The sequence below is a fragment of the Coprococcus sp. AF16-22 genome (assembly GCF_003461545.1).
Classification (GTDB): domain Bacteria; phylum Bacillota; class Clostridia; order Lachnospirales; family Lachnospiraceae; genus Coprococcus; species Coprococcus aceti.
Genome location: NZ_QTXH01000001.1, coordinates 1 through 115,343, shown reverse-complemented (window position 1 = coordinate 115,343; position 115,343 = coordinate 1). Strand labels below are relative to the sequence as shown.

Here is a 115,343-nt window from a genome sequence, read left to right as displayed (position 1 = left end):
GCTCAGACATGAAGATTGGTTTCCAGACAGGTACTACCGGACAGTTCTACTGCGAGGGTGACGCAGACTGGGGATTCACAAAGCTTGCTATGACTTCAACAGGCTACAAGAACGGTTCTCTTGCAGTTCAGGATCTTTTAAATGGTAACCTCAACTATGTTATCATCGATGCTGCTCCTGCAGCCAGCATCACTGCTGCTCTTAACGCAATGCAGTAAATTTTAATTCGAATTTAGTAATTTTAGTATTAACGCCAATTATGTTTGAAAGGATATTTCATGGGAGACATTTCTACAAAAATACAAAAGTTCATAGAAATATTCATCGACAACAACGGGTATGTTAAGGTAGTCGAGGGTCTGAAGAATACTGTGATAATAGCCATTGCCGGTCTTATCATCGGTATAATAATCGGTACCCTCATTGCTACCGTCAGGGTAATTCCAAAGTACAAGCGTCTGCCTAGGGTTCTGGATGCGATCTGCAGTGTATATGTAGGTTTCTTCCGTGGAACACCTATGGTTGTACAGCTTCTTCTCTTCTACTATGTTCTTCTTCCTATAGTGGGAGGACACATGACAGGAGTTCAGGTGGCTATGCTTGTATTCGGACTCAACAGCGGTGCCTACATCTCAGAGATCATGCGTGGTGGTATACTCTCCGTTGATCCAGGTCAGATGGAAGGTGGACGTGCCATGGGACTCAGTTTTTCGACTACCATGCTCAAAATCGTTATACCTCAGGCAGTCAAGAATATTCTGCCAACCCTTGGAAATGAATTTATTTCTTTAATAAAGGAGACTTCAGTTGTAAGTTTTGTCGGAGCAACTGATCTCTACGTTGCATTCAACTACATCGGAAGTAACAGCTACGAATTCATGGTCCCTTATCTGGTCATGGCACTTATCTACATCGTGATGGTGCTTCTCATCAGCCTGGGAATCAAATTAATGGAAAGGAGCCTGAGAAAGAGTGATAGACGTCATTAATCTTGAAAAAAGCTTCGGTGATAACAAAGTCTTAAACGGCATCAATATCACCATAGACAAAGGCGATATAATGGTTGTTATCGGCCCTTCAGGTTCTGGTAAAAGTACATTTCTTCGCTGTTTGAACTGTATGGAAGATCCTACCGGCGGCCAGATTATATTCAATGGTGTTGATATAGCAGACCCTAAGGTTGATATCAACATACACCGCCGTCATATGGGTATGGTTTTCCAGCATTTCAATCTGTATAACAACAAGACTGTTATACAGAATATCATGCTTGCTCCTGTCTATGTCAGATGTCAGGATCTGAAAAAGGCAAAGCGGCATAATCTTCTGCTTCCTGTCACCAATCTCTTCCGCAAGGAAAAGCAGACAAAGCAGGAAATAACAACAACAAAATCAGAGATCATTGCCGAGGCACATGCAAAGGCGGAGGAACTCCTGAAGAGGATCGGTCTGGAGGACAAGGCGGATGTATATCCATCTACTCTCTCAGGCGGTCAGAAACAGCGTGTTGCCATCGTCCGTGCGCTTGCCATGAATCCTGATGTCATTCTGTTTGATGAGCCAACCTCCGCTCTTGACCCCGAGATGGTCGGCGAGGTTCTTGATCTTATGAAGGCTCTTGCAGACGAAGGCATGACAATGATCATTGTTACCCATGAGATGGGATTCGCCAGAGAGGTTGCCAATAAGGTTGTATTTATTGACGACGGACAGATTCTAGAATCCGGTACACCGGAGGAATTCTTCGGCAACCCTAAGAATCCTAGACTTAAGGATTTCCTTTCAAAAGTGTTATAAGACATTTTATCCGGCATGTGTGTTTTTTCATATGTGCCGGATTTTTTATAAAAAATTCCATGCCATTCATAATTTTTACTATATATTCATACGTACTTTCCAATTCAATTCTTGATCCATTTCATATTTCAGTTCATTTTTTCAATTTATTTCCTTATTAGCTATGTACTTTTGGGCTCTTATACTTTATAATATCAATAATTTGGGCATTTTTATAAAAGAAAATAAACGATGTCCGGCAATGTTTAAAATCACATTAAAATACTTCTTTATTTTGTGTGATTTCATGTAGTTTTCAGTGCTCTCGCTCTGAACAAGAATCATTTTACAATAAGGAGAAAGATATGCCAAAAAGAGAAGACATTAACAAAGTTCTGATAATAGGATCTGGTCCAATCATCATCGGTCAGGCATGTGAGTTCGACTACTCAGGTACTCAGGCGTGCAAGGCCCTTAAGAAGCTTGGTTACGAGATCGTATTGGTCAATTCCAACCCTGCTACCATCATGACAGATCCTGAGACAGCTGATGTCACATACATTGAGCCGCTCAATGTCAAGAGACTTGAGCAGATAATTGCAAAAGAGAGACCTGACGCTCTTCTTCCAAATCTTGGAGGACAGTCAGGACTTAACCTTTGTGCTGAACTTGCAAAAGAAGGCATCTTAGACAAATACAATGTCAAGGTCATCGGTGTTCAGGTAGATGCCATTGAGCGCGGTGAGGACAGAATCGAATTCAAGAAATCCATGAACGCAATCGGAATAGAAATGGCAAGAAGCGAGGTTGCCTACTCTGTAGATGAGGCTCTCGCCATCGCAGATCAGCTCGGATACCCTGTTGTTCTTCGTCCTGCATACACCATGGGCGGTGCCGGCGGCGGACTCGTATACAACAAGGAGGAGCTCAAAACTGTCTGTGCAAGAGGTCTCCAGGCCAGCCTTGTAGGTCAGGTCCTCGTTGAGGAGTCAATCCTCGGATGGGAGGAGCTTGAGCTTGAAGTTGTACGTGACTGCGAAGGCAATATGATCACTGTATGTTTCATCGAGAACATCGATCCTCTCGGCGTACACACAGGTGATTCATTCTGCTCCGCTCCTATGCTCACAATCTCTGAGGACGTTCAGAAGAGACTTCAGGAGCAGGCATACAAGATCGTTGACTCTGTTGAGGTCATCGGTGGAACAAATGTACAGTTCGCACATGACCCTGTATCTGACAGAATCATCGTAATCGAGATCAACCCTAGAACATCCCGTTCTTCTGCTCTGGCATCAAAGGCTACAGGATTCCCTATTGCCCTTGTGTCAGCCATGCTGGCAACAGGACTTACCCTCAAGGATATCGAGTGCGGTAAGTATGGCACACTGGACAAATACGTTCCGGACGGTGACTATGTGGTTATCAAGTTCGCACGTTGGGCATTCGAGAAGTTCAAGGGTGTTGAGGACAAGCTCGGAACCCAGATGCGTGCCGTAGGTGAGGTCATGAGTATCGGTAAGACCTACAAGGAGGCATTCCAGAAGGCTATCCGAAGCCTTGAGACAGGAAGATACGGCCTCGGCTACGCCAAGGACTACAATACAAAGAGCAAGGATGAACTATTGCGCATGCTTGCACATCCATCAAGCGACAGACATTTCATCATGTACGAGGCGCTCAGAAAGGGTGCTACAGTAGATGAGATTTTCGATATAACAAAGGTTAAGCACTACTTTGTTGAGCAGATGAAGGAACTCGTTGAGGAAGAGGAAGCACTCGCAGCACACAAGGGCTCTCTCCCATCCGACGAGGCTCTTACCACTGCAAAGAAGGACGGTTTCTCAGACAGATACCTCAGCCAGATTCTTGAGATTCCTGAGGAGGACATCAGAAATAAGAGAATCGAGCTCGGAGTTACTGAGGCATGGGAAGGCGTACACGTAAGTGGAACAAAGGACAGCGCTTACTACTACTCCACATACAATGCACCTGACAGCAATCCGATAAATGAAGACAAGCCAAAGGTTATGATCCTCGGCGGAGGTCCTAACAGAATCGGTCAGGGTATCGAGTTTGACTACTGCTGCGTACATGCATCACTGGCACTTAAGAAGCTCGGATTTGAGACTATCATAGTAAACTGTAATCCAGAGACTGTTTCAACTGACTATGATACATCAGATAAGCTCTACTTTGAGCCACTTACACTTGAGGATGTTCTCAGCATTTACAACAAGGAAAAGCCAGTGGGCGTCATCGCACAGTTCGGCGGTCAGACACCTCTTAACCTTGCTTCTGACCTTGAGAAGAACGGCGTAAAGATCCTCGGTACATCTCCTGCTGTCATCGATCTTGCAGAGGACAGAGATCTCTTCCGTGAGATGATGGATAAGCTTGAGATCCCTATGCCAGAATCTGGTATGGCTACTACTGTTGACGAGGCACTTGAGATTGCTCACAAGATTGGCTATCCAGTCATGGTTCGTCCATCATACGTTCTCGGCGGACGTGGTATGGAGGTCGTATACGATGACGAGAGCCTTGACGGATATATGAGGGCTGCCGTTGGTGTCACACCGGACAGACCTATACTTATAGACAGATTCCTGAATCACGCCCTTGAGTGTGAGGCAGATGCCATAAGCGATGGAACTCACGCATTTGTTCCTGCCGTTATGGAGCACATCGAGCTTGCCGGAGTTCACTCAGGTGATTCAGCATGCATCATTCCTTCAGTACACATCACTGCTGAGAATGTTGCTACTATCAAAGAATATACAAAGAAGATCGCTGAGGAGATGCATGTCGTAGGTCTTATGAACATGCAGTACGCTATTGAGAAAGGCAAGGTATATGTTCTTGAGGCAAATCCTAGAGCATCCCGTACAGTACCTCTCGTATCAAAGGTATGTAACGTGCGCATGGTTCCTATCGCTACTGATATCATCACATCAGAGCTCACAGGAAGACCATCTCCTGTTCCAGCTCTCAAGGAGCAGCACATACCATATTACGGAGTTAAGGAGGCTGTATTCCCATTCAACATGTTCCCAGAGGTTGACCCGATCTTAGGACCTGAAATGAGATCCACAGGTGAGGTTCTCGGACTTTCAACCTACTATGGAGAGGCATTCTATAAGGCTCAGGAGGCTACACAGACTCTCCTTCCTACAAGCGGAACTGTCCTGATCTCTGTAAACAGAAAGGACAAGGATGAGGTTATCGAGATCGCTCAGCTCTTCGAGAAAGCTGGTTTCAAGATCCTTGCTACAAGCGGAACATATGCCATAATTACGGCTGCCGGAGTTAAAGCTGAGAAAGTCAAAAAACTCCAGGAGGGCAGACCAAACATCAATGATCTTATAACAAATGGCTCTATAGACCTGATAATCAATTCTCCGAGCGGTAAGGAAAGTGCCCACGACGACAGTTACCTCAGAAAGGCTGCCATCAAGGCAAAGATTCCTTATGTGACTACAATTGCAGGCGCAAGAGCAACCGCAAAGGGTATCCTGTACGTTCAGGCGCATGGTGACAGCGATGTTAAGTCACTGCAGGAGCTTCACAGTGAGATAAAGGACGCTGAGTAATTATACTAATTTTTAGTATTTCATATTTTATAAGAGCAGGCTGGTTATGTTTTCTTTCCAGCCTGCTCTTCATATTCTAATATAGATCAATCCTACGCTTAGTAGGTCAAATGCAGTTGATTTGTTCTTAAATTCTTATAGAGAATATTCCTCAACAACAACTGGCCGGTAGCCTTATTTCAACCATTGTCCCTGATATTTTTCACCGCCATTACAATCATTGCCACACTATATACCAAAGCAATTATCAGCATGCATCGTGAAATCAAAATCCCACCAGTGAATTGTGTCGGAATACAAATCAGAGGTATAAGTATTATTGAAAATATAATTGAAAATATGGGATGTTTCCTCTTGATATTGAAATATAAAGCAAGTATTGCCATTGCAATACCAATCAGAAACATAATCCCAAATACTATAAGTAAAAATGCTATTGTATTTACCATTTCAAACTCCCCATACAAATAAAATTACAATGACAGTCATAAACATCATCTTATTGAGTATTTACAGGTTCATTTCCAGTGAACTTCCACCTATATCCGGAGTCCTGAGCAGCATCTCTTTGTACTCTTTCTTCACGGATCTTTTATATCTCTTCATGTCCATATCAATTATTCCTGTATCCATTCCTTAAGTGCGGCTGAAAGTCTTCTGTCTATATTCTTTCTCGTCGCCTCGCACTCATTTGGATAATCCTTTGCAGCCTTGAATATAAACTTCATGACGAATTTCAGTCCAACCGGAAGTGCCATACGAAGCATCGATTCCGGCAGAACAAAATGAGTTCCATGCTCATACACAAGCGGCACATACTCACATGTATGCGGACGTTCCTTCAGTCGCTGATTCATTCTGCGGATGTATTTGCCCGCCTCCCAGAATGAGTCGTCATCTGCGCCAATAAGAAACAGCTTTCCCTTTATATTCTCAACCTTGATCATTTCCTCTTCTGTGTGTTCCCTGACTTTTTCCGAATCAATAAACAGACAGGTACTGCGCTCAATGTCGCCGGAGCCCTTTGTCTCCTCCTCGATTTTCTGCCAGTACACAGGATGCTCATACACAAATGGCATGTAAGCAAGAGGCTCGCCTCTCCACGAAAGAGTCGATGCACCCGGTATCGGCCATTCCTTACATCCGTCTTTATTACCCTGTTCAAATCCCTGCCATACAAAATCACTTGCCGTAAGTCCAAATGTCAATGTGATATCAGGAAAATACGACGCCGCAACAAGGGAATCCATGCCAGCCGTACTCATTCCCATGATTCCTATTTTCCGGTTTCCATGACTTTTCAGCCATGCAATAGCCGTCTCTATTCTCTCAAGCGGATTATTTACATGGCTGTAATTCTTCTTTCCAGGAGATATGCAGAGTGCGTTCACACCATTTTTGTGCAGCCACTTCGCTCCGCACTTCGCCATAAGATCATTCGGATCGTCTCCAAACAGTCCTATGAATGCACAGTCAGCCCCATTTGGATTCTCGTAATATGTTCCATAGAATCCGTCCTTCCCGATCTCAAAAAACTGTTTTTTCACAACTTTTTCCTCCATTTTCCTGTATGCTCCAGACCGCCCTCGATGCCTGATAACACAATGACAACTTTATCTATTCTATCACCAACCAGATATAAGACACAATCCGCCTTGTGCAGTGTTTCTTTTATAGTCTCAGAACCTTTCATTTGTTACATCCCTCTGATCCAATTCTCTTAACAACCACAATGTTAGTCGTTGCTAACTTTATTGTCAAGTGTTATTGCTTTATAAATCAAAAAACTCCCGCAAATAAAAAAGCAGCCAGACAAAATTTTGTCTGACTGCTGGTAGGTGTTCATCCAATTATTATAAATATTTACTTCTATTGAGCCCTACAGTTCCTTGTGACGTGCAAAGTAATCCTTTGTCTCTGCCACAACCACACTGCTGAGTGCAAGCAATGCTATGATATTCGGAATCGCCATAAGTCCGTTAAATATATCAGCGATAGTCCATACAGCCTTAACTGTCATGTATGGTCCGATAAATACGCAAAGTATGTATAACCAACGATAGATCTGAACTGAGACCTTGCTGCCGTTTGTGAGGTACTCAAGACACCTCTCACCATAATAGTCCCAACCAAGGATAGTTGTAAATGCGAAGAATACAAGGCAGATCATCAGGATGAATGCTGCAACCTGACCTGGCATAAAGAAAAGTCCCTTCTGGAATGCATCAGTTGTGACTGCGATTCCCTCAAGGCTGCCATCCTGCCAGCTTCCCATCATAACGATTGAAAGACCTGTCATTGTACATACGATGATAGTATCAATAAATGTACCTGTCATTGTTACAAGTCCCTGACGAACAGGCTCCTTTGTCTGAGCTGCTGCTGCTGCGATAGGTGCAGAACCAAGGCCAGCCTCATTCGAGAAGATACCACGTGCAACACCCTTCTGCATGGCTATTGCAAGACTTGCTGTAACACCACCTGCAAATGACATAGGCTTAAATGCGCACTTGACTATTGTTTCAAATGCAGCTGGAACTTTATTTATATTAACTATGATAAGAACCAGACACACCACGATGTAGAGAACTGCCATGAATGGTACTATAATCTGAGAAACCTTTGATATTCTCTGGATTCCACCGATTACAACAAGTCCTACAAGGATTGCAAGAATAAATGCTGAGATGACGATGGCTATTGAGTAGTCATTTCCAAAGATTGATACTGTATTTGCCTTGTCAGGATCAAAGAAAGCCTGAACTGCAGAAGCAATACCATTTACCTGTGTAAATGTACCGATACCCATAAGACCTACGCATGCTCCGAAGAATGCAAATATCTTTGCAAGCCACCTCCACTTGTGACCCATACCGCTCTCAATGTAATAGAAAGGTCCTCCGAGAACGTGTCCATCCTCGTCAATCTTTCTGTACTTTACAGCAAGCAGTCCCTCTGAATACTTTGTTGCCATTCCAAAAAGCGCTGCGATCCACATCCAGAAAAGTGCTCCGGGACCACCGGCAAGGATACCTATAGCTGTTGCTACTCCTACGATATTACCTGTACCGATAGTTGCTGAAAGTGCTGTACATAACGCGCCAAAGCTCGTCACCTCTCCTGTACCGTCTTCCTCATTCTTAATCATGAATCTCAGTGCCTTTGGCAGATGAACTATCTGAAGGAACTTAAGTCTGATCGTCAGATAGATTCCGCAGACGATGATGAGTATTATGAGTGGCAAGCCCCAGACAATATCATCAACTTTGCCTAAAAAGTTTGTGAATGCGTCCATGTTACTCCTCCTATTTTTTATTTATAATTCACAAGTGTAAATTATAGCATAAAAATTCTTAAATAAAAACGAAAAAACACGCATTTTCAAGATTTTTCTTGGTTTTTTGCATGTTTTTTCGAATATTTATTTATTATATTACGAAATCTCGTCCATCTATATTCTTTACCGTCTCTTTGCCATATGTGGTTTGTCATTACTTCTTATAAGCATCCACACAAGCGAACTGACAAGAAGGAGTATTGGATAAAACAAATTTGGGATTATCTGGAATGCTGATATCTCATGTCCCAGCTCCGACACCGCTGATATTGCAACCAGCATCTGGGCACCGTAAGGAATGATTCCCTGGAATATGCATGAAAATGTATCAAGCAGCGACGCTGATCTCTTCGGGGATATACCATAATCCTCTGCCATCTCCTTTGCTATCGGATTTGCCATGACTATCGCGACCGTATTGTTGGCTGTGGCTATGTCCATGGCTCCAACCAGAAGTCCGATTCCGAGCTGACCTCCCTTGTCACCCTTGAACACCTTCTTTATAGCCGAAAGCAGCGCCTCAAATCCGCCATACTCTCTGATGAGTGAACACATGGCAGCCACAAGTACAGCTACCATACTCGTCTCGAACATTCCCGCTGCACCGCTTCCCATATTCGTCAGGAGATCCACTGCTGCCGTCTGCCCTGTGGCAAGCATGATGATGGAGCCTGACACGATTCCAACTATCAGGACTACAAACACATTAAATCCCACTATTCCTCCTATGAGTACCAGAACATAAGGTATGATCTGTATCATATTATAATCATGTTGTACTACTCCGCCTATCTCAGTATTGAATGACTTAACCAAGATTACTATGAGCGTCACAATCGCTGCAGGAAATGCTATCCAGAAGTTTGCCCTGAACTTATCTTTCATGGCACACCCCTGACCATTACATGCTGCTATGGTCGTATCCGATATGAACGACAGGTTATCTCCGAACATCGCACCGCCCATGATGGACGCCACACAGAGCGGCAGATTAAATCCTGACGCATCGGCAACTGCAACTCCTATAGGCGTCAGAAGTGTTATTGTTCCAACAGACGTTCCCATAGCTGTTGAGACAAAGCACGCTACAACGAACAAAACTGCCACGGAAAATCTCGCCGGAATGATACTCAGCATAAAGTATGCCACACTCTCGGCACTGCTCCGCCCCACGACTCCCACAAATATTCCCGCCGTCAGGAATATGAGCAGCATGGTTATAATATTTTTGTCTGTAAGTCCATTTGCCATGATCTGAAGCTTCTCATCAAAGCTTACCTTTCTGTTCTGCAGACATGCCACAAATATCGCCACCATAAAGGCAACCACTATTGGAATATTGTAAAATCCCATCGGGATCTTCAGCACGTACTCAAACAGTATTCCAAGTCCCAGATACAGGACAAGAAAGACGTATATCGGTATCAGTGCCGCACCATTTGACTTCTTCATAATTCTCCCTCTTCTTTCAATATTTTACCTAAATCGTATATCTTTTAATTGAACCTTTATTCTGCCATGGTATACAAGATACACCGCGTGGACTCCCTCTGGGAAATCCACTTTGTTCTCGCACCATCTCCACTCTGTCTCTGAGATATCTTCAGATACAGGTATATCTATTCTTCCGATACTCTCACTATCTTCTGTCACACATATGTCAAAGTATCCTTCTACATTCTCTGCCAGATCGTTTGCATCCTTGAGCTGCTCCTGATTCTCGCATCTCTCGTCTACCCTGACAGGTCCCTCATACACCACCTTGTTGGCATCCGTCTCATATCTGACATTCACGCCAAATGTACTGCTGCCCCCAAGCGCAAAATACTTATACCCTATGAGTGTTCCATCCTCTATCTCCGCAATAAATCTATCCTCACCCTTGTTCGTCACATTTGGGAATTCTATCGTGTATATACTGTTGGAGCCGTGCGGCATATGTCCATTTGTCAGGTTGCATGCTATCACCGCTGGATACGTGCCATTTGCCACAAGCGGTCCATTGTTCAGTCCGCAGCTCGTAACCTCCACCTGGTCTATGTGTCCATCCGCAGCTATATAGATCTTCTCGGCACAGGCCTGTCTGCTGTAGTCCGACTTATGTGTGAGCCTGTGATAGAACACGTACCACTGACCATCTATGCACTCTATACTTCCGTGCGTGGTTCCGGTCATATTCAGCTTGTTCTCGAAACTTCTTCCCTTATATCCCACATCGCCATTTGACACTATAGTGCCACCAAATGTAAATCCGTGATCCGGATAATCGCTCACCGCATAGCACAGCTCATGGTTCTGCCATGACGAATAAACAAAGTAGTATTTGTCTCCCACCTTTCTCATGGATGAACCCTCAAAAAATGGATGCTCCTCAAATGATGTGCCCTTCACAGCGTAAGGAATGATGTGCCTCGGTTCTTCCTTGACCGTCAGCATATCGTCCTCAAGCACCACCATGATTGGTCCCATGATGCTGTCCTTGTAGCCAAGTATCTCCTCCTTTGTTCTTCCAAACATAGATACCTCATCATCCAGCCTGCCATTTGTCAGAAAATCAGGCTCCTCCTCGTATCCGTACTGGGTTCCGTAGAATATCCTGATGGTTCCGTCATCATTCATGGCTGCCGGATCAAAGCAAATGTACTTCTTCATCACAGTGCCGTCCTTGTAATGCACATGGCCAAGATATTCGTATTTGCCCGCCGGCGTATCGCACACAGCCACACTGATCGGACCTGTGTATCCGCCGTAACCGTAGTCACCGCCCATACAGTAATACAGATAATATCTGCCATCATTCCCCCTCACAACATCTGGCGCGTACATATACTTCAGCTCCGGGTATGCCGGATCCTGGCTCGCCCTGTATGTAATGCCCTCGCATCGCCAGCTTGTCAGATCTTTTACCGGCGCGGAGTACACCACATAATCCTGCATACAGAACGTGTAACCGCCCTCCTTATCGTGAGATCCATAATGATAAACCCTGTCGCCCCATACATGCGGCTCGCCGTCAGGTATGTACTCATTCAACGGCAAAAAAGGGTTGTAAACCTGCCTGTTCATATATCTTCTCCTTCTTGTATCAATTTTTTCTGTTCCCCTAAAACAATAAATCCCCAACATGATCCGCGTCATCTACAGACATGTTGGGTTCTCATATTTACAAGTATATTTAATAAAACTTTTTTAGTCAACAAGCACTTATAAAAAAGGATGCATCTGCTCGCAGAGTTTCTTCTCAAGCTCTATGAGTCTCTTCGTCTTATCCTTCGCCCTGTCATCCGCCGCCTTATATTCGTTTAGATATTTATTCAGCGACTTCACACCCATATTGCAGCCATCCGTCATAAGCTCCGCTATGGTATTGTCCGACTCATCCACTATGAGTTTCACATTTGTCTTGATCCATGACATGCCCTTTGCTATTGGATTTGGATCCTTGCCATCGTCATGGTACTCATCCAATAGTTTCTGTATCTCCTGTTTTATTGCGTTGTGCTCCTCCTTACATTCTATAAGTATCTTCTTCATTTTCGCCGCATGCACATACCCAAGCACCTCATCAATAGACGAAACACCCATCTTGATCCCGGCATCACATTCCCTGAGCAGCTTTATTGTGTCTGGTGATATCATCCCATATACCTCCTTAGCCTGTATATGAGTATGTTACCCGGTGTTTGAAAATTATATACTCTGCTAAACAATCCTTTTTGGAGAGTTTCCTCATATGTATAGACAAAGGTTGACACCCCACCCCATAATCTTTATACTGTTATTACAAACGTAGTATTAAAGGAGTATAATCTATGAAACACATTCCCCAGATTTCCGAAGCTGAATATGAAGTTATGAAGGTTATATGGAAATATGCCCCTATAAGCACAAATGACATTACTGACAAACTGTTGCATACCACTTCATGGAATCCCAGGACTATCCAGACTCTCATCAAAAGACTTTCTGATAAGTCTGCCATCTCCTATGAGAAAAAGGGCCGCATGTTCGTCTACTCCCCTGTCATCAGTCAGGAGGAATATCGAAAACATGAAAGCTCATCTTTTCTAAAGAAGTTTTTCAATGGACACATATCCGACATGGTTTCTGCGTTTGTGGATAGTGATGAGCTTAGTGCTGATGATATAAAGGAACTTCAAGACATATTAAATGTAAAAGGCACCGGGAGGAAATAAGGCTTGACTCAATTTTTCACACATTTTTTTATCAGCAATATATCCATAAGTTTCTCTCTGCTGCTACTGATATTTGTTCGATTTATGTTCAGAAAACAGCTAACATGTAATGGCAGATACAACACCATATATATTGTGCTGTTTCTTCTCGTAATTCCATTTATTCCTGTAAATAATTCATTTATATTCCAGGCCATAGGTTTCATACGATCATTATTTAACAGAAGTACTTCTGCCGCAAATACAGTTACTCCTGTGCCTATCAATACCAACCCTTCATCAAATGGGAACTGGATGAACGACTTTGCTATATCTGTAAACAGTACATCTACAATATATCCAAAGCTCCTTTTTATTATCTGGCTTGCCGGAGTTTACATATTTTCTATCCGTTTAATCGTGTCAGGCATATCACTATACAAGCTGAAAAAATCTGCTGTTCCAGTCACTGACTATACTGTCATATCGAATATATATTCGGAATGCCTTGAGCTCTGCAATGTGCGCAGATACAAACCGAAATTATATTCCTCCTCTGCTTTATCTGGAGCGGTCATTGTAGGTGTATTCCGCCCTGTTATATATATTCCACGGCAAATCAACGACTGCATATCCGATTACACAATAACCGACCTGAGACATATTTTGTTACATGAACTACAACATTTTAAACGCAGAGACAATGCCGTGAATATGTTTATCTGCATATTCTGCATACTGTATTGGTTCAATCCTGTTGTTATATACACATTACATACAGCAAGACATGACAGAGAAAAAGCATGTGACAATGATGTATTGCAGTACCTTGGTCAAAGCTATGCTGTGAAGTATGGACAGACCATCCTCCGTGCGGCTGCAAGCAGATCCAGTAATTCATCATCGGTATCATTCAAGAGCAAAAGCAGGAAAAAATTACTTAAAACAAGGCTTCAGCTTATTGTTAATTTCAACCCTGTCACCAACAGAGAAAAACGAAAATGTATATATGCATTTTTCATTATCATATTGCTGATGACTGTATGTGCGCCATTATCTGTATATGCTCTGGATGATACACAATACAAGGATTTTGCCCCGGTGAATCTGGAATCCATGGATCTATCCAGTTACTTTTCTGACTACAACGGCTGTTTTGCTCTGTACGACAAGGGAAATGATAAATGGTATATCTATAACCAGGACAAAGCCCTATGCCGCACTTCACCGGATTCTACATATAAAATATATGACGCAGTGATGGCTCTTGAACATGGCATCATAACTTCCGACAACTCATTTATGCGCTGGGATGGGAGCACTTACCCTTTTGATGCCTGGAACACAGATCAGACACTTCGATCTGCCATGACCGGATCTGTAAACTGGTATTTTGACAATCTGGATGCAGCTATGGACCACACAGATGTGAAAAATTTTCTCAGTCTTATTGAATATGGAAATCAGAATATCAATTCAGTTCAGAACTGTTACTGGCTGGAATCCTCTCTGACTATATCCCCGGTAGAGCAGGTAGAACTGCTATGTCACCTGAAAAATAATGATTGGAAGCTGTCTAAGACAAATGTGGATACAGTCATAGAGTCCATGTTTATTGCAAACTCAGATGGAAAAAGTCTGTATGGCAAGACAGGTACCGGCAGAGTTGATGATATAAATATAAACGGCTGGTTCGTCGGATTCATTACATCTAATGATAATGATTACTTTTTCGCCACGAATATATCACTTTCTGAAAATGACAATCAGTTTTTATCAGCGGACGGACTTTCCGCATCGAAGATCTCTCTGTCAATACTGCGTGATCTTGGGATATACGCCTATGAATATCAGTCAGAATAAACCGGTATGTCACATTCCATCTTCTCTATATGATTTGACATATATTTGAAAGTACCATCTTCTTCCGGTTTTACTGTAAGTGTATTTCTAAATGCAATGTCCGATCCCTTGTCAGCCCACACCGCATCAACAATAAGCGAAACAGTTCCATCATCGTTGTAGATATAGTCCACAACCTCTCCGAATGGTGGATACTGTTTTCCTAGAATGACCTGATATCTGTACGAATTTTTTTCTGAATTGTAATCACAATTATCCCTCAGCTCCGTCACAGTGACAGGGAACATTGACAACATAACAGACTCATATTTGTCTGCATCTATCCATCCACCATCAGGTTTCAGATTTTCACCAGTGTACAGTCTGTATATATCATCAAACATACACGGCACAAGTATATCTGATGCATTTGACTCATCCCAATCGATAACAAGCATATTGTAATTCACATAACTAAGCCCATACACATATTTTCTTGTCAATTTCCTGCATTCATCCGTCAACGGACTGACTCTGAAATACTCCTTCAGCCCACCATGGGCTATTATATTTGAGTATGTATATATAAAGTAGCCTTTTTCTGTGAGTTTCATATCTTTTAAATCCCGTATGCCAGTCGCTATAAATTTCCAGTCACGATTCTCGTACTTTGCTGTGTTGAAAATCATCTGTATCCGGCTGTCATCATACGCAAATGTCATCTCTGTCACGCTTGCATCCCTGTTTACCCTATATACGCAAATGTAATCTCGCTCTCCACCATCTGTATAATTTCTATAAAAAGACTGAAATAGCTGATAATTATACATATTGGTATCATCAGAAAAACAAATCAGTCCACTGCTTCCTAAGATATCTACTGCACCATATATTAAATCACTATTATCCGAAATATCTTCATCCTCATACAACTTTCTTATGGCATCTGACTGCAATATTCCTATTATATTTACTTTTACATTCTCCATTTCGTCATCGGATAACAGACTATCATCAATAACATTTCCATTCTGATTTATTGTGATGGTCTTATCTCCGTAGTGCTCCTGCCACTCTTTATCAGAAAGCCTGTCTCTGTACCAATATATCCCCTCTTTGCCCATCGTCAGAACATCATTTGACACATACTCAAATCCATCATTTTCTTTCTCCTTTATTGTAACTTTATGTGTAAATAATCTGCCACTCTCATCCTTCTCCGAAACAGCATTTACTATGAGGGTTATTGTTCCGTCAGCATTATACTCAGCATCCACTACCTCTGGAAATGGAACCACTGGTGTCACACTGTGATCAAACATCCCCCTCGTTCTGTACTGATACATTTGTCTGGACACATCATATACATTGACATGCTGAAGTACATCTGTAGACACAGGCAAATACTCCTGAAACACCTTCTCGTATAACTTCCCTTCTATCATATATGTAACCCCCTCGTCCGAATAGGGACTAGACATACCATATTTCATTTTGTAAAGTGCTTCATAGATATCGTAATAATTTATTTTGTTCATATCTGATTCATCCCAGTTTGTGGTAAATAAATTATTCGAATCATATCCAATCGTCTTGATATACTTTCTGTTAAGTACCCTTAACTTCTCATCCAGAGGCTCAACTCGTAATGCCGTATACGCAGAATCTCCGTCATATCCTCCCATTCTGTACCTCTCAAAAAATAGATATCCGTCTGTGTATTTCCATGTATAGGCCTTATAGTTTTCTTCATTTTTCTCAACAAAACAGTTATTCTCCCACACATAGAATCGCCTGGTTATCATAACATTGTTACCGCCTGATTTAAAATCAAACCTTACAAAGGACTTATCATACATGACCTGCAGTATTGTACATCCCGCATCTCTGTTTTCAGCCACCTCTGATAAAAACATCTCCGCATTCTCTGCATTTGCCATATTGATCTGATTCTCCACATCCACAGCTATGTACCCCTTACTTCCCATCGATTCTATTATGGTCCTAGTCTGATTCAGTTTTTCTTCCTCGGTCTTGCATTTCATATCCTGACAGGATGAATATATATCATCCAAATCTGCAATAAACTGATTTTCATCAGATATACTAAAATCAATAACTGTCCGCTCTGCGTCTGCCACTGCATTTTTATTGGAACAACTGCATAACAATATGGCTATGCCAACCAAAAGTAGCATACAATATAACTTCTTGTATATATTACATACGTAGTATTTCAAGATAAAAAAATATAAGTTCATCATATCAAAACTCCTTTATAATAAATATTACATTTGTAGTATTTATTATAAAGGAGTTTATTGCTGTGTCAATACTAATTACTTATAACTTCGCCCTAAAATAAGTAACTCCCGGCAGCACTGAAACATTCGTTCCGATCCAGACGTTATCTCCCACTGTGATAGGCAAGGCAATCTCTAAATGTAACTTTTGCTACATCATCATATATACTACAGCTTATACTGCATGAAATTACCATTATGAACAAATCCGAAATCCGTATACAATTTAACCCCCATGTCAGATGCCGTGATCTGTATCGTTCCACATCCATAATCCCTTGCATCATTTACAACACGGGATAACAGTTCCTTTGCAATGCCATTTCTTCTATAATTAGGGTTGGTAAACATACTGGAGAGCAACCCAATTCTTCCACTTGGGCATCCAAAATATGGCGGTTTCTCCACAAATGACATGCCGCTTGTCCCTATAATATCATCCCCGTCAAAAGCCAGCCATGATACAAATGTTCCGTCTGCCATATGGCGGGTATAATAATCCTTAAGCGCTGGCACCAGGTCTATCTCTTCTTTTGCGCCCTCTTCCCTGAGCTGATTTATTCTCATATTTATAAATGTATCAAGTTCATTTTCTGTAAGTCTTCTGTAGTCTATTTTCATTTACTTGCATCCTCCATTCCAGAATCCTTTTTCCTCCAGGATAGGTAAACACGTTGTTCTTGTTACATTTTATTCACTCTTCACCAGCTCATCTATCAGCTCTATAGCCTCTCTTATCATGCCGTCACAGTGCACTTTCTTGATTCCGCCCTTTTGGGCATTTGCCTTTAACAGATCGGTACAATCGGTCATGCCGTTGTGGTTATCTGCTATCCTGCGCCTGAACTGATTTATCACGTATGGATTCTCAACGCCCAGAGCGCCAAGCACCATAAGCCCTCCTGTGATCGCACCGCAGGTTGAACCACACTTCATGCCACCACCGAAATTAGCACTTAGCTTTGCCGCCATATCTCCTGTTAATCCAAGCTCGTCCGCATAAGCTCGCAGAATGGTCTGCGCACAGTTATTGACCATCGGTGTCTCGTTTCTTATCTCCATAGCTTTTTCTACATGTTTGTTCATTATGACTTCCTCCAATCCATATACAAATAATCATTTGTTAACCATCAAAATTCCTTTTTATGTATCCCTTTGAGGAATTTCCCCATTACACCTCCATATAAAAAATGGCGGGGAGTCTCCCCGCCTAATTAGGTTGGACCTGGGTCTTGCGACCAGCCCAGATAATGTGACATGTCACATTTATATCGTATGTTGATGATAACATAATTATGTTATTCATTCAATAAAAAGTGCAATTATTTTCAATAATAGTTATATCCTCACTCACTGATAATCTTCCTGCTGCACAGATATGTTATAAGGAAATATCCACCATATATGATCATCACGATAGCAGCTGTGATTCCGATAGCACCTGCTATATCATACGCTCCCATAGTGTCAAGAATCTTCATGCTGACCATCATTCCAAATATCGAATGGACTATGGCGAGAGCAAGTGGGAATACGAAGAATAGTCCCATCTGTGAGAAAAGAGCCTTGTTGATCATGCGCTGATCCACGCCAAGCTTTCTGAGCATCTTGTATCTCTCTATGTTGTCTGTGCTCTCCGAGAGCTCTTTGAGTGCAAGGATGGCTGCACCGGATATGAGGAATATGAGTCCGATATACATACCTATAAATGATGCTATCGCTCCTACTCCCACGCTGGCTGCTTTCACGCTGTCCTTAGTATTTACTGTGATAAGTCCGCCGAGTTCATCCTTCTTTGATACATTCCTTATGATCGTATCACTATCCTGTATGACATCCCTGTCCTGATCGGCATACTTTCCGATGAAATATTCCTTTGCAAACTGTGCACCTTCAACGGCTGAATCCGGCACGATAAACACGCCTGTATTGACCGGCTGTGTGGCAAGCTCTATATCTCCGTCTATACAGTATGAGATAACCGGCTTAAGCTTGTTGCCATATACCTCTATCTCTTTGCCCTCCTGAAGTCTCTCGTCACGAATCTTCACGAATATTCTATAATTTGCCAGGATGGCATATTCGTCATCGTCAAGCTGGAGCTCAGCATTGTCATAAAGCTTTGCAATCTTGTTGTAGTCGGACTGTGATATGATCTCCTCCGTTCCATCAAATCCAGACCAAGCGTTTACATCTATTCCAAGAGAATCAATCAGTGCCTCATCTCCCAGATAGTTTCTGATAGTAAGTGTAGGACATGTATACGTGTGTACGTCAACATAATCTGAAAAGTATGTTCCGAGATCTATATTATTTTCACTATATACGTCCTCTATGCTCTTTCCATCAGTAACTTCAAGTTTCTTCAAAAGATCATTTGTCTCGCTGTCATTACCCATCTCGTCTTCATCATAATAGATTGAATCACCGCTCTGGGTCTTTGATATACACACATCCGCTCTTGCATATTTCGCAATGCCCTCATTTAATGAATTCTTTACTGCAAGTGCTGATGAAAGCACACATATTGTCACAAAAAGCATAAGGCAGATTAATGATATTGAAAGTACATTTGTGTTGACACGGCTGCTCATCTGTCTCACGACAAATGAATTGAGTCCCTTGTAATACACATTCTTCATGGATGACACGATCCTGAAGAGCATTCCGGATACCGACCAGAAGAAGAGCACTGTTGCAATACATCCAGTCACGATCCACTTGTAGAGATCGTTCATGTACATGTCATTTATATCGGTAATTACCGCATGATAAGCATATCCAAGTGATACAACTGATATCAGGAACACGATAACTGATACCCATGGATTTTTGATCTTGACATTCTCAGATTTTCTTCCATTCTGGAAAAGGTCGATGAGCTTACATTTGCTGATGATAAATGTGTTGAAGATTATAACCACCACATATATGATTGCAAAATACAGACAGGTCTTGGCAAATGCGCTGCCAGAGAACACAAAGCTGTATGATGACATATCTGCATCGAACATGTTTGCAACAAGTACACTTGTTATCTGTGAAATTCCTATTCCGGCAAGAAGTCCTACCACAAGTGATACAAGTCCGATGATAAGTGTCTCTATGAAAAGCATTGTGGACACCTTGCGTTTTCCCATTCCAAGGATGAGGTACAGACCAAATTCCTTGTTACGCCTCTTCATCAGGAAACGGCTTGCATATATGATGAGAAATCCGAGCACAAATGCGATGAACACACTGACACCCGCAATCATCTTGCTCATGAGCTGCACGACCTGTCTTGTGTCAGCCGATATCCGGAGCATGGCGGTCTGCGTCTCTATGGCATTGAACACATAGAAGATTGCAACACCGAGTACCAGAGTGAAGAAATATATGGCATAGTCCTTTATACTCTTCTTCATATTTGATACGGAAAGCTTAAAGAGCGTCATTCAGATCACCTCCAAGCAGTGTCACGACATCTATGATCTTATTGAAAAATTCTTTTCTGGTATCTCCTCCTCTTCTGAGCTCGTGGAACACCTTTCCATCCTTGATGAAAAGTATCCTACCTGCATAGCTGGCTGTAAATGAATCATGTGTTACCATGAGTATCGTTGTCATGAGATCCTCATTTAGATGCTTAAGTCTCTCAAGCAACAGCTTTGCCGACTTGGAATCGAGTGCTCCCGTAGGCTCATCTGCAAGCACAAGCTTTGGGTCAGTGATGATGGCTCTTGCAGATGCGACTCTCTGCTTCTGACCGCCCGACATCTGGTACGGATACTTCTTCAGAACACTCTCGATCTCAAGCTCCCTTGCAACAGCTCTGACCTTCGCATCTATCTGCTTTGCAGGAACATTCTGTATGGAAAGTGCCAGTGCGACATTCTCATACGCTGTGAGTGTGTCAAGAAGATTGAAATCCTGGAATATAAATCCAAGCTCCTCTCTTCTGAACTCGTTAAGCTTGTTGCCCTTAAGTGTTGTGATATCCTTGCCGCCCACATAGATGTGTCCGCTGCTAACCTTATCTATAGTTGAAACGCAGTTGAGCAGTGTCGTCTTACCGCTTCCGGATGCACCCATGATAGCTACGAACTCTCCTGCCTCCACATCGAATGATATTCCATCTATGGCCTTTGTCATATTGGATTTGTTTCCATAATACTTCTCAATGTTGTCAATCTTTAATATTGTTTCCATTGAATTTCCCACTGGATTTTCCATAGAATTTTTCGTTGAATTTTTTGTTGGATTTTCCATTGAAATGCCTCCTCAAATGTTTGTCTATTACTGCTCTCACCATTGAACATATTTGCAGTTTACACATTTTGAAAGCAATTGTCCTTTTTTCATTATTACCTAACATTACAATTCTGTAACCTTGGGGACGCTCACCCGATCCGGTATCCCACTATCGAAAAACGCAATTTTTATATCATCCAATCTTGTATATATCATTATGTCCAAATACTATGCTCACATCTGTGTATTCATCCACCTTTGACGCTATATTCAGCTTATGTCCCAGCTGCCTGCACAGATTGTCTATTATATAAAGTCCCATACCTGTGGATTTCGCATGTTTCCGGCCATTTTCCCCGGTAAATGATTTCTTGCACACAAGTGGAATATCAGACTGTGGTATACCTATTCCATTGTCCTTTATGTGCAGAGCCTTGCCGTCACCCACTGCTTCAGCCCAGATCTCTATAGTCTTTTCCTGTCCCCGGTCTATATACTTGATGCTGTTGCTCACGATCTGATTTACCATAAACTCAAGCCACTTTGAATCCGTCACAACACATTCATCCACATCATGAACATTCAGCGATATATCACCATCAAGCAGCATATCCTTGTTCTTCAACGCCACTCTTCCGATGACACTCTTAAGATTTGTTTCAGCAAATCTGTAATCCGCCGCAGCATGCTCCGCCCTCACATAGTAGAGTACCTGATCCGCGTACGCGTCGAGCCTTGCGACCTGTTCCTCGTATTTTCTCGGGATCACATCCCTGTTGTTGTGGCACATGAGCACCAGACTGGCTATAGGAAGCTTGATCTCGTGAACCCAGATCTCAATAAAGTCCTTGAAATCCTCCACGCTGTCCCTGTACTTTCTCACATTCTCAGTCATGGACTTGTTGATGTCGTACATAGCTGAATACACCAGCTTACCCTCGTAGAAGTCAGGCTCGTCCAAAGTGTCAAGTATAAGATACTTCTGATCCAGTTCATCCAGATGTCCAACCAGACTGTTGTAGAACCTATATTTCTTCAGATAATCGTAGGCGATAACCGAGACGACAAATATCACAGCCACGATAACGAACATAATCCTCATCTGTAACTGTGAGTGAAATGCCATCATGAGCAGATATGTGAATATCACAAATCCCGCATATCCCGCAATTATTCCAAGTTTATCCTTTATATACAAGCCAAATTTCATTTTACAAAATTACTCCAATCTTTTGTTGCTGTAAATGATATATAACCCCACTTACCCGTCATACAAGTCGGTATCCCTGCTTCTTCCTGGTCTCTATGGCATCATCATATCCAAGATCCGCCAGTTTTCCTCTGAGCCTGCTGATGTTCACCGTAAGTGCATTGTCATTTACAAACTCGTCATTGTCCCATAGGTCTGTCATGATCTCATCCCTCGACACTATCTTTTCCCTGTTGGCAAGCAGCAGCTGGAATATGATCATCTCATTCTTGGTGAGAACCATCTCCTGATCACCTTTGCTGATTGTCCCCTTGCTGAAGTTGACCTCCGCATCTCTGTATGATGCCGTATTCTGGCTGCCCTCCATGCGCTTGAGCACCGCCGCTATCCTAAGCAGAAGTATCGTTGGATTGTATGGCTTTGTTATATAGTCATCCGCGCCATAACTCATGGACAGCACCTCATCCATCTCAGAAGTCCTGCTTGTGACCATGATGATAGGCACATCAGATTCCTTTCGTATCTCCTTCACAAGATTTCTGCCGTTTATCCCCGGAATATTGATATCCATGAGCACCAGATTCGGTGCCGCTTTCAATATATCGTTCTTTGTATTGTCAAAGCTCTTAAGACTCTCAGCCTCATAGCCCTCATTCTCAAGTATCTGCACAAGCTCCTCACAGATGCTCTCGTCATCTTCAACAACAAATATCTTTTTCACGTTTATTCCTCCTTCAACGGCATATCCACCAACATCCTCGCCCTGTTGTAGACATTCAGCTTTGAACCACTGGAATCCATATCACAGCTCACTATCATGCCCTGCGGCAGCTTCTTCTGAAGCGAAGGGTACAAACCTCTTCCGCAGGTGTGATTAGGCATACAGCCAAATGGCTGAACCGCCAAAACCTTTGGACACTCATGGAGTATGTGTCCCGTTATCTCCGCGCCGATGAGCCAGCCATCTCCTGTTTTATATCCCCAGCTCACATATCCTTCAGCCTCACGCTTCATCGTGAAGAAATCCTCCATGGTATAGAACCCATATTTTCTAAGCGCCTCTATCATTGCTCTCTGCAGGCTGCCGAAGAACTTCAGCCCCGCCTTGTAAAGCAGAGATTCAAATGTCATATTGTCTGTGAGGTGTGAATCCATATAGTACATGGCATACCATGAAAGCCCATTTGTATGGCTCTCACATCCATTTGACTCAAGGAACTTTATCATATCCCAGTTGCCCAAGTGGCAATACTTTATGTACAGCTCTCCCACTATCCCCACTCGCTGTTTCCTCTTATCATGCAGCTTTATCCGTGAAAAATCCCTGGCTATCCTGACAAAGTTTCGTTTCATCCTGCCGAGAGTCAGATTCTTTCCATCTTTCAGATCTCTGGACAGGATATCTATCCACTTCTGCCAAACCTTTTGTGACTGCCCCTTTTTCACCTCATTTGGCCTTGTCTGATTGAGGAGCAGCATGAGTATATCTCCGTAGAAGAGTCCGAACAGGGCTCTCCACACCATGAATGGCTGCACGCGCATCTGGCATTCCTTCTCCAGCCCCTTAACATTCAGAGACAATATCTTTGCCCTGTCAAATCCTGCCTTTCTCACCGACTCCTTTAACACATGTAAGTAGTTGGCTCCCCTGCAGGCATCCCCCGCCGTCGGCATGAGAAGTCTTGTCCGGTTGATGTCATACTTGCCTGACTGCAGTGCATCTATCATCTGCCCGGCATTTAACACAATCGGATAACACATATCATTGTTCACATACTTAAGTCCCACATCCGTGATATGATCCTCATTTGACAGTATGACCGGATGATAATCCTTTGAATAAAAGGCGTATTTTATCAGAGGAAAATGCGCATCCAGCATGGCTGGGATCAGCAATATATATTTTTCATTCCATGCGTTCTCGTCTATCTTATACATAATTTACTCCCCATATACTTTGCAGTGATATAACGTGTTTGTAGCACTTTAATTATATATTATAACTTCTTTTGCATGCACCTAGCCACTGTTTACTAATTAATTATGTTAAACTTATTTTTTGATATAACAAAACACAGGTACTATATAAAATGTCACACCCGTTACAATGGTTTTAACATCTTATATAGCACCTGTGTCTCAACGCAAATATTTTTATAGACTGCTAGAGCATAGGCTGGGAACTGAACTATCGATGATTTTCCCGGTTCTTGTTCTTAAGTTTATTCCAGAATACTCTTTGCAAGCTTCTGCTCCTCATCAGTAGGCGGGTCGATTCCCTCAAGCTTATATGGTATTCCAAGTCTCTCCCACTCAGGGATTCCGAGCTTGTGATATGGAAGTACCTCAACTTTATCTACAGTCTTAAGAGTGTCTATGAACTCCTTAGTCTTTCTCAGATCATCCTCATCAGTTGTGATGGTTGGTACCAGTACGTGTCTGATCCACATATGCTTACCCTGATCTGACAGATACTGTGCAAGATCAAGTATATTGCTGTTGGAGAATCCTGTGAGATCTCTATGCTTGTCATCATTGATCTGCTTGATATCAAGCAGGAACAAATCTGTGAGCTTCATCAGCTCATTGAACTTGGAGAAGAATGGTTCCTCCCTTGTAAATGGATTGCCGGCTGTATCTATTGTCGTATGAATACCCTCAGCCTTCGCAAGCTTGAAAAACTCGATGAGGAAATCCATCTGCAGCAGCGCCTCACCACCGCTCACTGTTATACCACCGCCGTTTTTCCAATATGGCTTATAGCGGAGTGCCTGCTTTAACAGATCCTCAGGGGTCCTCGCCTCGATCTTGACGCCCTTATCCTTCAGCAGCTTTGTATTCTCTTCTATCTTCTTCTCAAGTTCTTCTCTCTCAGCATCGCTTGTTTCATCTGAGTAAAGCTTACTATAGTCTGTCACAAGATTCCATGTCTCTGGGTTGTGACAATATTTACATCTCATCTTGCAGCCCTGTAAAAAAACTACAAATCTTATGCCTGGACCATCTACTGCTCCAAAGCTCTCTGTCGAATGGACATATCCTAAAACCTGTTTCTTTTCAGACATATTTCACCTCTAAGTTCTTCCTATTCAAATACAACTCTCAATTAATGAAAGTAATTACAAACAAAACTACATGTCTATTATCTCTTATAAAAATGATATAAATACATATTCTTAAAAAAAGTCCCGGAGAGGTTATCCCCGGGACCATGGTTCTTGTTATATCTGACAAAGCATCTATAACTTCACTGAAAATCCAGCGTCAGCTAAGAATTAAAGTGAGTCATGGAATGTTCTGTTGATAACATCGAGCTGCTGCTCACGTGTAAGTGATATGAACTTAACAGCATATCCTGATACACGGATTGTGAAGTTAGCGTACTCTGGCTTATCTGGATTCTCCATAGCATCAAGGAGCTTATCCTTACCAAATACGTTTACGTTCAGATGATGAGCGCCCTGATCGAAGTATCCATCCATTGCGCTTACAAGCTTTGTAGCTCTCTCTTCCTCATCATGTCCAAGTGCTGATGGGTTCATTGTCTGTGTATTTGAGATACCATCCAGTGACCACTCATAAGGAATCTTTGCAACAGAGTTAAGTGATGCAAGAAGTCCTGATGTCTCAGCGCCGTAGCTTGGGTTAGCACCTGGTGCAAATGGTGTCCAAGCACGTCTTCCATCTGGAAGGTTACCTGTGTACTTACCATAAACTACGTTAGATGTGATTGTAAGGATAGATGTTGTAGGCTCTGAATTACGATATGTGTGTCTCTTCTTGATGTCTGTAAGGAACTCATGAAGAAGCCATACACCGATGTTATCAGCTCTGTCGTCATCGTTACCATACTTAGGGAACTCGCCTTCGATCTCGAAGTCCTCAGCAAGTCCTGTCTCTGCGTTACGGATAACCTTAACCTTAGCGTACTTGATTGCTGACAGTGAGTCGATTACGTGTGAGAATCCAGCGATACCTGTTGCAAATGTACGACGTACATCTGTATCGATAAGTGCCATCTCAGCTGACTCATAGTAGTACTTGTCATGCATGTACTGGATGAGGTTAAGAATATTTACATAAAGTCCTGCTAACCAGTCAAGCATCTTCTTGTACTTAGCAAGTACTTCATCATAGTCAAGGTACTCTGATGTGATAGGTGAGTACTCTGGACCTACCTGCATTGGCTTACCAGTCTTCTTGTCAAGGAACTTCTCATCCTTACCACCATTGATAGCGTAAAGAAGACACTTAGCAAGGTTTGCACGAGCTCCGAAGAACTGCATCTCCTTACCAGTCTGTGTAGCTGATACACAGCAGCAGATTGAGTAATCATCGCCCCAGATTGGCTTCATTACATCATCGTTCTCATACTGGATTGAGCTTGTTCTTACAGAAATCTTAGCAGCATACTTCTTGAATGTATCCTGAAGAGCTGATGAGTAAAGAACTGTAAGGTTTGGCTCTGGAGCTGGTCCCATGTTCTCAAGTGTATGAAGGAATCTGTAATCGTTCTTTGTAACCATTGAACGTCCGTCAACACCGATACCACCAACCTCAAGAGTAGCCCATACAGGATCTCCTGAGAACAGCTCGTTGTATGACTTAATTCTTGCGAACTTAACCATACGAAGCTTCATTGTGAAATGATCGATAAGCTCCTGAGCCTCAGCCTCTGTAAGCTTACCAGCCTTAATATCTCTCTCAATATAGATATCAAGGAATGTAGATACACGTCCAACTGACATAGCTGCACCGTTCTGAGTCTTGATAGCTGCAAGGTATCCGAAGTATAACCACTGAACAGCCTCTTTAGCGTTTGAAGCTGGCTTTGAAATATCATATCCGTATGACTGAGCCATAACCTTCATCTCTTTGAGACGCTTGATCTGCTCTGAAAGCTCTTCTCTCTGACGGATGACATCATCAAACATGTTGCCATCGCCACAGTTAGCCTTATCCTCTTCCTTCCAAGCGATAAGCTGATCAATACCGTAAAGAGCAACTCTTCTGTAGTCACCTACGATACGTCCACGACCATATGTGTCAGGAAGTCCTGTTACGATATGTGTATGACGAGCTGCCATCATCTCTGGTGTGTAAGCATCAAATACTGCCTGGTTGTGTGTCTTGTGATACTCAGTGAAGATCTTGTGGAAGTTCTCGTTTGGAGTATATCCATACATCTGAAGAGCTTCCTCAGCCATCTTGATACCACCATAAGGCATAAATGCTCTCTTAAGTGGCTCATCTGTCTGAAGACCTACAATCTGCTCAAGATCCTTTGTCTCTGGATCAATGTAGCCTGGGCCATAAGATGTGATGCTTGATACAACATCAGCATCCTCCTTTAAAACTCCACCGTTATCTCTCTCAGCCTTCTGAAGTGCCTGAAGCTTATCCCAAAGCTTGTTAGTAGCATCTGTTGGGGCTGCAAGGAAACTCTCGTCTCCATCGTACTGTGTGTAGTTGTTCTGGATGAAGTCTCTTACATTACACTCTTCCTTCCAGAGTCTACCTGTGAATGATTCCCATTCCTGGTTCTGTAACATGATAAAATTTCTCCTTTCAGTGTTTTAATATGTGAAAATGTGACACACTATTTACTTATTATACAGAATAATCTTCTATAATTCAATAATGCTTATCACATTCCTTGCTTTTCATTTGTAAGTATATTATACTTTACTCATAAATTCGGTTGTTATAACCACGTAATAAAGATTTAAACAACTTTTTTTGAAAAAATTTGAGAAAATATATGAATAATATATATTGTGTATGGACAAGGGATAATTTATTGCACATATACAATATACTGTGTTTTAAAAAAATATACATTCTATAGCTGAAAGCCTTATCGCACCCCCGCATCATGACACCTTGTCACTATAATATACTACGCTGCAGACTGCTGCTCTGCATAGAAATAAATAATAAGATGGAGGTTATGTATGAAACTTAAAATTCCTCAATATCAATTGTCTGAAGTACTCAACATGATGGCATTTAAAGGAATCTCGGAAGCCGATATCAAAACCATGATGGATCTCGGGATCCTGCGCGAACACTATTACAGATACAACTCCACTATATTCAAAGCCGGCGAAATAACCGAGGAGCTTGGAATAGTCATCAAAGGCCGGGTGATTGTTGAGAATGTTGACTACTGGGGCTCCAAAAGTATCCTGAGTTCAGCACTTCCTGGAAAGGTGTTCGGTGAAACATACGCCCTGTCCGGACACAAACTCATGATCGACGCAAGAGCAACAGAGCCTACTATCGTATTCCTGCTCAACGCACAGGATATCATGTCCGGCAAATACAACAGTTATCCGTGGCATCTGCAAATGCTCAAGAACCTTCTCCTGCTGTCATCGAGAAGGAGTCTCACACTCTCACTTCATATCTTCTATATAAAGCCAAAGAAGATACGTGAGCGTGTCAGCTATTATCTCTCAGGACTTGCCAGCTCTCTTGGAACAACTGAGTTCGATATCCCATTTAACAGGGAACAGTTTGCCGACTACCTGAATGTCGACAGAACTGCACTGTCAAAGGAGCTGTCCAACATGCAGAGTGAAGGACTTATAGAGTTCAAAAAGAATCATTTCAAGCTGTTGGAGCTTGACCACGAGGAATTGACGTAATAATACTATTCTGAATACAGTACGGGTCTATCTTATGGTTACCGGGTGCGGAATTGTAAAATGCCAACACCCGGTAACTGAAATTATATCTAAGAGAATCATGAATTCAATATCTTCATAAACTCCTCGCCTGTGATCGTCTCCTTCTGATACAGATAATTGGAAAGCTCATCAAGCTTCGCTCTGTTCTCAAGAATGATGGTTGCCGCCTTCTCATGCTGCTTTCTTATAAGCTCCACAACCTTCTTGTCTATGAGTGTCTGCGTCTCTGCCGAGCACGAAAGTGATGAATCACCGCCAAGGTATTTGTTGGTCTCTACCTCCATGGCTACCATATCAAACTCTTTGCTCATTCCGTATTTGGTTATCATAGCTCTTGCAAGCTTTGTTGCCTGTTCTATGTCGTTGGAGGCTCCCGTTGTAATAGACCCAAATACTATCTCCTCCGCAGCTCTTCCGCCTGTGAGTGTCGCTATCTTATTCTCAATCTCCTCCTTGGTCATAAGATAGTGATTACCCTCATCCACCTGCATGGTGTAACCAAGAGCTCCCGATGTTCTCGGAACTATGGTTATCTTCTGGACAGGCGCTGAATCAGTCTGCTTGGCAGCTACAAGCGCATGTCCGATCTCATGGTATGACACGACAAGCTTCTCCTTGTCTGTAAGTATCGCATTCTTTCTCTGGTAACCTGCAATTACGACCTCTATGCTCTCTTCCATATCGGCCTGTGTCACGAAGCCTCTGCCGGCTCTGACAGCCCTGAGCGCCGCCTCATTTACAATATTTGCGAGCTCGGCACCTGATGCACCTGATGCCATTCTGGCTATCTTATTGAAGTCTACATTGTCTCCTATCTTGACCTTCTTGGCGTGAACCTTAAGTATATCCTCACGTCCCTTGAGATCAGGAAGTTCTACAGGTACTCGTCTGTCAAATCTTCCCGGTCTGAGCAGTGCAGGATCAAGTGAATCCGGTCTGTTAGTTGCTGCAAGGATGATGACACCATTGTTGCCCTCGAATCCATCCATCTCGGTGAGAAGCTGGTTAAGTGTCTGCTCACGCTCATCATTGCCGCCTATCTGCCCGTCTCTCCTCTTACCTATGGCATCTATCTCATCGATGAACACTATACATGGAGCCTTTTCCTTTGCCTGCTGGAACAAATCCCTTACCTTTGAAGCACCCATACCTACGAACATCTCAACGAACTCTGAACCGGACATTGAGAAGAAAGGTACATTCGCCTCTCCGGCTACAGCCTTGGCAAGCATGGTCTTACCTGTTCCCGGAGGACCCACAAGAAGAATACCCTTTGGCATGGAAGCGCCGATCTCCTTGTACTTTCCAGGATTGTGAAGATACTCAACTATCTCAGTCAAATTCTCCTTTGCCTCATCCTCTCCGGCGACATCTGTAAACTTTATTCCCTCTGTGGAATTAACATATATCTTCGCATTACTCTTGCCCATTCCAAACATCATGGAATTCTTGCCACCTCCGGCGTGCTTCATCATCTGATTGGCAAGCATTCTTCCAAGTAATGTGAATATAAGTATAGGCACGATCCAACTGAGTATAAAACTGAGTATCGGTGATGTCTGCTTGATCTCCTGACCTGAGAACTTGGCTCCCGACTTGTAAAGTCGCTCGGTTAAGTTCTCATCACTCACCATAGCAGTCTTATACACCTTCTTGTCATCTTTGCCTGTAAAATAGATGACATTTGACTGTGCCTCAATGTCTACCTCATCGATCTTCTTGTCATCTGTCATGGATATGAACGTACCATAGTCCACCTCCTCTATACTTCTCTCAGCAAACCATGGGACAAATATGAAATTGAGAACCATTATTATGATAAGCACTATCAGATAATAAAATATCAGCGGCTTCTTTGGCTGTTTTACTTCTTTCATATAAAAATCCTCCTTGTGATATTTTTTAGGATATATATGTCTGACACAATACAGAAACGCCATTATCATATATATTATTCTAACCTTATATCACAAGGAGGATTTATTCAATTAATTATTTCTAAAATTTGTATAACGCTTTTGAAAACACAGGCAAAATTATAAATATTGCTTACAGTACAGCCATGTGGGCAGCTTCGGGCTGATCAGTCAGCACCTCCATTAACCATTCTCATGGATTTCAGCATCACATTCTGATGCCTAAAGAACAATTATTATATATCTGATATCTATTCAACACTCTTATAAGTTAACCAATACCCATTATCTATTAACCGGTGACTATTAACAGTTCAAGCCCGCCTTCCTTAAAGAAGAATACCATTTGGGTTCTTGTACAGGGATCGAACCTGTATTCATGCTGTTGCAGAGCATTGTCTTACCATTTGACCAACAAGATAATTTTGGCGCGATTAGAGGGAGTCGAACCCTCGCGGCAAATATTTTTTGCCCTATGACTGTTTAGCCATTCCCTTAAACCACTTGGGTATAAACGCTTAAGTACACACTTATCGCCGTGTGCTGCGGACTGAATAGAAGCTATTCGTACTGTAAGCAATACTTATGAAGAATTTGCCTGTCCGTTCTGAAATATCAGAACTCTACATATGTAGTCGCGTTCGATATTCTTATAGCGCTCTCAAGATTAGCTTTAAGCTCATCCTGTCTGCCCTGTAAGTCTCCAACAACCTTTTCAGCGTCAATTGGATCCACCATGCTGTATACAAGATTATCGCAGTAGGCAGATATGCTTTTCAGACTGTCGTCACTGAGAACCTTCTTATCACTTGAAGCAAGCGCTGTACTCATGGCCTCCTTCTGTCTGTCGGCATTCTCCTGTGACTTATTGATAGCCATCTTGGCCTTGGTGAAATCGTTATTTATCTTTCTGATAAGAGCGTCATCAAAGTTAGTATTTGAGAAACTTCTTCCAAGTAAAGTCTTTCTGAGATTGATTGCCGCTGCCCTCGTCATGGTCACCCCTGCCACCTCTATATCCGTAGTGGCATTTGCAAGCAGGATCGCTGCATCAAGCCTGTTGTATCTGCTTATGAGATCCCTTATACTCCGAAGATCCGCCCTCGCCTCGTCATCAAACTCCTGCACGCTCTTCTTACCACCGATAACGATATCATCTGATGTCTTTTTCACTGTCACAAAACTGGCTCTGTCTATGGCATCATTGATCTTCTTTATCAGAAGGTCTCTCTCATCCAGAGCTCTTGTCACTATCATTTTCTCCATAATATTCGTATCCTCCTTATTTTAATAATTACATTTATATGTTATCCCCTTTTATTTCAGGTGATTTTTAACATCTGGCTCTTCAAATATGATCTGTTCATCACGATATTTGCTATCTCTAACGAACTAATTCCATACCACAGGCACCATATCATAATATATAAGTCTGTGCTTCGTATCCACGTACATATCCTCGTGATAATGTCCGAAGTACCACATGGAATATTCAAGTTTTCCTTCAAGTTCCTCAAAGAAATCCGTCAGTATATTCTGAGCGTACAATTCATGCAGGCGTCCATGCATCCTCTTTATATCTTCAAGCTTCAGCTGTATAGTGTTTGATGCGCAATGGGTTATGACATAGTCGACCTTGTAATCACAGCTCTCAAGATTTACCCTTGCTTCCTCTATCTCTGTATCTGTCGGAAGCTCCTGTTTCCACCATGATGTGTTCAATATTCTGAACGGTCTGCCACTCCCCATTGCCAAATTATATTTATGCTCGAACAAAGGATCATCCTTATCAAGCACGCCACCGCTTATATCGTGGCTCTGTGCTCCTCCGAACGTAAAATATCTTTTTCCCTCTATATCGAATACCTGTCCGCGCTCAAGAAGTATCACCTTATCACGGACTATATGCCGCACTTTGCCACCATGCCACTTCTCCACCGGGTATTCATCTATCATATTGTAATTCTCATGATTTCCCTGAACCCATAGAAGTGTAAATGACTGCTTTGCGAAGAATTCACAGTCCTGTTCAAAGGACTCTCCTTTTGCCCAGAGCAAACCAAGATCCCCGCATACGATCACTGTATCATTTTCAGTTAGATCCGGGCAGCAGGAAAATCCTCCTGACATAAATCTCCCAAACCTCCCGTGACAGTCGCCTGTAATATAAATCATTTCAAAATCACTCCTTTATTTAATTGCCTTGTAATCCGGCTCATCCGGCAGACTTATGTTCGCCTTTGCATACTCAAGTCTTCTCTCGTACCAGTTTGTTTTTTACAATGAACTTAATACGCTATTAAACACTCTGTAATTGGAATCGTCGCTTGGTCTGCAGTATACAGCAAACTCGATATTCTTAAATGCGTACATATAATCCCTCACCACATTTGCCGCAGCAGTTGCCACGACCTGCGGTTCGTTACAGAATGCTCCGCAACCAAACGCCCCGAGTATTACTGTGTCTGCATGATTTATAACCGCGCTGTCAAGTATTCTTCTGAGTCTTTTCTCATGGATGACCTGAAGTTCTCTATTGCTGGGTGTCACCGCTCTCGTTCCATCTCCGGAATTATATCTATTGCTGGGGTTTTCCCTGAGATTTGGCGCCGCACATGTGATCACATCAACTATATACCAGTCATCACGCTCCATTAGTTCCGGACGATCTGTATCAGTCTTGAACACAACGATATCTGGAGTGTATATGATGTCATCGTTATGTATTGGATCATGCGCCGCTCTGTGCGGTGTGTAGAACATTCCCCACATATCAGGGGTGTTCAGACAGAAATACAGATTGGAACATCTGCAGAGACATTCCTCCTGCGCCCCCGCACCATTTACAACTCCGCCGCCTGGATTTGTCGCTGATGCAAAGTTATGCACTGCTACATGATTCCCTTTATAGGCCTTTGCCGCCTCATAGCTTCTCTTCTTTGAGACAACCACATTTGCCTTTTTGTAAATATTCAGTTCAGGCGTTGGTATAACCTCCGCCTCTGCTATAAAGCGCTGATTTGCCACCGATATCTTTGTGACAGCTGAAAGCTCAGCATCCGTCTTGCACATGCGCTCTGTATCCTGAAATATACTTCTGTTCATCTCTCTGCGATCCATATTTTTTACACCCCTTTGATATTATGCTATTACATTACTCTATTATCCTGTTAGTTTTTTAACCTGCTATTCCAATACTCTCTGTTTTTACTGCTCTCCAATATATATAAGATGGTCAACATACTCTCTTTCCTCGCCCTTGAATATCGGTATATCATTGTCTATCATCCATCCTCTGAAATTTTCGTTGCTGCTGTCTCCTGTACATGACGGGACTTCATCTGCCTGTCCCCTGATGCAGCAGCTTCCCCTCTTGCATGTCACCGGGAAGTCATTCCAGTTTATATTCTTCTCAAGCATCAGCATATCCTGTATATCACCGGTGGACTTGCCATGCATCTGCTTCTGTGAGAAATTGGCATGCCCAACCATCTGTATCGAATTGCGGGATGCGTCGAGCTGCCTCCAATATATGAGATTCGTCACCTCTTCCTTCGGTATATTGAAGCATCTTGAATCAAACATCGCCCCAGTCTCACAGGCCTTATCAAGGACTTTGATATATTTGGGATCCTCCGTACCCTCTTCTTTAACCGCCTGCCTGCATAGCTCTCATAAAAACAGAATCAAACGGTCTCTTAAAATTCCTTGTATATGTATGAAATGCCTTGCCGTCTATTCGTATCGCAACCGGACAACGTCTCATAAGCTTTGTCTTCGGTATCTGCTCATAAAAATTCTTCATTCTGGTACCTATATCATCTCGAAGTCTTGCCACACTGCCACTTCCTTTCTTCCAAATCTTTCATATATTTCAAGTCGTTCATATCTTTCAAATCTTCCGCATATTCATTTATTGATATGCCCTAGTTTATATCACATCCGGCTGATTGGCTATAAACCCGTAGTTTAAAAATCTAACTGTTCCTCTTTACGCTTATAGCCGTGTATCAAATTTTCCATTCTTTTCTGAATATCTCTATCCCAACCTTCATACACATCTTTCCGGCATAGTTTCCCGCCTTCTGAATGATTTCGGGTTCTTCTTTCAGGCAGTCTTCATAAATTCTCTTTGGAAGATTCTTATAAATAATCTGTAAATCCTTCCTCTCGATTTTTTCGAGCATTATTCCTTCATCCACAAGCTTATTTACTATTTTCCGCACCCTGGCCTCGGTGACGATCATTCGGACATATCTTTCTGCCTCATCCATGTCTGCTTTTTTCTGTGAATCATCCCTTTTCCTCTTATTCTGCCTGCGGTTATCCACCTTTATCTCATAAAATTCTGGATTTACATACTTCAAAACATGTGGCTCACGTCCCTCCAAAAGAGCTGTCTGATCCTTTATGACAATTCCCTCCTGCTTTTTTCCATAGGCGGGATCATTTGCAAACTGTTTACAGTGTTCCCAGCTTATAAATTTCCCATAATAGAGTTCATGTACATATGGAATGCCACATTCATCTGCAATAGATTTCACAGAGTCCTGAGACAGCCACTGATCAGCATCTCCATCGAATATGCTGAACAGATAAAATTTGTCATAGTTATCTTTTTCATATATCACCGTATGTTTCACAAGCCACTCTCCGAAAAATATGTAATGTGGATACCTTGCAAATGGTTCCTTGTCCATTTTCTGAACATATTCCCAGAATCCTCTTAAGTTCTGGTCCTTACTCAGCTCATTATTACGGCTGAACGCTCTGAGGACATCCTCTTTTTCGTCATACCGTATACTTGCATTGGCCCCATCCACTTTTTCCGTGATACTGATGATATCTCCAACCTGAAATGCCCCTGTGTTTACCGGGAGTGTGATGTCATCGAGCATTGTTTCTCTTTCCCTTACCACCTGGATATCTATATATTTCTTCACAATCGACCTCCAAATTTTTGACATTTAACAGATCTGCTTGCAACGCATTATAGCTAGTGTTTCTGCCGTTTTCAACGCATTTCAAGCAACTTCTGCATTTTCAGTCAAACGCTGATTTTCAGCCATTTGTGGGCATTTTCAGGGATAAAAAATTTGTTACCCCTGCACAAAACTTAAGCTGGAACATAAGGTGAATTTCTACCCCATAGACAAATAAAATGTAGAACATAAGATAACCGATTTTACCCCATGCACAAAAACGGGCAAGAAAACGACATGCCCGAAGCTTCCCAGGCACATAATGAATTGTTTCCCCAAGGTTTAATAGTCTCACAAAATATAGTATTTTTAAAGTTTATGATAGAATATAATTTATAATCACTGTCATATGGTCCTCAAATATACCGATTTAGTAATAAATAACTTTCAGCACATTTGACTTATGATCTCAAGAATATTTATAATAATTCATATGCATTCTGATATATATGGTCTAAGCAGGCTGCATATGTTGACTATCACATTTTACTGAACAGGAGATTTTTAATGAGTGTAAATAAAGATTCAAAATACCATTCTTTATCAAAAGAAGTTTATGAACAGATCTTAGGCGACCGTGAACACGGCAAGATAAACCCATATGCATGCAATGACTCTGACATTATAAGGCGTCAGCCAGACCATGATGCCCCACATCTGTGGAGACCTGCATTTGTCATGGATGTGGAAAAGATACTTCACAACAACTATTACAATCGCTATTCTGATAAGACACAAGTTATCTCATGCTACAAGAACGATGACATATCAAGACGTGCACTCCACGTCCAGCTTGTATCCAGAATTGCAAGGACTATCGGAATGACTCTTGGACTCAATCTTGATCTAATAGAGGCGATCTCCCTTGGACATGACATAGGACATACTCCATTTGGTCATGCCGGAGAGCGTTATCTGAATGAGATCTACAACGAGCATACCGGAAGGCTCTTCAACCACAACATCCACAGCGCCAAAGTCCTTGACAAACTTATATTCCGAAATATCAGCCTCCAGGTGCTTGATGGTGTTATATGTCACAACGGTGAAATGGAACAGCAATGCTATACACCTAAGACATTTAACACTGACGATCCATGGGGGGAATTTGACAGGTCGGTGGAGGACTGCTACACAGATCCTTCTGCAAATAAAAAACAGATCCCAGGTACACTTGAAGGCTGTATCATGAGGATCAGCGATATCATAGCCTACCTCGGAAAAGACAGGCAGGATGCAATAAAGATCGGTCTCATTCCAAATGATGATTCTTTCTCTGCAGGCAGCCTTGGATCCTCCAACGCCCAGATAATTCACAATATGACTGTCAATATCATAGAAAATAGCTACGGAAAACCTTATATAAGCATGGATCCGGATGTATATGAGACCTTCTCCAAAGCCAAGACTGAGAATTACCAGAACATATATAACAATGACAGCCTCAACACAATGTATAATGACAACATAAAGCCAATGTTCTATTGTATATACGAAGAATTACTGAGGCAGGCTAAGAGCAAAGACACTGATTCCATACTGTATAAACACCATGTCAACTACATAAAAGATGCAAACCGGTATAGCAATTATTTTGGTAAAAAAGAATTCATCAACAATTATCTCAGTCAGGATCCAAACGAAATCGTAGTAGACTTCATCGCCAGCATGACCGACGACTATTTCATAGATCTATATGAATACCTTTTCCCAGATGGACCATACAAGGTCGACTATGTCGGATACTTTGACAACATCTGATCATAATTGTCAAAACAAATACCTCCCAGGCAGATTGTTATATTTCCATCATCCGCCTGGGAGGTATTATCATACATTTTTGTAATTAAAAATAACTATTCACTATCGACTACTTGCCGGTCTGATCTGACATTTTCTCTATAAGTTTCTTACATTCAGCCTCAAATTCATCTTCCACTTCTCGCCATGGTCTTTCGGCCTCAGCAGGGACTGAACTAAGGTTGTCCGTATTCCTGTACTCCTCGCCTTTCATCAGATTCTTAAGTTCGAAATTCATCATCTCATCATCTATCTGTTTCCACATAGCATTTTCTTCTTCGCTCAGATCAGCAAGTCCAAATCGCTCAAGTATAACGTTCATGATCGAACTCTCTATCTCAAGATAATTGGACAAATGCGCTTTTACCGGTCTGATTATGTCTGATATATACGCCTCGCTGGCATCGTGCAACAGACAGGCAAGCTGTAACCGCTCTGACCATCCCCTTGCCTTCGCCTCATTCATACAGTTGATGGAGTGCTGTGCCACAGAAAAGAAATAGGACACATGCCCTCCACCGCGGCACGTGAGGCTTAACGCATGCGCTATATCCTGTATTGATATGTCAGCAACTGCCATATTCATCGGATCTATTTTGTTTCCTGTATACGTGTTCATCGTTGCCATATCACAGTCTCCTTATCCTTATTTATCAGCATTTTAAGATAGTATATCCTTGTCGTATCATATTCCACTTTTAATTCATTCAATGTCTAGCAATTCAGAAATAATATCATTGAATTGTCTGCTCTGATCTATGTTGCACACGTGACCACAATGCTCTATTATTATCAGCTCCGCATCTGTCAAATCAGCTTCCTCCACGATTCCATTTATAAAACACAGATCACCACGCCCGGAAATATATACATTCTCCTCGTGTAATCTGCTCACGAACTCGTCACAAAGTGAAAAATGCTCAATAAAAATATTCATATACGCCTTAAATTCCTGACTGTTTAATGCCTTGGCACATTTGCAGAACACCTTCCTGCTTGTCTTGCTGACTTTCCATGGCATAAATAACTTTGCCATTATTCTGTAGACAACAGGAAATGGAAGTTTGTCACCTATCTTAGCAAAGACATTGACAGCACGCCTGAGTGGTTTTCCAACCGTGCCAAGCGCACCCACAAGTATTGCTTTATCTATGTAACTTCCGCATCTCATCTCCATATATTTGATAAATATAGTTCCAAGTGATACGCCCATAAAAACAGCTCGCTGTATCCCCCGCTCATCAAGCACCTGTGTTATCTCACCCACGACAACATCCAGCGTACTTCCCATCTTGGACAATTTTAGTTCACTGTCTCCATGACTTGGCAAAGTTATCGCCAGAACATTAAACTTCTTCTGAAGCAAGGGAATCTGCTTCTTCCATACCCTGTTGTTTCCTCCAAATCCATGAAGCAGAACTATATATCTATCGGTATCACATGAACTTTCAAAAACTTCATAATGTAACAATATCCTTGCATCCCCTTGATCATTTGTATTTTGTATTACAGCTTTACTATCAATCTGGTATGACCTCTATATACACCTGATCATACTTATCCCTTAGCTCCTGTTTTATCTCGTCTCTCACCTTATGAATGATACTTATATGTATCACATCCGTCTGATTTCCTATATATACCTCAACCCACAGCTTCCGCCCGGTCTGGATGACATCCAGAAAAGTGACCTCATATGGGTAATCCTTCATATGCTGATCCACTATGGCTCGTATCTGACTAAGCGTCTCTTCCTCCGGAGCAAAAAGAATAAGATTCTTGATACTCTGAAATATCTCGCACACCGGCTCTTTTATAAGAAGAAGTGCCATAACCACCGCTACAGCCGGATCAATATAAGGGGTAATAAAACGCAGGTTTGTATGCAACAGAGCAGTCTGTACCGCAAATGCTACAGCAACTCCCATACTGCTTATTACGTCAAGCTTCCACATATACAACTCCGCTTTAATAGTTGTAGACTCATATTTCTTACTGTAATGACCAAGTATCGCATACATAACCGCACAACATACACATACAAGAAATTCGAATACCGCTATGCTCCCCGCATCTACCTCATGTCCACCATGAAACAACAGCTTTATATTCTCAACCATGAGATTACATGTGAGTGCAAGTAATACACTGTACTTCACAAGGAGGAAAAGTGATTCCACCTGGGCATAGCCATATGGATGTTTCTCTGTCACAGGTTTATACAGAAGCGGAACCAGCACCATAAATGGTCCTATCATGACCAGATCTGCGGAGTCGAACAGGCAGTCCGTCCAAAGCGAATGTGAATGGGTATACCATGCCATCACGCCCTCCGCAAGTATGAAGAAGACACTTCCCATAAAAGACAGACGAAGTATTCTCTTCTCTATTGCAAGCTTGTCCTTTCTCGACCTACGTTCCTTCTTCTTAGCTTCTCTTTTACTAATTTCTACATCTCTTTCATTCATTATATATTCTTCCTATGTTTAATTTCCATAGACCACAATATCATCAGTACATAATATAATCAAGTATCGGCTATTGATTTCTCCTTTTTGATATGCATATTTTTTACAAAAAAGTCCCTGTAACCACCTCATGGCAATTACAGGGACTCATATTGTCTTTATTAAGCTAATTACTTACAAGTTCTGTTCGTCCGAATCCTACTTGTTAGCGATTGCAGCCTGAGCAGCAGCAAGTCTAGCGATAGGTACTCTGAATGGTGAACATGATACATAATCAAGACCAATCTTGTGGCAGAACTCAACTGATGAAGGATCTCCACCGTGCTCACCACAGATACCGATGTGAAGCTTTGGATTAACTGGCTTACCAAGCTTAACTGCCATATCCATGAGCTTACCAACACCTGTCTGATCAAGCTTAGCAAATGGATCGTTCTCGAAGATCTTAGCATCATAGTAAGCATTTAAGAACTTACCAGCATCATCTCTTGAGAATCCGAATGTCATCTGTGTAAGGTCGTTTGTACCGAAGCAGAAGAAGTCAGCTTCCTTAGCGATCTCATCAGCTGTAAGAGCTGCTCTTGGGATCTCGATCATTGTACCAACCTCATACTTAAGATCTACGCCAGCAGCAGCGATCTCAGCGTCAGCTGTCTCAACAACTACCTTCTTAACGTACTTAAGCTCCTTAACCTCACATACAAGTGGGATCATGATCTCTGGCTCAACTGTCCAATCTGGATGCTCCTTCTGAACCTCGATTGCTGCACGGATAACAGCCTTTGTCTGCATCTTAGCGATCTCTGGATATGTTACAGCAAGACGGCATCCTCTGTGACCCATCATAGGGTTGAACTCATGGAGTGAGTTGCAAAGTGCCTTAATCTCCTCAACGCTCTTGTTCTTAGCAGCAGCAAGCTTCTCAATGTCAGCCTCCTCTGTTGGAACGAACTCATGAAGAGGTGGATCCAGGAATCTGATAGTAACTGGGTTACCCTCAAGTGCCTCATAAAGAGCCTTGAAGTCTCCCTGCTGATATGGAAGGATCTTATTAAGAGCTTCCTCTCTCTCTTCTACTGTATCAGAGCAGATCATCTCACGGAATGCTGCGATTCTCTCTGGATCAAAGAACATATGCTCTGTACGGCAAAGACCGATACCCTCTGCACCAAGCTCACGTGCCTTCTTAGCATCTGCTGGTGTATCTGCATTTGTTCTAACCTTAAGTGTTCTATACTTATCAGCCCATGCCATAACACGGCCGAATGTTCCTGCGATCTGAGCATCAACTGTCTTGATAACTCCATCGTAAATGTTACCTGTTGTACCATCGATTGAGATGTAATCTCCCTCATGGAATTCCTTGCCAGCGAGTGTGAACTTCTTGTTCTCCTCGTCCATAACGATATCGCCACAACCTGATACACAGCATGTACCCATACCACGGGCAACAACTGCAGCGTGTGATGTCATACCACCACGAACTGTAAGAATACCCTGTGCTGACTTCATACCTGTGATATCCTCTGGTGATGTCTCAAGACGTACAAGAACTACCTTCTCGCCTCTAGCTGCCCATGCCTCAGCATCGTCAGCTGTGAATACGATCTTACCACAAGCAGCACCTGGTGAAGCGCCAAGTCCCTTGCCCATTGGTGTAGCTGCCTTAAGAGCTGCTGCATCAAACTGTGGGTGAAGAAGTGTATCAAGGTTACGAGGATCGATCATTGCAACTGCCTCTTCCTCTGTCTTATGTCCCTCATCAACAAGGTCACAAGCGATCTGAAGAGCTGCCTGAGCTGTTCTCTTACCATTTCTACACTGAAGCATGTAAAGCTTCTTGTTCTCAACTGTGAACTCCATATCCTGCATATCATGGTAGTGATTCTCAAGAGTCTCACAAACCTTGATGAACTCTGCATAAGCATCTGGGAACTCCTGCTCCATCTGAGCGATTGGCATTGGTGTACGAACACCGGCAACAACGTCCTCGCCCTGTGCATTGATAAGGAACTCACCCATAAGCTTCTTCTCACCTGTTGCAGGGTCACGAGTAAATGCAACACCTGTACCAGACTCATTGTTCAGGTTACCGAATACCATAGGCATTACGTTAACTGCTGTACCCCATGAATAAGGGATATCGTTGTCTCTTCTGTATACGTTCGCACGTGGGTTATCCCATGAACGGAATACAGCCTCGATAGCTAACTTTAACTGCTCAACTGGGTCTGAAGGGAAATCTGTTCCTAACTGGTTCTTGTACTCTGCCTTGAACTGCTCAGCAAGTGTCTTGAGATCCTGTGCTGTAAGCTCTACATCGAACTTAACACCCTTCTCTTCCTTCATCTTGTCGATGAGCTGCTCGAAGTACTTCTTACCAACTTCCATAACAACGTCTGAGAACATCTGGATGAAACGTCTGTATGAATCGTATACGAAACGCTCGAATGCTGGATCTGGGTTGTGTGCTATCATAGCTGCAACAACGTCATCGTTAAGACCAAGGTTAAGGATTGTATCCATCATACCTGGCATAGATGCTCTTGCACCTGAACGAACTGATACAAGTAATGGATTTTCAAGATCTCCGAACTTCTTGCCGTTGATCTCCTCCATCTTCTTAACGCCATCCATAGCCTGAGCCATGATTTCGTCATTGATCTTACGGCCATCCTCATAGTACTGAGTACAAGCCTCTGTTGTAATTGTGAAACCCTGTGGAACTGGAAGACCAATTGCTGTCATCTCTGCAAGGTTTGCACCCTTACCACCGAGAAGATTACGCATGGTCATGTCGCCTTCGCTAAACATATAAACCCACTTGTTTGCCATTTGTTTGTTACCTCCTACGTAAACTTTATATTTCATGGTGTGAAGTCCCCGTGAAGTCTCCACACGCGCTAGACTGATTATAACATATATGTCAACATTAGCAAACTCTTTTTTCTATATTTTGTGTATAAACCAGTCCATTTTTACATATAGTTGAATTATATGTATATTCCATTATATTACGCTTAATTACAGCAACATTTGTGTGCCGACCTGAAACAGACTGGCAACTGATCTTCGCTGACCAGTATTCAAAAATTTCCAAATTGGCAAACTGCCCGCACAGCCCTATTCATCCCGTAAAAAACATAGGCTGCGGAAATCTCCGCAGCCTATGTTTTACCTTATATCATGTCGCCTATCGGCTCCATGTGGATATTCGCATTATATCAGTCTTGCGCAATTACAACTGTCACAATGCACATTTTATTACAACTTACTCGCCGTCAATAGCTTCCTTAAGAATATCAAGACCTGCAATAAGATCCTCATCTGAGATGATAAGTGGTGGCATGATCTTGATGACCGCGTTGTCACGGCCAGCTCTCTCTATTACAAGCCCCTTCTTGAAAGCTCTTGCTGTGATGGCACCAGCTGTTGCATCGTCCTTAACCTCTACGCCCCAGAGGAGTCCGATACCACGTGTTGCAATTACATTTGGATCGCCGTCTATATTCTTCTCAAGATACTCTCTAACTATCTCGCCCTTACGTCTTGTTTCTGCCTCGATGTTGTTGTCAAGCATGAACTCAAGTCCTGCCTTTGCAGCTACCATTGAGAGCTGGATTCCACGGAATGTACCTGAATGCTCACCCGGCTTCCAGAGATCATACTCCGGCTTGAACATTGCAAGTCCCATAGGGAATGGGTATCCGCCGATTGACTTTGAAAGTGAGAACATATCAGGCTTGATTCCTGCTCTCTCAAATGAGAAGAATGTACCTGTTCTTGCACAGCCTACCTGTACGTCATCAACAACCATAAGGATATCGTTCTTATCACAGAACTCACGGAGTGCCTTGAGGTACTCTACTGAGAATACATTTACACCACCATCTGCCTGTACTGTCTCGATAAAGATTGCTGCAGGCTTCTCAACACCTGAATGATCGTCATCAAGAAGTGTCTGCATGAACTTGATCGTATCAAGCTCTGGGAACATGTAAGGAGCTGGAATGTGGTATACGTTGTCAAGTCCAACGCCTGCTCCTGCACGGCTTGCAGCATCACTTGTAAGTGATATTGAGCCAAGTGTCATACCATGGAAACAACCCATATATGCCCAGATCATCTCTCTCTTCTTGACCTTACGTGCAAGCTTTAAGAGTGACTCAACTGCATTTGTTCCTGTAGGACCTGCGAACATGATCTTATAATCAAGTCCTCTAGGCTCAAGGACCTTTTTCTCGAAGAACTCGATGAATTCAGCCTTTGGTGCTGTCATCATGTCAAGAGAATGCATGATTCCATCGCTCTGGATGTAATCGATAACCTTCTCCTTTATATAATCATTGTTATGACCATAGTTCAGCGCGCCTGCTCCTGCGAAGAAGTCTATATACTCCTTACCATTCTCGTCATACATCTTGGCTCCCTTGGCCTTTGTAAATATCTCTGGGAAACTTCTACTGTACGATCTTACATTTGCCTCGTATTCTGAAAATAACTCTTTACTATGCATCTTAATGCCTCCTGTAATTCAGTGTCCCGTATTATCTCCGGTCACACCATCAATTAATATTCAAATTTCTTCTCAAAGTAAGCCTTCAGATCTTCAATCTTGACTCTCTCCTGCTCCATGGTATCTCTGTCACGAACTGTGACTGCTCCATCCTCAACAGAATCGAAATCATATGTTACACAGAACGGTGTTCCTATCTCATCCTGTCTTCTATATCTCTTACCTATGTTGCCTCTGTCATCGAACTCACAGTTATAGTACTTTGAAAGCTCTGCATAAATCTTCTCTGCACTCTCGTTGAGCTTCTTGGAAAGTGGAAGCACACCGATCTTAACCGGTGCAAGCTGTGGGTGGAAATGAAGGACTGTACGGATGTCAGGTTTCTCCTCTGTTCCAATGTTCTCCTCATCATATGCAGCGCACAGGAATGCAAGTGTAACACGGTCAGCACCAAGTGATGGCTCGATTACATATGGAATGTACTTCTCCTTTGTCTCGTCATCGAAGTACTCCATGGACTCTCCTGATGTATTCTGGTGCTGTGTCAGATCGTAATCTGTTCTGTCAGCGATTCCCCAGAGCTCTCCCCATCCAAATGGGAATAAATACTCGATATCAGTTGTTCCCTTGGAGTAGAAACAAAGCTCCTCAGGTGAATGGTCACGGGCTCTCATCTCATCATCCTTGATTCCGAGATCCTTGAGCCAGTTGATACAGAAGCTTCTCCAGTACTCAAACCACTCCATATCTGTACCCGGCTTGCAGAAGAACTCAAGCTCCATCTGCTCGAACTCTCTTGTTCTAAATGTGAAGTTACCAGGTGTTATCTCATTTCTAAATGACTTTCCTATCTGGCCAATTCCAAATGGAACCTTCTTTCTTGAAGTTCTCTGTACATTCTTGAAGTTGACAAATATACCCTGTGCAGTCTCCGGTCTCAGGTATACAGTGTTCTTGGCATCCTCAGTTACACCCTGGAATGTCTTGAACATAAGGTTGAACTGTCTGATGCCTGTGAAGTTGTGCTTACCACATGTTGGACAGCAGATATTGTTCTTCTCAACGTACTCTTCCATCTGCTCGTTGCTCCATCCGTCTACTGCGCCCTCTGGAACAACTCCGTTTTCAGCCATAAAGTCCTCTATAAGTTTATCTGCACGGAATCTCTCATGACACTCTTTGCAATCCATAAGAGGATCAGCAAATCCTCCAAGGTGGCCTGAAGCAACCCATGTCTGTGGGTTCATAAGGATAGCACAGTCAACTCCTACATTGTAAGGGTTCTCCTGGATGAATTTCTTCCACCATGCTCTCTTAACATTGTTCTTGAGTTCAACTCCGAGATTACCATAGTCCCATGTATTTGCGAGACCACCGTAAATCTCTGAACCTGGATAAACAAATCCTCTGCTCTTTGCCAATGCAACGATCTTGTCTAATGTCTTTTCCATTGTAATCCTCCAAATCATATTCGAATTTGCATTTTTTCACTCTATCCGCCTTATTTTATACTCATTCAAATATTTTTGCAAGGTTCACGGCATATTTTGTAATATTATTTATACAAAGCTACTATAATTTGTGCCGTCAGACATCACCTTATGACTTCTTCTTATTGCTTACTCGCTATGACTCTTGTATAATAGCACCAGATTGGTTCTTTCTAAAGTTCCAATTTCAAGTATTTTTATAGTTCCAATTTGCAGTATTGGAATATGAACAAATCAAGTAATACGCAAATATCCAATGATACAAGGTATTTTTAACGCTTATAATATGCAGGAAAGGAACACGGAAATGATATCAATAGACAAGGCCTCCGATAAGTCTCTATACGAACAATTATATGAACAAATGAAATCCGAGATACTTAATGAGCACTATGCTGCAGGTGAAAAGCTCCCTGCAACAAGGCAGCTAGCCGCCGAACATAAACTGAGCCGCAACACAGTAGTATCTGCTTACAACCAGCTTGAACTTGAAGGATATATACGCTCCGTGACAGGCTCAGGCTACTATGTTGAGAACATCTCTGCATTTTCTCCGGACAAAAAGCCAAGACAAAGCCACAATATACAGCATTCTTCCAGACAATCAGGAAAGACATTTGACTACACGTTCAGCTACGGCAATCTGGACTACAACTGCTATCACTCCAGGGCATGGCGCAAATGCCTTATGAACGCCTGGGACATGATATCCATGGCCGATACCGCCTCCTACCAGATGTCACAGGGAAGTTACACCCTCCGCAGTCTTATCACCGAATATCTGTACATGTCCAGAGGTGTAAACTGCACACCGGAGCAGATCATTCTCACGAGCGGCCACCAGAGATCAATAGATATAATCACGCATATATTCAGTCCGTCAGACTATTCATTTGCCATAGAGGACCCTGGCTACAACGGAACATGGGAGATCGTCAGCCAGAGTCCGTTCAGGATCATCCCCATACCTCTTGAGAATGACGGTGTATCAATAGACCATATACAGAGGCTCAGAGACACGCTGTTATATGTGACCCCATCCCACCAATTCCCTATGGGAAGCATATTGCCTATCAGCAAGAGGCTAGAGCTCATAGAGTGGGCGGCTCAATCGGGAAGTTATATCATCGAGGATGATTACGACAGCGAGCTCAGATACCAAAGCAGACCAATTCCATCCCTGCAATCCATCGATAACAGCGACCACACTATATATCTCGGGACATTTTCCAAATCCATGTCACCGGATCTTCGAATATCATATATGGTGCTTCCAGCAGATCTGATGAAGGCATATGAATCCAGTTATTCACACACCAACTGCACAGTTCCAACGGTTCTGCAGCTTGCACTTATTGAATTTATACAGAGTGGTAATTATCAGCGCCACATAGGCGCCATGAAGAATCACTATAAAAAGAAGCATGATTATATATTGAATTATGTGAAACAGAATCTTGAAGATGATGTGATCATGTATGGTGCCGGAGCCGGTCTCCACTTTGTGGCAGAGGTTAAGAACTCAAAGCTTACCCAGACAGAGCTCATATCAGCTTTTGAACAGAAAGGCATACGAATCTTCTCCACAGAACCATTCTGGATAAGAAAGAATCTCTGTCCTGAGAACCAGCTTCTGTTTGGTTTCAGCGCCATACCATATGAAAAACTTCCCGGCGCGATGAAGGCGTTCTCTAAAATAATACACTCTCTGTGATTTGTATTTTAGACAGGTAATATACAAAAAGAAGAGAATCTCACGTCATGTAGGATTCTCTTCTTTTTTTCATGGCAGCGAGTCTATGATCTCCACCGATTTGAACTTCCTGTCCACATACATATCCATGAACTGCTTCGACACTAGCTGTATCTCCGCCAGTACAGGATCTGACACATTGAAGTTGTACATCTTGCCAAGCGGTGCACCATTTATGTATTGTATCGTGTATACTGCGTCATCCGATAGATGAAGCGGATGTTTTGCCCGGCCTTTGCATCCATCGCAGAGCAGTCCACCCGATGCTGCATCGAATACATTTGACACCTCAGCCTTGCCACATACCGGACAGTGGAAGCTCTGTATTCCCTGTCCGAACACATCCATGAGTTTTATCTCGTACACACACCGGATGAGCTTTGCAGGCATCTGCCCCTTCTCCAGAGCCTTAAGACTCACATACAGAAGATTGAGGTAATCTGCTGCCCTGTCTCCCTCATGGGTCATGAAGCCCATGACCTCGCAGAAATACGATGCATAACAGTATGCATCTATGTCCATGGTGAGCTGATGGAAATATTCATCCACATCTATATTCACAAGCCTGTATGAATCCCGCGCCGGGATCAATGTAAAACTTCCCATGACAAACATCTGTGTCTTGGACTGGAGCGGATTCGTTCCTCTCCTCACACCTGTTGCAAATACTGTGATCCTGCCCCGTTCTTTTGTGAGGACCACCATTCTCCTGTCATATTCGCTCTGGAGGCTGCTGGACAGTACAATTCCATGCAATGTTACTTCTTCTCTCAATTGTATATCCACCTCCATAACAAATTTAACATGACAAGATCGGCAAACTATGCACTGCCCGCAGCAACTGCACATTTACCGATCCTGTTTGCACACACTACTCGTCTCTAAACCCAAAGTTCCTTAGCAATGTATCTGTATCTCTCCAGTCCTTCTTGACCTTTACCCAAAGCTTCAGATTGACCTTGGTGTCAAGAAGTCTCTCTATTCCATATCTCGCATGAGTACCGATCTTCTTCAGCATGACGCCCTGCTTTCCTATGATGATTCCCTTGTGGGAGTCCCTCTCACATATGATTGTCGCATCGATATCGATCAGGCCGCCATCCGGTCTCTCTTTCATGGAATCAATCACAACTGCAATACCATGGGGAACCTCTTTATCAAGCTGACGGAGCGCCTGCTCCCTGATGAGTTCGGCAACTATCTGTCTCTCCGGCTGGTCAGTGATCGTGTCCTCATCATAATACTGTGGTCCATACGGAAGATACTTCATAATGGTATCTATGAGCTCATCTGTGTTCTTGCCCTTTAATGCCGACACAGGAACTATTTCCGCAAAGTCACAGGCATCTTTATAGGTATTTATCGCCTCAAATACCTTGCTCTCCTCCACGTTGTCTATCTTGTTCACAACCACAATTATAGGTGTCTTTACATGCTGGAGCTGTTCTATGATATACCGCTCTCCTGCGCCGATAAATGTTGTGGCCTCAACTATCCAGAGAACCACATCGACCTCATCCAGCGTACTCTCAGCAACCTTGAGCATGTACTCTCCAAGCTTGTTCTTCGCCCTGTTTATTCCCGGTGTGTCCAGGAAGATAATCTGTCCCTTATCGCTGGTATACACGGTCTGTATCCTGTTTCTCGTGGTCTGCGCCTTGTTGCTTGTTATCGCTATCTTCTGTCCTATCAGTCTGTTCATAAGTGTCGACTTTCCAACGTTTGGTCTGCCTATGATGGACACGAAGCCTGATTTGTATTCTTTATTCATATATCTCCTTCATCCTGCATGCGCAGGCTAACCTACGCATACGCATCTAGCTTTACTATGTCATGACCCTAATTCGCCGCTCGCAAGTCATGCAAGCACGCCCACTCACTTGCGCTCATTATATCGACTGTCGGCTATACCTAGAAAATCGCAAGTACATCCTTGAAGTTGTCCTTATTCTCCTCTATCTTGCTCTCTCCGCCGATGGCGCAGATGATTCCTGAATCCGTAACAGCCTTCACAAGTGGTGCAAGGGCTCTGATGGCATCTCTGTCGGTGGAGAGGATCTTATCACGCTCTCTCTGGATCTGTTCATCTGTAACTCCCATAAAGTATCTCGCCATATGGCTTATACCCTCCGCAACAGGAGTCGTCGGTGCATCTATCTGAGCCATGGTTCCAATGATATACTTGGTCATATCTCTGTCTGAGCACTCAAAGTTCTCCACGAACTTATATGCATTCTTGAATATGTCATATGTCTCCATGAGGTTTGGATCTCTGTATGAGCTCATATAGCAGGTTCCATTCCTGAGGAATGAGCACATGGCACCATATGCGCCGCCCTTCACACGGACATTTTCCCACAGATAACCATATGAGAATATGATTTTGAGAACGCTCAGTGAGCTGTCGTACTTGTATCCCGCATCCTCAAAATTACCCGCTATGGCAACATACTGAACCTGGCTGGCTGTCTTGAAGCCCTCATTCTTGAGATCCTTCTCAAAAGGCTTCACATCCTTATGTGCAGGTCTTGTAGAGAGTGCCATGCCAAAGTCCGCAAATGATTCCTCAAGCAGATCTGTCACGTCCTCATTTCCTGTATATGAAACCGTAAGTGCCCCCTTTCTGAGTACCTCTGCAAGGGCATACTGAAGCTTCTCAATGAAGTCATCGTACTTCTCATCGAAGTGATCCACTATGTCACACAGGAATTCATAATAAGCGATTCCACAGGTCTCATCCGTGAATCTTGCTCCCTCATCTATATAGGACATGGCTCTGGTGTATGCGGTCACATGTCCCGATGCAGCCATGCCATTCTTCATGCTGGACTTCTCCTCCGTCAGGAGCTCCTTCAGTCTCTTCCTGTCATCGATCTTAGATGAGAACATAATCTCCTTCATCAGTTCAACGGCATATGGAAGCTTCTCATAGAGTGCCTTCATTGACACGTAAAAGAACTTCTTGATATCCGTGTCACTGGCATATCCAACCATATCAAATTCTATTCCACCTATATTACTGTCTATCTCATTTGAAAGCTGTCCATAGGTATGCTTCTCTGTGTCAATATATTTAAACAGGCATGACAGCACAGCAAGATATGGCACAAGGTCATTATCTATATCATTTATATTGAAATAGAACCTCAGATATCCTATACCGTTTGTAAATATATCGTGGCTTACAACCGGAAGTCCGCCGATCTCAGACTCAACATTCTTGAGCTTCTCAGCCTCTTTGTCAATGTCATCTATCGCCAGAAGCGGAACCTTGGCAAGATCCTCTGCGGATGAAGGAGTCGCCTGATACTCCTTGAGCGCCTTTGTATCCTCCACGATCTTCTCAAGCTCCTCACGGCTGAGCGTAGCCTTGTATGCCGCAAGCTCATCAGCGATCTTCTTCTCATTCTCCTGGTCAAGACCCTTCTTAGGGTTCATGGTGAGATACAGGCCAAATGTATTATCAATGAAACATTCCTTTATAAGCTGCTCAAAGTATCCATTCTGAAGATCCTCTCTCAGCTCCTTATACACATCATTCATCTCAAAAAACATGAGTGCCTTGGTATCGTCATACAGCCAGCTGTTAAATGCATCCAGTCCGTACATAAGTCCCTTAGGAAACCTTCCAAAATTGGCCTCCTTGTGCTTGAACTCAAACTTGTTGATTGCAGCCTCAACCGCATCCTTATCTATACCATGGCTGAGTTCTTCAAATGTATCATCTATTATCTTTATGAATCTGTCCTTATCGTTCTTATCCGCGCCTCTTGCTATGATAGAGAATGTGGTCTGCTGACAGCCATTGTCAAATGAGCTGTAGACCTCCTCGCCTATACCCGCATCAGTCAGAGCTTTCTTCAGGACAGCTCCCGGCGCATCCATGAGCACGTACTCAAGTATTTCAAGGGCTGTAACCTTCTTCTTTTCGGTGCTGAGCCCTGTTATCTTGCTGTATGTGAGTATGGAATTGTTCTCCTCTGGATCAGTATCAGCTATGGAGTACTCCTTAGTGATATCCTTCATCTCGTCAAATGGCTTCTGAAGAGGGATCGCTGAATCTATCTCCTTGTAATCGTAATGTGACAGATACTCCTCATCTATAAATTCCAGCTCCTTCGCCATATCACAGTCACCATACAGATAAATATAACTGTTCGATGGATGATAATATGTCCTGTGGAAATCTCTGAATCTCTCAAGGGTGAGTGTAGGTATGGATACCGGATCACCGCCTGAATCATTGCCATATGGAGTGTCCGGCATGAGTGATGACTCTATCTCTCTGTACATAATCGACTCAGGACTTGAGTACACGCCCTTCATCTCATTATACACAACTCCGTTGTACTTCAGGTCTCCGTCCATAGAGTCAAGCTCGTAGTGCCAGCCCTCCTGCTTCATGATCTCATCATGTATATAGATATCCGGATAGAACACTGCATCCAGATACACACTCATGATGTTCTCAAAGTCCTTCTGATTGAAGCTCGCTATAGGATATACCGTCTTGTCTGAATAAGTCATGGCGTTCAGAAAGGTGTTCAGAGAACCTTTTGCCAGCTCAACAAATGGATCCTTTACCGGATATTTCTTTGAACCACAAAGCACTGAGTGCTCAATTATATGAGGTATTCCTGAATCATCATATGGAGGTGTCCTGAAGCCTATATTGAATACCTTATTCACATCGTCATTCTCAATGATGAGGACCCTTGCCTTTGTCTTTATATGCTCCAGCACATATCCCTTGCCATGTACCTCCGGTAGATCCTTCTCCTCAACTATTCTGTAAGCCTTTAAATCTTTGATATTTCCCAATTCATATTCTCCTTCTATATAAATTTTCAACGCTCACTATTCCATCTGTCCGGCACCAAACGAAGCCGGAAGAAACTCTGACAATCTTCTCATGTCGTAATCATCCTCTGAATGTGCTGCGATAACATACATATCCGCAGAAAATTCCGAGAGCACCTGTCTGCATATCCCACATGGATATGTTATTCCATTTATCCCTGTACTATTCAGGCCACCGACAATAGCAATCGCTTTGAAATCTTTATAGCCACTACTCACTGCATTACACACCGCTGCACGTTCTGCGCATATAGTTGCACCATACGAGGAATTTTCTATATTACAGCCCGTGAACACTCTGTATTCATTCGCATTTCTATCGCGGCTGTCTGTCTCTCTGCCAACGACTTCATCTGCATCCGAAGAATTCTCCCGGCCAGCCAGGAGTGCTGCCCCAACCTTAAACTGTGAGTACCTGGCATATGCCATTTCTCTCGCCTCTACCGCTTTCACAATAAGACGCCTGATGTCTGTATCTTCAATAATATAATCACTCTCCATAATACAGGACCTCCTTTCTGATACCTTCTACGCACTTCCATAATAATAACACTAATCCACCTTTAGATTCAATCACCCACACAGTATTAAACGTTCAAATATTATCAGCTTGGTGCACATAACAAGAGGCCGCCCGAAATCCGGCGGCCTCTCGATCACTTCTCTTTATTCAATTTATTACATTTTTAATAGCTTCCTGACTGTATCTGTCTGAGTATTTCGTCCACCATATCCTGATATGTGTCCGATGTAAGAACCAGGATAATACAGAACACCAGGAACACAAGTGCTATTGCGCTCATTATAATACCTGCGATAGCCATTCCCTTGCCAGGCTTCTTATCCTTAAGACTTATGATACCTGTTATCAGTCCCGCAATGGCTGTGGCAATTCCCACATATGTGATACAACATCCAAATGTAAGAGAAAAGATACCAAGCACCATAGATGCTATGGATACGCCTTTGCTCTCCTGTGGCTGCATATTATTCTGTGGATATGCCGGACCTCCGCCCATATTCATGTCCTGGTTAGCATAATTCTGTCCGTATGGATCTCCCGGCTGTCCGTAGCCCTGACCATACTGACCATATCCCTGTCCGTACTGGCCACCTGGCTGGCCATAATTCTGTCCATACTGGCCGCCTGGCTGACCATAATTCTGATCATACTGTCCACCTGGCTGACCATAATTCTGTCCATACTGGCCGTCTGACTGACCATAGTTCTGGTCGTTCTGTCCATACTGAGGCGCACCGGCATATGGATTCTGCTGTCCCGCCTGTCTGTTGTCTTCTGTTGGCTGATAGCCGCCAAAGCTGTTGTTATCTTCTCCCATCTCTTCCTGCCTTTCATTTATAACTTTTTTGTAACCCATACTTTCCCTTAGTCGAAAAATATCTGTTCTGATTATCTCACACATGCCGGTTAGTGTCAATTAACCTACATAAAAAAAGAAACACATCACCCGATTACGAATGATGTGATCCTTTTTTATCTTAGTCTTTGTATTTTACTGCGAAATCGTGTCTGACTCTATTCCTTAGAAGCCCATTCCGCCGCCCATTCCTGCTCCGCCTGCTGGCATTGCTGGAGCGTCTTCCTTGATATCAGCTACAACTGACTCTGTTGTGAGCATTGTTGAAGCAACTGATGTAGCGTTCTGAAGTGCACTTCTTGTAACCTTAACAGGATCAATGATTCCTGCCTCGATCATGTTGACATATGTCTCATTGTATGCATCAAAGCCCACACCAACCTCAGACTCTTTGATCTTGTTGATGATGACTGATCCCTCAAGTCCTGCATTGGCTGCGATGTGGAACAGTGGAGCCTCCATAGCCTTGAGAACTACCTTAGCGCCTGTCTTCTCATCGCCCTCAAGATCCTTTACAAGCTCTGCAACCTTCTTTGCAGCGTGGATGTATGCTGAACCACCACCTGAGATGATTCCCTCTTCAACTGCAGCTCTTGTGGCATTAAGGGCATCCTCCATACGGAGCTTAGCTTCCTTCATCTCTGTCTCTGTAGCTGCGCCGACTCTGATAACTGCAACTCCACCGGCAAGCTTTGCGAGTCTCTCCTGAAGCTTCTCTTTATCAAACTCTGATGTTGTCTCCTCAAGCTGAGCCTTGATGACATTTACACGACCTGCGATGTCTTCCTTAGCGCCCATACCATCAACGATAACTGTGTTCTCCTTTGTGATCTTAGCACTCTTTGCACGTCCAAGGTCATCAAGAGTAGCATCCTTGAGCTCATATCCAAGCTCCTCTGAGATTACCTTACCGCCTGTAAGAATAGCGATATCCTGAAGCATCTCTTTTCTTCTGTCGCCATAACCAGGAGCCTTTACAGCTACTACCTGGAATGTACCACGCAGCTTGTTGACGATAAGTGTTGTGAGAGCCTCACCCTCGATATCCTCAGCGATGATCAGTAGCTTTGATCCGCTCTGAACGATCTGCTCAAGAAGTGGAAGGATCTCCTGGATATTTGAGATCTTCTTATCTGTAATAAGTATATATGGGTTATCAAGCTCTGCAACCATCTTCTCCATATCTGTTGCCATGTAAGCTGAAATATAACCTCTGTCGAACTGCATACCTTCTACAAGGTCGAGCTCTGTCTTCATTGACTTTGACTCTTCGATTGTGATGACTCCATCCTTTGACACTTTCTCCATAGCGTCGGCAACCATCTGTCCAACCTCATCGTCACCAGCTGAGATAGATGCAACTCTTGCGATCTGATCCTTTCCGCTGATAGTCTCACTCATATCAAGAATAGCCTCAACTGCCTTGTCGCAAGCCTTCTTCATTCCCTTTCTGAGAACGATAGGATTAGCACCTGCTGCCAGATTCTTCATTCCTTCATTGATCATAGCCTGTGCAAGAACTGTAGCTGTTGTAGTACCATCACCTGCAACATCGTTTGTCTTTGTTGCAACTTCCTTGACGATCTGAGCACCCATGTTCTCAAATGCATCCTCAAGCTCGATGTCCTTTGCTATTGTAACACCATCATTTGTGATGAGTGGTGAACCGTATGACTTTGCAAGTACAACGTTTCTTCCTTTAGGTCCAAGTGTAACTCTTACTGTATCTGCTAACTGATTAACTCCTGCCTCAAGTGCCTTTCTAGCCTCAGCACCGTACTTAATTTCCTTTGCCATTTCTATCTACCTCCATGTTATATTACATATATATCATCCGCATATGTCTCCCACAGCTCACGCTGTCTGGATATATGCTTTTACTTCTCAACGATTGCAAGGATGCTGTCCTGCTTGATAACTATGTACTCTTCGTCGTCAAGCTTAACCTCTGAACCAGCGAACTTCTGATATATAACTGTATCTCCAACCTTAACGTCCATAGGAACCAGCTTGCCATCAACAACTGCTCCAGGGCCAACCTCTATAACCTCTGCATACTGTGGCTTCTCCTTTGCCTGGCCTGGTAATACGATTCCTGACTTTGTTGTCTCCTCTGCTACTGACTGCTTTAATACTACTCTGTCTCCAAGTGGTCTTAACTTCATGATATATACCTCCTGATTTATTTTTTCTTTTATTTTCTCATCTTCGTTCTTAGCACTCAATTTATGTGAGTGCTAACACTGTTTTATATTCTATCCATTTCTATAAAAAAATCAACCCTTATTTTCTAAAAAATATATAAAAATATGTCTGTCATCTACAGTAATACATATCACTTAAAAAGAGTCGTTCTTGCATAGTCAAACAGATACTGCTGCGCATATCCCCCGAGATTTCCGAACTTTTTCACGGCAAATGCCTCTATCTCCAGTTTTTTTGTGTCCTTGCCATCAAAGTACATGCTCTCCATGATCCTCTTCATCCACACATCCACAGGGAAAGCCTCACGTCTTCCAAGTCCAAAGAGCAGGACACAGTTGGCAACTTTCTCTCCTACTCCCTTTATAGTCATGAGAAGTTCCCTTGCCTGTTCTATGTCAAGTGCGTCAAGCTTCTCCTTTGTGACATTTCCCGAGTACACCGCCTCCGTCGCATTCATTATGTATGGAGCACGGAATCCGACCTTGCACTCCCTGAGCTCATCCTCTGTGACCTCATGAAGTCTGTCTACATCAGGGAACACATAAAATGCCTCGCCATTATATCCTATGACCTCATCACCAAATCTATGCGATATATTTTTCACACACTGTTTTATCTGAGGGATATTCTTGTTCTGGGATATGATAAATGATATAAGCGTCTCAAAGAAGTCCTGATTGAGTATACGTATTCCATCCTTCTCATTCACAGCCGTCTGAAGTGCGCTGTCCGCCTTTATGACACTCTCCTTGATGAGCCCGTAATCGTTGTCCATATCCAGATAAGGACGCCATATTCCTTCATAGTCTTCCATGGATGAACCATATATCCTGAGCACGCCGCCTGACTGTTCCATCTTCACAGCCCTGCCAAATGCTATGACCTCATACACTTCATCATCAAGCTTGTCAAAATGAAAGCACTGACCACACTCAAGTATCTGAGAAAGTCTGAAATCCTTCACTCCGTCTACCGTAACTATATTGCCATCACAACTTACATTCATCTTCCGTACACCTGCCATTTCATATTTGTATAATTGTGCTTTTTGTCTTATAAATTTCTCCAGGCTATTGTATAATACCTGTATATTATTTTCAATGTCACATAAGCAGTGTGGCAAAAACTGACACTATCACAAACAGGAGGATCTATGGCTGAACAGATATACACTATACCAGTAAACGATGCATTTGACAGCGGCTGCGAATGCCCTATGTGCCAGATGCAGAAGGATCTTGAACGAAATGCAATTGAATATACGATGGGGCCAAGCTACATGGAGGACGACAACCGTGCCATGACTGACAAGCTTGGTTTTTGCAGTCATCATCTGAGAATGCTCTATCAGGAAAAGAATCGTCTGGGTCTGGCACTCATGATGAACACCCATATGAATAAGACTATACAAGATATGAGGGCGCTGGCTGCCAAAGGTCCCGCCGCCAAAGCCGGTCTGTTCGGCAAGAACACACCAAATGCACCTGTTGTCGATTATATAGAGAATATGGAGAAAAGCTGCTTCATTTGTGGACGTATGGATGACATGTTCGTACGCTATGTAGACACTATCTTCCATATGTGGAAAAGAGATTCCGAGTTCAGGGACAAATTTGCTACGAGCAAAGGCTTCTGTACATACCACTACGGAATACTGTACAAGACAGGCCAGAACAAACTGAGCAAGGAACAGTATGCGCAGTTCATCGAAATCCTCAACAAGGTATACTTTGACAATATGGAACGTGTCAATGGTGACCTGAGCTGGTTCATAGACAAGTTTGACTACAGATACAAGAACGAGCCATGGAAGAATTCCAAGGACGCCCTCCCGAGAGGGATCATCAAGATTGGCCACACATTTGTAGAATAATAAACACATGACAATAAATAAAAGCCGCCTTACATATCTGTAAAGCGGCTTATTTTAACTGACTCTCCATGCAATGAGACCATCCGGAAGCGCCGGCTTTATCATGCCAAGCCTTCTGCCTGTGTTCTCTATGCCATGAGCCTGTTTCATTCTCTCATGGAGATATGCTCTGTATTCTGTGAGAAGCCCGGTAAATATCGGTCTGAGCTCAGGGCACCTTCTGAAATCCCCCGGCTTGACAAGTCCCGGTTTCTTGTGGAATATATCCACACCGGCATTTTTCAACACCGATGCCACGAACTGTGAACAGAAGAAACTGTATTCCCTCTCATACGCAAGATGGAAAAATACGCTGAATACACCCATGAAGTTATATCCGTATCTGTCCGGATGCTTCTTGAATCTGGCGAGCTCCTGCTGTATCCTGTCATACTGCTTACTCGTGACCTTCAGCTCATACACAGCGCATCTGGTTCCCTTGTGCTTTCCAAATATTCCCTTTTCTATGTTCTCACTGATAAATCCACTGTTAAATGGATTGTATACACCTTTCCTTGCAAAACTGTACATTTCATCAAGACTTATGTCCAGTGCCAGAGATGTGTGACAATACGGCTCTCTGGTCATAAGCTTTATGAGATTTGAAGGAACTGTTTTTGTCTTTGACAAAAGTATGTATACCTTCTTACTCTCATCTTTCATATTTTTGTTTCCAATCACCTATTTTGATGTACGCATATCCCCCCACAGGATAAGCGCCAATCCCCACATCATAAATTATAAACGCATCCCCGGTAATTACTTGCCCGGCTTGTAAGAACTCTTGAGTGACACGATCCTGTTGTATACAGGATGCTCCGCTGTAGAATCCTTTGAGTCAACACAGAAGAAACCATTTCTCAGGAACTGGAATGCCTCTCCCGGCTGAGCCTCCTCAAATGCCTTCTCAAGCTTACATCCCTGTTTGATAACAAGTGAGTTTGGATTGAGATTCAATGTACCATCGTCGTTGAGCTTCCCCTTCTCCTCATCGATGATATTCTCATACAGACGAACCTCTGCATCTATTGCGCTCTCTGCCGATACCCAGTGAATGGTTCCCTTGACCTTGCGTCCCTCAAAGCCTGAACCGCTTCTTGTCTCTGGGTCATATGTACAATGTACTGTTGTGACATTGCCGTCCTCGTCCTTCTCAAATCCCACGCACTTTACGAAATATGCATTCTTAAGACGAACCTCGTTGCCAGGGAACAGTCTGAAATACTTCTTAGGAGGCTCCTCCATGAAGTCCTCTCTCTCTATATACAGATACTTGCTGAATGCTACCTTTCTGCTTCCGAGCTCCTCGTTCTCCTGATTGTTCTCGACATCGAGGTACTCAACCTGATCCTCAGGATAGTTGTCGATGACAAGCTTTACAGGATCAACAACTGCCATGTATCTCTTGGCTGTGAGCTTCAGGTCGTCTCTCACGCAATACTCAAGCATAGCGTAATCAACAGACGACTGGCTCTTGGATATTCCAACCAGCTCCATGAACTTCTTAATAGCTGATGGTGTGAAGCCTCTTCTTCTGAGGGCTGCAATACTTACAAGACGTGGGTCATCCCATCCGTCTACTATTCCGTCCTCGACAAGCTTCTTGATGTATCTCTTACCTGTTATGACATTTGTCAGGTAAAGCTTTGCGAACTCTATCTGCTTTGGTGTGCCCTCAGGTGAATCCTTGTAACCGAGCTCCATAACCACCCAGTCATACAGAGGTCTGTGATCCTCAAACTCAAGTGTACATATAGAATGTGTAACACCTTCGATGGCATCCTCGATAGGATGTGCAAAGTCATACATAGGGTAAATGCACCACTTGTCACCTGTGTTGTGGTGGTTCATTCTCGCTATTCTGTAGATAATAGGATCTCTCATGTTGATGTTAGGGCTTGCCATATCTATCTTTGCACGGAGTACCTTACTTCCGTCAGGGAACTCACCGTTCTTCATTCTCTCGAACAGATCAAGATTCTCCTCTATGCTTCTGTCTCTGTATGGGCTGTTCTTGCCCGGCTCAGTGAGAGTTCCTCTGTACTCTCTGATTTCATCTGCTGTGAGGTCACACACATATGCCTTGCCCTTCTTGATGAGCTTTATGGCAGCCTCGTACATCTGGTCAAAGTAATTTGATGCAAAGAACACTCTGTCTCCGAAGTCTGCTCCCAGCCACTTGACATCTGCAAGTATTGACTCTACGAACTCTGTCTTCTCCTTTGTAGGGTTGGTATCGTCAAATCTGAGATTAAACTGTCCGCCATACTGCTGTGCCAGTCCATAATTCAAAAGTATTGACTTGGCATGTCCTATATGTAAATATCCATTTGGCTCTGGTGGGAATCTGGTAACGATCTTCGGCACCTTACCCTCTGCGATATCTTTCTCAATTATCTGTTCAATGAAATTCTTACCTGTCATCTCTTCAGCCATTTCCAAACTGCCTCCCGCTTTTTTTGATAATTCTAAATGTCTGCAACCGAATTTGCACACGATTACAGTTAGTTTACCATACTTTTACTGCTTGTACCACAATTATCTTTTTATTTGTAATTATTTTTCGCACAAATGTAAATATTTTACTTGATTTTTGATGTCCATTTTGTTATAGTTATTATTGCTTTTGAAAAGCAAGCTACTATAGCTCAGGTGGTAGAGCGCAACATTGGTAATGTTGAGGTCACGGGTCCGACTCCCGTTAGTAGCTTTTATTTTTTTGTCCGTATTTACGCCGCCCTGAGCGGCTTTATTTTTATCCACCGCAGACCGGATCACTTACTTTCCGCCCGCAGTCTCAGCTTCATATATTCCATCAGCCCACTTCTTATTCCACTCACTCATGACATCGTTACCTTTTTTAGCTTTGCTCTCCGCTCTCATGTCACCACTCCTTAATCCGATGATCAGCTAATTTTTTGCAAAAAAGGAAGCGGCACTATGCCGCTTCCTGTCTTTGATTAAACAACTTAAAATTTTATTATTCTAATTACACATCCCTGAGCTTAGCTCTGATCCTCTGAACCGCATTGTCTATGGATTTTGCCGGTTTGCAGAGTCTCTCCCCTATCACTTCATAAGAAGCGCCTGTTAGATATTCGTCAAGAACATGCTTCTCAAACTTAGAAAGCTTACTGTCGATGAGCTTTATAAGATCTGACTCACGCAGCTTCGCCATCATGATATCCTCAGGATTAGTTATGACACCCGAATCTATCTCATCAAGCGGGCTGGAGTAATCTCCCCCGCCATCGCCATAGATCGATATATAGTAGTTCAACGGTCCGTTTTTCTTGTTGTTTGAATTGTTCACCGCGGTAATGAGCTGCCTTCTCACGCACATGAACGCAAAGGTCTTGAATGTCGCGCCCTTGTCAGGTCTGTAATTATTCACAGCCTTGACCAGTCCGATCATGCCCTCCTGTATAAGATCCTCCTCATCAGCACCTATGATATAAAGGCTTCTGCTCTGTCCCGTTATCATTGGGCCATAGCGCTTGATAAGTGTCTCCATAGCATCGTTATCCTTTTGTTCATTTATAAGCTCCAGCAGTTCATTATCTGATAATTCCGAATACATATACTCTACCTTTACTTGTTCATCCTCTGTCTTACGACCTCATAAGCCAGAACTCCGGCAGCAACTGACGCGTTGAGTGAGTCTATGTCTCCCTTCATAGGAACAGATACGACATAATCACACTTCTCCTTGACCAGTCTGCTGACGCCGCTTCCCTCATTACCTATGACAAGTCCAAGGGAACCTGTGAGGTTACACTTGTACATGAGTTCTCCGTCCATATCCGCACAGGCGAACCACATGCCTCTATCTTTCAGCTCCTCTATGGTCTTGCTGATATTTGTCACCTTTGCAACAGGTGTATAATTGATAGCTCCCGCTGATGCCTTTACAACTGTAGCTGTGATTCCGACTGCACGCCTCTTAGGTATGATTACACCGTGGGCACCACAGAGATTCGCTGTTCTGATGATCGCACCAAGATTGTGTGGATCCTCTATCTCATCAAGTATGAAGAAAAATGGATCCTCTCCTCTGCTCTCAGCCAGTGCAAACATATCCTCTATCTCTGCGTACTTATATGCCGCTGCATGTGCAATCACTCCCTGATGCTTGCCAGCCTGTGACATCTGGTTTAACTTTTCCTTTGAGAGGTAGTTTATCACTGTATCCTGCTTCTTCGCCTCCCTGACTATGCTGTTCACGATCCCATCCCTGCATCCGTCAAGGACATACAGCTTATCTATGGTCTTGCCTGATCTGAAAGCCTCGAGGACTGCATTTCTTCCCTCTATGACAAATGCTTCCTCATCGCTCTCTGTCTTAATGTTATTCTCAAATTCTCTATTCTGCATCTTTTTCTCCATCTGTACTCTCTGTACTCTTTTCAAGTGTTGAGGTATCCTCTATTGTATCTTCCTGTGCTGCTTTGCCCGGATCCTTGTGCTGCTGTTCTGCCCTGTCCGTTTCAACTGGATCATGGTTCAGTATGATCCTCGTGATCTCAAACATCCTGTCATACTGCTTATCAAGATACAGAAAGCCTATAAGGCACTCAAAGCCCGTTGCCATTCGGTACTGTCCCACAGTCGCATTCTTGGCTGTTGAATGAGTCTTGGTGTTCCTGCCTCTCTTGTATATCCACTCTTCCTCCTCGGTGAGCAGTCCGTTGTCCAGAAGATACATTATATATCCCGCCTGAGCCTCCGCCTTCACAAGCTGACTCACCTCTTTGTGGTATTTGTATGCCTGCTTGTTATCCTTTGTGACAGCAAGGGTCTTTATGAGAAGATCAAACACGCTGTCACCTATATATGCAAGTGAAAGCGGTGAATACTCCCTTGGATTAGTGTATGTCACCCCGAGTATCTCAGTAAAGTAACTGTCTATGCTCTTTTCCATTTTACGCCCTCTCTGGTATCCTCAAGGATAATTCCCATATCACTGAGCTGGTCACGGATCTCATCTGCCCTAGCAAAGTTCTTTGCCTTTCTTGCAGCCTGTCTCTCCTCGATAAGAGCCTCTATATCTGAATCAAGTATCTCTTTCTTCTTCTCTGTGATGATTCCAAGTATGTCGCAGAGCTTTGTCACTGTATTGAGCACAAGCTCCACAGTAGACTTTGTTGAATCCTCTGTCACATTTACATTTGCATATTTTACGAGCTCAAATATAACTGAGATCGCATCTGCAGTGTTGAGGTCGTCATCCATGGCTGCCTCGTATTTCTTCACAAATGCATCCATCTCGTCTGCAACTGCCTTATCTACTTCTCCTTCTGTTCCGCTTATAGACTTCAGTCTGTCAACTGCTGTAAGGATTCTCTCAAGGCCGTTCTTTGAAGCCTCAACAAGGTCTGCTGAGAAGTTGAGCGGACTTCTATAATGGGCTGACAGCATGAAGAATCTGATGACCTGAAGAGGGTACTTCTCTGCTATCTCTCTGACTGTGAAGAAGTTGCCAAGTGACTTGGACATCTTCTCATTGTTGATCTTGAGGAAGCCGTTGTGCATCCAGTATCTTGCGAACTCTGTGCCATTTGCAGCCTCACTCTGTGCTATCTCGTTCTCATGGTGTGGGAATATAAGATCCTCTCCACCCGCATGTATATCTATTACATCTCCGATATATTTCTTGGACATAACCGAGCACTCAAGATGCCAGCCTGGTCTTCCATCGCCCCATGGTGATGGCCATGATGGCTCGCCCTCCTTCTTTGGCTTCCAGAGAACGAAATCAAGCGGATCCTCCTTCTCATCAACACCTGATACAAGAAGGTCTCTGTTACCTGAACGGAGGTCATCGATATTCTTCTTGGACAGCTTGCCGTAGTCCTTGAACTTTCTGGTTCTGAAGTATACGGTTCCATTCACCTCGTAAGCGTATCCCTTCTCTATAAGAGTCTTTACCATCTCAATCATATCCGGTATCTCTTCTGTTGCCTTTGGATGTGTTGTCGCCTCACGCACATTGAGAGCCGCCATATCCTTCTTGACCTCTGCGATATATCTCTCTGATATAACGCTGGCATCCACCCCCTCCTCATTTGCACGCTTTATGATCTTGTCATCGACATCAGTAAAATTCGATACATAATTGACATCATAGCCCTTGTACTCCAGATATCTTCTGAGCGTATCAAATACTATCATTGGTCTGGCATTTCCTATATGGATATAATCATATACAGTAGGACCACATACATATATTCCCACCTTACCCTCGTTGATAGGCACAAACTCTTCTTTTCTTCTTGTGAGCGTGTTTAAAATCTTCATAAATATAATGTCCTTTCTATATTGGTCGATAATATATCTGTAAGCAAACAAAAAACTTCGTCCCAATATACATATGATATGCATATAGAGACGAAGTATTATCTCCGCGGTTCCACTCTGATTGTATTAAATACTACAATTCCTGTTCTTCGCCTTTTGTGTCTAGTATATGTGCGGGTGCAGGCTTTGTCAATAATTTCATTTTATAATTGTACTGGACATAGCACCAATTATTTACTAGAATAAACTGAATAAAACAATCAGGAGGATACCTATATGTCAGATATAAACAATAACGAAACCGACGAAATGGATATCGAGATGATCGATATAACATACGAGGATGGAACATCCTGCACATGTGAGATCATTGCCAAATTCGAGGTAAATGACATCTCTTATGCCGCTCTGCTTCCTGCAGATGACGAGGATGCCGATATCATCGTGTACAGATACAGCGAGCAGGGAGACGATGTCACCTTGGACGAGATCACCGACGAGGCTGAGTTCAACGATGTCGCTGACGCCCTCGACGAGATCCTGGACGATCTGGAATTCAATTCAGATGACGAGGAATAATATCCGTACATCTATGCGTTTTCTATAAGCTCGTTATTTATCGTGTATTCAAGGCTGAGCGTCTTTGTTTCATGTATATCATCGAAGTGGACACACAGCTTTCTGTCATCTACATATGTGATGACTCCACGTCCATACCGCTTGTGGATTATGGTGTTTCCTGTTTTTATCAGAGACCTGTCCACAAGCATTTCCTGGACAAATCTCGAGGTCACCGCTTTTCTTCCATACATTTTCTGGGGAACATACACATACAGTCCATACTTAGCCCTCGTGACTGCCACATAGAACAGCCTGCGTTCCTCCTCTATATTTCCATCTCCAACCGATTTCTTATGAGGCGTTATGTCCTCAACAGCATCCATTATGAATACATATGAATACTCAAGTCCCTTTGAACAGTGCATAGTCGAAAGTGTGACTGTATCACCCGCCACACTGCCCTGCCTGCTCTGCTCTCTGAGCTGTTTTGTGTATTCGTCTATATACTCCATCCAGCCGTCGAAGCTCAGGAAGTCTTTTGCACTGTCCTGTATCTCCTCCAGGATATCAATATAATCATCCTCACTCACGCCCCTGTACTCAGCATATTCCCTCACATACGCATCCAGTCCAACCGCTTTCCTTATATAATTCACAGCCGCGTACGGTGCAAGTCTGCTTATCCTCTCCAGATCGTTCTCAAGGACATTTATGTTGTTGACTATCCTATACTTATCCTTATAATTCTGCCTCAGCTCCTCAAAGTTCACCACCGGCGAATCAAATGCATCCCTGCTTATATACCTGTTCGGCTTATTGATGATCCTGAGGACCGTTCTCCTGTCCCTGCTGCCCCTTGCAAGCCTTATATAGTCAAATATGTTCTCAGCTAGGAAGTGCGTGAAGATATTTGGTATGTTATCCTTCATCAAAAATGGTATGCCATTTTCCATGAGCTTTGAAGCCAGCGCCCTCGGCTCGGTATTCGTCCTGAATATGATCGCCATTTCACGGTATGGAATACCAGCCCGGTTAAGCTCTGTTATCCTGTCTATGATCTTCTTATTCTGCTCCGTCATGCTGTCCGTCTTAACTATATGGACTCTGTCGCTCTGTCCCGCGGCAAATGCCGACCTGAGCTGCTTCTCATATCTGTCCCGGTTGTTCTGTATTATCCGCTTCGAGCACTCAACTATATCGTAGCTACAGCGGTAATTGACATTCAGGTATTCTATAACCGTACCATGGAAATCCTCCGGGAACTTCTTCATTATAGCCGGAGCAGCCCCCCTGAAGCCATACACCGACTGATCATCGTCACCCACGGAAAATACGTTCTGTCTCTCTCCGGCCAGCAGCTTCACAATGTCATACTGGATCATATTTATATCCTGGAACTCATCTATGAGTATGTACCGAAACTTGTTCTGCCACATCTTAAGTATGTCTGGTCTCTCCGACAATAGCTCATATGTGAACACCAGCATATCGTCAAAATCTATCTTCCCGCATCTTCTCAGGAAATTCTCATACTCATCGTACACAACTCGGAAATCCTCAGGCTTCATCGTTGTGCTCTCATAGTTCTCAAGACTCACTCTCCCGCTCTTGACATTGCCTATCTCCCCGACAACATTCTTGGCAAAATCCTCCTGACTGTCATACCTAAAGCCGTGCCTGTCTATGCTGTCCCTTATGACTCCATACTTTTCTGAATCCGTGACGATATTCGCCGCTGTGTAATTATATGCATTTCTGAGTATCCAGAAAAATACAGAGTGAAACGTGCCAAAGGTTACCCCGCGGACGCCCGGACACAGCTCCTGAAACCGCCCCTTCATCTCATTTGCCGCAGCCTTCGTGAAGGTTATGACCAGAATATTGTCAGGTCTCACACCATGTTCTTCTGTAATGTATTTTATCCTGTGGGTGATGACCGTAGTCTTACCTGAACCAGGCCCCGCTAGCAGCAGCATCGGCCCATCGCAGTGTCTCACCGCTCTCTTCTGGGATTCATTAAATTCCATCTGTATATCCTTTCACGCAAATATAAAAGGCGGTCAAAAGTTTACCCTTTAACCGCCTTCTCATATCTGCCAGTTATATCAGCATGATATATATCATTACTTACCGCAGCACTTCTTGTACTTAAGTCCGCTTCCACATGGACATGGATCGTTTCTTCCAACCTTTGGTGCCTTGATGATAGTCTTAGATGACTTCTGTATCTTGTAGAGCTCGTCTCTCTTTGCCTTGGAGAATATTCCATCCCACTGAGGAAGAGTGTAAAGCCACTCTGCATTGCACTCAACCATGTTCATATAAAGCTTCTCATAATCTATAGGAAGCTTAACCTCTGAGTCCTCTGTCACATCATCAAGATTGTTTGATTCTGCAAGACTGTCATCTATTCCGTCGAGGAATCCGATCATATACTGAATAGTGAGTCCGTACTTCTCAGCAAGCTCTTTTACAGTTCCATGTACAGGGTCTGCAAGAGGATTAGCAAGAAGCTGCTCATATACGCCCTTCTCTGCCTGGAAATAACTAACCCAGAATTCCTTTCCCTCAGGTGTTCTGTCATCTAATCCGTATGCGTAATCACGCCATTCTTTTAATAAACTCATTTCATCTACCTCTTAAGTATTTTTTGAACTTTAAAGAGTATATCAAATTATGTAATTTTTTTCAACATATTTGTACTGTTCTACTTGTTCTGATCTCTCATATCTTCGCCCTTGCGTCTGAGCACCCTGGCGATGAGCCATATTCCCCAGCACACAACAGGAATGACCACATCAAGGAATATCATACCCATCAGATTATCACTTCCGGTTATTCCCATTATAAATGTCGCAACATACATTCCGATGAGCACAAGTACAAGCACTATAGCTCCAATTCTCTTCAATATATCCATATCAGTCTCTCTTCTTTATCTTATCAAAATACGCCTTGATATCTCTCTCATAACCATTGTCCGACGGCTCATAGAATACCCTGCCTGCAATCTTATCAGGAAGATACTGCTGGTCAACGTAATTATTCGGATAATCATGAGCGTATTTGTATCCTGAGTGTCCAAGCTTTGCTGCACCGCCGTAATGTGCATCTCTGAGATACACCGGAACCTGGCCCGTGTCCTCATGCTTTACCGCATCCATAGCCGCAAATATCGCATTCACCACAGAATTGCTCTTCGGTGCACACGCAACGTAGGAAGCCGCATGGGCAAGTATTATCTGTGCCTCAGGCATTCCGACTCTCTCCACAGCCTGTGCGCATGCCGACGCCACCACGATAGCATTCGGATCAGCATTGCCCACATCCTCACTGGCACATATCATGATCCTTCTGGCAATAAACTTTATATCCTCACCTCCGTAAAGCATCTTTGCAAGGTAGAATATCGCCGCATCAGGATCTGATCCACGCATGCTCTTTATAAATGCGGATATTATATCATAATGATTATCTCCGTCCTTGTCATATCTTATAGCTCTCTTCTGGATACATTCCTCCGCCACTTCAAGCGTTATATGTATCCTGCCGTCCTTGCTTCTCTCCGTCGACAGGACTCCGAGTTCTATGGCATTTAACGCACTTCTCGCATCTCCCGACGCCATGTCTGCAAGGAAGTCCTCGGCATCCTCATCAATGTCTGCATCAAATGCACCCATGCCATTTTCTGAGTACACTGCCTTGTGGATGAGCTTCTTGATGTCCTCTCTGGACAATGGATTGAGCTGAAATATATGAGATCTGGATATGAGAGCTCCGTTAACCTCAAAATAAGGATTCTCCGTGGTCGCTCCTATGAGCACCACCGTTCCATCCTCAACAAATGGCAGGAGATAATCCTGCTGTGACTTGTTGAATCTGTGGATCTCATCGATGAACAGTATAGTCCGTCTGCCATACATAGCCTTGGTATTCTTCGCCTCTTCCACAACCTTTTCCATGTCCTTCTTGCCCGCCGTTGTGGCGTTGAGCTGTCTGAACTCCGCTTTGGTTGTATTGGCTATGACCATGGCAAGCGTAGTCTTGCCGGTCCCCGGAGGGCCATAAAATATAAGCGAACTTATCTTATCCGCTTTTATCGCCCTGTACAAAAGCTTGTCCTTGCCTATAATATGTTCCTGTCCAACCACGTCATCAAGGCTGGTCGGTCTCATTCTTTTTGCCAGAGGAGAATCATCCTCCGAGAAATTCTCCCTCATATACTCAAATAAATCCATCTTTATGTCCCTGCCATCTAATATTCAGTGTCATAAGACACTTCGAAGCCCGATATCTTGCAATAACGGGCTTCGCATGTATCAATATCATATCATCTACTTGATAATGTCCAGTTTCTTCAGCATGTCATTAAACTTCATGATATCAATCGGCTTACATATGTAATCATCATAATCGTCGCTGGCGAGATTGCTGTCAAAGCTTGCCTCGTCAAGTGCGCTAGTCATTATGACCTTCGATCTGAGCATCCTTGACACTCCGTGCTTTCTCTCTGCACTTCTTATGGATGCCAGAACTTTATACCCATCTATCTTTGGCATCATGATATCAAGACACACCAGCTCGAACAGTTCGCCCTTCTCAAGAGCATTTACAAATTCATCAACCGCTGCGATTCCATCAGGTGTTATGACCACATCACCAAACTTACTCAAATACTTGGATAAAAATTTTGCATTTGCAACATCATCCTCAGCTATTAATATCTTCATGACAATTCCTCCCTAATTTTACAACCTAAGTACTTTCTCAAGATGACTGAGCATCTCCTTGATCTCAACCCTGAAACTCTTCCTTGAGTATTGGTTTCTCCGTTCAAGCAATCCCTCTGTAAAAATTCCGTTGAACATGAGCGTAAGTTCCTTCGGTGAGAAAACCGCTCGTATCTCCTTGCTTTCAATCGCACTCTGAAATAATGTGCACACAAAATCATTACGCTTCAACATACATTCAGAGATGATCTCTCTCGTCTCTGACATGTGAAGCAATTCTTCATAATGCAACATTATCGCACCCATACCAATATAGTTATCATAATATGTTGCATATGTATCTGCATAATACTTGATCTTATCCAGGTATGTCCCGTCAAGTCTCTCAACAGTCCTCTGGATATTGACATCAAATGCCGCATATTCGTTCACAACCGCTATAAGTACCTCATCTATACCCCCAAAATACTTATATATCAGCGTATCAGATATATTCTGCTTTCGTGCAAGGTTCTTCGGTGTAAGAGCATGTAATCCCAAATCTCCAATTAGTTCGATAGCTGAAGCGACAATTTTATCTCTGCACGAAATATAACTATCCTCCAATGTCTGTTCCTCCCATTAAACATAATTTTTGCCCTTAGAACACTGGTTTTATTCTATGTCATGGGATATATTTTGTCAACATTTTAGACTATCAAGAGTTTTCCTTTTTCCCTGCTGTACATATACAGACTGTCAGACAGATAATCCATGGCAGACACTGTTACCTTGTTCGCCTCTCTTATGAGATCCTTGTAATAATCCTCTGTGTAATCCGCACTTGCCCTGATAAACAGCAGCTCATGCACACTGGATGGCAGGATATATATGTCATCACCCACCATATTCGCACACTCCTCAAGCATTCCATCATACAGTACGGCCGTGGCCCCATTGATACCGTGCGTGTTTGACAACATGTACAGTTCGTCCACATTGTCACAGTCGTCATCGAAATCTATCCCTTCATATCTGCCCTTCAGCGCATCAAAAAGGTTCTGCCTTACACACGGAAACATTCTCTGGGTGTTCTTAAGTGCATTCTTATACAATGTATCCAGACTGACTCTCCACCTCTTCACATCATTATTGTTGACTATCGTGGTTGCCAGGCCGTCGTTATCCAGACTCAGCACCCTTCTGAAAGTTATCGCAAGATCATTAAACTCTATAAATGGTGCACTCTCAAGCAGCCGGCTATTTCGCTCCCTGTTGACAAGCCGCAATATTATGTTGTCCATAACCTTCGTCTCATCCACCACATCGCGTATATCAAGCTTCCTGCACCTGCAGTTCGCCTCTCTGAGCCTGCATATATCTTCCATAACAACATCAAAATCCATCCCCTGCTCATAATCCCTGTAAAACGGATCAAGATATATCGTAGGACACACCTCTTCAGAGCTCTTGCACACATTCATCGCAGTGAGCTCCACCCCATTATTCTTCAAAACCTTATTGACCCGGATGTCTGATCCATCTCCCTGTCTGAGAAGTCTGCTTCTCATTTCATCCACTACTCTGGCTATAAATTCATCAAAATTCATTCAATTCTCCTTTTACAAACAAAATCAAACGAAACGTCCCGATATTTTTTCCTGAAATATTTCATGGGTGAATTCTATAGAAAAACTCTGCCAAATTCAATAGTTTTGGTGCGCTTTATAGTGGAATCCTGCGCTTTATATTGGAATCCTGGCACAGTTGTTGCCGCCATATCAAGAAAAAACCGCCATGCCTTCGGCACAGCGGTCTGTTTATTATCTCTCCTGTATATAATTTGTAAGGAACTCTGTGAATTTATCCATCTCTTCATCCGTACCAATGGATATCCTCAGATAATTGTCTATACGTGGTTTGTCAAAATATCTGACATATATATGGGCATCCTTCGCAGCCTGGAATATCTCCTTTGCCGGAATATCCTTATGCGTTGCAAATACAAAGTTTGCAGACGAAGGAAGGCATGTAAAATCAAGTGGCTTTATAGCTTCCACGAATCTCTCTCTCGTGGCGACCACCTTTGAAACAGTCTCCTTAAAATACTCATCGTCCTTAACTGACTCTGTTCCCATTATCAGTGATGGTCTGTTCATTGTATATGAGTTGTATGAATACTTTACGTCATTGAGGGCCTTTATCAGAACCGGGTTGCTTATTGCATATCCTATCCTGAGTCCCGCCATGGATCTCGACTTTGAGAACGTTCTTACAACCACAAGATTGTCATATTTGTCTATAAGGCCAAGTGCCGACTCGCCGCCGAAATCTATATACGCCTCGTCTACTATGACTATCGAATCTTTGTTGTGGCTGACTATATCCTCCACATTCTTTATGTCCTCGTATATTCCTGTAGGGGCATTTGGATTAGGGAATACGATTCCCCCGTTCTCTCTGTAGTAATTCTCCTTCACCAGCCTGAAGTTTTCGTCAAGTGCCGGTCTCTCGTAAGGGATACTGAAAAGCTCTGCCCACACATCATAGAAGGAATATGTAATGTCAGGGAACAATATTGGTTTGTCAGAGTTGAAAAATGTAAGAAACGACATGGCAAGCACATCATCCGAACCCACTCCCACAAATACCTGTGAAGGATCAACTCCGTGATACTCTGCAAGCACATCGACAAGTGCCGATGCTGTTGGATCCGGATATAATCTGAGTGTATCGATATCCACTATTGCATTCTTCACTCTCTGTGACGGGCCGTACGGATTCTCATTCGTATTGAGCTTTATCACATCTGTATCCTTAGGCTGTTCACCCGGAACATAAGGTTCTACTTTTCTTATATTGTCGCTCCACGCTGCCATATTATTCCTCCTCATTCACCTGTGCCAGCTTTGCTGTCTGGTCAGCCGCTATAAGACTGTCTATAAGTTCATTCAGATCTCCGTTCATGATCTGGTCAAGCTTGTATAATGTGAGCTTGATCCTGTGATCTGTAACTCTTCCCTCAGGGAAATTGTATGTTCTGATCTTCTCTGATCTGTCTCCTGTTCCTATCTGGCTTCTTCTGTCCGCAGCCTCTGCGTCATGCTGCTTCTGGAGCTCCATGTCGTACAGCTTTGATCTCAGAAGGGCAAATGCCTTTGCCTTGTTCTGGAGCTGTGATTTCTCTGTCTGGCTGTAGATCACTATTCCTGTAGGTATATGTGTAAGACGTACTGCCGAATCGGTTGTATTGACACACTGTCCACCGTTTCCGGATGCTCGCATTACATCTATCCTTATATCATTCTCATTTATCTCTACATCAACTTCCTCAGCCTCAGGCATAACCGCAACTGTTATGGTCGATGTATGGATTCTTCCGCCTGACTCTGTCTTAGGTATACGCTGTACTCTGTGTACACCACTCTCGTACTTCATCTTGGAGTACGCACCGTCTCCGGTGATCATGAACACAGCCTCCTTGAATCCTCCGATACCGTTCTCGTTGACACTCATAAGTTCAACCTTCCACTTGAACTGGTCAACATATTTCTGGTACATTCTGTACACCTCATATGCGAACAGAGCAGCCTCATCTCCGCCTGCACCGGCACGGATCTCCACGATTACGTTCTTGGAATCGTTAGGGTCCTTTGGAAGCAGAAGAATCTTGAGTTCCTGCTCTATGGTCTCGAGATTCGCCTTTGCCTCATTCATCTCTTCCTTTGCCATCTCGCGGAGCTCCTCGTCGCTCTCCTCCTCAAGAATCTCAAGACTGTCCTCTATGGTAGTCTTTGCATCCTTGTACTCATGGTACTTCTCAACTATAGGTGAGAGATCGCTCTGCTCCTTCATGAGCTTTCTGAATTTGTTCTGATCTGACACAACATCAGGATCGGTGAGCTGATTATTTATCGTATCAAGCTTATCTACAAGTTCTTCTAATCTGTCAAACATATCTATACCTCTCTATATTCATTCTGTCACGCTGTCTCCTGCAGCGTTAAATCTACCGGTTATCTTCTCTGTCATATCTGCCGTACACCACCCGGTCATTACCACTCAGATCCTGTACAACATGTATATCGTCATAACCTGAATCTACAAGGAGGTACTGTACATCTTCTGCCTGATCATTGCCAATCTCGAATACAACATATCCTTCATCCTTTATATATTCTCTCGCCTTATCGGCTATTATTCTATAAAAATACAATCCATCCGCCGTTCCGTCAAGTGCCAGATGTGGTTCATGCTCCCTGACCTCCGGCATTAGTGTCTCTATGACATCACTTCTTATATATGGAGGATTCGACAGTATGAGGTCATATTTCCCGGATATCTGCTCAAAGAGATCCGTCCTGACCACTTCAAATCTATCATCCCCTGCACACAGTTTCGCTACATTTCTCCTTGCAAGACCGATCGCTGCCTCAGATACATCGGCAAGTACGATCCTGCTGTTCTTGTTCCAGAGTCCAAACGATACTCCTATGCAGCCCGAACCGCAGCACATGTCCAGAACATCAACGTTATGGTCAGCGTCCTTTACAAGCTTCAATGCCGTCTCAACAAGAGTCTCTGTGTCCATCCTTGGAATGAGCACATCTTCTGCGGTATCAAAATCATATCCCATGAAATTCTGCTCACCTGTGATATACTGAAGCGGAATCCTTGTGCTCCTCTTTTCTATGAGCTTCATGTAGGCTTCCGATTTATCATCATCCACGTCATCTTCTCTGGCCATGATCATATCCATACGGTTCATACCCGACAGGTACTGCCACAATATATCAGCGTCTATATCCGCATCAGGAACATCACTTTTCTCCAGCCTGTCCCGTCCCATTCTCAAAAGTTCACACAGCTTCATCTCTATCGAAATCCTTTAATCTTCTATCTCGCCCTTGTGCATGGCGTCCTGGTATGCCTCCCAGTCTATAACTGCCTCCACGGACTTTATCGCAACTGCTATCATGTCAAGATCCGGCTCCCTTGTGGTGAGTCTCTGAACCCACATTCCCGGAATTGACAGCGCATTTGCAAGCTTTGAATCACTCTTGCCAGCAAACATTATAAATTCGTATGATATACCGGCGATTACCGGAACCAGCAGCAGTCTTATGACAAGTCTGAGCCATGCCGTATCTGCGCTTATAAACATGAAAACAATTATGCTTATTATCATTACGATGAACAGAAAGCTTGTTCCGCATCTCTTATGATATCTTGAATACTTCTTCACGTTCTCCGGAGTCAGTGGCACCCCAGCCTCAAAACAGTTGATCGTCTTGTGCTCTGCCCCATGGTACATGAACACTCTCTGTATATCCTTCATAAGCGATATGAGTGCCACATATCCCAGGAATATTCCAAGTCTTATAACTCCCTCTATGGCAGACATTATGATCCTGTTATCTATAACCTTGTCTATGAGTTCCCCGATAAATGCAGGAAGCATCATGAATAACGCGATGGCAAATACAAGTGAAAATAACACTGTACCTATCATCGCCGCATCGTCCGCTCTTTTCTGCTGCTCAGGTGTCCTCTCTTTTTTCTTTTCTTTTTTCTCTTTCTCCGCCTTCTCAGGCTCCTCGTCATCGTAAAACGATGCTGAGTATGTGAGGGTCTTCACTCCTATCACGAGGGATTCCACGAAATTGACAACTCCCCTGATTATAGGAACTCTGAAAAATACACTTCTCGATGCCATGGACACATAATCCACAACTTTCACTTCTATATCTTTATCCGGTTTTCTGACTGCCACCGCATATCTGTCGCCATTTTTCATCATGACACCTTCCATGACAGCCTGACCGCCTATTCTTACTCTCTTCACGCCAATCTCCTATCGGTATATTTAACTGGATAATAAAAAAACAGCTTGAGATTATTGTAAAATAACCTCAAGCTATCAACGTTTTTATTAGTTGGCCTGAACGCCATACTTCTTATTAAACATATCAATTCTACCACGTGCTTTGATTGCCTTCTGCTGACCTGTGTAGAATGAATGACACTTTGAGCAAATTTCTACGTGAATCTCTTCCTTTGTTGATCCTGTAACGAACTCGTTACCACAGTTACATACAACCTTTGCCTGATAGTAATCTGGATGTATTCCTTTACGCATTCTTTTTCACCTCTTTACATATATATTTATATATGAGAACAGGCATAAAGCCAGGGTTCTTCATAACACAACTTCTGTATTCTAACATAGTGACCAGTACAATGCAAGCAGTTTTTTGATTTTTTTGACAAAATCATCTCAACAATCCTGCTGTTATTTTCTGAGAAGTGACTGCTTTACATAGTGGATAAATTCTTTGTTGTTTCTGGTACGAACAAACAGCTTTCTGACATCCTCAAGAATATCCTCTGATTTACTTCCCATGAGCTCCTTGTGAATGGCTGTGACAACCTCCTGCTCTTCCTTGTTGAGCAGAAGATCATCTCTTCTGGTGCCGGATTTTGCTATATCTATGGCAGGGAATATCCTCTTCTCTGAGAGCTTTCTGTCAAGCACAAGCTCCATGTTACCGGTTCCCTTGAACTCCTCAAATACAACGTCATCCATCTTGCTGCCCGTGTCGACCAGCGCTGTGGCAAGGATCGTAAGGCTTCCTCCCTCACGCATGTTTCTGGCGGCACCAAAGAATCTCTTTGGCATGTGAAGCGCTGCAGGATCAAGACCACCTGACAGAGTTCTTCCGCTAGGAGCGACCGTGAGGTTATACGCTCTTGCCAGACGTGTGATACTGTCGAGCAGGATCACGACATCCTTCTTGGACTCCACAAGTCTCTTTGCTCTCTCAATGACCATCTCTGACACTCTCTTATGATGCTCTGGAAGCTCATCAAATGTTGAATAGATAACCTCCACATTAGGGCCCTCTATGGACTCTCTTATGTCTGTTACCTCCTCAGGTCTCTCATCTATGAGAAGGACGAGCAGGTGCATATCCTCATATCTTCTGCTGATCTGCTTTGCGATCTGCTTGAGAAGAGTCGTCTTTCCTGTCTTAGGTGGTGAAACGATCATGCCTCTCTGTCCCTTACCTATAGGGGCAAGAAGATTGATCATCCTGATAGGGATAGGAGCACCGTCTCCGTCAAGCTCTATCCTCTCATTAGGGAAGATAGGGGTCATCTCCTCAAAGCTCTTGCGGGCCGCTATGACCACAGGATCCTCATCGTTCACGCTTGCCACATATAAAAGGGCACTGAACTTTTCTCCCTGTGTCTTGTTTCTTATATTACCTGTGACTATATCTCCTGTCTTGAGACCAAATCTTCTGATCTGTGCCGGTGACACATATATATCCTGATCTCCCGGAAGATAGTTTGCACTTCTTATGAAGCCATATCCCTCAGGCATGACCTCAAGTATTCCGTGAGCCTGTCTTCCACTGTCGAGCTCCGGCAGATACTCGTTCACGTTCTGTGCCGCCTGATTTGACTGGACTCTGTCCTGATTCTGGCCTCTGTCCTGGTATCTCTCCTGGCTCTGACCTCTGTCCTGATACCTTTCCTGGTTTCTGTCCTGATTCTGACCTCTATCCTGGTATCTCTCCTGATTCTGGCTGTGATCCTGATATGTAGCCATTCTTCTCATACGTCTCTGTCCATTGTTCTCCCTGAAATCATCACCTCTTGAGCCCTCAGAGTGATGTACTATCCTGGTTTTTCTGTATTCTGTGTCTCCGGCTGTCTCTCTGACCACATGCTCGGTCTTAGGCTCTGACACATTTTTCTTATTTTCCACTGAAACCGCTGTCACATGCTCCTCCACATATTTTATGAGGAACTGCGCAAGCTCCGCCTTCTTCATTCCCGAGCAGCCTTTTATACCATTATCCTTGGTAAACTGACGCAACTCTGCAAGAGAAGCTTTACTAAAATCCATATATAATTGTCTCCTTTCACTGAAACCAATGATTAACAAATAAATTAAGTATTATGGGAATATAAACACTCTAAGAAATAAGTAGTGTCTCTCAATGATACATCAAATTCAATTACGGTAAAAAAATAAAAATGCGCTAAGCACGCATATTATTCTCGCTCATTATAACATAAATAGAACAATTGTAAATATATTGATTTTAAATTTTACTAATGTTATCATATGAATGTTGTCCGTTCATCAGCACGGACAAACATTTTAACAAAGGATACACGATATGGGAACCGAATCTATTGTATTATATAAACTCATAGTGCTCTATATGCTTGACAGAGTTAACTTCACTCTGACCAATTCACAGATTTCAGACTTTGTTCTGGAGAAGGGCTACACCAATTATTTCACTCTTCAGGAAGCCATAAACGGACTTATAGAAAGCGAATTTGTATATGTATCAAGCATAAGAGGCGCATCCCATTATAAGATAACCTACAAAGGTGAGGAAGCCCTGAGCATGTTCGAGAACAGGATCCCATATGCCATCAAACAGGATATACTGGATTTCTTTGAGAAACAGCAGATCAACCTCAAAAAGGAAACTGAGATACAGTCTGACTACTACCTCAACGATTCCAATGAATATACCGTCTCCTGCGTCATCAACGACAGGAACGAGCCGCTGCTGGATATAAAGTTCAGCGTGCCTACCCAGGCCGTGGCTGTTGCCATATGTGACAACTGGCGTCAGAAAAGCACTGAGATATATGATATACTCGTAAAACAGTTATGGGCATCCAACACATCCAGCTAATATCAGCATAAAAATGACTGAGAATACCGAAAAGAATTATACTCCTCGATATTCTCAGTCATTTTTTTGTCTATTTATCTGACTATATGTTCATGTTACTTTACTGCTGCTCCTGTGCCAGTGTCTCCTCTATGAGATTCCAGATCTCATCTCTTCCCTGCTTTGTCTGTGCGGAGAACGGTATCATCGTTGTTCCAGGAACAAGATCCAGTTTCTCACGTATGAGCTTCAAGTTCTTCTGAACCTGGCTTCTCTTGATCTTGTCCAGTTTTGTGCAAATGATCACCGGCTCATAGCCATTGTCCACGATCCAGTCATACATCATGCAGTCATTCTCCGATGGCACATGTCTTATGTCTATCAGCAGGAATACCTTTTTGAGCTGCGGAGAACCGTGAAGGTATCTCTCGATCATCTTGCCCCATTTTGCTCTTATCTCCACCGATACTTTTGCATATCCATATCCCGGCAGATCCACAAAGTACAGATTTTTATTTACATTATAGAAATTGATCGTCTGTGTCTTACCTGGCTGCGCGGATGTTCTGGCAAGCGACTTCCTGTTAAGCAATCCATTTATCAGAGATGATTTTCCTACATTTGACTTGCCGGCAAATGCGATCTCCGGGAGATCGTTATCAGGTAATTTACTTGTAATTCCACACACAGTCTCAAGCTCAGCGCTCTTTACTATCATATACTTCTCCTTATCTGACAAGGGCAAGGTCAAGCACCTGCCTCATGTCTTCCACTAAATGAATATTGACTCCCGATGTTATCTCTTCATCCAGCTCCAGATAATCGCTCTCATTTTTCGACGGTATCAGTATATCTTTAACACCGATCATCTTGGCTGCAAGGAGCTTCTCCTTCAGGCCTCCAATAGGAAGCACCTCTCCTCTGAGAGTTATCTCTCCTGTCATAGCTATTCTGCCATTAACCGGCACGTTAAATATGGCTGAATACAACGCTGTCGCCATGGTTATTCCGGCAGACGGACCATCCTTTGGAACTGCCCCCTCCGGTATATGGATATGGAAATCGTGCTTTGCAAAGTAATCGTCTCCAAGCGCCAGTGATTCCTTGAGGGATCTGATATAACTCATTCCCGCATAAGCGGATTCCTTCATAACATCGCCCATCTTACCTGTGAGCTGAAGAGTTCCTGTCCCCGGAAGCACATTGACCTCTATCTCCAGAGTGACACCGCCAACCGCCGTCCAAGCAAGGCCTCTGACAGCGCCAATTTTATTCTTCAGATTTCCATTCTCATCTTTATATTTGTATGGGCCAAGAAAATCCTGGATATTCTTCTTTGTGACTTTGACCACATCCATCTCACCGGTGAGTATCTTGCGGCAGGCCTTCCGACACACCTTGTCTATATTTCTCTCAAGACTTCTGACTCCCGCCTCTCTCGTGTAGTGGCTTATGATCTCCCTTATGGCACCGGCATCTATCTTGAACTGAGATTTTGTCAGTCCGTTCTTCTCACGGGTCTTCTCCACAAGGTACAGCTTTGCTATATGATACTTCTCATTCTCCGTGTATCCCGATATATTTATAACTTCCATTCTGTCGAGGAGCGGCCCCGGTATACCGGAGAGGTCGTTCGCCGTTGCTATGAACAGTACATTGCTCAGATCCACCGGTACTCCAAAATAGTGATCATTGAACTCTTTGTTCTGCTCACCATCAAGCACCTCGAGAAGTGCCGATGACACGTCTCCCTTGTAATCACTGCTCACCTTGTCTATCTCATCGAGAAGCATGAGCGGGTTGTTCGTCTTTGCCTTTATCATGGATTGTACAATCTTTCCAGGCATAGCTCCCACATATGTTTTCCTGTGACCTCGGATCTCCGCCTCATCGTGGACTCCGCCCAGTGATAAGCGGACATATTTCCTCGATGTTGCACGGGCTATCGACCTTGCTATAGATGTCTTTCCTGTTCCCGGAGGTCCCACAAGACAAATGATCGGAAGGTCCCCCTTATTGCTCAATATATGAACAGCAAGATAATCAACGATCCTCTCTTTGACCTCCTCAAGGCCATAGTGATCTTTGTCAAGTATGTCTATGGCTGACTGCAGATCATTATTATCTTCCGTTGACACATTCCACGGATAGCTGAGCATCACATCGATATAGTTTGCCGACACACTGCTCTCAACTGCATTCTGAGGTATGCCCTTATAGTAATTTATCTCTTTTTCTATCTTATCGTATACTTCCTGGCTGCAGCCCGCCTCATCGAGTCTCTTCTGAAATTCTCTGACATTTGCATCTACGCCGTCGTCACCAAGCTCCTTACGGATAACGGACATCTGCTCTCTGAGCACATACTTTCTCTGATTCTCAGCGGTCTCCTGATTGACCTTTTCCATGATCTCTTTCTTGATCTTGCCGATTCCGAGAACTTCCTCCATTATCTGTATCAACCTCATAGCGCGGCTTCTGACATCTAGCATCTCCAGAAGCTCCTGCCTGTTGTCATCAGATATATTCACATAGTCGGCCATGCTGTCAACCAGCTTTCTGACAGACTTGAATGAACGTATCTCCCTGTACAGAACGTTGTTCTTCACTATACCCTCGTCAAATGCTTCCTTAAGCTTTTCCTTGAGTATGCTCTGTATAGCCTTCTCCTCATCCTCGCTGATGTCGTTAGTCTCCTCCACATCTGTCACGTGGCACACATAATATTTATCCTTGCTGTAATCCACAAGGCGCGCTCTCTTCTCAGTCTGTATGAGAACTCTCATGCCTTTGTTCTGAAGTCTGACAAACTGCTTTATCCTGGCTATGACACCTATCTCATAAAACGAAACTGTCTTATCGCCGTTCTTATGAACAGGATTTGCCAGAAATATACATTCCTCATTCTTGACTGCATGTCCCACCGCCTCGCAGGCTTCACGCGTTGTCGCATCAAGATAGAAGGACAATTCCGGCATAACCACGCCATCGTCAAGACTAATCATTGTCATCTCTAACATTTTCTCATTCATACCTGTTATCTCCGTATATATCATTAAAAAATAAGACGTTATCAACACTGCACATTTAAAGGCTTATAAGGGCGCAAATGTATGTCAGCGTTGTAACGTCTCATTTCGGCAATAATGACTATGCACTCTCGCCGTTATCTGTATTTGCCTTTTTCTTCCTTACCTTTTTCTTAGGAAGGTCTGTATCCTCTGATGGATCTCTGTAAGTCAGTACAGGTTCTTCATCGCCTGTTATGACACCCTTGGTAATAACACACTTCTCTATAGTTGGATCTGAAGGGATCTCGTACATAAGATTAAGTGTAGCATTCTCCATGATAGCTCGAAGTCCTCTAGCTCCGGTCTTACGCTCCATAGCTTCCTTTGCTATCTCTCTGAGTGCATCATCCTCTATCTCAAGCTGAACTCCATCAAGCTCAAAAAGCTTCTTATACTGCTTGCATATTGCACTCTTTGGCTCTGTCAGTATTCTCACAAGTGCATCCTCATCCAGAAGATCCAGAGTCACTGCAACAGGAACTCTTCCCACAAATTCAGGGATAAGTCCATACTTTACAAAGTCATGTGGCATAACCTGCTTGAGGAGCTGTCCAACGTCCTGCTCTGACTGCTCTATAACCTCTGCATTAAAGCCAATTGATTTCTGGCCAACTCTGTTCTCTATGATCTTCTCCAGTCCCTCGAACGCACCACCACATATGAATAATATGTTGGTCGTATCAATCTGGATAAGCTCCTGATGCGGATGCTTTCTTCCACCCTGAGGTGGAACTGAAGCCACAGTGCCCTCTATTATCTTTAACAAAGCCTGCTGAACGCCCTCACCCGACACGTCTCTGGTTATGGATACGTTCTCGCTCTTCTTTGTGATCTTGTCTATCTCATCAATATAGATTATTCCATGCTCAGCTCTCTCTATGTCATAATCAGCGGCCTGTATAAGCTTCAGGAGAATGTTCTCAACATCCTCTCCTACATATCCAGCCTCTGTGAGAGTTGTAGCATCTGCTATTGCAAAAGGAACGTTTAACAATTTTGCAAGGGTCTGGGCAAGATATGTCTTACCTGATCCCGTTGGGCCAACCATGAGGATATTACTCTTCTGTAATTCAACCTCAAAATCCTTCTGCGCAAGTATTCTCTTATAATGGTTGTACACGGCAACCGCCAGTACCTTTTTTGCCTCTTCCTGACCTATTACATACTCATCAAGAAATTCTTTTATTTCCTTTGGCTTTAACAGATTGATATCACCATCTGAATCAAGTCCTGCGTCAACCAGTTCTTCTTCTATTATCTCTGAGCATATCTCTACGCATTCATCACATATGTAAGCCCCAGGTCCGGCTATGAGTTTTCTAACCTGATCCTGTGTCTTATTACAGAAAGAACATCTGAGCTGTTTTCTCTCGTCACTACGATCTGCCATTACAATACCTCGATTATTCACTATTTATAATTGTCTGGAGCCAGTCTTTTCCAGAATCTGCGAATACACCGCCGGTTCTGCAGGCTGGCTCCAACCAACTGATACATCTTCTACATATCAGATATCTCTATCTGTATTATCTGTTTGTTATAACGCTGTCGATAAGGCCGTATGCACAAGCCTCCTCAGCAGTCATCCAGTTATCACGATCTGTATCTGCCGCGATAACATCAAGTGGTTTTCCTGTATTCTCACTCAGCATTTTGTTGAGTTTCTCTTTTGTCTTTAATATATGTCTGGCTGCGATCTCTATCTCTGTTGCCTGCCCCTGAGTTCCACCAAGTGGCTGATGTATCATGATCTCCGAGTTTGGAAGCGCATATCTCTTGCCCTTTGTTCCTCCTGCAAGAAGGAATGCTCCCATGCTCGCTGCCATTCCACAGCATATTGTTGAAACATCACACTTGATATATCTCATTGTGTCATATATTCCCATTCCGGCTGTAACTGATCCACCCGGGCTGTTGATATATAACGAGATATCCTTTGAAGGATCCTCTGACTCAAGGAATAACAACTGTGCTATAACAAGGCTTGCAGTTGCATCATTTACCTCATCTCCAAGAAAGATGATTCTGTCTTTCAGCAATCTAGAATAAATATCGTATGTTCGCTCTCCGCGGCTAGTCTGTTCTACAACGTATGGTACCAATGCCATGTTATCTACCTCCAATACATATCAAGCCAATCTGTCTGTTAAAATATTAAACTTCCTTTGACTCATCTACAAGAAGCTTTGCAGCCTTCTTAACTGCTACATCCTTCTTGATGCTGTCCTTCTCTGCGTCGCCCATGAATCCCTTGATATCCTCAAGCTTCATCTGGTACTGAGCTGCCATCTTTGAAAGCTCCTCGTCAACTTCCTCGTCAGTAGCCTCAATGTTCTCAGCCTTTACTACAGCCTCAAGAACTGCTCTCTGCTGGATTCTCTTGAGTGCGTCCGGCTTGATTCTCTCCATGAGAGACTCCTCTGTAACGTTTACGATCTGCATATACTGCTCAAGGCTGATTCCCTGATACTGAAGTGTCTGAGCGAACTCATCCTTCATTCTCTTCTGCATATCCTCAACCTGTGCATCTGCAATATCCATAGTTGCGTTCTCGATAACCTTGTCAAGAACCTTTGCTTCCTTCTCGTTTGCAGCGTCTCTGTTCTTCTTTGCAAGTATCTTCTGCTTTACCTCTTCCTTGTACTGGTCAAGTGTATCGCATCCGCCTACCTCGCTTGCGAACTCATCATTGAGCTCTGGAAGCTGTGACTCTGTGATAGAGTTGATCTTGCACTTGAATACTGCCGGCTTTCCTGCAAGCTCCTCAGCCTGGTAATCCTCTGGGAATGTTACGTTAACCTCAACATCCTCTCCGATGTTCTTACCAACAAGCTGATCCTCAAATGTATCGATGAATGAATGTGAGCCAAGAACGAGCTTGTAGTTCTCACCCTTTCCACCATCAAATGGAACACCATCAACAAATCCCTCGAAGTCAAGAGTAACCTCATCGTCAAGCTGTGCTGCTCTTCCCTCTACGAGTACCTTTCTTGCGTTCTGAAGCTGCTCCTTCTTGATGTCCTCAAGAACCTCGTCATCTGTTACTTCAACGTCGATCTTCTCAACTTCGATTCCCTTGTAATCGCCAAGTTTAACCTCAGGCTTTACAGCAACCTCTGCTGTGAATACGAAATCCTTGCCCTTGCCCATCTCTATTACGTCAATAACTGGCTGTGATGCGATTTCAAGCTCTGAAGCTACAGCCTCTTTTGGATAATACTCGTTGATCATTGCATTTGCAGCATCCTCATAGAATACTTCCGGGCCATACATCTTCTCGATGAATGCCATTGGCACCTTGCCCTTACGGAAGCCTGGAACATTGAATCTGTTCTTTGTCTTGTTGTAAGCTGCTGTCATTGCCTTGTCAAAATCTGCTGCAGGTACTGTGATTGTAAGCTTTGCCATGCTGTGCTCAAGCTTTTCTACTGTGAAACTCATCTTTTTATTTCCTCCTTGAAATGTGCAAATGGTGCCTTAAGCCCTACAATTAAGGCACTCAGATAGCATCCATTTATCTTTTTCTTGTTTATATGTGTGGACAAAGTCCACATCAATCATCGATTATATCATAATGTGCAAATGATTGTCCAGTCCATTATACTATTATTATAATAGAAAGTTTTCACGACACAAAAGACCTGATGTATGGATCATACACCAGGTCTTCTTTTTGTTCGTAGATCTAACGGAGATTATAAGCCAGGCTTATCTTCCTGACATCTGCTCTTCCTGTCTCTTGATCATCTGACGAACCATCTCGCCACCGATTGAACCTGACTGAGCTGATGTTAAATCTCCATTGTAGCCATCCTTAAGATCAACACCGATCTCCTTGGCTACCTCCATCTTGAACTTGTTCATAGCACTCTTTGCCTCTGGAACACTTGTCTTGTTAGAGTTTGAACTTGCCATAACCCTGTACCTCCATATTGAAATAATTATTTAAGACTTTCGTCTTGTTAGTATTATTAACAATATGGCTTATGTTATAATGGCAATTTCTGTTATGTGCCATGAACTTTTTATCTGAAAATCACTTTTCTCTTAATACTTCATTGGCTCCTCTTCGCCATTCATGACTCTGAGTGCGCCCTGAGCAAGTGCAAGGAGCTCATCCTCTCCTGCATATACTGTAAATGGAGCAATAAATCCTGCTCTCTTCTCAAGCTCTTCGCATGTGTGCTTTGAATATGCGATTCCACCTGTGAGGATGATCTGATCAACCTTTCCTCTGAGAACTGTTGCCATACCACCTATATCCTTGGCAACCTGCTGATAGAATGCATCCTGAACAAGCTTTGCATGCTCATCGCCCTCATTGACAAGCTTCTCAAGATCTCTTGCATCGTTGCTTCCGATGTAAGCGTTGAAGCCGCCCTTTCCAACGAGCTTCTTCATAACCTCAGCCTGTGTATACTCGCCTGAGAAGCACATCTTTACAAGTGCTCCTGAAGGAACGCCACCTGCTCTCTCTGGTGAGAATGCACCGTCACCGTCAAGTGCGTTGTATACATCTACTACCTTACCGTGATCATGGGCACCAACTGATACACCGCCACCCATATGTACTACGATGAGGTTCAGGTCTGTGTACTTCTTGCCAACTTCCTTTGCATATCTCTTGGCTACTGCCTTCTGGTTGAGTGCATGGAACACACTTATTCTTGGAAGCTCAGGTACTCCTGAAAGTCTTGATGATGGCATAAGCTCATCAACAACGACTGGATCTACGATGTATGAAGGAACTCCGAGCTCATCACCGATCTCTCTTGCGAGGATACCGCCAAGGTTTGATGCATGCTGGCCCTGCTTACCGATCTTAAGATCCTCAAGAAGGTCATCGCTTACTGCGTATGTGCCGCCTGGGATTGGCTTGAGCATTCCGCCACGTCCTACACATACATCAAGTGTCTTGATGTCAAAGTTCTTCTCAGCAAGGACATCAAGAATAACCTTCTTTCTGAAGTCCTTCTGATCTACTATCATATTGAAGCCTGCAAGCTCCTCTGTTGTATGTCTGAGTGTCTCCTCAAACAGAAGTGTCTCGTCCTCGAACACACCGATCTTTGTCGATGTTGAACCTGGGTTTATTATAAGAATCTTATATGACATTTTTTAAACCTCCAAATGTTTTTTATGTATGGCTTATTTGTTTGCCTTAAGTGACTCTGCAACAACTGCTGCAAGTGCTATTGAGTTGAGCTTAACCTCAAATGTATCTGATCTTGATGTAAGGATTACAGGAGCATCTGTACCTGTTATGATACATCCGTTCTTACACTTTGTTGTATGAACAAGTGTCTTGTATACAAGGTTACCTGCATGTATGTCTGGGAACAGAAGGATATCGGCATCTCCAACGATCTTTCTGTCTGTAGCTCCCTTATGGATAGCTGCCTCTGGCTCGATCGCAAGATCCATTGAAAGAGGTCCGTCAACGATACAGCCTGTGATCTCACCGTTCTCGTTCATCTTTGTGAGCTCAGCAGCCTCTACTGTTACAGGCATCTTAGGATTTACAACCTCTACTGCTGCAAGTGGAGCAACCTTTGGACAAGGTATTCCGCACGCATGAGCAACCTCTACAGAGTTCTCTATGATCGACTTCTTCTCCTCAAGTGAAGGATAAGTCATGAACGCAACATCTGTAAGGTACAGGAGTCTGTCAATACCAGGGATCTCAAATACACATACATGTGAAAGTGGCTTACCATTTCTGAGACCAACCTCTTTGTTGAGGACACTCTTCAGGAAATCCTTTGTTGAGAGAAGTCCCTTCATATACATGTCAGCCTTATGATCATGAACAAGTTTCACTGCCTTAAGTGAAGCCTCTATATCATCTGGCTCATTTACGATCTCATAACCTGTAAGATCCATACCGATCTGATCTGCGACCTCTCTGATCTTTGCCTCGTCACCCACAAGTATAGCATCTGCGATTCCCTTCTCCTTTGCTGCCTTTACAGCCTCAAGAATAGGCGCATCCTGTGCTACTGCAACTGAAACTGTCTTTCTGCTGCACTGTGAAACCTTTGCCAATAAATCATCAAAACTTTTACTCATCTTTCGCACCTCACGTGATATTTATTATTTATACAAGTCCATTTTGTATGTTATCACTTATAAATCTAAAGGTCAACCACATTGTCCCATGTTATTATTACTGTCATTTTGATTCTCCGGTAAATTTTTTCCTGTAAAATACGATTCCCGCAACCGAAACTACGGCAAAGCACATAAGCAGTATGACCTTCGAAACAGGATCCCGATCTCCGGTGTCCGGCGTGTCGGGTGATGGATGTTCTTTTATTTTCTGATTTGTTATGATCACCGGATCATCCATGGTATATTCATTTTTTGATGTGTCTATTTGAATTTTTTTGTCTGTTTTTTCGTAACCCTCCGGGGCAGCTAACTCCTCTATGCTATACGTGCCTCTGGCAAGTCCGTAAAATACAGCCTGTCCATTTTCTTCCGATTCAGCTTTTGCGATCAGAGCACCCTGGTCATCATATATGCCAAACACAGCCCCGGCAAGCGGACTGCCATCCTCCTGATCCGTCTTGAGTATATGCACCATGCCATAGTGATTTTTGACATTTATCACCGGTGGCTCATCTGCACTCTCCGGCACGCTCACCGGTATGGAATTCACCCCCGGGTCAGCAATATAACCCTTGGGAGTTCTGGTCTCCTTTATATAATACTCTCCCGGCTCGAGTCCGGTGAATTCTACACTGCCGGCTTTGTCAGTCTTTTTTGTCATGAGCTTTTCATGATCAGATGCCCTGTACAATGTGAACTCCGCATCCGCAAGAGGTGTCTCCAGAATATCATCCGTCTTGTGGACACTTATGCTCCCTCTGATCTTCTCTTTTTCTTTTGTATAAACTGTCTGTGAAGCAAGGTTCACATCCTCATGTGAAGCTACGACCTCTCCCTCATAATCCTCATCCGTAAGCACCTCATAGCAGACAAGAGCCGAACCACTTATGCTGTCAGCCGAAAACCTGAAATTCACATCCACAGTCATCTCCTCTGCATCTGCGGTAAAACATTTCTCTGACGTTGATCCATCTGCCCCAAGCGGTCTGCCCGACTCCTGTGAGACAACGCTTCCGCTCAGTTTGTATCTGTGCCCGATATCCAGCCCTTTCATACTCACCGTGTCCGTGATATCTGCAGTTTCCGCATCCGGATCAATGAACTTCGATCCGTCTTCACTGTTCTTCGCCACAGATTCTATCTCCGGCATCCTCTCATCAACTATGTCCCCAAGATCAAACACGCACTCATCTGAATCTATTTTGAATTTTATCGGAGCAATGCTCTTATACTTTCCCTTATTTGCATCACAACGAAGCTCTGTCAATGTGTACTCTCCGTACGGCAGTGACCCTTTGGTCTTGTCCGGCTTTCCATCCCCAAACCAGATATCATCCGCAGAACTGGAGTATTCGCCATTGGCATCAGTTGTTATCTCCGCAGACTGGGTGCCATCGGAGTTCTCGACGAGGAATCTCACATTTGCGATCGCTGTCCCATCCTCGGCATCCACTTTTTTGAATTTGAAGTCACCTCTTACGACATGGTTCCCGACCACAAGCTCGTAGCCATTTACCAGACGAACAGTGTCGCCATCCTGTTCTATTCTGTCCAGATATATTCCATCTGAACTATCCTTTATAATATTGCCATCCTTTGCGCTTTTAAATATTGAATTCACAAGCGTGTACCCTTCTGGGGCTTTTGTCTCCTGAACCGTGATTGTTCCCGTCTGCAAAACCACATCCTCAAGGCCGCACTTACCGCTGTCATCCGTCTTAAGCGTCCAGCTCTGATCCGGCTTCTCTGGAAGCTCGTCCACGGAATTATAAAAATTCCTGTAATAATTGACTGTAAACTCAGCCCCTGACAAGACAGCATCTCCCTGAGATTTATCTCCCGTCTCCGCATCCTGTTTGTATATGCTCAGATCAATCTTGCCTGAGATCACCTTGTCCCAAGTCTCCCAGCTTATTTCAAGCTCCGTGGATGTACTGACCTCCTTGCCATCCACGGACAGAAATTCTCCTTCTTCGTTTATAACGAGCTGTGCCACAGCACTGTTTCTCTCATAGTTGTACGGAGCCCTTTCCTCATATATCCTGTATGTTCCGAACGGCATATCTGTGATCTCATAGGTTCCAAGTCCGCCATATTCTGACATCACAACTATACCATGTCCATTCTCATCAGTCTCTATCTGAGCCACCAGAGTGCGCAGACTCTGTGTGCCGTTTTTCACTTCCATCTCAATATTGTACAGAGCTTCTCCCACACCGGCGCCGGAATCTCTGTCGGTCTTGTGCAGACTGAACTTTCCAAGAACAGGCTTCTCTCCCGTCCATTCAATATCCATAGAAATACTGCTTGAAGCTACCGTTCCAAATAACAACTGCTGGTCATCATCTACCTGAGTGGAATCTACAGTATACACTGTAACTCCGGGGATCCCTTTACCAGACTTTACTGTGCCCGTTCCCTTATGAGCCTTCTCAGCACTGAAAAAGAATCTGTCGCCTCCCATTATAGTTACCTTACCTGTCTTGTGGATGGTGAACTCCTTTTCTCCGCTTTTCCTGATATGGAGCCATGTATCCGCCGGTACCGAGATCCTCACTCCATTCTCAGCATCTGCCTTACACCTCATTATCCTGGTTCTTCTTCTCTTCTCACCAGTCTTCTTGTCCACATAACCGGTATAATCCTTAAGACTTACATAATTACCGTAATTCTCTTTGCTTCCATCATCTATTATCTCTATATCTGCCTGATCTCCCTGAAGGACGATCTCATCTCGCTTTGTCTCCGATATGTATTTATAGAATTCGTCTATAACGTCAAAATACTGTCCATGTCTTATATAATTCAAAGTCAGTGTCATGATGAGCTGTCTGTGATCTGCGGACACCCCCTTAAAACCAGACCACGCATATTCACTTCCCGGTCCATACAGAAACGCTTTCTGAAGCAGTCTGTCATTTGTCACGGAAAATGCCACCTTGTCCGTGCTCTTAACTTCATTTTTCTTATGATCGCCGCAGTATGCCCTGTACTCTACACCGTCCTTATGCACCGTGTAATGCCTCGTGTATGGCATCCCATTGTAAAACACCACATCGCCGCTTAGGATGCAGTCCACATCTTCATAACTTATCTCATATCCGGCCATAGCCGCAATTCCATCCGTTGAGGTGGCCATAACATCAGTATGCCTGCTTTTCTCCCCGGCATACAGTTCGTCAGCACTTGACCTTGTACTGAACCTATGATAAAAAACCACACCGGCCACACATACGGCCAGAAGAACAGCCAGCAGAATCTTATATACATACAATCTTTTCATAATCTCTTCCTTTCTGTTTGAGTTTCAGCCCATTCATAACCGTATCCGGTAAGAGCCGTCTTCATGAATCTGTTTAGCTGTTTTATGTGCACAAAAAAAGCTTACGTGCATTAAAAAGCACGCAAGCTTCATTGTCAATAGAATGGCAAACATTCCTCAACAAAGCGAATTTCCACTGAAAATCACCCGTTTTTTACATGGTCTGTATATTTTGATCCCATTTGTAAATTGGAATTTAACCCTCTGGATAATTAAGTCTGCTGTCATCTATATCATACAGAACCTGTGACAGGAATTTCTCTGCAAGATAGTTCGCCATACCGAGATTCATATCCAGGTAATTGCCGCACTCTCTTGGATTTGCTCCAGGGATCGGATCGTGATAATGTCTTATGAATTCGAACATTGATATCATAAGCTCCACTATATCCTTCGACTCATAATCACCTGCGAGTATGAGATAAAATCCCGTCCTGCAGCCCATAGGTCCAAAGTATATGACCCTGTCCTTATACTCTTCATTATTTCTCAAGAATGTCGCACCGAGATGCTCTATAGTATGAACCTCCGCAGTGTTCATAACCGGCTCATAATTCGGCTTTGTCATCCTTATGTCAAATGTTGTGAGGATCTGATCCCCAGCCTTATCCTTTCTCGACACATAAATGCCCGGATTCAGGAGAAGATGATTTATCTGAAAACTTGCTATCTTATCCATGTCTACTTCACCTCATATCTCTTTATTATCTCTGTCATCATGTTTACACTGTTCTCTATAGCCTTTGCCGCAAATGTAGGATAATCCATCTCTGCACTGTCATCAGCCTTGTCCGATATGGCCCGGACAACAAGGTACGGAACCTTATTCAGCACTGCAACATGTCCTATGGCCGCGCCCTCCATCTCTGCACATCTTCCACCAAATGTCTCCACAAGCCATTTCTTCTTGTCCTTGCTCCAGATAAACTGATCGCCGCTCACCACTCTTCCAGTGAACACCTTGACTCCTATATTTGCTGCATCCACTGAGTCCTGTGCTATCTTAAGCAGCTCATCGCTGGTCTTGAACACGCTCAGCTCTGTATCAGGGATCACACCCGGCTCATATCCAAGGGCGGATACATCCATATCGTGCTCCACGGTATCCGTAGCCAGAACGATGTCTCCTATATCTATGTCAGCATCCAGTGATCCGGCTATTCCGGTGTTGATGATAGCTGACACTCCATACATGTCGATCAGCGACTGGGTACACATGGCCGCATTGACCTTGCCGACACCGCACTTTACGACCACGACATCCGTTTCTTCTATCTGTCCTTTGTAGAAGCTCATGCCACACTTGTCTGTGACCTGGAGCCCATCTATCATCTCTTTCAGTCTTGCGACTTCCTCGTCCATCGCACCTATGATTCCAAGCATTTCTTATACCTCCATTATCCATTGCTACCTGTCAACTATACTACAACATTCGGAATATGTATATCCTCTTCATAAAAGGAACCTGTCTCCTAAAGCTCCTGAACAGCACCCGAAGTTCTCCCATACGCTGTACATATTCGTCCCCGGACACCTCGCCGCCATAGCTTATGCCTTCCATATATGCCGCAAGATCCTCAGTCTCCGCCGGATCTGCGCCCTTACAGAAATATTCAAGCTGCTGCCTGTGATTTCCCGCCTTCGAAAAATCATCCGACGCAAGTCTTGCATAATCACACATATACCTATAGTAAGCTATCACATTTCCAGTCTTATCTCTCCTGTGATAACCCACAAAACGAACTATCTTCCTGACTGCTATACGCCCCACAAACAAGAGCACTGCAAATGCTATACATCCCGCCAGAACATATATTATCCACACGGCATTTCCAAGTGAAAATGCTGTGCCGGTCGTATCTGTTCCGGTATCTCCGCTGTCATCACCTACTAGCCATCTTCCAAATCTGGACCAGAAATCATCCTGGGTCTCATCCTCATCTTCACTCGACGGAGGTGTCAGCTCCACGACCTGCCATCTGCCACGTATGAACGCCTCTATCCACGCATGAGCTCCGCCATCGTCCACATCCACCTGAACAACAGCCGTTCTTCCAAGCTCTGATGAGCCTGAATAATAATCATCGTAACTGAACTGTTCTTCATCGAGCATTGTTCCGCCAAGGATCTCGGTGTAATCCACGGCATACCCCTCCACATATCTTGTGGGTATCCCCATGTATCTCAGGATCAGCGCCCCCGCAGTGGCATAATTGGCACACAGGCCCTTCTTCGTAGTATCAAGGAAATAATTGACATAATCCTCATCCCTCGGCGTGGCTCCCGGATGCAGTGTGTACGGATAATTCTCCAGGAAGTATATATACACCTTCTGCAGCACATTATCCACACTGTCTTTTTCCGTGATTCCTGCGCTCTCACAGAATCTTCGTATTGAATCCATATTCTCCTCTGGAATCTCAAGATACTTGTCATCCACCGACGACATAACCGGCTCAGCCAGAGCGGATGGACTGTACTCCACACTGTACAATGAATCGCCCTCTTTGTAAGTATTCATGGCTTCTATATCAGTGTAGTAAGGGTAATATTTTAGATCTCCGGCGCCATCTATGATCTGTATATCCATTCGTCCTCTGGCATGTCCTTCAGAATTGACCGGTGACGGATAGTCGCCATCCTTATCTCTGTCCCAATGATCCCATCTATACTCATCACCAACGAACGCTTTCAGATAGATCCTGTTTGTGCTATATGGTGCAAATGTGATTACCAGATCCGTCTGTCCATCAAGTGTGACATCCGACACGCCTCCAAGCTTTCCATTTGCCAGTCCTCCGGTATTCGCCGAATTCCTTAGGGATTCAAATCCATACATGATGAGGTTTCCAAGCGGGCCTTCGATCTTGTTCTTCGCCGAGCTATCACGATACCTGTACAGATAAGTCTGCTGCGGCTTGACAAGGATAACCGCACTTCCCACCAATATACATACAGCCGCCACACCGGCCGCAAGCTGCAGAGACGCCCTGTCACTATGCCTGTAACTGAATCTTCGCTTCTTCTCATCATATTCAAACGTACTGTCCTTGTCAGTTATACGGAAGTGACCATTTCCCTTAAGGCAGATAACTCCCAAAAGTCCTGTGGATACCATGAACATGTAAATAACATCCGGCTCAAGCCTGAAAAACAATGGTAATATAAACACAGGAAGTGAAAACCACACTGCCCAGAACACACTCATATTCGTGTTAAGGAAAATGTTGAGGATTATTATCTCTACACAGCCTATAGCGATGGCTGCCACAGGAACAGTGAGCGTCCTGTTGGACAAAGTCTCGGAGAATACCTTAACCTCCTGGGCTCCATAATAATCAGTCACATGATCCAGAAACTCATTTACGATAGCATAAAATCCACTGTTTATATAACGTCTGAGGAGCATGATGAACAGGACAAAAGCGACAAGAAATATGATATATCCAACATCTCTCACCCACACCTTGCCTGATTTGAACAGACCACAGAAGTACATGGCCAGCAGCGCATACGCCAGAAATATAACGGGAACACCATACGCCATATCTATACACGACAAAAAGCCGCACATTGAACCGCCTATGATAAATATCTCCAGCAGGCATTTTGCAGCAATACCTCTGCTGTCCGATTTTCTTCTGCGCAGCTTTCTTTTTCTGTAATCCGCGCCTTCTCTGCCTCCATCTGTGATCTCCGGATCGTTGAGCAGCCTTACACCTTCACAGAATTCTACCGTTTTCCTGTCTTCAGTTTTCTTTTTTCTACCAAAGATTCTACCCAATTATGTATCCTTTCACACGATCTCCATATGTAAACACTACATTGCCATCCGCTCTCATATCGCCGGAAACAACTATGATCCTTCTGTCAGAATCCAGATTCTTCTCAAGCATCGATAACCCATAGCCAAAATCTGCATACGCCTGCTCATAAAAGATCTTCTCCATCCATTCAGCGAGATCATCCCTGCTGTCTATCGAAGTACTGACTATATCGCCCTGCGCGCCGCTCCAGTAATAGAATGTAAACGGCAGTTGTTCATCCAACAGACTTACAGCCATGCCGTAGGCGGATTTCAGTACATCATTCAATATATGTGTCTCATCATCGGCAAGCTCTACCAATATCATGAGCTGGCTTGACGACATGCTCTCTCTGTCCTTTACCATCAGCACGTCTTTTTTTGCTGACAGCTTCCAATGTATATTCTGAAGCTTATCCCCCGGCTGGTATTCTCTCACATCCACAACCTCGGAGAAATCATGACCTTTTTTCCGGCTCTCCTCAGCCTCGTTCATCCCCTGTGAAACCGCGGTCATATCCGCCTCCACATCAACCTTTCCGGAAGGGAAAACCTTGTACTCTTTTACCGAGTTGCATTTGCTCTTTATCCTCACAAATCCAAGCCAGTCAGTAACGCATATTCTGTCCGCTTTCACCTCCAGTGCACCTACATACGACTGGGCTATCTGGTAGTCCACCACATTCGCACTGCGCGAATATGCAGGTATGCACAGCGTATGCCTGCCATTTGTATGGAAAAGATCATTCTCCATGCTTATCTCTATCTCTGTGTTCATATTCGGAATAATGCTGCTGTTGTCGAGCACAACCGATACGAGAAATGGCGAGTCCACCGTAAGGTTCTGCTCCCCGCCGCCAAACTTTACAGTCAAATGCCTTGAAAGCACAAAGGCGCATACTATTGACACGACCGGCAGAACTATCATCAGTATCATAACTATGAAATTAAAATATGAATGCACAAAAAGAAGGATCAACAGATTTATAACAAACACGAGAATGTATTTGAATACATGCCATGCGTACTTCATCCGCTGATCCTCCTTTACTTATATCTCTTATGTTCTCCGTTCTAAGTCCTTGGAACCTTAACCTGACTTCTCACTTCATCCAGAGCCTCTGCGACAGTCATTCCATTAGCTCTGGCACGGGCTGCAAGCTTTACCCTGTGCCCAAGCACGTCGTTGAACACCTCTGCTATGTCTCCCGGCACAACATATTCTCTTCCAGAGAGCACCGCCATTGCTCTGCTCATCCGCAGAAGTGCATTTGCGCCTCGCGGACTTGCTCCCATCGAGAAGAGCTCACTCTCCCTGGTAGCCTCAACCAGAGTCACTATGTAATCAAATATTGAATCATGCACACTCAAAGTTCTCGCCTTATCCTGAAGACCTATCAGTTCATCTCTCGTCACTATTCTCTCTACACTGTCCATAGGTACAAATTCCTGACCTTTAAGTATCTGCACCGCAGCCTCGTGGGATGGGTATCCCATGGAAAGTCTCACCATGAATCTGTCAAGCTGGGACTCCGGAAGCATCTGCGTTCCCGACGAACCAACCGGATTCTGGGTTGCAATGACCGTGAAAGGCTGTGGAAGTTCCCTTGTAACAGCATCGACTGTCACATGTTTTTCCTCCATGATCTCAAGGAGTGCCGACTGAGTCTTAGGCGATGTTCGGTTTATCTCATCCGCAAGGAACAGATTACAGAACGCTGAACCCTCTCTGTACTCAAACTCACCGCTTTTTGCATTGTACATGGAAAATCCCATTATGTCACTCGGCAGAACATCCGGTGTAAACTGGACTCTGTTATATTTCATATCCAGAGTTCTGGCAAATGCCGTTGCAAGAGTGGTCTTGCCCACACCCGGGATATCCTCAAGCAGTATATGTCCACCCGCAAGTATGGCAGCATAGACCTTGATTATTATATCTCTTTTTCCCTTTACGACCTTCTCTACCTCATCAACGACCCGGTTCTCTATATCTGTCATACGCCGTCCTTTCTCTTAGCCCTGGTTAACTCTCTTCACCTCTGATATGAACTTATCCTGTGGCAATGGTCTTGAGAAATAATAGCCCTGAATGTAATTCACTCCAAGATTGCTGAACTCCTTGAGGGATTCCTCCGTCTCCACGCCTTCCACTACGATCTTCATATTCATATCCTTAACCATGCTTATGGTGTTCTTGACAACCTTCATCATCTTGTCATCTGTGTCTATATCCGCAAATGTCTTGTCCAGCTTAACTATCGCAAACGGCATGGATGCTATTCTCTTCATATTGGAATAACCTGTTCCAAAATCGTCAAGTGAGAATGCAATACCATCATCTGTGAGACTGTTGATATTGTCCATCATTGTCGTCTGAGCATAGGCAGCCGCAGTCTCAGTAATCTCAAGATTTATCTGCTCATTGCTGACTCCGTAACGCTCCATCACTGCCCGCACGTCTTCTGATAACTCACTGCTCATGCACTGGATGACCGACAGATTCACCTCAACATATTCCAGTCCGAGATTCTTGAATTTCTCTCCAGCTATGAAACGGCACACCTCTTCAAGAACGAACTTACCTATCTTATGGATCATTCCATTCTCCTCCGCAGCAGGGATAAATATCTCCGGCGAAATGTATCCATACATATCATCATTTAATCTCAGAAGTGCCTCAGCACTGTTATACTTTCCAGAATCTATGCTGTATATCGGCTGATAGTAAACCTCAAACCTGTTCTCGGCAAATGCCTTATCAAGTATCATGTCCATGTCCCGCATCAGATCATATCTTTCCTTGTTATAGATATCTCTGGCATAGAGAACACGGCCTGTATACTCGTGCTCAGCAAGCTCACCGCCAAACCGCATCACACTGTCAACATCCTCTATATCCTGAGGACATCTGGTGATACATATTATCGGCAATAGATTTATAAACATATCATTATACTTATATCCCTTCTTCAGCTTCTCGTTTATCCGCTCCGCAAAATCCTCAGCCTGATCCTTGATACGCTGGTTCATGACACATCTGAACATTCCGGTTCCCAGATAATACCACTCAACATCATATCCGTATGGTCTGCTCCACTCTAAAAAGTCTTCAGAGATCTCCCTGAGCAGCTTATGATATTCCTCAACTCCCAGAATCCCGCGAAGAGTCTTGTCATTCTCCATAGTTATCATAACTACCGTTATATCAAGGCCATTATCCAGAGAATTTCTCACGTCGTCCATGTATCTTGTGATCTTGTTCAGGCCCGTGGCACTGCTTATAACCTGCTCCGGACTCTGTATCAGCAACGCAACGAACAGTAATCCAATCGCATTTGCAAACATCTCAATCGGAATATCCGGGTTAAACATCTGAAATACGGCCGCAACAACAACCAATGGGAATATCGCTATGGTTGATACAAATCTTCCTCTTGTAAGTCTCCTGTGATATCTCGTAACAACCATGAAGCCCAGAATCATATAAAATATTCCGGCAGCATACAGAAATGTCATGAAAAACTCTCTTCTGTACTCTCCCTGTCCGCCTATACTGAATACACACGGAGTGAAAAAATTAACTCCGAGCATGATCATGCACAGCAACGTTGGAAGTGCCAGTATGAAACTCTTCACTTTACCTCTGAATATATGTATGGCATCCACTATGTTCACCACATAAGCGGCATACATAGCCGATGAAACGACATGGAAAAAGAGATATCCCGTATGGAATATGTATTGGGTGACTACATGCCTTTCACCCATATTGTCAAATGCGATGGCGCCTATATCAAACGCTGTGGCAACCATTGCAATGGTCAGAACAAATTGAAACTGCCTGTTTAATTTGCCTCTGGTCATCTTCTTCATGATGACTGAGACCATGATAAGAGTAAACACGCAGAATGCCGCGTAATCAAAGTATAGTACTTTGCTCATATTATCCTCCTATGTACAACTCCTCCACCTATAGAATAATATAACAAATATTTCTAGGTCTTTCAACGCATTATATCCGGGCGGTCTGTTATCACTGCATCTACGCCCAGTCTGCACATACGTCTCATCCAGTGTGGATCATTCACAGTCCACACATATACCGGTATGTGCTTACGCTTCATTCTCTTCACAAATTTCTTCGTGCAGAGAAGATAATTCGGCGATATAAAATCCGCTTTACACCGTCTCATTCTTCTCTCAGGGAAATACTCATTCAATCTGACACCGAGCTTAGCCTTTTTCTTACCGACGAGCAGTCCGGTCTTTATCCTCGGGTCTATGGCCTTCACATTGTACGACACTTTGTCCTTGAAGGATTTTATCGAGAACTCACCGTATCCAAATCTCCCCTTGACAAGATCTATGACACGCCTCTCGTATCCGCTCTCCTTTAATTCTATATCAAGACATATCTTTCCGCTGCAGAGTTCCAGGACTTCGTCAAGCGTAGGCACTCTGTAGCCTTCTTTTGATGCAATATCGTTGATCCTGTTGTATGTCATATCTCCTATCTTTCTGCCGTCTATAGTTCCATCATGAAATACTATGAGTATATTATCACTGGTTTTCCTCACATCGAACTCCGCCATATCCGCCTTCAGATCTATAGCTATCTGAAACGCTTCAAGTGTATTCTCATGAGGCGCAAGGGCACTCGCTCCTCTGTGTGCTATCACCATAGTCTCTCTATTCATGCAAATATACATCTCCATTCTGATCAATATTTAAATCATATATATCATCTATCGGTATCTCGGTTCTGTCTTCCATAACTATCTTTTTCCCATATACGTCAACATTGCGTATATATCCCGACACATGTTCGTATCTTCCACCGGCTTTTCTGTCATCCTTTACAAAATACTCTATACCCACACATTTTTTGTCTGCATTATGCATTATATTCAACAGTTTCTGATCAAGAACCATTTTCTGACTCTCATCCAGCTCCAACTTCTCATCGGTGAGCCTTGCAGTCTCCGCTATGGCTGCTCCATGTCCTGTGAGTGCGGCAAATGGGGCAAACTGTGCTGCTCTGTCATGGATAGACATGTGCGGATGAACAGAGGACACGTGATGTGGAAGCTGTATTATGTCATCGTAATTATCTTCCATAAGCCCCTCCTAAGCCTTGTGACCGCCTATCTGTCCGTTCCTCTCTATCGTCGTACCGCCCTCCTCAAGATTCATTCCCTTAAGGACTGCATTTTTGCCAAATTTCTTCTTGAGCTCTATCATCGCTTTCTGCATGCTCTGCTCCCGCTTCATATCCTGCTGCTTTTTCTCCGTCTCTGCTGCCCCGTCTCCAAAATCATCAAACAGACTGAGCTGCCTTGCTGACTGTTTCTCATGTGCCGCAGTATTCGATATGATATTGTTCGCCGTGACATATATCCTTCTGACATACAATAAAGGATCTACGATCTCTTCAAACAATCCGGTCACCGCATCCATGATGACCTGTGTAGATGATGTATACTCTCCAAGATTCACCGTTCCATGGGCACTTTTCGGTATCTTTCTCCCATACATATCTGTCTGTATCTCTCCGGAAAATTTCGCTCCCGCAGCGTTTTTTTTGAGATTATCTATATCATACCCCACTGTTATGACCATCTGATCTGTCTTGACATTCTTATCCACAAGATCCAGCACGAGCAGATCCGTCATCTCACGGATAATAAGTCTGGCTTTTTCATATTCGTATGGGCATGACAACACCTGTCCTGAACCTATGCTGTTCCTCTCCGGCTTGTAAGCCTTGATATCTGCAATGGTACAAGGCTCCCAGCCCCATGCATGATCTATGAGCAGCTCTGCATTTATACCAAATAATCTGTACAGCAGATCTTCGTTGTAATACTCATCGTCATGTCCCAGTGAGCATCTGGCGATATCACCCATTGTATAAAGTCCATGACTCTCAAGTTTTCTCGCATATCCTTTTCCCACTCTCCAGAAATCTGTAAGCGGTCTGTGATTCCACAGCTTCTGTCTGTACGACATTTCATCAAGACTTGCTATCCTGACTCCATCCTTATCCGGGGCTATATGCTTTGCCTCAACATCCATCGCTATCTTACACAGGTAGAGGTTCGTTCCTATCCCTGCTGTTGCTGTTATACCGGTCTGTGCAAGCACATCCTGTATGATCGTCATGGCAAGATCGTGCGGACTCATCTTATATATCCCAAGATAATCCGTCACATCCATGAACACCTCATCTATGGAATACACATGCATATCCTCTGGTGCTACATATTTCAGATAGATGTTATATATATCCGTACTGTACTTCATGTAATATGCCATACGTGGCGGAGCGGCTATATACGAAACCGCAAATTCATTATGCTCCGCAAGCTCATTGGAATCGCAGCTCTCCCCGGAAAAGTTTCCACCGGGTGAAAGTGTTCTCCTGCTGGCATTGACCTCCTTAAGCCTCTGCACCACCTCGAACAGTCTGGCTCTTCCAGGTATACCATAGCTCTTCAGCGACGGGGAAACAGCAAGACATATGGTCTTCTCTGTTCTCGACGCATCTGCCACTACCAGATTGGTGGTCAGTGGATCAAGTCCGCGCTCAACACATTCAACCGATGCAAAGAAGGATTTCAGATCTATCGCAATATACGTTCTATCTTTCTTATCCCTATCCACAGCCAATCCCCCTGTCACTTCTTGCTCAGTCTTAATCTTCTCTTTCTGATGCTTATGTGCCTTGAGTCACATACTATACAGCAGCCGTCTCTGCAGCCTTCCCGCCGGCCCGTGTATGCCCCAGCACTTTCCTCGATACGAGTATGTATGCGATTATCATCGCCGTACCTGTTATTATCCATGAAACTATATACACGTTCAAAAGCATGCCAAAAGAATGATATCGCGCAAACACCGTATATATCCATATGATCCTAAACACTACTGAACCCACAACTGTTATAATAGCCGGCAGCATGGATCTGCCAAGGCCTCTGAGTGCCGCAGCTGTCATCTCATATGTTCCTGTCATCGCCTCAAGGAGCATGACATGCTTCATTCTTATAAGTGCATACTTTATAACCTCTGTATCTGTTGTATAAAATCTCACAAGAAAATCCCCTGAAAGCATCATGACACTGCTGAACACAGCCGTCATAAGCATGCCCTCTAACATGGCAATCCTGAGAGCTTTTCTGCATCTCTCCTTCTCACCTGCACCATAATTCTGGCTCACAAATGTCACTGCTGCCTGTGCGTATGCGGATATGACAAAATATGCAAAATATTCAAAATTAAGACCCGTGGATGAGCCTGCCACAGCATCAGGACCAAAGCTGTTGATTCCGCCCTGTATCAGCACATTTGACAATGAGAAAACTGCCGTCTGTATCGCTGATGGAGCTCCTATCCTGAGTATCTTTCCCAGGCACACTTTATCTATTCGTATATTCTTTATATCGAGTCTGAGTGGACCTTCCTCATGCATCAATATATACATGACTATTCCCGTACTGACAACATTTGATATGACCGTTGCCATGCCGACGCCTGCCACTCCAAGTTTACACACACACACGAAGAACAGGTTGAGTACAACATTGAGTACACCTGAAACTATCAGGCAGTAAAGCGGACGCCTTGTATCACCTATAGCTCTGAGCACAGCCGCTCCAAAATTATAAAGTATGATAAACGGCATTCCCACAAAGTATATCCTCAAATAAAGTACAGCCTGATCCAGCACCCTCTCAGGGGTATCTATGGCCTCAAGAATCGGTCTTGCCACAAACATTCCCGCAACAAGCATAACTATTCCGCATATAAGGGCAAACTTCACGCTGGTATGCACACACCTGATTATGGAATCTTTTTTGTTCTGGCCTATATAATGGGCCACAAGAACATTCACACCCACTGAAAGCCCCACGAACACATTCACAAACAGGGCAACAACCGCCGCATTGCTTCCAACGGCCGCCAGGGCATCACTTCCTGCAAATCTTCCTGCCACAGCTACATCTGCCGAATTGAAAAGCTGCTGCAGTATACTGCTGGCGGCAAGTGGCATGGCAAATATAAGCATCTTAAGCGCCAGTGAACCATTTAACATATCCATCTCGTGCGATTTTTTTCTATAATCGGTGTTCTTTTCTGTATTCGTTTCTTTGCCTTTTTCTTTGCTTTTTTCTATATTTTTTTCTATGCTTCTTTCTTTACTCTTTTCTGCGCTCATTCTGATGTCCGTCTCTTTTTCGTCATTGTGCTTCATTCTGATGTCCATCTCTTTTCCGTCATTGTGTTTCATTCTGATATGATCTCCGTTTTCTTATCTAGTGGGCACCCTCATACTTCTGAAGATAGTTGAAAAGTGCTCCTATGAGATTGGAATCGTTGCCAAATTTGCACAGTCCAACCTGCATCTCATTATAGATCACTGAAAATTTTGCAAGCTTATCCACGTACTTCTTCACGCCCTGTATGAACCTCGGTTCCGCACTGATTCCACCTCCAAGGAGTATGATGTCCGGTGCAAGAATGACATGTATATTCATGCAGTGCTTCGCGATGTTCAGATACCAGTCCTCAAGTACACCTATGACAGCCTCATCGCCTTCAGCTTCCCACTCATATATCATCTCGCCAGTCACATCATCCTCCTTCATGCCCCTGGCTGCCGCAACATCTCTTCTGAGAGCTCCAACCGACGCCTGCATTGTCCACATAATGTTGTCCGGAAGCTTTACATGATTCTTTGTATTCTTGAGATTCGCCTCAAGCGGTACAAGTTTGTCTATATTGTCCCTGTTCACATCCTCGAACAGGTACGACATCTCGCCGGCAACCATGCCTCTGCCGTGAAGTATCTTTCTGTCTATGACTATTCCTCCACCGACACCTGTGCCAAATACCAATACAACAGCACTGTTGTAGTCCTTTGCATTTCCCTGCCATATCTCCGACAATGCGGCACATTTGCCATCGTTCTCAAGAGCCACCTTAAGTCCATCGCATCTCTCGCTTACAAGCTCGCCTACATGTGCTTTGTCAAGGTATGGCAACGCTCCGCCGGCATAACAGATTCCGTTATCCACATCCACCTGTCCAGGAAGTGAAATAGCTATTCCCTGTATATCATATTTTATCTTATAGTCATCATATATGCCCTGAATTACGTCAAGAAATGCATCGAGTCCCTGCTGTATATTATCTAAACCATTCCCAAATCTTCCGGGAGTCGGAACCTTGTTCTTCTCCATAATCTCTGCATCTCTGTCCATCACACAATGCTTTATAAATGTTCCGCCTACGTCTATCACAAGGTACATAACTTCTCCTCCATACCGAATATGTTTTATTACTATATATTTTTCAAGCTAAAAAATAGCAGTCTCAAATGTATATACAGTATATATTATACTATATCGAACATACATTCGAAAACTACTATTTTTATGTTAGCATATTTTTTTGTTATCAACAACTACTTTTGTAGCACAACTTTTTGTTATATATAACAGGGACGTTCCTTTTGTAACGAGGAGCGTCCCCAATTACTACTTTTCTTTAGGCAGGATAATATTAAGCAGAATTGCAACCATTGCCGCAGGAACAATTCCTGAGCCTCCAAAAACAAGCTGGAGCAGCTGAGGAGCATTTGCTAGAATACCAGGATTGGCTCCCATTCCATAGCCCACGCCCAGTGCTACCGAAACTATGGACAGGTTGCGTGCGCTTAATGGTTCCTTTGTTATGAGCTGAATACCACTGATAACTATCGAAGAAAACATCATAACTGCAGCTCCACCAAGCACTGACTGAGGCATGATTGATACCAGTGCTGCAAGTTTAGGGCAAAGGCCACATAATATCAGGAATATCGCTCCTGTTGCAAGCGCAAATCTGTTGACGACCTTAGTCATGGCTACAAGTCCCACATTCTGGCTGAACGATGTATTTGGAAGGACTCCAAACACCGCTGCAAGAGATGAACCCAGACCGTCACACATCACACCACCTGAAAGTTCCTTATCTGTGGCTTCCCTTCCAAGGCCACCTTCCATAACACCTGATATATCACCGACAGTTTCCACCGCTGTTACAATAAACATTATGAGCACCGGAAGGATTGCTCGCACATCAAACACCGGTTTTACAGGCATGAGCTGTGGAATCGCAAACCAGGAAGCATCTTTCACCTTGTCCCAGTTCAGCACCCAGGCTTTTGTATATTCCACACCATCAGCAGTTATACCTGTTCTCGGAAGAACAAGTCCCATTATGATCGCCGCGATATAACCTGCGATTATTCCAAAAAGAATAGATGACGAACTTAAAAATCCTTTTGTCCAGTGCTTAAAGAAAAGGATGACCACAAGGACAAATAATGCGAGCAGAAGGTTCTCCATGGAGCCAAAGTCTGCAGCATTATTTCCACCTCCAAATGAATTTATTCCCACCGATATAAGGCTGAGTCCAATGGATAAAACCACTGTACCTGTTACAACAGCCGGGAAAAACCTGCGCAGAGGTTTCAGGAAAAAACCAAGCACAGTCTCAAATAAGCCACCGATAATGGATGCGCCCATAATCGCACCATACGCAAGCACTCCACCGCCCATGGTTGCCGCCACGCTGTTGAATACTCCTATAAAACCTGAAGATGTACCCATAATGATCGGCACCTTTCCTCCAACAGGTCCTATTGAGAAAAGCTGTATCAGGGTGACAACTCCCGCGATGAGCATTGCGTTCTGAAGCAGTGAAAGCTGAAGATCAGCAAATTCACCACCGACCAGTCCGCATGCTCCTGTGATAATCAATAATGGTGTCAAATTTCCGACAAACATTGCAAGGACATGCTGAAGTCCAAGAGGTATCGCCTGGGAAAGAGGCATCCTTCCATCAAGCTGGAATGCTGTTTCTGAAAGTTTAAACTTATTTTTCATCTGTTGTTTTCTCCTGTATATTTTTTTCATATTACAGATTCTGTTATTCTGCTTATGTTATCTCCAATCACTCTTCCGGCATGGACATAAGAATCTTCTCCGGTGTGATCGGCAGTTCTCTGTGCCATACACCTGTCGCCCTGTATATGGCATGTGCAATAGCAGGTGCCGGAGTGTTGATAACTATTTCTCCTATCGATTTGGCTCCAAAAGGACCTGTAGGCTCATAGCTGTTTTCAAATTCCACTCTCAAATGTCCCATATCCAGACGGGTTGGTATCTTGTATTGCATGAAACTCGACTCTATCGGGCATCCCTTCGCATTGTAGGTGATGTTCTCAAACAGAGTGTGTCCTATTCCCTGGACTATGCCTCCCTCTGCCTGAACACGTGCCAGTGCCGGGTTTATGGCTATGCCACAATCCACTACTGCAGCATAATCCAGTATCTTCACTTCTCCTGTATATCTGTCAAGTTCTATCTCAACCATTCCGACCATATATGGAGGAGGTGAAACCGGAGATGAATGAGAGACTGTGGCTACAGCAGCAATATCATTTGCGACCTGATCCTTAACACTTATATCAGCCAAAGAAACGCTTTGATCTGTTCCTGTCCGATATGCCCTGCCATTTTCGAAATACATTTCATCCTGCTCACATCCAAGCATTCCTGCTGCAATTGCGCACAGCTTCTTTTTCAATTTATCACATGCAAGCTCCACAGCCTTTCCTGTTACATACGTAGTGGATGAAGCATATGAGCCGGAATCATACGGTGAAGCATCTGTGTCTGCTCCAAATACCGCCACGTCATCAACCGAGCAGTCCATGCACTCCGCAACCATCTGTGCAAGGATAGTATCACATCCGGTTCCCATATCTGCAGCACCGATTATCAGGTTAAATGTACCATCATCCGCAAGCTTGACCGTTGCAGATCCCACATCCACATTCGATATACAAGAACCCTGCATGGCCATTGCTACTCCTGCAGCCCTGACTTTTCCGTTTCCCATGTCCCTGACAGGGTATTTATCATCCCAGTTAAATATCTCCTTGCATCTGGCCATACATCTGTCAAGAGCACACGCATTTGCCGTTTCACCATAATACGCAGGCATCTTCATTCCCTCGCGCAGCATATTCTGCTCACGGATCACGGTCGGATCTATCCCCAGTTTCTCCGCAAGTTCATTCACCGCAGACTCAAGTGCGAAGATTCCCTGTGTAGCCCCATAGCCTCTGTATGCACCAGCCGCCATAGTGTTCGTATATACAACATCATATCCAAACCTATATGCCTCAAGACCTCCCGTATATAATGGAATTGACTTATGCCCGCTAAGTCCGACTGTTGTAGGTCCATGCTCCCCATACGCTCCTGTGTTGGACAGCGTATACAGATCAAGTCCCCTTATATGTCCATCGCGGTCTGCTCCCAGACGGACTCTCACCTCCATCTCATGGCGCGGCGAGCCTGCGATCTGACTTTCCTGTCTCGTAAATATGATCTTGGCCGCACGTCCTGTCTTCATGGTCACAAATGCAGGATACACCTCACTTACCGCTGTCTGCTTTGCTCCAAATCCGCCTCCTATACGTGGTTTTTCCACTCTGATCCTGCTCTTTGGAATGCCAAGCGCTCTTGACAAAATACGACGTACATGAAACACGATCTGTGTAGAAGAAATTACATGAAGCCTTCCATAACGGTCAAGGTGTGTATACGTTCGAAAAGTCTCCATCATAGCCTGGTTAAAGGCTCTCATATGATATCTGTTCTCCAGTACCTCATCACAGTCAGCTATAACAGCATCAACATCGCCATCACCGCCTACATCGCTTGCTATCAGGTTGCGTTTCGGATCGCCTCCTACCTGAACCGGCGGGAACCAGTCGTCCTCAGGATGAACCAATATATCATTATCCTTTGCCTTGCGGAAATCCAGAATAGGCTCTAAGATTTTATATTTTACCTTTATGAGTTTCATAGCCTTGATTGCTGACTTTTCATCCTCAGCTGCTATGATGGCAACCACATCGCCCACACACCTCACATGGCGATCCATAATGAGTCTGTCATACGGTGACGGCTCAGGATATGTCTGTCCTGCTATTGCAAACCGGCTATTTGGCACATCCTGCCATGTGTAAATATCTACTATTCCGGGTATTTTTTTTGCTATGGAGACATTTATATCCTCCACAATGGCATTCGCATGTGGACTGCGAAGCAGTTTCACAACAAGTGCATCACCGGGAGTGATATCATCCACATATACCGGTTTGCCAAGAAGTAACTGCATAGAATCTTTTTTTCTAACGGATTTATTAACTACATTATATTTTTTATGTTCCATGAGTTCACCCCTTTACTGTCTGTCATCTGCAGGAATTCTACTGTCTAAGTAATTCCGGATTCCTCTCAGTTGTCCCTCATATCCGGAACATCTGCACAGATTCCCGGCAAGATATGCCCTGATCTCATCATCCGATGGGTCAGGATTTTCTCTGAGAAGAGCTATTGTATTCATCACAAAACCCGGGTTGCAGAAACCACATTGATCAGCACCCTGATCAGCAATGAATCCGGCAAATTCTGTCGCCTCATCCTGAAGGCCCTCAAGGGTCTGCACCTCGTGTCCATCTGCCCTGGCAGCAAGCACCGAACAGGAAAGGACAGGAGTCTGATCCATAAGCACTGTACACAGGCCGCAATTGGACGTCTCACAGCCGCGTTTCACGCTATAACAGCCATGATCACGTAGAAAATCTATAAGGAGCATATCAGGAGCTATATTTCCCGAGACAAATTTCCCATTTAATTTAACTTTTATTTCCACTGCTGCTCCTCCTCAATTTTTTTCAATAATCTCTGTCCAAGCACACGTATCAGACGGCTTCTGTATTCTGCACCAGCACGATGATTGCTTCCAACCGGAACATTGTCAGAAACCCAACTGGCAAATGCTTTCTCTGTATCATCTGAAAGTCCCCCTGTGAGCAAGCCTTCTTCATCCAGAACAAGCATCGCCCTTCCAGGCCTTGCTCCCACAGCCAGACGGTATTCTCCATCCACGCATGATGCTGAACAGGCAATGACAGGAAAATCTGTTCTCTGATTGCGGACTGATGCATAAGCAAAAACCCCAGGAGTTTTCCTGATGATCAGATGTACAATCACGTCCCTGTCCTGCTTCATGTTGACAAATTCCCTGAGAGGAATCATACCACCATGATAAAGTTCCACAAATGCATCCATAGCTAAAAAAACTGTCAGGATGTCTGAAAAGCCGAAACGTCCCCATATGCTTCCGCCAATCGTTGCGAGATTCCGAAACTGAACTCCCACAATATCCTTCACAGCTTCACATACTGCACCATGTGTATATTTGTTTAATCCGTCATGCAGCTCTATCTGACGGAGTGATGCCATTGCACCAATAATGAATTCGTCATCTTTTTCTTCAATCTTATCAAGTCCCAGATCACACATATCTATGGCTGTCTGTATCAGGCGATCCTGCATTTTTGTCCAGAGCATGCCTCCGATAATACAGCTTCCCTTTTTCTGATTCAGTTCATATGCCTCATCAATACTTTGTGCGCGTACATAATTCTGTATTGTTACCATAAAAGCTCCTTTTAACATATAAACACAATTTTTCAAAATATATTATATTAAAACAGCTTGTCTTTGAAAAGATGCTTTGTTACAATACCGTTGTATTATTTCAAGAATAACGAAAGGAACATTGAATTCATGAAAACAACTTTTAAAAATCAACTATCTATCATACTTATCTGTACTATGCTGGCAGTACTTACAGCCTGTGGTACAGACAGTGCTACAACAACACAGAGTACTACGGAAAGCACCACAGCTGCTTCAGTATCCGAATCAGCTTCCAGTGAAGAAGTATCTGAAGAATTATCTTCTGAAGAGTCTTCCACTGAAGCAGATGCTGAACAGACTGTCTACCCTGTAACAGTTACTGACCAGGCCGGCCGTGAAGTTACAATTGAAAAAGAGCCATCTTCTATCGTGAGCGGCTACTATATTTCTTCAAGCCTTCTGATCGCTCTTGGTCTCAAGGATAAGGTTGTCGGTATTGAGGCAAAAGCAGACAAGCGCCCTATTTATAAGCTTGCTGCACCGGAAATGACAGAGCTGCCGAATGTTGGAACTGCCAAAGAGTTCAACCTTGAGACATGTGCTACTCTTTCACCTGATCTGGTTATTCTGCCAATGAAGCTGAAGGATGCAGCCCAGAGCCTGACAGACCTCGGTATCACAGTACTGCTCGTCAATCCTGAAAGTCAGGATCTTCTGACAGAAATGATCAACACCATAGCTACGGCAACTAACACCAACTCAGAAGCTGCAAAGCTGCTCGCATATATAGATTCTCAGAAGGATATGCTTACTTCAGCTCTGTCTGGCGTAGAACCTGAAAGTGTATACCTTGCCGGCAACTCATCATTCCTGTCTACTGCCGGTCCTTCTATGTATCAGTCAAGCATCATAGAACTTGCCGGTGGAAAAAATGCAGCTGATTCTATCACAGACACCTACTGGGCCGAGATAAGCTATGAGCAGCTTCTTGCATGGGATCCTTCTTATATAATAATCGCATCGGATGCCGAATATACAGTAGATGACGTAATGAACGATCCAAACCTTGCAGAATGCACTGCTGTAAAAAACAGCCACGTATATGCTATTCCTGGAGACGTGGAAGCACTGGATAGCCCGGTACCTGCAGGAATCCTGGCATCTGTATGGCTTGCAGGGATCCTTCATCCTGATCAGGTATCAGCTGACACATATACAACTGAAATGACAAATTATTATGAAACATTCTATGGAATCAACAACTAATAACAAGCGTAAAAATAAAAACAAAGCAACAATAACTATTATACTGGGAGCTGTCATTCTGGCAGCTCTCAGTATATTTTCTTTTTTTGTCGGAAGATATCCTCTTACACTGAATGGATTGCTGCAAGGCGATGACATGCAGTGGCGTGTATTTCTCACGCTTCGCGCAAGCCGCGGAATCATCGGCTGTATAGGGGGATTTGTTCTCGGCATAGCAGGATTTGTATATCAGACTGTCTTTAAGAACCCATTGGCTTCTCCAGACATCATAGGTGTATCCTCAGGTGCAAGCGCAGGTGCCGCATTTGGCATTCTGTTTTTGTCCGGGACAATGTCTGTAACCATATCTGCTTTTGCCGGAGCCATATGCTGTGTGATACTGGTTCTGCTTCTGTCATCGCTGACATATGAGCGTGATGGAAAAAGCATAGTACTGGCAGGCATAGCAGTACACAGTCTTGCCCAGACCGCTCTTGTATGTCTGAAGCTGACTGCCGACCCTGAAAAACAATTATCATCAATTGAATACTGGATCATGGGAAGCCTTAATGGCATAAGTATATATTCCATTGGTTCAAATGTAATACTGTGCGCTGTCTGCCTGCTGATAATGTTCCTATTGTACAGGCAGATCATAATGCTCTCCCTTGATGACGCAGAGGGCAAAATGCTTGGTGTGAATGTTAACCAGATACGAATGCTGGTTCTTTTGATCGCAACCCTGGCAACTTCAAGTGTGATCAGCATGACGGGACTTATCAGCTTTATCTCTCTGCTTGCTCCGCACGGAGCCAGAATGCTGCTCAAAAATAACCGCTTATCAACTATGCTTCTAAGTGGTCTTATAGGTGGATGCCTTCTCACTTTCGGTGATATACTTGCCCGCAGTGTATGTTCCACAGAACTACCGGTCAGTATATTCACAAGTATCATAGGAGCACCATTTCTTATCTATCTATGCATAAGGAGGAAACCTGTAAAATGAGTATATTAAACATACGCAATCTGTCAGTCGGCTACCACCACAGCAGCCGCACCAGCACCACAGATGTGCAAAATGTGATAAATAATATCAGCTTTTCTGCAGAAGAAGGTACAATTGTTGGTATACTTGGCGAGAATGGCTGTGGCAAAACAACCCTTATCAAAGCAATCGCCAATTTGATTCCGCATAGTGGCTGCTGCGAGTTAGATAATCTCCAGCTGGAACATATGCCTCACAAAAAACTAGCACAGCTATGTGGATATATCCCTCAAAAAAGCGGCATATCCATAGACATATCTCTCTTAGATGTTGTCATGATGGGATTTAACCCAGAGCTTAAGCTTCTTCAACCCCATACTGAGGCCATGAAAGAAAAGGCTTATAAAGTTCTTGCAATGGTCGGACTTGATTCACGGATAAACGATAATTTTCAGACATTGAGTGAGGGTCAAAAACAGCTTGCCCTGCTGGCACGTACATTTGTGGCAAAACGGAAGCTTTTACTCCTGGACGAACCGGAAAGTGCACTGGACTTCAGGCTGCGTTACCAGATCATGAACCTTCTGTGCAGCTATGTTGAACAAAACCTCGCGGTGTCTCTGGTAACGCTTCACGATTCATCACTTGCATTAAATTACTGCAACACTCTTCTGGTTTTATCTGAATCCAAACTGATCGGTGAAATATATCCTGATAAAACACCCATTGAGGAAATGGAAATGCTTCTGTCCAAAGTTTATGGTACAATCAGTATCAGAGAACTTCGCAACCGTCAGGGAAAGCGCCAGCTTGTCATGATGAAGGAGGATGATATGCATTGAGAGCTGCTATTAAAATAACATTTTTTGATGATAATGATGAGAAATTCTTTGGTGAAGGTCCATACCGCCTTCTTTTGGCTATAGAAAAAACCGGTTCTCTCCGCTCCGCATCCCAGTCAATGGGGCTTGCCTACAGCAAAGCATTCCGCATGATAAAAAACGCTGAAGAGGCGCTGGGATTTTCACTTACAAGCCGCCAAGCAGGTGGCAGGTCAGGTGGGGGGAGCACGATAACACCAGAGGGAAAGGAATGGCTGAAAAAATATGAACAATATAGAGAAGCCTGTATTCAGGCCGGAAGCAAATTGTATATGGAGATCTTTTCTGACTAGCAAAAAGAAACATATCGTTATTACCGGTGACAGGAAAAGTGGCAAATCAACACTTCTCTCTTCACTTTTCGACAGACAAATGCCCGGAATTACATCATGGGCCGTCCCAAAAGAAGGCGTGTACATGAAAAATAACTCTAGCGGTGAAGTTGTACGTATCGGCAAATTCTGCTCTGATGCCACAGGTTGCGAGAACCTCATGCAACCCATTAAAGATGCCTTTAACAGCACATGTATTGCATTTTTAGAAAGCCTAGCAGACACAACAGCACCATGGATTACTGTAGACGAAATTGGATATCTTGAAAACACATCATACGATTATCAAAAAGCTTTCGAAAGGCTCATGAATAAAAAGCGGATCATTATGGTTGTTCGAAAACAGGATCTCTCATTTCTGAACCGGCTGTGCAGCCATAAGGATGTGTTCCTTGTTGACCTTGACAGACCATTTGGCAATTCCGGATGTATCATCATGGCTTCAGGGCAGGGAAAACGCTTTGGCAGCAATAAGCTCATGGCTGAATATCACGGACAGCCGCTCATAAAGTGGATACTTGATATAACAAAAGATTTGTTTTCCAGGCGACTCGTTGTCACCATACACCAGGATATTGAAAAGCTTTGCACAGAATATAGTATACCGGTAATCCTTCACTCCTCACCATATCGGAATGATATGATCCGTCTTGGTCTGGATACAATTGGTTCCTATATTGACCGCTGTGCTTTTATTCCTTCCGATCAGCCACTCATAAAGACGGAATCTATAGCATCACTATTATTATGTGCAAAAAATGAGACATCATATATATGGAGAACGTGTTATGACAAAACTCCAGGATCACCTGTGATATTTCCAAAAGAATATTTTGATGAGCTTATGTCTCTCCCACAGGGAAAAGGCGGGAATGTCGTTGTCCACAGTCACGAATCTCAGGTAATGCAGCTACCCGTCACCAACAAAACTGAATTGATGGACATTGACACACCAGCAGATATGGCGCGGCTGTAGGGACGTTCCTTCTGTCACCAAGAGTGTCCCTCTGTCTTATTCGTTACAGGGGGACACTCTTGGTGACAGAAGGAACGTCCCTGATTATTCTTGGATTTGACTCAAATCAAATGCACCGTTCTCAATCAACTTCAAAATTGTGTCTACCAAGTTGTTTTTTACAGTTTCACTTTCATTTTCAACGCCAGAATACTCTACATAAATAGTGTTCTCTCCCATATCAAAGGTTGCATAATATATTACGGTTTTGATACCTTGACTATTTGACTTTGTTACGAAATATCCTGCATTGATATCAACGCCGTCTACACTTGAAGTGATTGTATTTCCATCAATGATAGTATCTAATAGATTTACACCCTGTTTAGATACTACCATTCTTGTATCACCAATTTTTCCCTCAAGACCCAGAATATTATGATTGTCAGCATCAAAGTAAGCATCTGCGGTAACAGGCAAGTCTGCAAAAAGCATTTCAATCTCAGCATCGCTCAAGGGCCTTGTTGTTACATTTAAGTTAATTGAAGATTGTGATAAGTCATTTTTAACAAAAGTAATTGTTTCTCCACCATCCAGCGTGGCAATATCGTTTTTTGTACCAAACAGATTGCTTTGAAAAACTCCCACTCCAATCACAGCAACGAGTACGAAGCAAGCAGCAACAGACACCCATTTTTGCCGATTAGTTATTTTACTTGTTTTTTTCATAGGTTCAGCCTCCTTAATATACTGATTATCGACATTTCCCAATGCCCTTAAAAGTTTCTTTTCTTTCATACAGAGATACCTTCTTTCTCTAACAATTTTTTAAGTTCGTTCCTTGAACGAAATAATGACATCTTGATTTTGCTCTCGCTCATATCATATTCCGTTGCAATTTCTTTAATGGGCGATAAGTACCAATATCTTCTCATAAAGATTTTTCGCTGTTCTAATGACAGGGAAGAAAGAAAGCGGTTGAGAATATCCGTTAGAGCAATTTCTTCAACAATGTTTTCTGTACTATCCAACGATGGTATGCACTCTTGTATTTCATCAAGAATCAATGGCATTTGCCCGCCATTACGTTTCTTTGCATTGAGCAGTTCGTACCTGTCCAAAGATAAGTTGCGAGTAATCTTCCCTAAAAAAGTTTTTAGGACAGATGGACGGTTAGGCGGTATGCTGTTCCAAGCTCTTAAATAAGTATCATTTACACATTCCTCGCTGTCTTCGTCATTGTGAAGAATATTAAAGGCTATGTATCTGCAATACTTTCCGTATTTTTTTGAAGTTTCGGATATAGCAGCTTCGGAGCGCTCCCAATATAAATCTGATATGTAATGACCTCTTGTCAAGTACAAGTTAAC

99 protein-coding genes, 2 tRNA genes and 1 pseudogene (1 of these 102 running past the window's edge) are annotated in these 115,343 nt (G+C 43.5%); 18 read left to right on the top strand and 84 right to left on the bottom strand.

The annotated features are described in order from the left end of the window. The 4 genes from DWW60_RS00510 to carB form a co-directional block, all read left to right on the top strand. A protein-coding gene (locus DWW60_RS00510) for a transporter substrate-binding domain-containing protein (RefSeq protein WP_055144298.1) crosses the window boundary here: on the top strand, positions 1 to 218 show its end. The gene continues 670 nt to the left of window position 1, outside the view; 218 of the gene's 888 nt are visible here — the last part of the coding sequence; its start codon lies off the left edge, out of view; the stop codon is at positions 216 to 218. Positions 219 to 278: 60 nt separating this feature from the next. Further along, positions 279 to 989 carry an amino acid ABC transporter permease gene (locus tag DWW60_RS00505; protein ID WP_004853031.1) on the top strand — a complete coding sequence of 237 codons (711 nt, stop codon included), beginning with the start codon at positions 279 to 281 and terminating at the stop codon, positions 987 to 989. After that, on the top strand, positions 973 to 1,797 hold the full coding sequence (locus DWW60_RS00500; RefSeq protein ID WP_004853032.1) for an amino acid ABC transporter ATP-binding protein: 825 nt from the start codon (positions 973 to 975) through the stop codon (positions 1,795 to 1,797). Before DWW60_RS00505 ends, DWW60_RS00500 begins: the two co-directional genes overlap by 17 nt. A 344-nt stretch (positions 1,798 to 2,141) precedes the next feature. Then, a complete protein-coding gene (gene carB / locus DWW60_RS00495) occupies positions 2,142 to 5,369 on the top strand; it encodes a carbamoyl-phosphate synthase large subunit (protein WP_117874175.1) in 3,228 nt (1,075 codons plus the stop codon). A 179-nt stretch (positions 5,370 to 5,548) separates the two neighbouring features. Here the strand turns inward: carB and DWW60_RS00490 are convergent, their stop codons facing one another. From DWW60_RS00490 to DWW60_RS00465, 6 genes are all read right to left on the bottom strand, one after another. Further along, positions 5,549 to 5,818, bottom strand: a complete 270-nt coding sequence (locus tag DWW60_RS00490) for a hypothetical protein (RefSeq protein WP_117874174.1) — start codon at positions 5,816 to 5,818, stop codon at positions 5,549 to 5,551. A 168-nt stretch (positions 5,819 to 5,986) separates the two neighbouring features. After that, positions 5,987 to 6,916, bottom strand: coding sequence for an acyl-CoA thioester hydrolase/BAAT C-terminal domain-containing protein (locus tag DWW60_RS00485; RefSeq protein ID WP_330417727.1), 930 nt, complete (start codon positions 6,914 to 6,916; stop codon positions 5,987 to 5,989). Positions 6,917 to 7,248: 332 nt separating this feature from the next. Beyond that, entirely contained in the window at positions 7,249 to 8,664 is a 1,416-nt protein-coding gene (locus DWW60_RS00480) for an alanine/glycine:cation symporter family protein (protein ID WP_022216350.1), read from the bottom strand. A gap of 165 nt (positions 8,665 to 8,829) precedes the next feature. After that, positions 8,830 to 10,158 carry a Na+/H+ antiporter NhaC family protein gene (locus tag DWW60_RS00475; protein ID WP_022216349.1) on the bottom strand — a complete coding sequence of 443 codons (1,329 nt, stop codon included), beginning with the start codon at positions 10,156 to 10,158 and terminating at the stop codon, positions 8,830 to 8,832. A 24-nt stretch (positions 10,159 to 10,182) separates the two neighbouring features. Continuing rightward, positions 10,183 to 11,772, bottom strand: coding sequence for a family 43 glycosylhydrolase (locus tag DWW60_RS00470; protein WP_022216348.1), 1,590 nt, complete (start codon positions 11,770 to 11,772; stop codon positions 10,183 to 10,185). A gap of 138 nt (positions 11,773 to 11,910) precedes the next feature. Beyond that, on the bottom strand, positions 11,911 to 12,345 hold the full coding sequence (locus DWW60_RS00465) for a hypothetical protein (protein ID WP_015535037.1): 435 nt from the start codon (positions 12,343 to 12,345) through the stop codon (positions 11,911 to 11,913). A 173-nt stretch (positions 12,346 to 12,518) separates the two neighbouring features. On the opposite strand from DWW60_RS00465, the gene DWW60_RS00460 reads away from it, so the two are divergent. Further along, a complete protein-coding gene (locus DWW60_RS00460; RefSeq protein WP_055144280.1) occupies positions 12,519 to 12,902 on the top strand; it encodes a BlaI/MecI/CopY family transcriptional regulator in 384 nt (127 codons plus the stop codon). A gap of 3 nt (positions 12,903 to 12,905) precedes the next feature. Further along, positions 12,906 to 14,744, top strand: a complete 1,839-nt coding sequence (locus tag DWW60_RS00455; RefSeq protein WP_117874172.1) for a BlaR1 family beta-lactam sensor/signal transducer — start codon at positions 12,906 to 12,908, stop codon at positions 14,742 to 14,744. On the opposite strand, the gene DWW60_RS00450 is transcribed toward DWW60_RS00455, so the two are convergent. The 10 genes from DWW60_RS00450 to pflB all read right to left on the bottom strand — a co-directional run bounded on the left by DWW60_RS00450 (position 14,732) and on the right by pflB (position 28,021). Then, positions 14,732 to 16,921, bottom strand: coding sequence for a DUF6070 family protein (locus tag DWW60_RS00450; protein WP_147341839.1), 2,190 nt, complete (start codon positions 16,919 to 16,921; stop codon positions 14,732 to 14,734). The two genes, DWW60_RS00455 and DWW60_RS00450, sit on opposite strands and share 13 nt — an antisense overlap. Before the next feature lie 273 nt (positions 16,922 to 17,194). Continuing rightward, positions 17,195 to 17,647: a GNAT family N-acetyltransferase gene (locus DWW60_RS00440; RefSeq protein WP_117874170.1), complete on the bottom strand. Its 453-nt coding sequence runs from the start codon at positions 17,645 to 17,647 to the stop codon at positions 17,195 to 17,197. Between the two features lie 69 nt (positions 17,648 to 17,716). Beyond that, positions 17,717 to 18,112 (bottom strand): C-GCAxxG-C-C family protein, encoded by a 396-nt coding sequence (locus DWW60_RS00435; protein ID WP_117874169.1) that lies wholly within the window; start codon positions 18,110 to 18,112, stop codon positions 17,717 to 17,719. 260 nt (positions 18,113 to 18,372) lie between these two features. Beyond that, complete coding sequence (locus DWW60_RS00430) at positions 18,373 to 20,463, bottom strand: ABC transporter permease (protein ID WP_117548849.1); 2,091 nt, start codon at positions 20,461 to 20,463, stop codon at positions 18,373 to 18,375. Next, on the bottom strand, positions 20,450 to 21,217 hold the full coding sequence (locus tag DWW60_RS00425) for an ABC transporter ATP-binding protein (RefSeq protein ID WP_117549420.1): 768 nt from the start codon (positions 21,215 to 21,217) through the stop codon (positions 20,450 to 20,452). Before DWW60_RS00425 ends, DWW60_RS00430 begins: the two co-directional genes overlap by 14 nt. Before the next feature lie 235 nt (positions 21,218 to 21,452). Then, on the bottom strand, positions 21,453 to 22,469 hold the full coding sequence (locus tag DWW60_RS00420; protein WP_117548848.1) for a sensor histidine kinase: 1,017 nt from the start codon (positions 22,467 to 22,469) through the stop codon (positions 21,453 to 21,455). Positions 22,470 to 22,527: 58 nt separating this feature from the next. Continuing rightward, the gene (locus DWW60_RS00415; RefSeq protein WP_117874168.1) at positions 22,528 to 23,190 is read right to left on the bottom strand and encodes a response regulator transcription factor; all 663 of its coding nucleotides are present in this window, start codon (positions 23,188 to 23,190) and stop codon (positions 22,528 to 22,530) included. Between the two features lie 2 nt (positions 23,191 to 23,192). Continuing rightward, positions 23,193 to 24,407 (bottom strand): 2-hydroxyacyl-CoA dehydratase, encoded by a 1,215-nt coding sequence (locus DWW60_RS00410; protein WP_117874167.1) that lies wholly within the window; start codon positions 24,405 to 24,407, stop codon positions 23,193 to 23,195. A gap of 284 nt (positions 24,408 to 24,691) precedes the next feature. Next, positions 24,692 to 25,534 (bottom strand): radical SAM protein, encoded by an 843-nt coding sequence (locus DWW60_RS00405; RefSeq protein WP_117874166.1) that lies wholly within the window; start codon positions 25,532 to 25,534, stop codon positions 24,692 to 24,694. Positions 25,535 to 25,744: 210 nt separating this feature from the next. Continuing rightward, positions 25,745 to 28,021, bottom strand: coding sequence for a formate C-acetyltransferase (pflB, locus tag DWW60_RS00400; RefSeq protein ID WP_117548842.1), 2,277 nt, complete (start codon positions 28,019 to 28,021; stop codon positions 25,745 to 25,747). 402 nt (positions 28,022 to 28,423) lie between these two features. Between pflB and DWW60_RS00395 the strand changes: the two genes are divergently transcribed. Next, positions 28,424 to 29,119, top strand: a complete 696-nt coding sequence (locus DWW60_RS00395) for a Crp/Fnr family transcriptional regulator (RefSeq protein ID WP_055222757.1) — start codon at positions 28,424 to 28,426, stop codon at positions 29,117 to 29,119. Between the two features lie 98 nt (positions 29,120 to 29,217). Here DWW60_RS00395 and ftsH read toward each other — a convergent pair whose 3' ends face one another. The 9 genes and pseudogenes from ftsH to DWW60_RS00355 all read right to left on the bottom strand — a co-directional run bounded on the left by ftsH (position 29,218) and on the right by DWW60_RS00355 (position 36,020). Beyond that, complete coding sequence (ftsH, locus tag DWW60_RS00390; RefSeq protein ID WP_117874165.1) at positions 29,218 to 31,038, bottom strand: ATP-dependent zinc metalloprotease FtsH; 1,821 nt, start codon at positions 31,036 to 31,038, stop codon at positions 29,218 to 29,220. A gap of 386 nt (positions 31,039 to 31,424) precedes the next feature. Then, positions 31,425 to 31,498 (bottom strand) — tRNA-Cys (locus DWW60_RS00385). A gap of 5 nt (positions 31,499 to 31,503) precedes the next feature. Continuing rightward, positions 31,504 to 31,595: pseudogene (locus tag DWW60_RS00380) on the bottom strand. A 97-nt stretch (positions 31,596 to 31,692) separates the two neighbouring features. After that, complete coding sequence (locus DWW60_RS00375) at positions 31,693 to 32,343, bottom strand: hypothetical protein (RefSeq protein WP_117874164.1); 651 nt, start codon at positions 32,341 to 32,343, stop codon at positions 31,693 to 31,695. A gap of 126 nt (positions 32,344 to 32,469) precedes the next feature. Beyond that, on the bottom strand, positions 32,470 to 33,252 hold the full coding sequence (locus tag DWW60_RS00370) for a metallophosphoesterase (protein ID WP_022216336.1): 783 nt from the start codon (positions 33,250 to 33,252) through the stop codon (positions 32,470 to 32,472). A gap of 102 nt (positions 33,253 to 33,354) precedes the next feature. Then, positions 33,355 to 34,197, bottom strand: coding sequence for a TIGR02452 family protein (locus tag DWW60_RS00365; RefSeq protein ID WP_055272816.1), 843 nt, complete (start codon positions 34,195 to 34,197; stop codon positions 33,355 to 33,357). Positions 34,198 to 34,284: 87 nt separating this feature from the next. Next, entirely contained in the window at positions 34,285 to 34,662 is a 378-nt protein-coding gene (locus tag DWW60_RS13565; protein WP_243002884.1) for a hypothetical protein, read from the bottom strand. Between the two features lie 64 nt (positions 34,663 to 34,726). Further along, complete coding sequence (locus DWW60_RS13560; RefSeq protein ID WP_055272812.1) at positions 34,727 to 34,915, bottom strand: tRNA(His) guanylyltransferase Thg1 family protein; 189 nt, start codon at positions 34,913 to 34,915, stop codon at positions 34,727 to 34,729. 172 nt (positions 34,916 to 35,087) lie between these two features. Continuing rightward, the gene (locus DWW60_RS00355) at positions 35,088 to 36,020 is read right to left on the bottom strand and encodes an RNA ligase family protein (protein ID WP_243002883.1); all 933 of its coding nucleotides are present in this window, start codon (positions 36,018 to 36,020) and stop codon (positions 35,088 to 35,090) included. 546 nt (positions 36,021 to 36,566) lie between these two features. Here DWW60_RS00355 and DWW60_RS00350 point away from each other — a divergent pair. Beyond that, a complete protein-coding gene (locus tag DWW60_RS00350; RefSeq protein WP_055272807.1) occupies positions 36,567 to 37,820 on the top strand; it encodes a deoxyguanosinetriphosphate triphosphohydrolase family protein in 1,254 nt (417 codons plus the stop codon). A gap of 109 nt (positions 37,821 to 37,929) precedes the next feature. Here the strand turns inward: DWW60_RS00350 and DWW60_RS00345 are convergent, their stop codons facing one another. From DWW60_RS00345 to DWW60_RS00320, 6 genes are all read right to left on the bottom strand, one after another. Then, complete coding sequence (locus tag DWW60_RS00345) at positions 37,930 to 38,487, bottom strand: HD domain-containing protein (RefSeq protein WP_117874162.1); 558 nt, start codon at positions 38,485 to 38,487, stop codon at positions 37,930 to 37,932. A 75-nt stretch (positions 38,488 to 38,562) separates the two neighbouring features. Continuing rightward, positions 38,563 to 39,330 (bottom strand): alpha/beta fold hydrolase, encoded by a 768-nt coding sequence (locus DWW60_RS00340; RefSeq protein WP_055222776.1) that lies wholly within the window; start codon positions 39,328 to 39,330, stop codon positions 38,563 to 38,565. Between the two features lie 49 nt (positions 39,331 to 39,379). Then, the gene (locus DWW60_RS00335) at positions 39,380 to 40,327 is read right to left on the bottom strand and encodes a cation diffusion facilitator family transporter (protein WP_055144244.1); all 948 of its coding nucleotides are present in this window, start codon (positions 40,325 to 40,327) and stop codon (positions 39,380 to 39,382) included. A gap of 198 nt (positions 40,328 to 40,525) precedes the next feature. Continuing rightward, a complete protein-coding gene (gene ppdK / locus DWW60_RS00330; protein ID WP_015534133.1) occupies positions 40,526 to 43,162 on the bottom strand; it encodes a pyruvate, phosphate dikinase in 2,637 nt (878 codons plus the stop codon). A 436-nt stretch (positions 43,163 to 43,598) separates the two neighbouring features. Continuing rightward, complete coding sequence (locus DWW60_RS00325; protein WP_117548834.1) at positions 43,599 to 44,843, bottom strand: aspartate aminotransferase family protein; 1,245 nt, start codon at positions 44,841 to 44,843, stop codon at positions 43,599 to 43,601. Between the two features lie 53 nt (positions 44,844 to 44,896). Further along, complete coding sequence (locus DWW60_RS00320; protein ID WP_117874161.1) at positions 44,897 to 46,294, bottom strand: glycine--tRNA ligase; 1,398 nt, start codon at positions 46,292 to 46,294, stop codon at positions 44,897 to 44,899. Positions 46,295 to 46,640: 346 nt separating this feature from the next. On the opposite strand from DWW60_RS00320, the gene pdxR reads away from it, so the two are divergent. Further along, positions 46,641 to 48,047: a MocR-like pyridoxine biosynthesis transcription factor PdxR gene (gene pdxR, locus DWW60_RS00315; protein ID WP_022216006.1), complete on the top strand. Its 1,407-nt coding sequence runs from the start codon at positions 46,641 to 46,643 to the stop codon at positions 48,045 to 48,047. Positions 48,048 to 48,116: 69 nt separating this feature from the next. Here the strand turns inward: pdxR and recO are convergent, their stop codons facing one another. The 8 genes from recO to DWW60_RS00275 form a co-directional block, all read right to left on the bottom strand. Further along, a complete protein-coding gene (gene recO, locus DWW60_RS00310; protein WP_022216007.1) occupies positions 48,117 to 48,860 on the bottom strand; it encodes a DNA repair protein RecO in 744 nt (247 codons plus the stop codon). A 97-nt stretch (positions 48,861 to 48,957) separates the two neighbouring features. Then, entirely contained in the window at positions 48,958 to 49,857 is a 900-nt protein-coding gene (gene era / locus DWW60_RS00305; RefSeq protein ID WP_015534137.1) for a GTPase Era, read from the bottom strand. Positions 49,858 to 49,997: 140 nt separating this feature from the next. Beyond that, positions 49,998 to 52,907, bottom strand: coding sequence for an insulinase family protein (locus DWW60_RS00300; protein WP_173795373.1), 2,910 nt, complete (start codon positions 52,905 to 52,907; stop codon positions 49,998 to 50,000). A 36-nt stretch (positions 52,908 to 52,943) separates the two neighbouring features. After that, positions 52,944 to 53,447, bottom strand: a complete 504-nt coding sequence (locus DWW60_RS00295) for a cytidine deaminase (RefSeq protein WP_015534138.1) — start codon at positions 53,445 to 53,447, stop codon at positions 52,944 to 52,946. Positions 53,448 to 53,632: 185 nt separating this feature from the next. Further along, positions 53,633 to 54,325, bottom strand: a complete 693-nt coding sequence (locus tag DWW60_RS00290; protein WP_022216011.1) for a DUF4190 domain-containing protein — start codon at positions 54,323 to 54,325, stop codon at positions 53,633 to 53,635. A 165-nt stretch (positions 54,326 to 54,490) separates the two neighbouring features. Then, entirely contained in the window at positions 54,491 to 56,122 is a 1,632-nt protein-coding gene (groL, locus tag DWW60_RS00285) for a chaperonin GroEL (protein WP_004853959.1), read from the bottom strand. Between the two features lie 80 nt (positions 56,123 to 56,202). Further along, positions 56,203 to 56,490 (bottom strand): co-chaperone GroES, encoded by a 288-nt coding sequence (locus DWW60_RS00280; protein WP_015534141.1) that lies wholly within the window; start codon positions 56,488 to 56,490, stop codon positions 56,203 to 56,205. Between the two features lie 170 nt (positions 56,491 to 56,660). Next, entirely contained in the window at positions 56,661 to 57,536 is an 876-nt protein-coding gene (locus tag DWW60_RS00275) for a DNA-3-methyladenine glycosylase family protein (protein WP_022216012.1), read from the bottom strand. A 147-nt stretch (positions 57,537 to 57,683) separates the two neighbouring features. Between DWW60_RS00275 and DWW60_RS00270 the strand changes: the two genes are divergently transcribed. Next, positions 57,684 to 58,403: a DUF6062 family protein gene (locus tag DWW60_RS00270; RefSeq protein ID WP_015534143.1), complete on the top strand. Its 720-nt coding sequence runs from the start codon at positions 57,684 to 57,686 to the stop codon at positions 58,401 to 58,403. A 54-nt stretch (positions 58,404 to 58,457) separates the two neighbouring features. Here DWW60_RS00270 and DWW60_RS00265 read toward each other — a convergent pair whose 3' ends face one another. Further along, a complete protein-coding gene (locus DWW60_RS00265) occupies positions 58,458 to 59,105 on the bottom strand; it encodes a hypothetical protein (RefSeq protein ID WP_055144201.1) in 648 nt (215 codons plus the stop codon). A 96-nt stretch (positions 59,106 to 59,201) separates the two neighbouring features. After that, positions 59,202 to 60,878: a glutamine--tRNA ligase/YqeY domain fusion protein gene (locus tag DWW60_RS00260; protein WP_055144198.1), complete on the bottom strand. Its 1,677-nt coding sequence runs from the start codon at positions 60,876 to 60,878 to the stop codon at positions 59,202 to 59,204. A gap of 201 nt (positions 60,879 to 61,079) precedes the next feature. Here DWW60_RS00260 and DWW60_RS00255 point away from each other — a divergent pair. Continuing rightward, positions 61,080 to 61,152, top strand: a tRNA-Thr gene (locus DWW60_RS00255). A 279-nt stretch (positions 61,153 to 61,431) separates the two neighbouring features. Here the strand turns inward: DWW60_RS00255 and DWW60_RS00250 are convergent. From DWW60_RS00250 to cysS, 4 genes are read right to left on the bottom strand one after another with little or no spacing between them, the layout of a single operon-like run. Next, positions 61,432 to 62,022 (bottom strand): sigma-70 family RNA polymerase sigma factor, encoded by a 591-nt coding sequence (locus DWW60_RS00250; protein ID WP_117548824.1) that lies wholly within the window; start codon positions 62,020 to 62,022, stop codon positions 61,432 to 61,434. Between the two features lie 11 nt (positions 62,023 to 62,033). After that, positions 62,034 to 62,816: a 23S rRNA (guanosine(2251)-2'-O)-methyltransferase RlmB gene (gene rlmB / locus DWW60_RS00245; RefSeq protein WP_015534148.1), complete on the bottom strand. Its 783-nt coding sequence runs from the start codon at positions 62,814 to 62,816 to the stop codon at positions 62,034 to 62,036. Continuing rightward, the gene (locus tag DWW60_RS00240) at positions 62,806 to 63,363 is read right to left on the bottom strand and encodes a Mini-ribonuclease 3 (RefSeq protein WP_015534149.1); all 558 of its coding nucleotides are present in this window, start codon (positions 63,361 to 63,363) and stop codon (positions 62,806 to 62,808) included. The genes rlmB and DWW60_RS00240 overlap by 11 nt, the downstream gene beginning before the upstream one ends. Further along, positions 63,348 to 64,739 carry a cysteine--tRNA ligase gene (cysS, locus tag DWW60_RS00235; RefSeq protein ID WP_117548823.1) on the bottom strand — a complete coding sequence of 464 codons (1,392 nt, stop codon included), beginning with the start codon at positions 64,737 to 64,739 and terminating at the stop codon, positions 63,348 to 63,350. The genes DWW60_RS00240 and cysS overlap by 16 nt, the downstream gene beginning before the upstream one ends. 276 nt (positions 64,740 to 65,015) lie before the next feature. Here cysS and DWW60_RS00230 point away from each other — a divergent pair, with 276 nt between their 5' ends. Continuing rightward, a complete protein-coding gene (locus tag DWW60_RS00230; protein WP_015534151.1) occupies positions 65,016 to 65,318 on the top strand; it encodes a DUF1292 domain-containing protein in 303 nt (100 codons plus the stop codon). Positions 65,319 to 65,329: 11 nt separating this feature from the next. Here the strand turns inward: DWW60_RS00230 and DWW60_RS00225 are convergent, their stop codons facing one another. From DWW60_RS00225 to rho, 13 genes are all read right to left on the bottom strand, one after another. Next, positions 65,330 to 67,327: an ATP-dependent helicase gene (locus tag DWW60_RS00225; RefSeq protein ID WP_022216019.1), complete on the bottom strand. Its 1,998-nt coding sequence runs from the start codon at positions 67,325 to 67,327 to the stop codon at positions 65,330 to 65,332. A gap of 96 nt (positions 67,328 to 67,423) precedes the next feature. After that, the gene (locus tag DWW60_RS00220) at positions 67,424 to 67,927 is read right to left on the bottom strand and encodes an SEC-C metal-binding domain-containing protein (RefSeq protein ID WP_055144187.1); all 504 of its coding nucleotides are present in this window, start codon (positions 67,925 to 67,927) and stop codon (positions 67,424 to 67,426) included. Between the two features lie 80 nt (positions 67,928 to 68,007). After that, complete coding sequence (locus DWW60_RS00215) at positions 68,008 to 68,220, bottom strand: hypothetical protein (protein ID WP_015534154.1); 213 nt, start codon at positions 68,218 to 68,220, stop codon at positions 68,008 to 68,010. 1 nt (position 68,221) lies between these two features. Further along, complete coding sequence (locus DWW60_RS00210) at positions 68,222 to 69,538, bottom strand: replication-associated recombination protein A (RefSeq protein WP_117874158.1); 1,317 nt, start codon at positions 69,536 to 69,538, stop codon at positions 68,222 to 68,224. 96 nt (positions 69,539 to 69,634) lie between these two features. After that, entirely contained in the window at positions 69,635 to 70,030 is a 396-nt protein-coding gene (locus DWW60_RS00205; protein WP_015534155.1) for a response regulator, read from the bottom strand. A gap of 18 nt (positions 70,031 to 70,048) precedes the next feature. Further along, positions 70,049 to 70,636, bottom strand: coding sequence for a TetR/AcrR family transcriptional regulator (locus DWW60_RS00200; RefSeq protein ID WP_117874157.1), 588 nt, complete (start codon positions 70,634 to 70,636; stop codon positions 70,049 to 70,051). A gap of 83 nt (positions 70,637 to 70,719) precedes the next feature. Beyond that, positions 70,720 to 71,619, bottom strand: a complete 900-nt coding sequence (locus DWW60_RS00195) for a DUF5688 family protein (RefSeq protein ID WP_015534156.1) — start codon at positions 71,617 to 71,619, stop codon at positions 70,720 to 70,722. A 213-nt stretch (positions 71,620 to 71,832) separates the two neighbouring features. Next, positions 71,833 to 72,888, bottom strand: coding sequence for a histidinol-phosphate transaminase (gene hisC / locus DWW60_RS00190; protein WP_022216024.1), 1,056 nt, complete (start codon positions 72,886 to 72,888; stop codon positions 71,833 to 71,835). Position 72,889: 1 nt separating this feature from the next. After that, positions 72,890 to 73,966: a peptide chain release factor 1 gene (gene prfA, locus DWW60_RS00185; protein WP_015534158.1), complete on the bottom strand. Its 1,077-nt coding sequence runs from the start codon at positions 73,964 to 73,966 to the stop codon at positions 72,890 to 72,892. A gap of 52 nt (positions 73,967 to 74,018) precedes the next feature. Beyond that, positions 74,019 to 74,882 carry a peptide chain release factor N(5)-glutamine methyltransferase gene (prmC, locus tag DWW60_RS00180; RefSeq protein WP_015534159.1) on the bottom strand — a complete coding sequence of 288 codons (864 nt, stop codon included), beginning with the start codon at positions 74,880 to 74,882 and terminating at the stop codon, positions 74,019 to 74,021. Between the two features lie 15 nt (positions 74,883 to 74,897). Next, positions 74,898 to 75,854: a DUF1385 domain-containing protein gene (locus tag DWW60_RS00175; protein ID WP_199414439.1), complete on the bottom strand. Its 957-nt coding sequence runs from the start codon at positions 75,852 to 75,854 to the stop codon at positions 74,898 to 74,900. Positions 75,855 to 75,941: 87 nt separating this feature from the next. Continuing rightward, positions 75,942 to 76,148: a 50S ribosomal protein L31 gene (rpmE, locus tag DWW60_RS00170; protein ID WP_004853176.1), complete on the bottom strand. Its 207-nt coding sequence runs from the start codon at positions 76,146 to 76,148 to the stop codon at positions 75,942 to 75,944. A gap of 153 nt (positions 76,149 to 76,301) precedes the next feature. Beyond that, positions 76,302 to 77,924, bottom strand: coding sequence for a transcription termination factor Rho (gene rho / locus DWW60_RS00165; RefSeq protein ID WP_055144179.1), 1,623 nt, complete (start codon positions 77,922 to 77,924; stop codon positions 76,302 to 76,304). Between the two features lie 277 nt (positions 77,925 to 78,201). On the opposite strand from rho, the gene DWW60_RS00160 reads away from it, so the two are divergent. Further along, positions 78,202 to 78,735 (top strand): DUF4364 family protein, encoded by a 534-nt coding sequence (locus DWW60_RS00160; RefSeq protein WP_015534160.1) that lies wholly within the window; start codon positions 78,202 to 78,204, stop codon positions 78,733 to 78,735. A gap of 100 nt (positions 78,736 to 78,835) precedes the next feature. Here the strand turns inward: DWW60_RS00160 and yihA are convergent, their stop codons facing one another. The 24 genes from yihA to DWW60_RS00040 form a co-directional block, all read right to left on the bottom strand. Then, positions 78,836 to 79,432, bottom strand: a complete 597-nt coding sequence (gene yihA / locus DWW60_RS00155; protein WP_015534161.1) for a ribosome biogenesis GTP-binding protein YihA/YsxC — start codon at positions 79,430 to 79,432, stop codon at positions 78,836 to 78,838. Between the two features lie 10 nt (positions 79,433 to 79,442). Next, the gene (lon, locus tag DWW60_RS00150) at positions 79,443 to 81,746 is read right to left on the bottom strand and encodes an endopeptidase La (RefSeq protein WP_117874156.1); all 2,304 of its coding nucleotides are present in this window, start codon (positions 81,744 to 81,746) and stop codon (positions 79,443 to 79,445) included. Positions 81,747 to 81,864: 118 nt separating this feature from the next. Beyond that, complete coding sequence (gene clpX, locus DWW60_RS00145; RefSeq protein ID WP_022216030.1) at positions 81,865 to 83,175, bottom strand: ATP-dependent Clp protease ATP-binding subunit ClpX; 1,311 nt, start codon at positions 83,173 to 83,175, stop codon at positions 81,865 to 81,867. Positions 83,176 to 83,311: 136 nt separating this feature from the next. Next, a complete protein-coding gene (gene clpP / locus DWW60_RS00140; protein ID WP_015534163.1) occupies positions 83,312 to 83,893 on the bottom strand; it encodes an ATP-dependent Clp endopeptidase proteolytic subunit ClpP in 582 nt (193 codons plus the stop codon). 46 nt (positions 83,894 to 83,939) lie between these two features. Beyond that, positions 83,940 to 85,226 (bottom strand): trigger factor, encoded by a 1,287-nt coding sequence (gene tig, locus DWW60_RS00135; RefSeq protein ID WP_117874155.1) that lies wholly within the window; start codon positions 85,224 to 85,226, stop codon positions 83,940 to 83,942. A gap of 267 nt (positions 85,227 to 85,493) precedes the next feature. Further along, the gene (locus tag DWW60_RS00130; protein ID WP_015534165.1) at positions 85,494 to 85,700 is read right to left on the bottom strand and encodes an alpha/beta-type small acid-soluble spore protein; all 207 of its coding nucleotides are present in this window, start codon (positions 85,698 to 85,700) and stop codon (positions 85,494 to 85,496) included. Positions 85,701 to 85,832: 132 nt separating this feature from the next. Further along, positions 85,833 to 86,900 (bottom strand): butyrate kinase, encoded by a 1,068-nt coding sequence (gene buk / locus DWW60_RS00125; RefSeq protein WP_015534166.1) that lies wholly within the window; start codon positions 86,898 to 86,900, stop codon positions 85,833 to 85,835. Positions 86,901 to 86,933: 33 nt separating this feature from the next. Next, a complete protein-coding gene (gene ptb, locus DWW60_RS00120; RefSeq protein ID WP_022216032.1) occupies positions 86,934 to 87,854 on the bottom strand; it encodes a phosphate butyryltransferase in 921 nt (306 codons plus the stop codon). A 103-nt stretch (positions 87,855 to 87,957) separates the two neighbouring features. After that, positions 87,958 to 91,179 (bottom strand): SpaA isopeptide-forming pilin-related protein, encoded by a 3,222-nt coding sequence (locus DWW60_RS00115; protein ID WP_117874154.1) that lies wholly within the window; start codon positions 91,177 to 91,179, stop codon positions 87,958 to 87,960. A gap of 235 nt (positions 91,180 to 91,414) precedes the next feature. After that, entirely contained in the window at positions 91,415 to 91,897 is a 483-nt protein-coding gene (locus DWW60_RS00110) for an S-ribosylhomocysteine lyase (RefSeq protein ID WP_015534167.1), read from the bottom strand. Between the two features lie 2 nt (positions 91,898 to 91,899). Then, positions 91,900 to 92,601: a 5'-methylthioadenosine/adenosylhomocysteine nucleosidase gene (locus DWW60_RS00105; protein WP_117874153.1), complete on the bottom strand. Its 702-nt coding sequence runs from the start codon at positions 92,599 to 92,601 to the stop codon at positions 91,900 to 91,902. Positions 92,602 to 92,641: 40 nt separating this feature from the next. Beyond that, positions 92,642 to 95,002, bottom strand: a complete 2,361-nt coding sequence (locus DWW60_RS00100; RefSeq protein ID WP_117874152.1) for a transglutaminase-like domain-containing protein — start codon at positions 95,000 to 95,002, stop codon at positions 92,642 to 92,644. Further along, entirely contained in the window at positions 94,995 to 96,056 is a 1,062-nt protein-coding gene (locus DWW60_RS00095; protein WP_117874151.1) for a DUF58 domain-containing protein, read from the bottom strand. Before DWW60_RS00095 ends, DWW60_RS00100 begins: the two co-directional genes overlap by 8 nt. 41 nt (positions 96,057 to 96,097) lie before the next feature. After that, a complete protein-coding gene (locus DWW60_RS00090) occupies positions 96,098 to 97,024 on the bottom strand; it encodes an AAA family ATPase (protein ID WP_117874150.1) in 927 nt (308 codons plus the stop codon). A 15-nt stretch (positions 97,025 to 97,039) separates the two neighbouring features. Further along, the gene (locus DWW60_RS00085; protein WP_117874149.1) at positions 97,040 to 98,968 is read right to left on the bottom strand and encodes an EAL domain-containing protein; all 1,929 of its coding nucleotides are present in this window, start codon (positions 98,966 to 98,968) and stop codon (positions 97,040 to 97,042) included. Positions 98,969 to 99,030: 62 nt separating this feature from the next. Beyond that, a complete protein-coding gene (locus DWW60_RS00080) occupies positions 99,031 to 99,723 on the bottom strand; it encodes a glycerophosphodiester phosphodiesterase (RefSeq protein ID WP_055222819.1) in 693 nt (230 codons plus the stop codon). Further along, on the bottom strand, positions 99,716 to 100,144 hold the full coding sequence (locus DWW60_RS00075; RefSeq protein ID WP_117874148.1) for a hypothetical protein: 429 nt from the start codon (positions 100,142 to 100,144) through the stop codon (positions 99,716 to 99,718). The genes DWW60_RS00080 and DWW60_RS00075 overlap by 8 nt, the downstream gene beginning before the upstream one ends. A gap of 9 nt (positions 100,145 to 100,153) precedes the next feature. Beyond that, entirely contained in the window at positions 100,154 to 101,689 is a 1,536-nt protein-coding gene (locus DWW60_RS00070) for a Y-family DNA polymerase (RefSeq protein WP_055222823.1), read from the bottom strand. A 73-nt stretch (positions 101,690 to 101,762) separates the two neighbouring features. Continuing rightward, positions 101,763 to 103,316 (bottom strand): MATE family efflux transporter, encoded by a 1,554-nt coding sequence (locus DWW60_RS00065; RefSeq protein ID WP_243002882.1) that lies wholly within the window; start codon positions 103,314 to 103,316, stop codon positions 101,763 to 101,765. Between the two features lie 25 nt (positions 103,317 to 103,341). Next, positions 103,342 to 104,337, bottom strand: a complete 996-nt coding sequence (locus DWW60_RS00060; RefSeq protein ID WP_117874147.1) for an ROK family protein — start codon at positions 104,335 to 104,337, stop codon at positions 103,342 to 103,344. Between the two features lie 228 nt (positions 104,338 to 104,565). Next, entirely contained in the window at positions 104,566 to 105,957 is a 1,392-nt protein-coding gene (locus tag DWW60_RS00055) for a uracil-xanthine permease family protein (RefSeq protein ID WP_022216044.1), read from the bottom strand. Positions 105,958 to 106,024: 67 nt separating this feature from the next. Continuing rightward, positions 106,025 to 108,319: a xanthine dehydrogenase family protein molybdopterin-binding subunit gene (locus tag DWW60_RS00050; RefSeq protein WP_117874146.1), complete on the bottom strand. Its 2,295-nt coding sequence runs from the start codon at positions 108,317 to 108,319 to the stop codon at positions 106,025 to 106,027. A 12-nt stretch (positions 108,320 to 108,331) separates the two neighbouring features. Beyond that, complete coding sequence (locus tag DWW60_RS00045) at positions 108,332 to 108,802, bottom strand: (2Fe-2S)-binding protein (protein WP_117874145.1); 471 nt, start codon at positions 108,800 to 108,802, stop codon at positions 108,332 to 108,334. Beyond that, a complete protein-coding gene (locus DWW60_RS00040) occupies positions 108,793 to 109,593 on the bottom strand; it encodes an FAD binding domain-containing protein (protein WP_117874144.1) in 801 nt (266 codons plus the stop codon). The genes DWW60_RS00045 and DWW60_RS00040 overlap by 10 nt, the downstream gene beginning before the upstream one ends. A gap of 129 nt (positions 109,594 to 109,722) precedes the next feature. On the opposite strand from DWW60_RS00040, the gene DWW60_RS00035 reads away from it, so the two are divergent. From DWW60_RS00035 to DWW60_RS00015, 5 genes are read left to right on the top strand one after another with little or no spacing between them, the layout of a single operon-like run. Continuing rightward, on the top strand, positions 109,723 to 110,841 hold the full coding sequence (locus DWW60_RS00035) for an ABC transporter substrate-binding protein (protein ID WP_117874143.1): 1,119 nt from the start codon (positions 109,723 to 109,725) through the stop codon (positions 110,839 to 110,841). After that, entirely contained in the window at positions 110,825 to 111,826 is a 1,002-nt protein-coding gene (locus DWW60_RS00030) for a FecCD family ABC transporter permease (protein WP_117874142.1), read from the top strand. Before DWW60_RS00035 ends, DWW60_RS00030 begins: the two co-directional genes overlap by 17 nt. Further along, entirely contained in the window at positions 111,823 to 112,647 is an 825-nt protein-coding gene (locus tag DWW60_RS00025) for an ABC transporter ATP-binding protein (protein WP_117874141.1), read from the top strand. Before DWW60_RS00030 ends, DWW60_RS00025 begins: the two co-directional genes overlap by 4 nt. After that, positions 112,644 to 112,979: a winged helix-turn-helix domain-containing protein gene (locus DWW60_RS00020; protein WP_022216050.1), complete on the top strand. Its 336-nt coding sequence runs from the start codon at positions 112,644 to 112,646 to the stop codon at positions 112,977 to 112,979. The genes DWW60_RS00025 and DWW60_RS00020 overlap by 4 nt, the downstream gene beginning before the upstream one ends. Further along, positions 112,912 to 113,994: an NTP transferase domain-containing protein gene (locus DWW60_RS00015; RefSeq protein WP_242992594.1), complete on the top strand. Its 1,083-nt coding sequence runs from the start codon at positions 112,912 to 112,914 to the stop codon at positions 113,992 to 113,994. Before DWW60_RS00020 ends, DWW60_RS00015 begins: the two co-directional genes overlap by 68 nt. Positions 113,995 to 114,078: 84 nt before the next feature. Here the strand turns inward: DWW60_RS00015 and DWW60_RS00010 are convergent, their stop codons facing one another. Next, a complete protein-coding gene (locus DWW60_RS00010; protein WP_004853247.1) occupies positions 114,079 to 114,771 on the bottom strand; it encodes a hypothetical protein in 693 nt (230 codons plus the stop codon). Next, entirely contained in the window at positions 114,768 to 115,337 is a 570-nt protein-coding gene (locus DWW60_RS00005; RefSeq protein WP_243002899.1) for an RNA polymerase sigma factor, read from the bottom strand. The genes DWW60_RS00010 and DWW60_RS00005 overlap by 4 nt, the downstream gene beginning before the upstream one ends. Between the last annotated feature and the right edge of the window lie 6 nt (positions 115,338 to 115,343).

Excerpts from the sequence above, each read along its gene's own strand:
- DWW60_RS00230 (WP_015534151.1), top strand. The coding sequence starts at position 65,016 with ATGTCAGATATAAACAATAACGAAACCGACGAAATGGATATCGAGATG.
- DWW60_RS00480 (WP_022216350.1), bottom strand. The coding sequence starts at position 8,664 with ATGGACGCATTCACAAACTTTTTAGGCAAAGTTGATGATATTGTCTGG.
- DWW60_RS00475 (WP_022216349.1), bottom strand. The coding sequence starts at position 10,158 with ATGAAGAAGTCAAATGGTGCGGCACTGATACCGATATACGTCTTTCTT.
- DWW60_RS00210 (WP_117874158.1), bottom strand. The coding sequence starts at position 69,538 with ATGGATTTATTTGAGTATATGAGGGAGAATTTCTCGGAGGATGATTCT.
- rho (WP_055144179.1), bottom strand. The coding sequence starts at position 77,924 with ATGGATTTTAGTAAAGCTTCTCTTGCAGAGTTGCGTCAGTTTACCAAG.
- DWW60_RS00290 (WP_022216011.1), bottom strand. The coding sequence starts at position 54,325 with ATGGGTTACAAAAAAGTTATAAATGAAAGGCAGGAAGAGATGGGAGAA.
- DWW60_RS00395 (WP_055222757.1), top strand. The coding sequence starts at position 28,424 with ATGAAACTTAAAATTCCTCAATATCAATTGTCTGAAGTACTCAACATG.
- tig (WP_117874155.1), bottom strand. The coding sequence starts at position 85,226 with ATGAGTTTCACAGTAGAAAAGCTTGAGCACAGCATGGCAAAGCTTACA.
- DWW60_RS00365 (WP_055272816.1), bottom strand. The coding sequence starts at position 34,197 with ATGGATCGCAGAGAGATGAACAGAAGTATATTTCAGGATACAGAGCGC.
- DWW60_RS00035 (WP_117874143.1), top strand. The coding sequence starts at position 109,723 with ATGAAAACAACTTTTAAAAATCAACTATCTATCATACTTATCTGTACT.
- DWW60_RS00430 (WP_117548849.1), bottom strand. The coding sequence starts at position 20,463 with ATGACGCTCTTTAAGCTTTCCGTATCAAATATGAAGAAGAGTATAAAG.
- DWW60_RS00105 (WP_117874153.1), bottom strand. The coding sequence starts at position 92,601 with ATGCTTGGAATCATAGGTGCGATGGACGAGGAAGTCGCAAGACTGAAA.
- DWW60_RS00350 (WP_055272807.1), top strand. The coding sequence starts at position 36,567 with ATGAGTGTAAATAAAGATTCAAAATACCATTCTTTATCAAAAGAAGTT.
- DWW60_RS00240 (WP_015534149.1), bottom strand. The coding sequence starts at position 63,363 with ATGGAAAAGAGCATAGACAGTTACTTTACTGAGATACTCGGGGTGACA.
- hisC (WP_022216024.1), bottom strand. The coding sequence starts at position 72,888 with ATGGCAGCGTGGAGCGACAATATAAGAAAAGTAGAACCTTATGTTCCG.
- DWW60_RS00010 (WP_004853247.1), bottom strand. The coding sequence starts at position 114,771 with ATGAAAGAAAAGAAACTTTTAAGGGCATTGGGAAATGTCGATAATCAG.
- pdxR (WP_022216006.1), top strand. The coding sequence starts at position 46,641 with ATGATATCAATAGACAAGGCCTCCGATAAGTCTCTATACGAACAATTA.
- DWW60_RS00320 (WP_117874161.1), bottom strand. The coding sequence starts at position 46,294 with ATGGAAAAGACATTAGACAAGATCGTTGCATTGGCAAAGAGCAGAGGA.
- DWW60_RS00370 (WP_022216336.1), bottom strand. The coding sequence starts at position 33,252 with ATGATTTATATTACAGGCGACTGTCACGGGAGGTTTGGGAGATTTATG.
- DWW60_RS00050 (WP_117874146.1), bottom strand. The coding sequence starts at position 108,319 with ATGGAACATAAAAAATATAATGTAGTTAATAAATCCGTTAGAAAAAAA.
- prfA (WP_015534158.1), bottom strand. The coding sequence starts at position 73,966 with ATGTTTGACAGATTAGAAGAACTTGTAGATAAGCTTGATACGATAAAT.
- DWW60_RS00075 (WP_117874148.1), bottom strand. The coding sequence starts at position 100,144 with ATGGAAGATAATTACGATGACATAATACAGCTTCCACATCACGTGTCC.
- DWW60_RS00065 (WP_243002882.1), bottom strand. The coding sequence starts at position 103,316 with ATGAAACACAATGACGGAAAAGAGATGGACATCAGAATGAAGCACAAT.
- lon (WP_117874156.1), bottom strand. The coding sequence starts at position 81,746 with ATGAATGAGAAAATGTTAGAGATGACAATGATTAGTCTTGACGATGGC.
- ppdK (WP_015534133.1), bottom strand. The coding sequence starts at position 43,162 with ATGGCAAACAAGTGGGTTTATATGTTTAGCGAAGGCGACATGACCATG.
- DWW60_RS00055 (WP_022216044.1), bottom strand. The coding sequence starts at position 105,957 with ATGAAAAATAAGTTTAAACTTTCAGAAACAGCATTCCAGCTTGATGGA.
- DWW60_RS00460 (WP_055144280.1), top strand. The coding sequence starts at position 12,519 with ATGAAACACATTCCCCAGATTTCCGAAGCTGAATATGAAGTTATGAAG.
- DWW60_RS13565 (WP_243002884.1), bottom strand. The coding sequence starts at position 34,662 with ATGTTTGATTCAAGATGCTTCAATATACCGAAGGAAGAGGTGACGAAT.
- DWW60_RS00295 (WP_015534138.1), bottom strand. The coding sequence starts at position 53,447 with ATGGAGAGTGATTATATTATTGAAGATACAGACATCAGGCGTCTTATT.
- DWW60_RS00375 (WP_117874164.1), bottom strand. The coding sequence starts at position 32,343 with ATGGAGAAAATGATAGTGACAAGAGCTCTGGATGAGAGAGACCTTCTG.
- clpX (WP_022216030.1), bottom strand. The coding sequence starts at position 83,175 with ATGGCAGATCGTAGTGACGAGAGAAAACAGCTCAGATGTTCTTTCTGT.
- DWW60_RS00225 (WP_022216019.1), bottom strand. The coding sequence starts at position 67,327 with ATGGAATTTAATGAATCCCAGAAGAGAGCGGTGAGACACTGCGATGGG.
- era (WP_015534137.1), bottom strand. The coding sequence starts at position 49,857 with ATGAATAAAGAATACAAATCAGGCTTCGTGTCCATCATAGGCAGACCA.
- DWW60_RS00025 (WP_117874141.1), top strand. The coding sequence starts at position 111,823 with ATGAGTATATTAAACATACGCAATCTGTCAGTCGGCTACCACCACAGC.
- yihA (WP_015534161.1), bottom strand. The coding sequence starts at position 79,432 with ATGATAGTAAAGAGCGCTGAGCTTGAGACTGTGTGTGGAATTACAAGT.
- DWW60_RS00440 (WP_117874170.1), bottom strand. The coding sequence starts at position 17,647 with ATGAAAATAGACTACAGAAGACTTACAGAAAATGAACTTGATACATTT.
- DWW60_RS00470 (WP_022216348.1), bottom strand. The coding sequence starts at position 11,772 with ATGAACAGGCAGGTTTACAACCCTTTTTTGCCGTTGAATGAGTACATA.
- DWW60_RS00160 (WP_015534160.1), top strand. The coding sequence starts at position 78,202 with ATGGGAACCGAATCTATTGTATTATATAAACTCATAGTGCTCTATATG.
- DWW60_RS00260 (WP_055144198.1), bottom strand. The coding sequence starts at position 60,878 with ATGGCTGAAGAGATGACAGGTAAGAATTTCATTGAACAGATAATTGAG.
- DWW60_RS00465 (WP_015535037.1), bottom strand. The coding sequence starts at position 12,345 with ATGATATCACCAGACACAATAAAGCTGCTCAGGGAATGTGATGCCGGG.
- DWW60_RS00345 (WP_117874162.1), bottom strand. The coding sequence starts at position 38,487 with ATGGCAACGATGAACACGTATACAGGAAACAAAATAGATCCGATGAAT.
- DWW60_RS00410 (WP_117874167.1), bottom strand. The coding sequence starts at position 24,407 with ATGTATAAGATAGACGAGAACGCATGGAATGAAAAATATATATTGCTG.
- DWW60_RS00130 (WP_015534165.1), bottom strand. The coding sequence starts at position 85,700 with ATGGCAAGTTCAAACTCTAACAAGACAAGTGTTCCAGAGGCAAAGAGT.
- DWW60_RS00275 (WP_022216012.1), bottom strand. The coding sequence starts at position 57,536 with ATGAATGTAAGTTGTGATGGCAATATAGTTACGGTAGACGGAGTGAAG.
- ftsH (WP_117874165.1), bottom strand. The coding sequence starts at position 31,038 with ATGAAAGAAGTAAAACAGCCAAAGAAGCCGCTGATATTTTATTATCTG.
- DWW60_RS00435 (WP_117874169.1), bottom strand. The coding sequence starts at position 18,112 with ATGAACAAACATGTAGAAAAAGCTATGGAGATAAGAAACGAGACACCG.
- DWW60_RS00280 (WP_015534141.1), bottom strand. The coding sequence starts at position 56,490 with ATGAAGTTAAGACCACTTGGAGACAGAGTAGTATTAAAGCAGTCAGTA.
- DWW60_RS00420 (WP_117548848.1), bottom strand. The coding sequence starts at position 22,469 with ATGAAATTTGGCTTGTATATAAAGGATAAACTTGGAATAATTGCGGGA.
- DWW60_RS00270 (WP_015534143.1), top strand. The coding sequence starts at position 57,684 with ATGGCTGAACAGATATACACTATACCAGTAAACGATGCATTTGACAGC.
- DWW60_RS00085 (WP_117874149.1), bottom strand. The coding sequence starts at position 98,968 with ATGAGCAAAGTACTATACTTTGATTACGCGGCATTCTGCGTGTTTACT.
- DWW60_RS00080 (WP_055222819.1), bottom strand. The coding sequence starts at position 99,723 with ATGAATAGAGAGACTATGGTGATAGCACACAGAGGAGCGAGTGCCCTT.
- DWW60_RS00220 (WP_055144187.1), bottom strand. The coding sequence starts at position 67,927 with ATGAGTTTATTAAAAGAATGGCGTGATTACGCATACGGATTAGATGAC.
- DWW60_RS00450 (WP_147341839.1), bottom strand. The coding sequence starts at position 16,921 with ATGCTACTTTTGGTTGGCATAGCCATATTGTTATGCAGTTGTTCCAAT.
- rlmB (WP_015534148.1), bottom strand. The coding sequence starts at position 62,816 with ATGCAGAATAGAGAATTTGAGAATAACATTAAGACAGAGAGCGATGAG.
- DWW60_RS00490 (WP_117874174.1), bottom strand. The coding sequence starts at position 5,818 with ATGGTAAATACAATAGCATTTTTACTTATAGTATTTGGGATTATGTTT.
- DWW60_RS00090 (WP_117874150.1), bottom strand. The coding sequence starts at position 97,024 with ATGACAGATATAGAGAACCGGGTCGTTGATGAGGTAGAGAAGGTCGTA.
- DWW60_RS00335 (WP_055144244.1), bottom strand. The coding sequence starts at position 40,327 with ATGAATGAAAGAGATGTAGAAATTAGTAAAAGAGAAGCTAAGAAGAAG.
- buk (WP_015534166.1), bottom strand. The coding sequence starts at position 86,900 with ATGTCATATAAGATTCTTATAATAAACCCAGGTTCAACATCGACAAAG.
- DWW60_RS00060 (WP_117874147.1), bottom strand. The coding sequence starts at position 104,337 with ATGTACCTTGTGATAGACGTAGGCGGAACATTTATAAAGCATTGTGTG.
- DWW60_RS00215 (WP_015534154.1), bottom strand. The coding sequence starts at position 68,220 with ATGGATATATTGAAGAGAATTGGAGCTATAGTGCTTGTACTTGTGCTC.
- DWW60_RS00205 (WP_015534155.1), bottom strand. The coding sequence starts at position 70,030 with ATGAAGATATTAATAGCTGAGGATGATGTTGCAAATGCAAAATTTTTA.
- DWW60_RS00030 (WP_117874142.1), top strand. The coding sequence starts at position 110,825 with ATGGAATCAACAACTAATAACAAGCGTAAAAATAAAAACAAAGCAACA.
- DWW60_RS00095 (WP_117874151.1), bottom strand. The coding sequence starts at position 96,056 with ATGAAGTACGCATGGCATGTATTCAAATACATTCTCGTGTTTGTTATA.
- DWW60_RS00325 (WP_117548834.1), bottom strand. The coding sequence starts at position 44,843 with ATGCATAGTAAAGAGTTATTTTCAGAATACGAGGCAAATGTAAGATCG.
- DWW60_RS00405 (WP_117874166.1), bottom strand. The coding sequence starts at position 25,534 with ATGTCTGAAAAGAAACAGGTTTTAGGATATGTCCATTCGACAGAGAGC.
- pflB (WP_117548842.1), bottom strand. The coding sequence starts at position 28,021 with ATGTTACAGAACCAGGAATGGGAATCATTCACAGGTAGACTCTGGAAG.
- DWW60_RS00265 (WP_055144201.1), bottom strand. The coding sequence starts at position 59,105 with ATGAAAGATGAGAGTAAGAAGGTATACATACTTTTGTCAAAGACAAAA.
- rpmE (WP_004853176.1), bottom strand. The coding sequence starts at position 76,148 with ATGCGTAAAGGAATACATCCAGATTACTATCAGGCAAAGGTTGTATGT.
- ptb (WP_022216032.1), bottom strand. The coding sequence starts at position 87,854 with ATGAGTAAAAGTTTTGATGATTTATTGGCAAAGGTTTCACAGTGCAGC.
- carB (WP_117874175.1), top strand. The coding sequence starts at position 2,142 with ATGCCAAAAAGAGAAGACATTAACAAAGTTCTGATAATAGGATCTGGT.
- DWW60_RS00040 (WP_117874144.1), bottom strand. The coding sequence starts at position 109,593 with ATGGTAACAATACAGAATTATGTACGCGCACAAAGTATTGATGAGGCA.
- DWW60_RS00115 (WP_117874154.1), bottom strand. The coding sequence starts at position 91,179 with ATGAAAAGATTGTATGTATATAAGATTCTGCTGGCTGTTCTTCTGGCC.
- groL (WP_004853959.1), bottom strand. The coding sequence starts at position 56,122 with ATGGCAAAGGAAATTAAGTACGGTGCTGAGGCTAGAAAGGCACTTGAG.
- DWW60_RS00505 (WP_004853031.1), top strand. The coding sequence starts at position 279 with ATGGGAGACATTTCTACAAAAATACAAAAGTTCATAGAAATATTCATC.
- DWW60_RS00425 (WP_117549420.1), bottom strand. The coding sequence starts at position 21,217 with ATGGAAACAATATTAAAGATTGACAACATTGAGAAGTATTATGGAAAC.
- DWW60_RS00195 (WP_015534156.1), bottom strand. The coding sequence starts at position 71,619 with ATGAATTTTGATGAATTTATAGCCAGAGTAGTGGATGAAATGAGAAGC.
- cysS (WP_117548823.1), bottom strand. The coding sequence starts at position 64,739 with ATGAAGATTTTAAACACGCTCACAAGAAGAAAAGAAGAGTTTGTGCCT.
- DWW60_RS00250 (WP_117548824.1), bottom strand. The coding sequence starts at position 62,022 with ATGTATTCGGAATTATCAGATAATGAACTGCTGGAGCTTATAAATGAA.
- DWW60_RS00015 (WP_242992594.1), top strand. The coding sequence starts at position 112,912 with ATGAACAATATAGAGAAGCCTGTATTCAGGCCGGAAGCAAATTGTATA.
- DWW60_RS00110 (WP_015534167.1), bottom strand. The coding sequence starts at position 91,897 with ATGGATAAGATAGCAAGTTTTCAGATAAATCATCTTCTCCTGAATCCG.
- clpP (WP_015534163.1), bottom strand. The coding sequence starts at position 83,893 with ATGGCATTGGTACCATACGTTGTAGAACAGACTAGCCGCGGAGAGCGA.
- prmC (WP_015534159.1), bottom strand. The coding sequence starts at position 74,882 with ATGAAGCTGTGTGAACTTTTGAGAATGGGACGGGACAGGCTGGAGAAA.